General features: G+C 68.4%; 102 protein-coding genes, 2 tRNA genes and 4 pseudogenes. 52 read left to right on the forward strand and 56 right to left on the reverse strand.

Features of this window, described 5'->3' with window-relative positions; all coding sequences use genetic code 11:
• Positions 1–217: 217 nt before the first annotated feature.
• The 4 genes from V5F48_RS14625 to V5F48_RS14640 form a co-directional block, all read right to left on the reverse strand.
• Positions 218–2,083, reverse strand: a complete 1,866-nt coding sequence (locus V5F48_RS14625; RefSeq protein WP_394259307.1) for an amidohydrolase — start codon at positions 2,081–2,083, stop codon at positions 218–220.
• Positions 2,084–2,225: 142 nt separating this feature from the next.
• On the reverse strand, positions 2,226–2,507 hold the full coding sequence (locus V5F48_RS14630; RefSeq protein ID WP_394259308.1) for a XapX domain-containing protein: 282 nt from the start codon (positions 2,505–2,507) through the stop codon (positions 2,226–2,228).
• Positions 2,508–2,557: 50 nt separating this feature from the next.
• Positions 2,558–3,544: an alpha/beta fold hydrolase gene (locus V5F48_RS14635; RefSeq protein WP_394259309.1), complete on the reverse strand. Its 987-nt coding sequence runs from the start codon at positions 3,542–3,544 to the stop codon at positions 2,558–2,560.
• Positions 3,545–3,546: 2 nt separating this feature from the next.
• Positions 3,547–4,170 (reverse strand): hydrolase, encoded by a 624-nt coding sequence (locus V5F48_RS14640; RefSeq protein ID WP_394259405.1) that lies wholly within the window; start codon positions 4,168–4,170, stop codon positions 3,547–3,549.
• Between the two features lie 134 nt (positions 4,171–4,304).
• On the opposite strand from V5F48_RS14640, the gene V5F48_RS14645 reads away from it, so the two are divergent.
• On the forward strand, positions 4,305–4,667 hold the full coding sequence (locus V5F48_RS14645) for a winged helix-turn-helix transcriptional regulator (RefSeq protein ID WP_394259310.1): 363 nt from the start codon (positions 4,305–4,307) through the stop codon (positions 4,665–4,667).
• 115 nt (positions 4,668–4,782) lie between these two features.
• On the opposite strand, the gene V5F48_RS14650 is transcribed toward V5F48_RS14645, so the two are convergent.
• Positions 4,783–5,691 carry a helix-turn-helix transcriptional regulator gene (locus V5F48_RS14650; RefSeq protein ID WP_394259311.1) on the reverse strand — a complete coding sequence of 303 codons (909 nt, stop codon included), beginning with the start codon at positions 5,689–5,691 and terminating at the stop codon, positions 4,783–4,785.
• Between the two features lie 201 nt (positions 5,692–5,892).
• Here V5F48_RS14650 and V5F48_RS14655 point away from each other — a divergent pair, with 201 nt between their 5' ends.
• From V5F48_RS14655 to V5F48_RS14665, 3 genes are read left to right on the forward strand one after another with little or no spacing between them, the layout of a single operon-like run.
• The gene (locus V5F48_RS14655; protein ID WP_394259312.1) at positions 5,893–6,723 is read left to right on the forward strand and encodes an FAD binding domain-containing protein; all 831 of its coding nucleotides are present in this window, start codon (positions 5,893–5,895) and stop codon (positions 6,721–6,723) included.
• The gene (locus tag V5F48_RS14660) at positions 6,720–9,455 is read left to right on the forward strand and encodes a molybdopterin-dependent oxidoreductase (protein ID WP_394259313.1); all 2,736 of its coding nucleotides are present in this window, start codon (positions 6,720–6,722) and stop codon (positions 9,453–9,455) included. Before V5F48_RS14655 ends, V5F48_RS14660 begins: the two co-directional genes overlap by 4 nt.
• The gene (locus V5F48_RS14665; protein WP_394259314.1) at positions 9,452–10,390 is read left to right on the forward strand and encodes an antibiotic biosynthesis monooxygenase; all 939 of its coding nucleotides are present in this window, start codon (positions 9,452–9,454) and stop codon (positions 10,388–10,390) included. Before V5F48_RS14660 ends, V5F48_RS14665 begins: the two co-directional genes overlap by 4 nt.
• A gap of 31 nt (positions 10,391–10,421) precedes the next feature.
• Here the strand turns inward: V5F48_RS14665 and V5F48_RS14670 are convergent, their stop codons facing one another.
• Genes V5F48_RS14670 through V5F48_RS14680 form a run of 3 tightly spaced genes read right to left on the reverse strand, consistent with a single transcriptional unit; the run spans position 10,422 to position 14,550 of the window.
• Complete coding sequence (locus tag V5F48_RS14670; RefSeq protein ID WP_394259315.1) at positions 10,422–11,309, reverse strand: siderophore-interacting protein; 888 nt, start codon at positions 11,307–11,309, stop codon at positions 10,422–10,424.
• The gene (locus V5F48_RS14675; protein WP_394259316.1) at positions 11,306–12,298 is read right to left on the reverse strand and encodes an alpha/beta hydrolase; all 993 of its coding nucleotides are present in this window, start codon (positions 12,296–12,298) and stop codon (positions 11,306–11,308) included. The genes V5F48_RS14670 and V5F48_RS14675 overlap by 4 nt, the downstream gene beginning before the upstream one ends.
• A complete protein-coding gene (locus V5F48_RS14680; protein WP_394259317.1) occupies positions 12,298–14,550 on the reverse strand; it encodes a TonB-dependent siderophore receptor in 2,253 nt (750 codons plus the stop codon). The genes V5F48_RS14675 and V5F48_RS14680 overlap by 1 nt, the downstream gene beginning before the upstream one ends.
• Positions 14,551–14,786: 236 nt before the next feature.
• On the opposite strand from V5F48_RS14680, the gene V5F48_RS14685 reads away from it, so the two are divergent.
• The 5 genes from V5F48_RS14685 (at position 14,787) to V5F48_RS14705 (ending at position 19,805) form a co-directional block, all read left to right on the forward strand.
• The gene (locus V5F48_RS14685) at positions 14,787–15,854 is read left to right on the forward strand and encodes a helix-turn-helix transcriptional regulator (protein WP_394259318.1); all 1,068 of its coding nucleotides are present in this window, start codon (positions 14,787–14,789) and stop codon (positions 15,852–15,854) included.
• A 95-nt stretch (positions 15,855–15,949) separates the two neighbouring features.
• Positions 15,950–16,960 (forward strand): siderophore ABC transporter substrate-binding protein, encoded by a 1,011-nt coding sequence (locus V5F48_RS14690; RefSeq protein WP_394259319.1) that lies wholly within the window; start codon positions 15,950–15,952, stop codon positions 16,958–16,960.
• Positions 16,961–17,023: 63 nt separating this feature from the next.
• Entirely contained in the window at positions 17,024–17,995 is a 972-nt protein-coding gene (locus tag V5F48_RS14695) for an ABC transporter permease (RefSeq protein ID WP_394259406.1), read from the forward strand.
• Positions 17,996–18,075: 80 nt separating this feature from the next.
• Positions 18,076–19,050: an iron chelate uptake ABC transporter family permease subunit gene (locus tag V5F48_RS14700; protein ID WP_394259320.1), complete on the forward strand. Its 975-nt coding sequence runs from the start codon at positions 18,076–18,078 to the stop codon at positions 19,048–19,050.
• Positions 19,047–19,805 carry an iron ABC transporter ATP-binding protein gene (locus V5F48_RS14705; protein ID WP_394259321.1) on the forward strand — a complete coding sequence of 253 codons (759 nt, stop codon included), beginning with the start codon at positions 19,047–19,049 and terminating at the stop codon, positions 19,803–19,805. The genes V5F48_RS14700 and V5F48_RS14705 overlap by 4 nt, the downstream gene beginning before the upstream one ends.
• Before the next feature lie 5 nt (positions 19,806–19,810).
• Here the strand turns inward: V5F48_RS14705 and V5F48_RS14710 are convergent, their stop codons facing one another.
• The 3 genes from V5F48_RS14710 to V5F48_RS14720 form a co-directional block, all read right to left on the reverse strand.
• Positions 19,811–21,895 carry a sensor histidine kinase gene (locus tag V5F48_RS14710; protein WP_394259322.1) on the reverse strand — a complete coding sequence of 695 codons (2,085 nt, stop codon included), beginning with the start codon at positions 21,893–21,895 and terminating at the stop codon, positions 19,811–19,813.
• 8 nt (positions 21,896–21,903) lie between these two features.
• Positions 21,904–23,307, reverse strand: coding sequence for a sigma-54-dependent transcriptional regulator (locus V5F48_RS14715; RefSeq protein ID WP_394259323.1), 1,404 nt, complete (start codon positions 23,305–23,307; stop codon positions 21,904–21,906).
• 257 nt (positions 23,308–23,564) lie between these two features.
• On the reverse strand, positions 23,565–25,265 hold the full coding sequence (locus V5F48_RS14720) for an OFA family MFS transporter (RefSeq protein WP_394259324.1): 1,701 nt from the start codon (positions 25,263–25,265) through the stop codon (positions 23,565–23,567).
• A gap of 408 nt (positions 25,266–25,673) precedes the next feature.
• Between V5F48_RS14720 and V5F48_RS14725 the strand changes: the two genes are divergently transcribed.
• A complete protein-coding gene (locus tag V5F48_RS14725; protein ID WP_394259325.1) occupies positions 25,674–26,474 on the forward strand; it encodes an SDR family NAD(P)-dependent oxidoreductase in 801 nt (266 codons plus the stop codon).
• A gap of 64 nt (positions 26,475–26,538) precedes the next feature.
• Complete coding sequence (locus V5F48_RS14730) at positions 26,539–27,510, forward strand: GlxA family transcriptional regulator (RefSeq protein ID WP_394259326.1); 972 nt, start codon at positions 26,539–26,541, stop codon at positions 27,508–27,510.
• An 88-nt stretch (positions 27,511–27,598) separates the two neighbouring features.
• Here the strand turns inward: V5F48_RS14730 and V5F48_RS14735 are convergent, their stop codons facing one another.
• The gene (locus V5F48_RS14735) at positions 27,599–28,624 is read right to left on the reverse strand and encodes a diguanylate cyclase domain-containing protein (RefSeq protein ID WP_394259327.1); all 1,026 of its coding nucleotides are present in this window, start codon (positions 28,622–28,624) and stop codon (positions 27,599–27,601) included.
• Between the two features lie 197 nt (positions 28,625–28,821).
• Positions 28,822–29,343 carry a thioredoxin gene (gene trxA, locus V5F48_RS14740; RefSeq protein ID WP_394259328.1) on the reverse strand — a complete coding sequence of 174 codons (522 nt, stop codon included), beginning with the start codon at positions 29,341–29,343 and terminating at the stop codon, positions 28,822–28,824.
• 154 nt (positions 29,344–29,497) lie between these two features.
• Between trxA and V5F48_RS14745 the strand changes: the two genes are divergently transcribed.
• Positions 29,498–32,734, forward strand: coding sequence for a multicopper oxidase domain-containing protein (locus V5F48_RS14745; protein ID WP_394259329.1), 3,237 nt, complete (start codon positions 29,498–29,500; stop codon positions 32,732–32,734).
• Positions 32,735–32,749: 15 nt separating this feature from the next.
• On the opposite strand, the gene V5F48_RS14750 is transcribed toward V5F48_RS14745, so the two are convergent.
• Entirely contained in the window at positions 32,750–33,088 is a 339-nt protein-coding gene (locus V5F48_RS14750) for a Rieske (2Fe-2S) protein (RefSeq protein ID WP_394259330.1), read from the reverse strand.
• A 252-nt stretch (positions 33,089–33,340) separates the two neighbouring features.
• Here V5F48_RS14750 and V5F48_RS14755 point away from each other — a divergent pair, with 252 nt between their 5' ends.
• Positions 33,341–34,228, forward strand: a complete 888-nt coding sequence (locus V5F48_RS14755) for an aldose 1-epimerase family protein (protein ID WP_394259331.1) — start codon at positions 33,341–33,343, stop codon at positions 34,226–34,228.
• A gap of 109 nt (positions 34,229–34,337) precedes the next feature.
• On the opposite strand, the gene truA is transcribed toward V5F48_RS14755, so the two are convergent.
• From truA to def, 3 genes are all read right to left on the reverse strand, one after another.
• Complete coding sequence (gene truA / locus V5F48_RS14760) at positions 34,338–35,075, reverse strand: tRNA pseudouridine(38-40) synthase TruA (RefSeq protein ID WP_394259332.1); 738 nt, start codon at positions 35,073–35,075, stop codon at positions 34,338–34,340.
• Between the two features lie 20 nt (positions 35,076–35,095).
• The gene (fmt, locus tag V5F48_RS14765; RefSeq protein WP_394259333.1) at positions 35,096–36,019 is read right to left on the reverse strand and encodes a methionyl-tRNA formyltransferase; all 924 of its coding nucleotides are present in this window, start codon (positions 36,017–36,019) and stop codon (positions 35,096–35,098) included.
• 120 nt (positions 36,020–36,139) lie between these two features.
• Complete coding sequence (gene def / locus V5F48_RS14770; protein WP_394259334.1) at positions 36,140–36,658, reverse strand: peptide deformylase; 519 nt, start codon at positions 36,656–36,658, stop codon at positions 36,140–36,142.
• Between the two features lie 80 nt (positions 36,659–36,738).
• Between def and V5F48_RS14775 the strand changes: the two genes are divergently transcribed.
• The 10 genes and pseudogenes from V5F48_RS14775 (at position 36,739) to V5F48_RS14820 (ending at position 45,387) form a co-directional block, all read left to right on the forward strand.
• Positions 36,739–37,905 carry a DNA recombination protein RmuC gene (locus tag V5F48_RS14775; RefSeq protein ID WP_394259335.1) on the forward strand — a complete coding sequence of 389 codons (1,167 nt, stop codon included), beginning with the start codon at positions 36,739–36,741 and terminating at the stop codon, positions 37,903–37,905.
• Between the two features lie 275 nt (positions 37,906–38,180).
• Positions 38,181–39,062, forward strand: coding sequence for a bifunctional DNA-formamidopyrimidine glycosylase/DNA-(apurinic or apyrimidinic site) lyase (gene mutM / locus V5F48_RS14780; RefSeq protein WP_394110389.1), 882 nt, complete (start codon positions 38,181–38,183; stop codon positions 39,060–39,062).
• Between the two features lie 149 nt (positions 39,063–39,211).
• Positions 39,212–39,982: an enoyl-CoA hydratase gene (locus tag V5F48_RS14785; protein ID WP_394259336.1), complete on the forward strand. Its 771-nt coding sequence runs from the start codon at positions 39,212–39,214 to the stop codon at positions 39,980–39,982.
• A 366-nt stretch (positions 39,983–40,348) separates the two neighbouring features.
• Positions 40,349–40,435 (forward strand) — tRNA-Leu (locus V5F48_RS14790).
• Positions 40,436–40,579: 144 nt separating this feature from the next.
• Positions 40,580–40,775 (forward strand): annotated as a pseudogene (locus V5F48_RS14795) (hypothetical protein); the annotation flags it as partial.
• Between the two features lie 120 nt (positions 40,776–40,895).
• A complete protein-coding gene (locus V5F48_RS14800) occupies positions 40,896–41,474 on the forward strand; it encodes a MarR family winged helix-turn-helix transcriptional regulator (protein WP_394259337.1) in 579 nt (192 codons plus the stop codon).
• A gap of 151 nt (positions 41,475–41,625) precedes the next feature.
• Positions 41,626–42,678: a cupin domain-containing protein gene (locus V5F48_RS14805; protein WP_394259338.1), complete on the forward strand. Its 1,053-nt coding sequence runs from the start codon at positions 41,626–41,628 to the stop codon at positions 42,676–42,678.
• The gene (locus V5F48_RS14810; protein WP_394259339.1) at positions 42,675–43,394 is read left to right on the forward strand and encodes a fumarylacetoacetate hydrolase family protein; all 720 of its coding nucleotides are present in this window, start codon (positions 42,675–42,677) and stop codon (positions 43,392–43,394) included. The genes V5F48_RS14805 and V5F48_RS14810 overlap by 4 nt, the downstream gene beginning before the upstream one ends.
• Positions 43,395–43,444: 50 nt before the next feature.
• On the forward strand, positions 43,445–44,089 hold the full coding sequence (gene maiA / locus V5F48_RS14815) for a maleylacetoacetate isomerase (RefSeq protein ID WP_394259407.1): 645 nt from the start codon (positions 43,445–43,447) through the stop codon (positions 44,087–44,089).
• 53 nt (positions 44,090–44,142) lie between these two features.
• Positions 44,143–45,387 carry a 3-hydroxybenzoate 6-monooxygenase gene (locus V5F48_RS14820; RefSeq protein ID WP_394259340.1) on the forward strand — a complete coding sequence of 415 codons (1,245 nt, stop codon included), beginning with the start codon at positions 44,143–44,145 and terminating at the stop codon, positions 45,385–45,387.
• Between the two features lie 72 nt (positions 45,388–45,459).
• Here the strand turns inward: V5F48_RS14820 and V5F48_RS14825 are convergent, their stop codons facing one another.
• Complete coding sequence (locus V5F48_RS14825) at positions 45,460–46,338, reverse strand: LysR substrate-binding domain-containing protein (protein WP_394110383.1); 879 nt, start codon at positions 46,336–46,338, stop codon at positions 45,460–45,462.
• 152 nt (positions 46,339–46,490) lie between these two features.
• On the opposite strand from V5F48_RS14825, the gene V5F48_RS14830 reads away from it, so the two are divergent.
• Complete coding sequence (locus tag V5F48_RS14830) at positions 46,491–47,504, forward strand: zinc-binding alcohol dehydrogenase family protein (protein WP_394259341.1); 1,014 nt, start codon at positions 46,491–46,493, stop codon at positions 47,502–47,504.
• 203 nt (positions 47,505–47,707) lie between these two features.
• Here V5F48_RS14830 and V5F48_RS14835 read toward each other — a convergent pair whose 3' ends face one another.
• Both V5F48_RS14835 and V5F48_RS14840 read right to left on the reverse strand, forming a co-directional pair.
• Entirely contained in the window at positions 47,708–49,933 is a 2,226-nt protein-coding gene (locus tag V5F48_RS14835) for a xanthine dehydrogenase family protein molybdopterin-binding subunit (RefSeq protein ID WP_394259342.1), read from the reverse strand.
• 3 nt (positions 49,934–49,936) lie between these two features.
• Complete coding sequence (locus V5F48_RS14840) at positions 49,937–50,398, reverse strand: (2Fe-2S)-binding protein (RefSeq protein ID WP_394259343.1); 462 nt, start codon at positions 50,396–50,398, stop codon at positions 49,937–49,939.
• Between the two features lie 429 nt (positions 50,399–50,827).
• On the opposite strand from V5F48_RS14840, the gene V5F48_RS14845 reads away from it, so the two are divergent.
• From V5F48_RS14845 to V5F48_RS14860, 4 genes are all read left to right on the forward strand, one after another.
• Positions 50,828–52,009, forward strand: a complete 1,182-nt coding sequence (locus tag V5F48_RS14845; RefSeq protein WP_394259344.1) for an 8-amino-7-oxononanoate synthase — start codon at positions 50,828–50,830, stop codon at positions 52,007–52,009.
• Entirely contained in the window at positions 52,006–52,632 is a 627-nt protein-coding gene (gene bioD, locus V5F48_RS14850) for a dethiobiotin synthase (RefSeq protein ID WP_394259345.1), read from the forward strand. The genes V5F48_RS14845 and bioD overlap by 4 nt, the downstream gene beginning before the upstream one ends.
• A gap of 74 nt (positions 52,633–52,706) precedes the next feature.
• Complete coding sequence (locus tag V5F48_RS14855; protein ID WP_394259408.1) at positions 52,707–53,969, forward strand: adenosylmethionine--8-amino-7-oxononanoate transaminase; 1,263 nt, start codon at positions 52,707–52,709, stop codon at positions 53,967–53,969.
• A 2-nt stretch (positions 53,970–53,971) separates the two neighbouring features.
• Positions 53,972–54,961, forward strand: coding sequence for a beta-ketoacyl-ACP synthase III (locus tag V5F48_RS14860; RefSeq protein ID WP_394259346.1), 990 nt, complete (start codon positions 53,972–53,974; stop codon positions 54,959–54,961).
• 6 nt (positions 54,962–54,967) lie between these two features.
• On the opposite strand, the gene V5F48_RS14865 is transcribed toward V5F48_RS14860, so the two are convergent.
• The 5 genes from V5F48_RS14865 to V5F48_RS14885 all read right to left on the reverse strand — a co-directional run bounded on the left by V5F48_RS14865 (position 54,968) and on the right by V5F48_RS14885 (position 60,891).
• Positions 54,968–55,516, reverse strand: coding sequence for a superoxide dismutase family protein (locus V5F48_RS14865; RefSeq protein WP_394259347.1), 549 nt, complete (start codon positions 55,514–55,516; stop codon positions 54,968–54,970).
• A gap of 364 nt (positions 55,517–55,880) precedes the next feature.
• On the reverse strand, positions 55,881–57,302 hold the full coding sequence (gene oiaK / locus V5F48_RS14870) for a 3-oxo-isoapionate kinase OiaK (protein ID WP_394259348.1): 1,422 nt from the start codon (positions 57,300–57,302) through the stop codon (positions 55,881–55,883).
• Positions 57,299–58,543, reverse strand: a complete 1,245-nt coding sequence (locus tag V5F48_RS14875; RefSeq protein ID WP_394259349.1) for a ribulose-bisphosphate carboxylase large subunit family protein — start codon at positions 58,541–58,543, stop codon at positions 57,299–57,301. Before V5F48_RS14875 ends, oiaK begins: the two co-directional genes overlap by 4 nt.
• A gap of 109 nt (positions 58,544–58,652) precedes the next feature.
• On the reverse strand, positions 58,653–59,483 hold the full coding sequence (locus V5F48_RS14880; RefSeq protein WP_394110371.1) for a phosphogluconate dehydrogenase C-terminal domain-containing protein: 831 nt from the start codon (positions 59,481–59,483) through the stop codon (positions 58,653–58,655).
• 67 nt (positions 59,484–59,550) lie between these two features.
• A complete protein-coding gene (locus V5F48_RS14885; protein WP_394259350.1) occupies positions 59,551–60,891 on the reverse strand; it encodes an MFS transporter in 1,341 nt (446 codons plus the stop codon).
• A 229-nt stretch (positions 60,892–61,120) separates the two neighbouring features.
• Here V5F48_RS14885 and V5F48_RS14890 point away from each other — a divergent pair, with 229 nt between their 5' ends.
• A complete protein-coding gene (locus V5F48_RS14890; protein WP_394259351.1) occupies positions 61,121–62,047 on the forward strand; it encodes a LysR substrate-binding domain-containing protein in 927 nt (308 codons plus the stop codon).
• A gap of 12 nt (positions 62,048–62,059) precedes the next feature.
• Here V5F48_RS14890 and V5F48_RS14895 read toward each other — a convergent pair whose 3' ends face one another.
• Positions 62,060–63,076 carry a helix-turn-helix transcriptional regulator gene (locus V5F48_RS14895; protein ID WP_394259352.1) on the reverse strand — a complete coding sequence of 339 codons (1,017 nt, stop codon included), beginning with the start codon at positions 63,074–63,076 and terminating at the stop codon, positions 62,060–62,062.
• 251 nt (positions 63,077–63,327) lie between these two features.
• Entirely contained in the window at positions 63,328–64,110 is a 783-nt protein-coding gene (locus tag V5F48_RS14900) for a DUF4394 domain-containing protein (protein ID WP_394259353.1), read from the reverse strand.
• Positions 64,111–64,279: 169 nt separating this feature from the next.
• Here V5F48_RS14900 and V5F48_RS14905 point away from each other — a divergent pair, with 169 nt between their 5' ends.
• Positions 64,280–64,849 carry a sigma-70 family RNA polymerase sigma factor gene (locus V5F48_RS14905; protein ID WP_394259354.1) on the forward strand — a complete coding sequence of 190 codons (570 nt, stop codon included), beginning with the start codon at positions 64,280–64,282 and terminating at the stop codon, positions 64,847–64,849.
• Positions 64,846–65,574, forward strand: coding sequence for an anti-sigma factor (locus V5F48_RS14910; RefSeq protein WP_394259355.1), 729 nt, complete (start codon positions 64,846–64,848; stop codon positions 65,572–65,574). Before V5F48_RS14905 ends, V5F48_RS14910 begins: the two co-directional genes overlap by 4 nt.
• A gap of 27 nt (positions 65,575–65,601) precedes the next feature.
• Here V5F48_RS14910 and V5F48_RS14915 read toward each other — a convergent pair whose 3' ends face one another.
• Both V5F48_RS14915 and V5F48_RS14920 read right to left on the reverse strand, forming a co-directional pair.
• On the reverse strand, positions 65,602–66,495 hold the full coding sequence (locus V5F48_RS14915) for an aldo/keto reductase family protein (protein WP_394259356.1): 894 nt from the start codon (positions 66,493–66,495) through the stop codon (positions 65,602–65,604).
• A 122-nt stretch (positions 66,496–66,617) separates the two neighbouring features.
• Complete coding sequence (locus V5F48_RS14920) at positions 66,618–67,769, reverse strand: FIST signal transduction protein (RefSeq protein WP_394259357.1); 1,152 nt, start codon at positions 67,767–67,769, stop codon at positions 66,618–66,620.
• Positions 67,770–67,783: 14 nt separating this feature from the next.
• Here V5F48_RS14920 and V5F48_RS14925 point away from each other — a divergent pair, with 14 nt between their 5' ends.
• Positions 67,784–67,939 (forward strand): hypothetical protein, encoded by a 156-nt coding sequence (locus tag V5F48_RS14925; protein WP_394259358.1) that lies wholly within the window; start codon positions 67,784–67,786, stop codon positions 67,937–67,939.
• A 122-nt stretch (positions 67,940–68,061) separates the two neighbouring features.
• Here the strand turns inward: V5F48_RS14925 and V5F48_RS14930 are convergent, their stop codons facing one another.
• Positions 68,062–68,346 carry a hypothetical protein gene (locus tag V5F48_RS14930; protein ID WP_394110361.1) on the reverse strand — a complete coding sequence of 95 codons (285 nt, stop codon included), beginning with the start codon at positions 68,344–68,346 and terminating at the stop codon, positions 68,062–68,064.
• 170 nt (positions 68,347–68,516) lie between these two features.
• Here V5F48_RS14930 and V5F48_RS14935 point away from each other — a divergent pair, with 170 nt between their 5' ends.
• Positions 68,517–68,843 carry a hypothetical protein gene (locus tag V5F48_RS14935; RefSeq protein ID WP_394110360.1) on the forward strand — a complete coding sequence of 109 codons (327 nt, stop codon included), beginning with the start codon at positions 68,517–68,519 and terminating at the stop codon, positions 68,841–68,843.
• Between the two features lie 427 nt (positions 68,844–69,270).
• Here the strand turns inward: V5F48_RS14935 and V5F48_RS14940 are convergent, their stop codons facing one another.
• Together V5F48_RS14940 and V5F48_RS14945 are read right to left on the reverse strand one after the other, a co-directional pair.
• Complete coding sequence (locus V5F48_RS14940) at positions 69,271–69,612, reverse strand: ribosomal maturation YjgA family protein (RefSeq protein ID WP_394259359.1); 342 nt, start codon at positions 69,610–69,612, stop codon at positions 69,271–69,273.
• Between the two features lie 54 nt (positions 69,613–69,666).
• A complete protein-coding gene (locus V5F48_RS14945) occupies positions 69,667–70,509 on the reverse strand; it encodes a DUF817 domain-containing protein (RefSeq protein WP_394259360.1) in 843 nt (280 codons plus the stop codon).
• A gap of 339 nt (positions 70,510–70,848) precedes the next feature.
• Between V5F48_RS14945 and greA the strand changes: the two genes are divergently transcribed.
• Entirely contained in the window at positions 70,849–71,325 is a 477-nt protein-coding gene (gene greA, locus V5F48_RS14950; protein WP_394259361.1) for a transcription elongation factor GreA, read from the forward strand.
• 147 nt (positions 71,326–71,472) lie between these two features.
• Here greA and V5F48_RS14955 read toward each other — a convergent pair whose 3' ends face one another.
• The 6 genes from V5F48_RS14955 to V5F48_RS14980 all read right to left on the reverse strand — a co-directional run bounded on the left by V5F48_RS14955 (position 71,473) and on the right by V5F48_RS14980 (position 78,535).
• Positions 71,473–72,213 (reverse strand): M48 family metallopeptidase, encoded by a 741-nt coding sequence (locus V5F48_RS14955; protein WP_394259362.1) that lies wholly within the window; start codon positions 72,211–72,213, stop codon positions 71,473–71,475.
• Between the two features lie 2 nt (positions 72,214–72,215).
• Entirely contained in the window at positions 72,216–75,230 is a 3,015-nt protein-coding gene (locus V5F48_RS14960; RefSeq protein ID WP_394259363.1) for a type I restriction endonuclease subunit R, read from the reverse strand.
• Positions 75,231–75,239: 9 nt separating this feature from the next.
• Positions 75,240–76,541, reverse strand: a complete 1,302-nt coding sequence (locus tag V5F48_RS14965) for a restriction endonuclease subunit S (RefSeq protein ID WP_394259364.1) — start codon at positions 76,539–76,541, stop codon at positions 75,240–75,242.
• The gene (locus V5F48_RS14970) at positions 76,531–78,018 is read right to left on the reverse strand and encodes a type I restriction-modification system subunit M (protein WP_394259365.1); all 1,488 of its coding nucleotides are present in this window, start codon (positions 78,016–78,018) and stop codon (positions 76,531–76,533) included. The genes V5F48_RS14965 and V5F48_RS14970 overlap by 11 nt, the downstream gene beginning before the upstream one ends.
• Before the next feature lie 87 nt (positions 78,019–78,105).
• Positions 78,106–78,450 (reverse strand): DUF6538 domain-containing protein, encoded by a 345-nt coding sequence (locus V5F48_RS14975; RefSeq protein WP_394259366.1) that lies wholly within the window; start codon positions 78,448–78,450, stop codon positions 78,106–78,108.
• A 10-nt stretch (positions 78,451–78,460) separates the two neighbouring features.
• Positions 78,461–78,535, reverse strand: a tRNA-Thr gene (locus V5F48_RS14980).
• A 275-nt stretch (positions 78,536–78,810) separates the two neighbouring features.
• Here V5F48_RS14980 and V5F48_RS14985 point away from each other — a divergent pair.
• The 3 genes from V5F48_RS14985 to V5F48_RS14995 all read left to right on the forward strand — a co-directional run bounded on the left by V5F48_RS14985 (position 78,811) and on the right by V5F48_RS14995 (position 81,816).
• Positions 78,811–79,974: an ABC transporter ATP-binding protein gene (locus tag V5F48_RS14985; RefSeq protein ID WP_394110400.1), complete on the forward strand. Its 1,164-nt coding sequence runs from the start codon at positions 78,811–78,813 to the stop codon at positions 79,972–79,974.
• A gap of 86 nt (positions 79,975–80,060) precedes the next feature.
• Positions 80,061–80,978, forward strand: a complete 918-nt coding sequence (locus tag V5F48_RS14990; protein WP_394259367.1) for an ABC transporter permease subunit — start codon at positions 80,061–80,063, stop codon at positions 80,976–80,978.
• 22 nt (positions 80,979–81,000) lie between these two features.
• Positions 81,001–81,816, forward strand: coding sequence for an ABC transporter permease (locus V5F48_RS14995; RefSeq protein WP_394259368.1), 816 nt, complete (start codon positions 81,001–81,003; stop codon positions 81,814–81,816).
• 90 nt (positions 81,817–81,906) lie between these two features.
• Here V5F48_RS14995 and V5F48_RS15000 read toward each other — a convergent pair whose 3' ends face one another.
• The 5 genes from V5F48_RS15000 to V5F48_RS15020 form a co-directional block, all read right to left on the reverse strand.
• Entirely contained in the window at positions 81,907–82,248 is a 342-nt protein-coding gene (locus tag V5F48_RS15000; RefSeq protein WP_394259369.1) for an META domain-containing protein, read from the reverse strand.
• 134 nt (positions 82,249–82,382) lie between these two features.
• On the reverse strand, positions 82,383–84,449 hold the full coding sequence (locus V5F48_RS15005) for a hypothetical protein (protein ID WP_394259370.1): 2,067 nt from the start codon (positions 84,447–84,449) through the stop codon (positions 82,383–82,385).
• A 31-nt stretch (positions 84,450–84,480) separates the two neighbouring features.
• Positions 84,481–87,312 carry a DUF4159 domain-containing protein gene (locus tag V5F48_RS15010; protein ID WP_394259371.1) on the reverse strand — a complete coding sequence of 944 codons (2,832 nt, stop codon included), beginning with the start codon at positions 87,310–87,312 and terminating at the stop codon, positions 84,481–84,483.
• Positions 87,312–88,274, reverse strand: coding sequence for a DUF58 domain-containing protein (locus tag V5F48_RS15015; protein WP_394259372.1), 963 nt, complete (start codon positions 88,272–88,274; stop codon positions 87,312–87,314). Before V5F48_RS15015 ends, V5F48_RS15010 begins: the two co-directional genes overlap by 1 nt.
• The gene (locus V5F48_RS15020) at positions 88,271–89,272 is read right to left on the reverse strand and encodes an AAA family ATPase (RefSeq protein WP_394110342.1); all 1,002 of its coding nucleotides are present in this window, start codon (positions 89,270–89,272) and stop codon (positions 88,271–88,273) included. Before V5F48_RS15020 ends, V5F48_RS15015 begins: the two co-directional genes overlap by 4 nt.
• A gap of 250 nt (positions 89,273–89,522) precedes the next feature.
• On the opposite strand from V5F48_RS15020, the gene V5F48_RS15025 reads away from it, so the two are divergent.
• The 4 genes from V5F48_RS15025 to V5F48_RS15040 are packed head-to-tail and all read left to right on the forward strand — an operon-like array spanning position 89,523 to position 92,327.
• Positions 89,523–90,173, forward strand: coding sequence for a DUF1285 domain-containing protein (locus V5F48_RS15025; RefSeq protein WP_394259373.1), 651 nt, complete (start codon positions 89,523–89,525; stop codon positions 90,171–90,173).
• Positions 90,170–90,850: a CoA pyrophosphatase gene (locus V5F48_RS15030; RefSeq protein WP_394259374.1), complete on the forward strand. Its 681-nt coding sequence runs from the start codon at positions 90,170–90,172 to the stop codon at positions 90,848–90,850. Before V5F48_RS15025 ends, V5F48_RS15030 begins: the two co-directional genes overlap by 4 nt.
• Positions 90,850–91,110, forward strand: a complete 261-nt coding sequence (locus V5F48_RS15035) for a DUF6111 family protein (protein WP_282642018.1) — start codon at positions 90,850–90,852, stop codon at positions 91,108–91,110. Before V5F48_RS15030 ends, V5F48_RS15035 begins: the two co-directional genes overlap by 1 nt.
• Positions 91,107–92,327: a CCA tRNA nucleotidyltransferase gene (locus V5F48_RS15040; protein ID WP_394259375.1), complete on the forward strand. Its 1,221-nt coding sequence runs from the start codon at positions 91,107–91,109 to the stop codon at positions 92,325–92,327. Before V5F48_RS15035 ends, V5F48_RS15040 begins: the two co-directional genes overlap by 4 nt.
• Before the next feature lie 4 nt (positions 92,328–92,331).
• On the opposite strand, the gene V5F48_RS15045 is transcribed toward V5F48_RS15040, so the two are convergent.
• The 3 genes from V5F48_RS15045 to V5F48_RS15055 all read right to left on the reverse strand — a co-directional run bounded on the left by V5F48_RS15045 (position 92,332) and on the right by V5F48_RS15055 (position 94,137).
• On the reverse strand, positions 92,332–92,547 hold the full coding sequence (locus V5F48_RS15045) for a DUF2158 domain-containing protein (RefSeq protein ID WP_394110338.1): 216 nt from the start codon (positions 92,545–92,547) through the stop codon (positions 92,332–92,334).
• A 74-nt stretch (positions 92,548–92,621) separates the two neighbouring features.
• A complete protein-coding gene (gene hemF / locus V5F48_RS15050) occupies positions 92,622–93,563 on the reverse strand; it encodes an oxygen-dependent coproporphyrinogen oxidase (protein WP_394259376.1) in 942 nt (313 codons plus the stop codon).
• A 115-nt stretch (positions 93,564–93,678) separates the two neighbouring features.
• Positions 93,679–94,137, reverse strand: coding sequence for a tRNA (cytidine(34)-2'-O)-methyltransferase (locus V5F48_RS15055; protein WP_394110336.1), 459 nt, complete (start codon positions 94,135–94,137; stop codon positions 93,679–93,681).
• Positions 94,138–94,409: 272 nt separating this feature from the next.
• Between V5F48_RS15055 and petA the strand changes: the two genes are divergently transcribed.
• From petA to V5F48_RS15075, 4 genes are all read left to right on the forward strand, one after another.
• A complete protein-coding gene (gene petA / locus V5F48_RS15060; protein ID WP_394110335.1) occupies positions 94,410–94,937 on the forward strand; it encodes a ubiquinol-cytochrome c reductase iron-sulfur subunit in 528 nt (175 codons plus the stop codon).
• Between the two features lie 37 nt (positions 94,938–94,974).
• Positions 94,975–96,249, forward strand: a complete 1,275-nt coding sequence (locus V5F48_RS15065; RefSeq protein WP_394110334.1) for a cytochrome b — start codon at positions 94,975–94,977, stop codon at positions 96,247–96,249.
• 21 nt (positions 96,250–96,270) lie between these two features.
• Positions 96,271–97,119 (forward strand): cytochrome c1, encoded by an 849-nt coding sequence (locus V5F48_RS15070; protein WP_394259377.1) that lies wholly within the window; start codon positions 96,271–96,273, stop codon positions 97,117–97,119.
• Positions 97,120–97,502: 383 nt separating this feature from the next.
• Complete coding sequence (locus tag V5F48_RS15075; RefSeq protein WP_394259378.1) at positions 97,503–98,039, forward strand: adenine phosphoribosyltransferase; 537 nt, start codon at positions 97,503–97,505, stop codon at positions 98,037–98,039.
• A gap of 17 nt (positions 98,040–98,056) precedes the next feature.
• On the opposite strand, the pseudogene V5F48_RS15080 reads toward V5F48_RS15075, so the two are convergent.
• Positions 98,057–98,219: pseudogene (locus tag V5F48_RS15080) on the reverse strand (JAB domain-containing protein); the annotation flags it as partial.
• A 182-nt stretch (positions 98,220–98,401) separates the two neighbouring features.
• Between V5F48_RS15080 and V5F48_RS15085 the strand changes: the two are divergent.
• The 4 genes from V5F48_RS15085 (at position 98,402) to katG (ending at position 101,785) form a co-directional block, all read left to right on the forward strand.
• Positions 98,402–98,554, forward strand: a complete 153-nt coding sequence (locus tag V5F48_RS15085; RefSeq protein WP_394259379.1) for a heme-binding protein — start codon at positions 98,402–98,404, stop codon at positions 98,552–98,554.
• A 15-nt stretch (positions 98,555–98,569) separates the two neighbouring features.
• The gene (locus V5F48_RS15090) at positions 98,570–98,929 is read left to right on the forward strand and encodes an SDR family NAD(P)-dependent oxidoreductase (RefSeq protein ID WP_394259380.1); all 360 of its coding nucleotides are present in this window, start codon (positions 98,570–98,572) and stop codon (positions 98,927–98,929) included.
• A gap of 211 nt (positions 98,930–99,140) precedes the next feature.
• Positions 99,141–99,605, forward strand: coding sequence for a Fur family transcriptional regulator (locus V5F48_RS15095; protein ID WP_394259381.1), 465 nt, complete (start codon positions 99,141–99,143; stop codon positions 99,603–99,605).
• Positions 99,602–101,785, forward strand: coding sequence for a catalase/peroxidase HPI (gene katG / locus V5F48_RS15100; protein WP_394259382.1), 2,184 nt, complete (start codon positions 99,602–99,604; stop codon positions 101,783–101,785). Before V5F48_RS15095 ends, katG begins: the two co-directional genes overlap by 4 nt.
• Before the next feature lie 172 nt (positions 101,786–101,957).
• Here katG and V5F48_RS15105 read toward each other — a convergent pair whose 3' ends face one another.
• Positions 101,958–102,080 carry a VOC family protein gene (locus V5F48_RS15105; protein WP_394259383.1) on the reverse strand — a complete coding sequence of 41 codons (123 nt, stop codon included), beginning with the start codon at positions 102,078–102,080 and terminating at the stop codon, positions 101,958–101,960.
• 7 nt (positions 102,081–102,087) lie between these two features.
• Positions 102,088–102,561: a cupin domain-containing protein gene (locus V5F48_RS15110; RefSeq protein WP_394259384.1), complete on the reverse strand. Its 474-nt coding sequence runs from the start codon at positions 102,559–102,561 to the stop codon at positions 102,088–102,090.
• A gap of 114 nt (positions 102,562–102,675) precedes the next feature.
• Here V5F48_RS15110 and V5F48_RS15115 point away from each other — a divergent pair, with 114 nt between their 5' ends.
• Complete coding sequence (locus V5F48_RS15115) at positions 102,676–103,611, forward strand: LysR substrate-binding domain-containing protein (RefSeq protein WP_394259385.1); 936 nt, start codon at positions 102,676–102,678, stop codon at positions 103,609–103,611.
• A gap of 39 nt (positions 103,612–103,650) precedes the next feature.
• On the opposite strand, the gene V5F48_RS15120 is transcribed toward V5F48_RS15115, so the two are convergent.
• Together V5F48_RS15120 and V5F48_RS15125 are read right to left on the reverse strand one after the other, a co-directional pair.
• Complete coding sequence (locus V5F48_RS15120) at positions 103,651–104,070, reverse strand: DUF1330 domain-containing protein (protein ID WP_394109647.1); 420 nt, start codon at positions 104,068–104,070, stop codon at positions 103,651–103,653.
• Positions 104,071–104,073: 3 nt separating this feature from the next.
• Complete coding sequence (locus tag V5F48_RS15125) at positions 104,074–104,883, reverse strand: crotonase/enoyl-CoA hydratase family protein (protein ID WP_394259386.1); 810 nt, start codon at positions 104,881–104,883, stop codon at positions 104,074–104,076.
• Positions 104,884–104,969: 86 nt separating this feature from the next.
• Between V5F48_RS15125 and V5F48_RS15130 the strand changes: the two genes are divergently transcribed.
• Together V5F48_RS15130 and V5F48_RS15135 are read left to right on the forward strand one after the other, a co-directional pair.
• Positions 104,970–105,599 carry a TetR/AcrR family transcriptional regulator gene (locus tag V5F48_RS15130; protein WP_394259387.1) on the forward strand — a complete coding sequence of 210 codons (630 nt, stop codon included), beginning with the start codon at positions 104,970–104,972 and terminating at the stop codon, positions 105,597–105,599.
• A gap of 373 nt (positions 105,600–105,972) precedes the next feature.
• A complete protein-coding gene (locus V5F48_RS15135) occupies positions 105,973–106,818 on the forward strand; it encodes a DMT family transporter (protein WP_394259388.1) in 846 nt (281 codons plus the stop codon).
• 241 nt (positions 106,819–107,059) lie between these two features.
• Here the strand turns inward: V5F48_RS15135 and V5F48_RS15140 are convergent, their stop codons facing one another.
• The 5 genes and pseudogenes from V5F48_RS15140 to V5F48_RS15160 form a co-directional block, all read right to left on the reverse strand.
• Positions 107,060–107,740, reverse strand: coding sequence for a DUF2161 domain-containing phosphodiesterase (locus V5F48_RS15140; protein ID WP_394109656.1), 681 nt, complete (start codon positions 107,738–107,740; stop codon positions 107,060–107,062).
• A gap of 16 nt (positions 107,741–107,756) precedes the next feature.
• On the reverse strand, positions 107,757–108,470 hold the full coding sequence (locus V5F48_RS15145; RefSeq protein WP_394259389.1) for a spermidine synthase: 714 nt from the start codon (positions 108,468–108,470) through the stop codon (positions 107,757–107,759).
• 766 nt (positions 108,471–109,236) lie between these two features.
• A pseudogene (locus V5F48_RS15150) lies at positions 109,237–109,394 on the reverse strand (transposase); the annotation flags it as partial.
• A 134-nt stretch (positions 109,395–109,528) separates the two neighbouring features.
• A pseudogene (locus V5F48_RS15155) lies at positions 109,529–109,702 on the reverse strand (JAB domain-containing protein); the annotation flags it as partial.
• A gap of 94 nt (positions 109,703–109,796) precedes the next feature.
• Positions 109,797–110,027, reverse strand: a complete 231-nt coding sequence (locus V5F48_RS15160; RefSeq protein ID WP_394259390.1) for a helix-turn-helix transcriptional regulator — start codon at positions 110,025–110,027, stop codon at positions 109,797–109,799.
• Positions 110,028–110,185 lie beyond the last annotated feature (158 nt).

Below are 110,185 nucleotides of genomic sequence, written 5' to 3' on the forward strand. Positions count from 1 at the left end.
CGGGCCGCTTCTGACCATCGTCGCCCTCCGACTTGACCGGAGGGGCCATCTCTCCGCGTCCCCGGCCCGGTGGCCGGGAATGGTGGGAACCCTCCCCCGCCCGAACTCGGCTGATGCCGAGTTCGGCCTACAAGAGCCGAAGCCGGAAACATCCGGCTTCGGTGCGGGAGAGGGGGCGGCGCTCTACTGCGGACGGAGGCACGATCGCCCCCCCCCATCAGAACGCCCAGCAGGCGCAGCCCAGCGCGCCCCAGAAGGAGCGTTCGTCGGCGGCCGGCACCTGCGCCGCCAGCGCGCCGGCGTGGGCGTGGCCGTGGACGCCGCAGGCGGTGGCGCAGCCGCACGCGGCGGCGAAGGCGTATTTGCGCGTCCCGGTTTCCGCCCGCTGCTGGTAGCCGCCGAAGGTGCGCACCGGCGACCAGTCGGGCATGGGCGGCGGCAGGTCCGGGGCGAGGGTCTTGAAATCGCCGTCGCCATGGACCGGGGTGCCGCCCAGGAGCGTGAGCACGCTGGTGATGTCCTGGATCTTGTCCTCGGATACGGAGAAATAATCGTCCGAGAGCACCGCGAGGTCGGCGAGTTGCCCCGCCTTCACCTGCCCCTTCTTGTCGGGCTCGGAGGAGAACCAGGTATTGGCCTCACTCCACAGCCGGAGCGCGCTCTCGCGGTCCAGCAGGTTGGACGGCGGGTAGAGGGCGAGGCCGCCCAACGTCTTGCCCGTCACTAGCCAGGACAGGGACACCCAGGGATTATAGGAGGCGACGCGGGTGGCATCGGTGCCGGCGCCCACCGGAATGCCGGCGTCCAGCATGCGGCGGATGGGCGGCGAGCGCTCGGCCTTGCCGGCGCCGTAGCGCTCGACGAAATACTCGCCCTGGAACGCCATGCGGTGCTGCACGGCGATGCCGCCCCCCAGCGCCGCGATGCGGTCGATGTTGCGGTCGGTGATGGTCTCGGCGTGGTCGAAGAACCAGTTCAGGCCCTTGAGCGGCACGTCCTTGTCCACCTTCTCGAACACGTCGAGGGCGCGGGAGATGGTCTCGTCATAGGTGGCATGCATCCGCCACGGCCAGCGGTTCTCGGCCAAAAGCCGGATGACGGGCTCGAGGTCGCCTTCCATGGTGGGCGGCATATCGGGCCGGGCCACCTGGAAGTCCTCGAAATCAGCGGCGGAATAGACCAGCATCTCGCCGGCGCCGTTGTTGCGGTAGAGGTCGTCGCCCTGGCCGGGCTTCACTTGGCTTGACCAGCCGGAGAAATCCGCCAGTTCCTGCTTCGGCTTCTGGGTGAAGAGGTTGTAGGCGATGCGCACGGTGAGTTGGCCGTCGCGGTGCAACGCCTCGATCACCGCATAGTCGTCCGGATAATTCTGGAAGCCGCCGCCGGCGTCGATGACGCTGGTGACGCCCAGCCGGTTCACCTCGCGCATGAAATGGCGGGTGGAGTTCTTCTGGTATTCCGCCGGCAGCTTCGGCCCCCTGGCCAGCGTCGAATAGAGGATGGTGGCGTTGGGCTGGGCCAGCAGCAGGCCGGTGGGATTGCCGGCCGCATCGCGCACGATCTCGCCGCCGGGCGGGTTGGGCGTGTCCTTCGAGTAGCCCACCACGCGCAGCGCCGCCGCATTGAGCAAGGCGCGGTCGTAGAGGTGGAGGATGAACACCGGCGTGTCAGGCGCGGCGGCGTTCAGTTCCTCCAGCGTGGGCAGACGCTTTTCGGCGAACTGGTGCTCGGTGAAGCCGCCCACCACCCGCACCCATTGGGGTGGCGGGGTCACCGCCACCTGCTTCCTGAGCATCTCCATGGCGTGGTCGAGGGAGCGCACCCCGTCCCAGCGCAGCTCCATATTGTAGTTCAGCCCGCCGCGGATGATGTGCATGTGGCTGTCGATGAGGCCGGGAATGACCCGCCGGCCGCCCACGTCGATGATCCTGGTGGTGGTTCCTGCGTGGCGCATGGCGTCGGAGGTCGCCCCCGCGAACAGGATGCGCCCGCCCTTCACCGCCACCGCCTCGGCCTGCGGGTTGGCGCGGTCGAGGGTGGTGACCTTGCCGTTGAAGAGGATGAGGTCGGCGGTCTGGCTCATGGTCTGCGCCTTCGCGTGGTGGGGACAAGGCCGGCGGCGGCGAAGAGCCCCGCAGCGGCGATGAACGGGCGGCGGTCGGGCTGCTTTTGGTCGGGCAGCCTTTGATCAGGCAGCTTTTGAGAAGGCATTGGGGCTCGTCCGCTCAGGACCCGGGAGGCAGGCCCTGCGGCGGCTCCGCTGATGCGCTCTGCCGGCCCGGCAACTGGCCGAGCACATGGTCGGAGCAGTCGGCGAGGCCGATGGCGGTGCGCAGGCTGTCGCCGGCGATCAGGTGGCGGGCCACCGGCACGATCTGCTCGCCGATGAGAATGCCCAGCAGCCCCACCAGCGCCACCACCGGCGGCGCCGGCGAGCGGACGTTGATGAGGCTGTAGACGATGCCGACCAGAAGGCCGGCGCCCAGCGAGGCGAGATAGAGCTTCATGCCGTGTGCGCCCAGGGTGGGACGGCGCCGGCGGGGCCGGCGCCGTTGGGTCAGGCCTTGATGAAGGCGAGGAGGTCCGGGTTGATCACCTCGGCATGGGTGGTGCACATGCCGTGGGGATAGCCCGCATAGACCTTCAGCGTGCCGTGCTTCAGCAGCTTCACCGAGAGCAGCGCCGAATCGGCGATGGGCACGATCTGGTCGTCGTCGCCATGCATCACCAGGGTGGGCACCTCGATGGCCTTCAGGTCGTCGGTGAAGTCGGTCTCGGAGAAGGCCTTGATGCCGTCATAGTGGGCCTTGGCGCCGCCCATCATGCCCTGCCGCCACCAGTTCCAGATCACCCCCTGCGACACCGTCGCGCCCGGGCGGTTGAAGCCGTAGAACGGGCCGGTGGGCACATCGAGGAAGAACTGGGCGCGGTTGGCGGCGAGCGCCGAGCGGAAGCCGTCGAACACCTCGATCGGCAGGCCGCCGGGATTGGCCGGCGTCTTCAGCATGATGGGCGGCACGGCGCCGATCAGCACCGCCTTGGCGACGCGGCCCTTGCCGTGCCTGGCCACATAATGGGCGACCTCGCCGCCGCCGGTGGAATGGCCGATATGCACCGCGTTCTTCAGGTCGAGATGTTCGAACACGGCGGCGGCGTCGGCTGCGTAATGGTCCATGTCGTGGCCGCTGCCCACCTGGGTGGAGCGGCCGTGGCCGCGCCGGTCGTGGGCGACGACGCGATAGCCCTTCTCGACGAAGAACATCATCTGGGCGTCCCAGTCGTCCGACGACAGCGGCCAGCCGTGGTGGAAGACGATGGGCTGGGCATCCTTCGGACCCCAGTCCTTGTAGAAGATCTCGACGCCGTCCTTGGTGGTGACGAAAGGCATGGCTGTGGTTCCTTTGGTCGTGGCAGAGGTGGCGGCAGCGGCGGGCAGGGGCAGGCCGAGGGCGGTTGCGAGCGCCGCGCCGGCGCCGAGTTCAAGCGCGGTGCGGCGCGTCAGGCCGCCGGCCGGGGCGCCGGCGGCCGATGGGGCGTGGTCCATGCTCAGTGGCCTTCCGAGGCGCCGAACATGGTCTTGGCGTAGATGATGCCGAGGCCGTAGGCGCCGCCGAACTTCTTGGCGATGCCGGTGGTCATGTCGTAGGTCCCGGTGCGGGCCCAGTCGCGCTGCAGCTCCAGAAGATATTGCAGCGACGTCATGGGCCGGGCGCCGGCCTGGATCATGCGCTGCATGGCGCGCTCGTGGGCCTCATCCGAGACATCGCCGCAGGCATCGGCGATGACATACACCTCGAACCCCTGCTCGATGGCCGACAGCGCCGGGCCGACGATGCACACGCCGGTCCACAGGCCCGACAGCACGATGCGGTTCTTGCCGATGGCATTGACCCTGGCGATGACGGCCTCATCCTCCCAGGTGTTCATGGAGGTGCGGTCGAGCAGCTTCTCGCCGGGAAATGCCTCGGTGATCTCGGCGAACATGGGGCCGGAGAAGCTCTTCTCCGCCACCGTGGTGAGGATGGTGGAGACGCCGAACCCGGCCGCCGCATGGGCGACGAGGGCGGCGTTGTTGCGCAGGTTCACGGCATCGATGGACTTGGTGGCGAACGACATCTGCGACTGGAAGTCGATCATGATCAGGGTGTGGTCGTTCGGGGACAACAACATCCCGCCGGGGGCAGCGACGGCATTTGACACGGGAAAATCTCCTGCTGTGATGGTGGGAACTGACGGGCGGACGGGAAGCTAGCGCCACATCGGCGCGGCGGCCATTAGTTACCTCCGAGATACTGGTTTCACTCATGGACGACGAAACAGAACGCAAGAAGATCGGCCTCGGGCGGTGTCAGGCCGAGCATTTTCTCAAGTTCATGGCCCAGGAATGGATGGGTCACGTCATTGCCGCGCTCGCGCGCAACGGGACGCTGCGGTTCGGCCAGTTGCGCCGGGCACTGCCCGGCGCCATCTCCGCGCGCGTCCTGTCCGCGCGGCTCAAGGATCTCGAAACAGCCGGCTATGTGACGCGCCGTGAACTCGAAGGCCGGGTCCGGCACGTGGAATATGCGTTGACCGAGAAAGGTCTTGCGGTGGATGCGGCGCTGGCTGGCTACGACCTCCGGCTGGTTTCGGAGGAACTATCGCCCCCAACCGGCGGCGCGTCTTGAAGGAAAGTCGGTGCCTTTGAACAATCGCACTGTCACCGGCCGGCCTGTCGTCAAGCGCGCCGGCAAACCTTGCGCGCCAGCCTGGTCCGGCGTCCGATCGGAGGGTGCGCCGATGTCAGCGGCCGCGCCGCCAGGCGCCGGGCGTCGATCCGGTGAGGCGGGCGAAGGTGCGTGTCATGTGGCTCTGGTCGGAAAAGCCGCATTGGATCGCCACCTCCGCCAGCGACAGGGCCGATCGCGTGAGCAGCGCGCGGGCCCGTTCCACGCGCCGGGCGAGCAGCCATTGATAGGGCGTCGCGCCGGTGGCCTGCCGGAAGGCGCGGATGAAATAGCTGCGCGATACATCGCAGGCGGAGGCGATATCACCAATCAGCACCGTGCTGTCCATGCCGGCCAGCAGAAGCTCCTGGGCGCGCCGCATCTGCAGGTCCGACAGGCCGCCGCCGCGCTCGGCGCGCACGGTGACGCCATGATAGCGGGAGACCAGGTGCGTCTGCATGGCGCACACCACTTGGTCCACAAACAGGGCGCTGGCGGTCGCCGCATGGGCGAGGGCCGGCAGCAGTGCGCGGCCGAGGTGGGCGAGTACCGTGTCCGTTTCGGCGGGCGGGGCGGAAAGCCCGCCTGCGAGGGGAACGCCGCTTTCCGCGCAGGTGCGGTGGAGCGCGGCCTGGGAGATCTCCAGCAGGAGAAATTCAAATCCGGTCTCGATATCGGCCCGGTAGTCGTCGGCAAACGGGCGGATGTAGCAACTATCCGCGGCGAAATCGTAGGAAACCGAGCGGGTGCCGGTGAAGATGCGGCGCCGGTGGCCACCGGTGAGGGACACTCCCACGAGCACGCCCCGGTGGCTTGGCGGTGTCTCCACCCGGTGCAGGGAGCTGCCGGCGTGGGACTTGCGGTAGATCACGAAACCGTGACCGGCCAGCTCCTGTCCTTCGCCGAGCGCCGCCAGTGCGCAGCCCAGGCTGTCCCGTCCGGCGGCTGTCCGACGTTCCGCTGCATTTGACTGAGCGCCATTCATGCCGGCATCTGACCTTTCCGCGCGCCCGAGGGCAAGGGTCACGCTGGCTTCTTGGGCCAACGTTTGGCCCAAGGGTACTGTGGCTTCATGGGTCACGCTGGCTTCATGGGCCAACGTGTGGCCCATGACATCCGCGCGCGATGTTCTGCGCGCGCGATTTTCTGTATGACCCATCCTGCGGCGGCCAAGGCGGTAAGACGAATGGATCTGAACACGGTGCGGCAGGTCAAGTCGCCCTCCAGCGTTGACGATATCGCCGATTGGCCGCAGGGCCACGCCTGGCTGTCGGGCGGCACCTGGCTGATGTCCGAGCCGCAGCCCGGCATCGACACGCTGGTGGACCTGTTCGGCCTGAACTGGCCGGCGCTGGTGGCGTCTGAGGCCGGGCTGGAGATCGCAGCCACCGCCACCATCGGCGCCCTCGCCGATTTCGCCGTCCCGCCGGAGTGGACCGCGGCGCCCTTGCTGCGCGCCTGCGCCCATGCGCTGCTCATGTCGTTCAAGGTGGCGGATGTGGCCACCGTGGGCGGCAATATCTGCATGTCGCTGCCGGCCGGCGCCATGGTCGCGCTCACCGTGGCGCTGGAGGCGACCTATGTGCTGTGGCCGCGCTCCGGCGCGCCGCGCACGGTGGCGGCGGCGGATTTCGTCACCGGCAACCATGCCAATGTGCTTCGGCCTGGCGAATTGCTGCGCGCCATCCATATTCCGGCCGCTGCCCTCGGGCGGCGCTTCGCCCTGCGCCGGGCGTCGCTGACCAGGCTCGGCCGCTCGGCGGCGCTCCTCATCGGCACCAGCGGCGCGGCGGGCGACCTCGTCCTGACCATCACCGCCGCGACGCCGCGTCCGGTGCAATTGCGCTTTGCGGCGATGCCGGGGGCGGATGCGCTTCAGGCCGCGCTCGCGGCGGCGATCCCGGCCGACGGCTGGTTCGACGACGTGAACGGCACGCCCGCCTACAAGCGCCATCTCACCACGCATTTCGCCGAAGAGATCCGGGCCGAACTTGCAGCATCCGGGGGAACGGCGTGACCTACAGCATCGATGGGCGGATCGTTTCCGCCGAGCCGCGCCCGGGCCAGTGCCTGCGCACCTTCCTGCGCGAGAGCGGCGCGCTGGGGGTGAAGAAGGGCTGCGACGCGGGGGATTGCGGCGCCTGCACCGTCTGGCTCGACGGGCGCCCCGTGCATTCCTGCCTCATGCCCGCCTTCCGGGCCAGGGGGCGACAGGTCACCACCGTGCAGGGCCTCGCGAGCGGCAATGACCTGCATCCGGTGCAGCAGGCTTTCGTGGAGGCGCAGGCGTTCCAGTGCGGCTTCTGCGCCGCCGGCATGATCATGACGGTGGCCGCCCTCGATGACGCCCAGCGCGCCGACCTGCCGCGCGCGCTGAAGGGCAATTTGTGCCGCTGCACCGGCTATCGCGCCATCGAAGACGCGGTCCACGGCATCGGCGCCACCGAGGCGGACGTGGCGGGTGAGGCCTGTGGCGCCAGCCTGCCCAATCCGTTCAGCGCCGGCATCGTCACCGGCCATGCCCGCTACACCATGGACGTGGACGCCGCCGATCCCGCGCTCCACGGCCTGCTGCACCTGAAGGTGCTGCGCTCGCCCCACGCCCATGCGCGCATCCGGCGCATCGACAAGGCGAAGGCGCTGGCCATTCCCGGCGTGGTGGCGGTGTTCACCCATGAGGACGTGCCGAAGAAGCTCTACAGCACCGCCACACACGAGGACCATCTGGTCGATCCCGACGACACGCTGATCCTCGACGAGGTGGCCCGCTTCGTCGGCCAGCGCATCGCCGCCGTGGTGGCGGACACCGAGGGCGCGGCCGAGGCCGGCTGCCGGGCGCTGGAGGTGGATTACGAAATCCTGCCCGCCGTGTTCGATCCGGTCCTGGCCATGGCGCAGGGCGCGCCCCTGCTGCATCCCGGCAATGACGGCATCGGCGGTGCGGCGCGGGGCAACATCTTCCTCGCCATCAAGGGCGAGGTGGGCAGCGTCGCTGAAGGTTTCGCGGCCGCGTCCGTGGTCCATGAGGAGACCTATTCCACCTCCCGCGTGCAGCACGCGCACCTGGAAACCCACGGCTCCATCGCCTGGCGGGATGGCGACGGGCGCATCCATGTGCGCACCTCCACCCAGGCGCCGTTCATCACCCACAGGAAGCTCTGCTACCTGTTCGGCATCTTCCCCCACGACCTGCATGTGTTCACCGAGCGGGTGGGCGGCGGCTTCGGCGGCAAGCAGGAGATGCTCACCGAGGATCTGTGCGTGTTCGCCACGCTCAAGCTCGGCCGCCCGGTGAAGTGGGAGTTCACCCGGCCGGAGGAGTTTCTGGGCGCCACCACGCGCCACCAGATGACCACGCGGGTGAAGATCGGCGCCACGGCGGATGGCACGCTGACCGCGCTGGAGGTGCATGTGGTGTCCAACACCGGCGCCTATGGCGGCCATGGCGGGGAGACGCTGGCGGCGGCGCTGGGCAGCCCGCTCGCCGCCTATCGCTGCCCGGCCAAGAAGGCCGAGGGCCACGCGGTCTATACCAATGTGATCCCCGGCGGCGGCTTTCGCGGCTACGGCGCCTCGCAGACCTCGTTCGCCATCGAATGCGCGCTGGATGACCTCGCCGCAAAGCTCGGCATCGACCCCTTCGCCATCCGCCGCCGCAACATGATCCGGCCGGACGACGTGATCCAGTCGGTCTGGGCCGAGCCGAGCGACGTGGCCTTCGGCAGCTACGGGCTGGACCAGTGCCTCGACCTCGTGGAAGCGGAACTGGCCAGCGGCAGGGGCGAGCAGGCGCCCGAGGGCGACTGGGCGGAGGGCACCGGCGTGGCGCTGGCGGTGCTGGAAGCCGGCCCGCCCACCGAGCATCGCTCCGGCGGCGAGATGCGGCTGTTGGCGGACGGCACCTATCACCTCGCGGTGGGCTCCACCGAAATGGGCAACGGCTCGGTCACTGCCCATCGCCAGATCGCGGCGCAGGTGCTGGGCACGCGGGCGGAAGCCATCGCCATCATCAATGCCGATACCGACCTTGCCCCCTACGACACCGGCACCTTCGCCAGCACCGGCACGGTGGTGGCGGGGCAGGCGGTGGAACTGACGGCGCGGGCGCTGGCGGCCGAGATCCTCGCCTATGCGGCGCGCCGCACCAACACCGCACCGGAGGACTGGCGGCTTGCGGGCGACGCGGTGGAAAGCGCCACGGTGCGCCTCCCGCTCGCGGAGCTTTACCGGCTGGGCGCCGCCGAGGGCCATCGCCTGGAGGCGCGGCGCAAGGCCTATCTCTCGCCGCGCACCATCGGCTTCAACGTGCAGGGGGTGCGGCTCGCGGTGCATCGCGTGACCGGTGAGATCCGCATCCTCCACAGCGTGCATGCGGCGGACATCGGCCGCCTCATCAACCCGCTGCAATGCCGGGGGCAGATCGAGGGCGCGGTGGCCATGGGGCTGGGCTGGGCGCTCACCGAGCACATGGTGCATGACGCGCAGGGCAATGTGGTGAACGCGGCGCTGCGCAATTATCACATCCCCGCCTTCGCCGACACGCCGCGCACCACGGTTCTGTTCGCCGACACCCACGACACCATCGGCCCGCTGGGCGCCAAGGCGCAGGGCGAATGCGCCATCAACGCGGTGGCGCCGGCGGTGGCGAACGCGCTCGCCAACGCCACCGGCGTGCGCTTCGCCCACCTGCCCTTCACCCCCGACCGCATCTTCGACCGGCTCGGCGGACCTGTGAGCAGACCGTTATGAGCGAGGCGCCGGAAGGCTCGGTCACCATCGTCACCCAGACGCGGGTGCTGAAGGGCCACGATCACGCCTTCGCCGACTGGCAGGAGGCGACGAAGCGCGTCATCACCGGCTTTCCCGGCTTCATCGAGCAATCGGTGGCGCCCCCCGCGCCGCCGGCGCAGGTGGATTGGGTGATCCTCCAGCGCTTCGCCAGTACGCAGGATGCGGTGGGCTGGCTGAAATCGCCGGAGCGGCTGGCGCGCATCTCCGGCGTGCAGCACATGCTGGCGGGGCGGGACGATGTCCATCTGGTGCGCGATGGCGCGGCAGGTGTGCTGCCCTCGCCGGTGTCCGTGGTCATCTCCACCCGGCTGAAGCTGGGGCAGGAGGCGGCCTATCGCGCCTGGGAACAGCGTATGACGGCGCTGCAGAGCCGCGCCCCCGGCTTCGAGGGCTACCGGCTGGAGGCGCCCATTCCCGGCGTGCAGGAGGACTTCCTGGCAATCCTGCGCTTCGACACCCAGGAGCACCTGGAAACGTGGCTCGGCTCGCCGCAGCGCGCGGCCATGCTGGAGGAGGCGCGGGCCTTCATCGACGAGTTCCATACCCGCACCGTGCGCACCGGCTTCGAGCAGTGGTTCTCCGCGCCCAAGGGCAAGCCGCCGGCGCCGTGGAAGCAGAACATGTTGGTTCTGCTCATGCTCTATCCGGTGGTGTTCCTGTTCGGCCAACTGGTGCAGATCCCGCTGCTGATCGACCGGGCGGGACTGCCGTTCGCGGTGGCGCTGTTCATCGGCAACGGCGCCAGCGTGCTGATGCTCGCCCGTCTCGTGCCATGGGCCAGCCGCCGCTTCAGCTGGTGGGTGCAATCACCGGCGCCGCGCAACAATGCGCTGGGCGTCGGCGTCATCCTCGCCCTCTATGCCGCAATGATCGCCGCCTTCGTGCGGTTCTGAGGCTCGGCGGTTCTGGACCCGGCGGCGCGGATCAGCCGGCCGGCTGATCGTCATCGCGGTCATCGCGGTCGTGGCGGTCGGCGGCGTCGTAATCGGGCTCGCTGACGCCGCGCTTCCAGTAGCCGATGGCCACCACCGCGGTGCGCTCCAGCCCTCGCTCACGGACAAGGTGCGCCCGCGCCGCCCGCACCGCGGCGGATTCCGCCGCGATCCAGGCCGAGACGGCGAGGCCATCCGGCACCGCGAGCGCGCGGACCGCATCGGCGAGGAGCGTGGTGGTCCCGGCCGGGGCGCCGTGGCGATACAGCCAGGTCAGGCCCACGCCGGCGGGCCTGTCGAGGGAGAGGACGTCGGCTTCGTCCTCCACCTCCAGCAAGGCCGCGCCCCGCGCGTGGGGCGGCAGCCCTTCCAGGATGGCGGCGATGGAGGGCAGGCCGCAATGGTCGCCGGCGAGGATGTGGAAATCCGCCGGCGGCAGGGTGCGCCCGCCCGGCCCGCCGACCCCCACCACATCGCCCGGCCGGGCGCGCGCGGCAAAGCGCGCGGCGGGGCCATGGCCGCCATGACAGGCGAAGTCCACCGCCACTTCCCCGCGCAGGGGATCGAACCGCCGCACCGAGAAGGTGCGCACCGCCGGCCTCAGGTCGTCGGCCGGCCAGATGGCGCGCCCGTCGGCCCCGGCGAGGGGCCATTCGGGGTGCCGCACCCCTTCGGGCGGGATCAGCAGCTTGATGTTGGGGCCGGCGCCGAAGCCTTCGATCTCGGCGCCACCCAGTATGATCCGGCGCAGGCGCGGCGTGATCTGCTCGGTCCGCAGCACTTCCAGCACGCGGATGCCGCGATAGCGCGCGGCGCGCGGTTCGGCCGTCATCAGCGCGCCGATCCCGGCGGTCACCTCTGCGCGTGTTTCGACGCTCATGGGCGGGCCTCCGCGGGCTGCGGCGCGAGGAACGTCTCCAGCCCCAGCAGCAGCGCGTGGGGCGCGGCCGAGGCATGGGTCTGGCCGGGGAAGATGGTGAGGGTCACGTCCACCGGCGCGCCGGGCAGGGCCTTAAGCCGCGCGGCGAGGTCGCGGGCGCCGTCCACCATGCGGCGCTCGGCTTGCTTGCGGGCCGTGGCCTGCGCCTTCTCGCCGGCGCGCAGGAGGGGATGCAACTCCTGCTCATAGGCGCCCACGGTGAGGACGAGGCGCTTGCGCGTCTTCGGCGGATGGCCGGCGAGGTGGCGGGCAAAGGCCGCCTCCTCCTGCGCGATGGCGCCGTTCGCCCACCACAGGGAGGGGCTCGCGGCCCCATAGGTGGAGAAGGCCTCCGGCCGCGTGAACAGCACATGCAGCGTGAACAGGCCGCCGAAGGAATGCCCCATCAGCGCCTGCCGCGCCGGGTTCACCTTGAAGGACGCGGCGATGGCGGGCTTCAGCTCGTCCTCGATGAAGGCGAGGAAGGCGTCCGCCCCGCCGGTGCCCTCGGGGGTGAGATAGGTCCACGATCCCTTCTCGGGCGTGGCGGGCGCCATGGTGAGGTCCTTGGCCCGCCGCGGCATGTTGATGGGCGCGTCGCCGGGATAGCCGATGGCCACCAGCACCGCCGGATCCATGATCCCGCCCTCAGCGAGGGTGCCGCCGCGGGCGATGTCGGCGAGGGTGCCCATGACCGAATTGCCATCCAGCACATAGGCCACCGGATAGCCCTCCGGCGGCGGCGGCGCCTTCGGCACCGCGATGAAGATGCGGTAGGCCAGCCCGCCTTTGGAGACGATGGCCCGCTCCTCTAGCCCCGGCAGGGTCACCGGCTCGGCCGCGGCGGGCCGGGGAGCGGCGAGGGAGAGGGCGCAGAGGCCGAGGCTGGCGGCCGCCGCCAGATGGACGGCGCCCAGACGAGCGGCTTTGGCGAGGGTCAAGATCATCATCAGTAGCTCGCGCTCACCTTCAGCCAGTAGCCGCGCGGCTCGCCGTAGAAATTGAACACGGAGGTGGAGCCGACGCGGGTGTAATAGACCTCGTCGAAGATGTTGGTGGCGGTGAAGGTCGCCTTCCAGTTGTCGTTGAACTTGTAGCCCACCTGGCCGTCCACGGTGGTGTAGCCGTCCTCGGTCAGGGTCACGCCGCCGGACTTGGTGTAGAAGCTGGAGAGGATCTTGAAGCCGCCGGCCACATGCCAGCCCTTCAGCAGGGGGTCCTGGAACTCGTACTTGGTCCACAGGTTGTAATTGTGCTTCGGCGTATAAGTGCTGAAGCCCGCCGTCAGCTGCGCCGTGGTGGCGGTGAGGTATTCGGTTTCCGAGTAGGTATAGCCGGCGTAGATTTCCCAGCCCGGCGCCAGCTTACCGCTGACTTCCATTTCAAAGCCCGAGACCTGGACCTCGCCGGACGCCACGTAGACATTGGCGGTGTTGGTGGCGAGGGCGCGGTTGTTGTCGCGGATCAGGAACATGGCGGCGGAGGCATTGAGCGCGCCGTCGAGGAAGGAGCCCTTGATGCCGCCCTCGTACTGGTAGCCCTGCCGCGGCGCCAGTACGTCGCCGGCCGCGTCCAGCTCGGTCTGCGGGGTGAAGGTGGACGTATAGCTGCCGTAGAAGGAGACGTCCTTCGTCAGGTCGATGACGAAGCCCGCATAGGGCAGCACCTCGTTGTCGATGTCGACCGAGCTGCTGGTGGCGGTGACCTTGCCGGTGCTGACATTGGCGGTGGTCACGTCGGACGTGGAATCGTACCAGGACAGGCGCCCGCCAAGGATGATGTGGACCTGATCCAGCGGGTTGATGCGGGCCTGCGTGTAGAGGCCATACTGGTTGGGATCGGTGACGCTCTCGCGGTTGTAGATGGTGGTCGGCTCGGCCACCGCCCACGGGTTGAAGGCATAGATGTTGTAGGTGCCGGGCAGGGAGGTGGAGGTGGGCGTCCACTGGGTCTGGTCCACCGCGCGGAAGTCGGCGCCCACCGTGAAATTGTGCTCCTGCCCGAAGGCGGAGAACGGGGTGGAGACATGGGCGTCGCCGGAGAGCGAGGTCTCCTCCACCTTTGCCGCCGTGTATTGCATGGTGAAGTTGCCCAGCTTGCCCGGCGCGGTGCTCACCGCCGAGGCGCCATAGGCATATTTGTAGTCGATGTTCCGGTCGGAATAGCGCAGGGAGGCCTTGGCCTCGCCGCCGTTGGCGAGGTCGTGCTTCACCTCCGCCAGATAGTCGGTGGTCTCGTTGTGGAAGCGGTTCCACAGCCCGCCCACGAAGGTGGAGCGCGGCACGTCCAGCAGTTGGCCCACGCCGCCGCCCAGATTGATGGCGGGCAGGCCGTTGAAGGGCAGCATGTCGCGTTCCTGGTGCCAGGCATAGAGCGACAGGGTGGTGTTCTCGGTGATGTCGAAGGCGAGGGTGCCGTAGCCGACCCAGACCTGGTTCTCGTTGTAGTCGACGAACGAGTTGCGGTCCTGGTAGGCGCCGCCGATGCGGGCGCGCACCGTGCCCTTCTCGTTGAGCTTGCCGCCGGCATCCACCTCCGCGCGCATGAAGTCCCACGAGCCGTAGCTCAGGTCGGAATTGAGGAAATACTTGTCGGTGGCCGGCTTCAGCGTGCCGTTGATGATGCCGCCCGGTCCCGCATTGTTGCCGCCTGCGCCGCCGTAGAACAGGCCGGCGGGGCCCTTCAGCACATCGAGGCGGTCGAAGATGAAGAGGTCCGGCTGGGTGCCGAGGATCGAGGAGAGCGGCGCCGGCAGGCCGTTGACCAAAAGGGTGTCGATTTCGAACCCGCGCGAGAAGATGGAGGAGCGGCCCTGGTCGTTGGCGAGGACAACGATGCCGGTGGTGCGCCGCATGGCGTCTTCCAGCTGGGTGAAGTTCTGGTCGTCCATGCGCTGGCGGGTGACGGTGGAGATGGATTGCGGGATCTCGCGCACCGGCGTCGGGCTGCCCACCCCGATGGTGGTTTCGGAGGCGGTGTAGGTGTCCTTGCCCTCGGTGAGGATGGCGCTGTCCTGGGTGCCCTCCACGTTCACCGTGTCGAGGCTGACCTCCGCCGTCTGCGCTGCGGCGTTGCTCGCCAGAAGCACCGGCGCCAAAAGCGCTGAGGCCAGAAACAGGGGGCCAACGAGGGCAGCACCCGCCCGGCATGAAGGCTGCGCTGCGGAAGTCGGCGTCTTCGCCGAAAGTCGAAATCGCCTCATAACACTCCCCGTCTCATAACCTGAGCAATCAACGCTGTACCGTTCGAGGGGGAGTTTTACGGTTTTCGCCGATATGTTCTTTTGCTGGACGTTGCAATTCGTTTGTCTCGTCGTCAAAAATATGGAACTGATCGAACTCAATCAAATGGCTGCACCCTTCTCTTTTGAATAAGAATAAATACATGGTGCCGCAAAGCAGTTGACAGCGGATGGCCCGGGAAGTCCTTCTTGGCGCCATGACCGAAACCCGCCCGCACCTTCGTCGTGCCTTCCCGACGCCCGCGCCGACGGTGCGCGGCGTGGCGGCCGAAGGCGCCGTGTCCGGCGAGGCTGCCGGTCATCTGGTGCGCTGCGCGGACATCGCCGCCCTGTCTCATCTGGCCGGCACCGAATTCGCCGTCACGTCGCCCCGCGCCATCACGGACGGGGCCGTGCTGCGCGGGCGCTACCTGATGACCTCGCTGCGCAGCGGAGCGGTGCTTCACGCCACCGATGCGCGGGACCTGCACGACCTCACCAGCCAGGTGATGCACACGCAGGGCGTCACCCTCAGCCTGTTCCTGGAAGGCCATGCCAATGTCCAGCTGGGCGGCCGTCCGTTCCGCTTCGGCCCGGCCCGGCCCGGCGAGGCGGAGGCGGCCTTGCTGGTGCGCGCCGAGCCCGACCTCTTCGTCCGCAAGGGGCAGCGCGGGCAGCGCGTGCGCAAGGTGAACGTCACCATCCCCGCCGACTGGCTGGAGCAGGCGCAGTTCGAGCAGATGGACCGCGCGGGCGCGGTGCGGCGGGTCAGCGGCGAGCATCTCTCCAGCCTGCGCTGGCGACCCTCTCCGCGGCTCCTCGCCATGGCCGAGCAGGTGCTGGCCGTGCCGCCCTACGGGGCGTTCCTGCGCGACCTTTATGTGGAAAGCCGCGTCATGGAGATGCTGTTCGAGGCGTTCAGCGCGGTGGGCGATGCCGGCCCGCCGCCGGAGCGCCCCCGGCCGCGCCTGAAGCAGCGCATGTGGCAGGTGCAGGAGTATCTGGAAGTCCACCTCTGCGACAGCCTGACCCTGGATGCGGTAGCGCAGGAGGCGGGCATGAGCGTCACCAGCCTGCAGCGCGCCTTCCGCGCCACCTTCGGCACCACCGTGTTCGATTATGTCCGCGGCCGCCGGCTGGAGCGCGCCCGCGACGCGCTGCTCGCCGAGGGGATCAGCGTGACCGAGGCCGCCATCATCGCCGGCTACACCTCCGCCGCCAATTTCTCCACCGCCTTCAAGCGTGCCTTCGGCATGCCGCCCAAGGCGGTGAGGTCGGTGAGATGAGGGCAGTGACCCTGAGGCCGGCCGGTTCCTCTATTCAACGGTTGAAGACCCGATTTCATCTTCGCGAAAGCGGTAGTTTTATTTGCGAGAGCGTGATGGACGCCGTCATGGATGCCTTCGGAACGTGTGGAGCCGCCCGTGTTTCCACGTCGCGACACACGCCCCCGCAGACGGGCCGGCAGGGACTGACGCGCCGTGCCGCCCTCGGCCTCGGCCTGGCCGCCCTCATCCCCGGCGCCACCCGTCCGGCCTTCGCCGACATGGTGGTGGAGGATGCGCGGGGACAGGCCAGGGTGCCCGAGCGCCCGCGCACCACGCTGGTGTTCGACATCGCAGCCCTCGACACGCTGGATGCGCTGGGCGTGGCGGTGGCCGGCGTGCCGGGCTCCAACCTGCCGGACTATCTGGGCAGGTATCGCGACCGCCGCTATCTCAAGATCGGCACCCTGTTCGAGCCGGACTACGAGGCGGTGAACGCCGCCGCGCCGGACCTCATCATCGTGGGTCCCCGCTCGGCGGCGAAATATGCCGATCTCGCGAAGCTGGCGCCCACCCTCGACCTCACCGTTCCCGCCGACCGCTTCGTCGCCGGCACCAGGGCCCATGTGGCGCTGCTGGGCCGCATCTTCGACCGCCAGCCGCAGGCCGACGCCCTGCTGGCGCGCATGGATGCCGCCATCGCCCGGGTGAAGGGGCTGGCGCCGAAGGCCGGCAGGGTGCTGATGGTCATGGTCAATGGCGGCAAGCTCACCGCCTTCGGCGCCGGCTCGCGCTATGGCTGGATCTATGACGATCTCGGCTTCACCCCCGCCGCGGCGAGCGACACCACCACCGCCCATGGCGAGGTCATCTCGTTTGAATATATCCTGAAGACCGATCCGGACTGGCTGTTCGTGCTCGATCGCGACGCGGCGGTGGGGCGTGGCGGGGCGGCCGCCCGCGCGGTGCTGGACAACGAACTGGTCGCCGCCACCCGCGCCGCGAAGGCCGGGCGGGTCCTCGATCTCGATGCGGTGCGCTGGTACATCGTCGGCAGCGGCGGGGCCGCGCTCGCCACCATCACCGAGGAACTGGCGCAGGCCCTCGACGCCCGATCGGGCAAATAGACCGTGGGAACCCAGCAATCGTCCCCCGGCTCCGCCTCGGGGCTGGCGTCGCCGAGACGGGAGCTGGCGCGGCTCGGCCTCGCCCTGGCGGGGCTTGTCGCGCTGGCGGTGCTGAGCGTGCTGGTGGGGGTGGGCGACATGGGCCTTGCGGCCCTCGTGTCCGGGTCTGCCGGCGACGGCGCCGGGCACGCGGCCCTGCTGCTGGTCGCGAGCCGGGTGCCGCGCACGCTGGCGCTGTTGTTCGCCGGCCTCTCCATGGGCGTATGCGCGGCGCTGATGCAGATGCTGTTCCGCAACCGCTTCGTGGAGCCCACCACCGCCGGCACCGCCGAGGCGGCGAGCCTGGGCCTGCTCTGCGCCACCCTTCTGGCCCCCGGCCTGCCGCTCTTGGGCAAGATGCTGGTGGCCGCCGCCTTCGCTTTGGCCGGCACGGTCCTGTTCCTGCGGATCGTGGACCGCATCGCCTTTCGCGGCGCGGTGGTGGTGCCCCTCGTCGGGCTCATGCTCGGGGGCGTGATTAATGCGCTGACCACCTTCATCGCCTATCGCACCGACCTGCTGCAATCGCTCGCCGCCTGGACCACGGGGGATTTCTCCGGCGTGGTGCGCGGGCGCTACGAGCTGATGTGGCTGTGCGTGGTGCTCGCCGTCATCGCCTATGCGGCGGCGGACCGCTTCACCGTGGCCGGTCTCGGCGACACCTTCGCGCGCAATCTGGGGCTCGATTATCGCCGCATCGTGGCCCTGGGCCTTGCCATCGTCGCGCTGGCGACGGCGGCCGCCATCGCCACGGCGGGGACGGTGCCGTTCCTCGGCCTGCTCGTCGCCAACGGGGTGGGGCTGGTCATGGGCGACAATCTGCGCCGGACCCTGCCGTGGATCGCCGTGTCCGGCGCCGCCTTCCTCCTTGCCTGCGACATCCTCGGCCGCCTCGTCCGCTATCCCTACGAGATCCCGGTGGGCACGGTGGCGGGCGTGGCGGGCAGCGCGGTGTTCCTCTATCTGCTGCTCGGGCGGCGCCTGCGCCTTGGCTGACGCGCGAACCATAATGCCATCGGCCTCGGTCTTCGACCGATGCCAGGTGGGGACGCTCAAGCGCCGCGCGGGCTTGACCCATGGCCTATGAGCCAAGCTCACGGGCCAGGGATATCAGGGCGCGGCGCGTGCTCGTCCTGCTGGCGCTGGCGACGCTGGTCGCCATGGCCCTGTTCATGACCGTGGGGGCGCGGGGCAACTGGGGCTTCGTCCTGTCCCTGCGCGGCGGCAAGCTGGCGGGCCTGGTGCTGGTGGGCGTGGCGGTGGCCGTCGCCACCGTGCTGTTCCAGACCCTCACAGAGAACCGCATCCTCACCCCCGCCGTGATGGGCTTCGACGCGCTCTATGTGGCGTTGCAGACCGGGCTGGTGTTCGTGCTCGGCGGGCAGGCGGCGGCGCTCGATCCGCGCCTGCGCTTCATCGGCGAGGCGCTGCTGCTCGCGGTGGTGGTGCTCGGCCTTTTCCGCGTGCTGTTCGACGGGCGGCGCGGCTTCCACCTCGTGGTGCTGGCCGGGCTGGTGTTCGGCATCCTGTGCCGGGGGCTCGCCAACCTCATCCAGCGCATCCTCGATCCCAACGCCTTCTCGGTGCTGCAATCGCTGATGTTCACCCGCTTCAACGTGATGGACACCAGCCTCTTGCCGGTGGCGGGCGTGGCGATCCTCGCCGCCGGGGTGCTGGCCTGGCGCCTCGCGCCCACCCTCGACGTGCTGGCGCTGGGACGCGATACGGCGGTCAATCTCGGGGTGGACCACAAGCGCATGGTCACCCTGCTGATCCTCGTCATCGCCGTGCTGGTCTCGGTCTCCACGGCTCTGGTGGGGCCGGTGCTGTTCTTCGGCCTTTTGGTGTCGAACCTTGCCTATCTCGCCCTCGGCACCGACCGCCATCGCTACACCCTGCCGGGCGCGGCGCTGATTGCCGTGGCGTGCCTTTCCGGCGGCCAGACCGTGCTGGAGCGCGGGCTCGGCTATGACGGGGCGCTGAGCGTGGTGATCGAGTTCACCGGCGGCATCGTCTTCATCCTGCTGCTTCTGAGAGGCACCCGGCCGTGATCGAGATCGCCCATGTGTCGAAATCCTATGGCGCCAGCCGCGTCCTCGACGATGTCAGCCTGAGCCTGCCGGCGGGCGGCCTCACCGCCGTCATCGGCCCCAATGGCGCGGGCAAGTCCACGCTCCTGTCCATCGTGGCGCGGCTCATGGCGCCGGACCGCGGCAGCGTGCATGTGGACGGGCTCGACGTGTTCGCGACCCCCGGCGCGGTGCTGGCCAAGCGCATGGCCATGCTGCGGCAGGCCAACCAGATCACGCCGCGCCTCACCGTGGGCGAACTGGTGGCGTTCGGGCGCTTTCCCTATTCCCACGGGCGCCTGACGCGCGAGGACGGGGAGAAGATCGCCGAGGCCATCGCCTATGTGGACCTTCAGGGGCTCGCCGATCGCCTGCTGGACGAATTGTCCGGCGGCCAGCGCCAGCGCGCCTTCATCGCCATGGTGCTGGCGCAGGACCCGGCCTGCCTGCTGCTCGACGAGCCGCTCAACAATCTCGACATGAAGCACGCCGCCGCCACCATGCGCCTCTTGCGCCGCGCTGCCGACGAGCTGGGCAAGACCGTGGTGGTGGTGATCCACGACATCAACTTCGCCTCCTGCCACGCCGACCGCATCGTCGCCATGAAGGGCGGCCGGCTGCTGCTCTCCGGCGCGCCGGACGAGGTGATGCGCGAGGATGTGCTCCGCGCCATCTACGACATGGAGGTGGCGGTGCACGAGGTGAACGGCGTGCGCCTCGGCGCCTATTATCGCTGACGCGGTCAGCCGCCCCATGCGGCGGCGGCCTCCGCCTCCGGCAGCCAGACGGCGAAGGCGGCGCCCTGTCCCCGCGGGCTCGTAAGGCTCATGGTGCCGCCCGCCCGGTCCACCAAAGTGAAGCTGATGGAGAGGCCGAGCCCGGTGCCGGCCTTGTCGCCGCCCTGGGGCTTGGTGGTGAAGAAGGGATCGAACACCCGCGCCACATGCTCCGGCGCGATGCCGGGGCCGGTATCGGCCACCGCGATGGACACGCCCGCGCGCCCGTTGTGCGCCGCATCGCGGGTGCGCAGGGTGAGGGTTCCGCCCTGGGGCATGGCGTGGGCGGCGTTGACCATCAGATTGATGAGCACCTGCTGCAGTTCCACCCGGTTCATCAGCACAAGGCATGTCGCCGTCTCGTCCCGCACCACCTCGATCTCGCCGCGCGCGAGCAGGTATTGCACCAGCAGCAGCGCATCGCCGATCACCTCGGACGGCGCCACCGGCTCCAGATGGCCGGCGAATTCGGCCGGCCGGGCGAACTGCAGCAGCTTCGACACGATGATGGTGATGCGGTGGACCTGCTGGTCGATGAGGTTGAACTCGGTGCGCACGGGCTCTGCCGCCGGCCCCAGCACGTCGCGGGCCACATCGAGGTTGCCCTGGATGACCGCCACCGGATTGTTGATCTCGTGCGCCACCCCCGCCGTGATCTCGCCGATGGCCGCCAGCTTCTCCGACATCACCAGCTGGCGCTGGGTGGCCGCCAGCTCGGCATTGGCGGCCTTCAGCTCCGCCGTGCGGGCGGCGACGCGGCGGTCGAGTTCCTGCGTCCAGCGCCTGAGCTCGGCGTCGCGCTGCTGGAGCAGGTCCAGCATGCCATCGAGATGGTGGGCGACGCGGCCGATCTCGTCGGAGGTGGCGGCGACCCCGGTGCGGGCTGACAGCGTGCCGGCCTCCACCTGCGCGATGGTGGCGTTCATGGCCTCCAGCGGCCGGAAGATGCCCGCCGCCCAGCGCAGCAGCACGGGGCTGGCGATGAGCGCCACCAGCAGGAAGCCGATGCCCACCGCCGCAAGGCTCGCCCGCTTCAGCGCCAGGAACGGCGCCTCCAGGAAGCCCACATAGAGCATGCCGATCCGCTGGCCCTTGCTGTCCATCACCGGCTCGTAGGCGGAGATGTACCAGTCGTTCACCACGAAGGCGCGGTCGAGCCACGCCCGGCCCTCGCCCAGCACCGCCACGCGCACCTCCTGCGACACGCGGGTGCCGAGCGCCCTTCGGCCCTCGAACAGGCGCACATTGGTGGAAACGCGCACGTCGTCCACGAATAGGGTGGCGGTGCCGGCCGAGCCCTCGGGCAGGCTGCCGGGGCGGTAGACCAGATCGTTGATGGTGTCGATGAAATCGAGGTTCTGGTTGAGCAGGATGCCGCCCACCAGGGCGCCTGTCCGCGTGCCGTCCGCAAGCGCCACCGGCGTGCCGGACTGCACCACCATGCCCCGGTCCTCGGCATCGCGGGCGGTGGGCACGGCGCCGGGGGTGGGCACCAGCGCGATATGGGCGCGCGCCGCAAGCTCGGGGGAGAGGCGGGCGAGCTGGTCCGGGCCGAAGATGTCGATCTGCGTGGAGGCCTGGCCGTCAAGCGCCCGGCGCTCCACCAGCCACAGGGGCGCGGCCGCGCCATCCTGCGCCGAGGGCGGGGAGGCGGCGATGCGGCGGCCCTGCGGGTCCAGCAGATAAAGGAAATCGAGCCCCATGGCGCGGCGGCGGGCGTCGAGAAAATCGGCCATTGCGGCCCCGTCGCCGTCGCCGGTTCCGGCCTGGGCCACGCGGGCGAAGGCGACGGAGTCCCCCAGCGCGTGCAGGGTCTCGTCGGAGCGCTCCATGAGGCGGTCGAGATATTGCCGGGCGATGGTGAGGTCGCCCGCCACTTTCGAGATGAGCAGGTGGTCGAACTGGCGGGTCCACCACGTCACCACCAGCGCCAGCACCGCCGGCATGATGATCAGCGTCGGCAAAAGCGCGATGGCCAGCAGCCGCGCCCGCACCGAGCGCAGGCGGGAGAACAGGCCCCGTGATCTGGCCCGCGCCGCCGGCTCAGGCATTCCAGACCTCAGGCATTCCAGACCTTCAGCTTGCGGTCGAGGGTCTTGCGCGAGACGCCGAGGCGGCGGGCCGCCTCCGCCCGGTTGCCGCCGGCCTCGCCCAGCACCTTGAGCATGTGGGCCTTCTCCACCGCGCCGAGGGCCTGGGGGAGGGCGTCCGTATCCACCGCTGCCGGTCCCTCGTCCGCGTCCGGCACCACGTCGCTGGGGAATTCGCCGAGGATGAGCGAGCGCTCGATGACATTGCGCAGCTCGCGCACATTGCCGGGCCAATCGTAGCGGGCGAGGGCGCGCAGCACCCCGGCCGTGAGGTCGAGGGGCGGCACGCCGAGCTGGGCCGACAGTTCCGCCATGAACAGGTGGGCCAGCGGCTCAACATCCGTCGCCCGCTCGCGCAGGGGGGCGAGGTGGATGTTCACCACGTTGAGGCGATAGTAGAGGTCCTGCCGGAAGCGGCCCTGCGCCACCGCGGTGGCGAGGTCGCAATTGGTGGCGGCGATCAGGCGCACATCCACCGGGACCTCCCGCTCGGCGCCCACCGGGCGGACCTTCTTGTCCTCGATGACGCGCAGCAGCTTGGACTGCATGGCCGGCGGCAGCTCGCCCACCTCGTCGAGGAACAGCGTGCCGCCCTGGGCATAGAAGAACAGCCCCTCGCGGGAGGAGGCGGCGCCGGTGAAGGCGCCCTTCAGGTGGCCGAACAGCTCGCTCTCGATGATGTCGGGGGCGATGGCGGCGCAGTTCACCGGCACGAACGGCTTGCCGGCGCGGGGCGAGACATCGTGCAGCGAACGGGCGGTGACCTCCTTGCCGGTGCCGGATTCGCCGGTGACCAGCACGGTGGTTGGCATGGGGCCGACGCGCCCGATCATGCCGCGCACCGTGCCGGTGGCGCTCGATGCGCCCACCATGGCGCCAGCGCCGGGCAGGGCCTTCAGCTCGCGCCGCAGCACGAAATTCTCGCGCATCAGGCGGCCGCGGTCGAGGCAGCGGGCGATGGCGTTGAGGATCTGGTTGGAGCGGAACGGCTTCAGCACGAAGTCTGCCGCCCCGGCGCGCAGGGCCTTGATGGCGGTTTCCAGGTCCGCGAAGGCGGTGATGAGGATCACGTCCCGGTAGAAGCCCGAGCCGCGCAATTCCTCCAGCCATTCGAGGCCGGTGCGCCCGGCCATGATGTTGTCGAGGATGATGAGGTCGAAGGGCGTCGCCTCCAGCAGCCGCGAGGCCGTCGCCACGTCCGCCGCTTCCGCCACGTGCCGGCAGCGGGAGGTGAGCATGCGAACGAGGAAGTTCCGCATGCCGGGCTCGTCGTCCACCACCAGGATGGAGGCGCCGGAAAGATGCGGGCTGAAGGCGATGTCGCCGGCGGCATGCTGGGGCGCCTCCTGCGGGGCATCGGCGGTGGTGGCCATCAGGTCTTGATCGTCCTTCTGCGACCCCCGCCGGCACGCGCTGAGGGTCCTGCGCGAAAGACGTGTCGTGTGGCCCGCCGCCGGCGCGCCATCCGTCCCGCCTTTCCTCCCCGATACTGCCGCCGCGTCTTGTGGAGCGCGGGATCGGCCGGCATCGCCCCATCCATCGCGCAAATCGCGGGATCGGGCAAATGGGGAAAGGTCCGGCGCGCCCCGCGGGAACGGGGATGGGCAGGGCGCGCCGGCGGGGCCGGGGATCAGCGGAAGAGGATCACCGCCTTCTGCAGGGTGGTCCACACGCCCCAGGTGAGGGGCACGCCCACCACCAGCCACGCCGCGACCACCAGCGGAAGCGGCGTGGAGCCGGAGGCCACGGGGGTGGAGCCGCGCGCCATGAGGGCGACGCCGCCGTCCTTTGCTTCTTCCTCGAAGTCCTCGAAGTCGGCGTGGGCGTCCTCCCTGGCGAGGGCGGCCTTGCTCATCTTCTTGAGGTCTGCATCCTTCATGTAGAGATGCTCGGCCACCGGGCGGACCAGCAGATTGCACACGAGGCCCAGCACCAGCAGGCCGGCGAGGATGTACATGGTCTGGTCGTAGGCTGCCTCGCGCGGGATGCCGGAGGCGATCTGGTATTCGCGCAGGTAGTTCACCAGCACCGGGCCGAGCACGCCGGCGGTGGCCCAGGCGGTGAGCAGGCGGCCGTGGATGGCGCCCACCATGTGGGTGCCGAAGATGTCGGCGAGATAGGCCGGGATGGTGGCAAAGCCGCCGCCGTACATGGACAGGATGATGCAGAAGGCGGCCACGAACAGCACCACCGAGCCCATGTGCGCGGTGGTGGGCACCAGCGCATAGAGGCCGAAGCCCAGCACGAAGAAGATGGCATAGGTCATCTTCCGCCCGAGCTTGTCGGAGAAGGAGGCCCAGGCGAACCGCCCGCCGATGTTGCAGAGGCTGAGCAGGCCGGTGAAGCCCGCCGCGATGGCGGCGATCTGCGCCTTCTGCCCCGCGTCGAGCTGGGAGAAGGTGAGGTCGAGGCCGATCAGCCGCCCGCCGAACACCTCCTGCAGCATGGGCGAGGCCATGCCGATGACGCCGATGCCCGCCGACACGTTGAGGCACAGCACCGCCCACAGCAGCCAGAATTGGGGGGTGCGCCAGGCCACGTTCAGGTGAACGTGGCGGTGGGTGACCATGGCGTTGGCCGAGGCCGCCGGCGCCGTCCAGCCCTTGGGCGTCCAGCCTTCGCGCGGCACCCGGTAGCTCAGCGCCCCGCCCACCATGAACACGAAATAGAGGGCCGCCATCACCAGGAAGGTCTGCCACACGCCCACGGACGTTGGGGTTGCAAAATGCTGCATCAGCATGTTGGCCAAAGGTGCGCCGATCATGGCGCCGCCGCCGAAGCCCATGATGGCCATGCCGGTGGCCATGCCGCGCCGGTCCGGAAACCACTTGATGAGGGTGGAGACCGGCGAGATGTAGCCGAGGCCGAGGCCAATGCCGCCGATGACGCCGGAGCCGAGCCACAACATCCAGATCTGGTGCAGGTAGACGCCCGCAGCCGAGATCACGAGGCCGCCGCACCAGCAGACGGCGGAGACGAGGCCGGCCTTGCGCGGGCCCGCCGTCTCCAGCCATCCGCCCCAGATGGCGGCGGAGGAGCCGAGCAGCACGAAGAACAGGGTGTACATCCAGCCCAGCGCCGAGATCTGCCAGTCGCAGGAGGTGGCGAACAGGGCGGCCACCGCGCTCATGTCGGCGGGGCAGGCGACGGGCGCGCTGACGCCCACGGCGCGCGACAGCGGCAGCCAGAACACGCTGAAGCCGTAGGCCATGCCGATGCACAGGTGAATGGCGAGGGCGGCCGGCGGCACCAGCCAGCGATTGAAGCCGGCCGAGGCGACGGTGCGCTCCCGGCTGAGAAACGGGGGTGGCGCGAACGCGGTGACGGACATGTTTCCTCCAGCTTTTCTTGTTTGGCGCGCCGCCTTTGGCCGACGCGCGGCACGCCCGCCTAGCAAGGGCAGGGCCAGCGGGCGGGGCCTTGATCCGTCAAGGACTTGGCCTTGCCCGGGCGCGGCGGGATGGACAATTTGTCCAGCCCGACCGGCCCTGCGCGGGGAGCGAGGGCCAAACTGACGCGGGGGTGGGGCACGGGAGCCGCCTGCCTGGGCCAAATGGGGTGGTCCAATGGGGTGTGCCGGTGGCGCAGGACGCGACCGCGCGAGGGATCGGCGCGGTGTCTTGCGTCTTCCCTTCATGTCCTAAATCGTCGTTTCTTTGACATTTGAGACATGAGCCGCCAGACCTATGGTTCTCCCATCAGCGCCGGCCCCGGGGGCCGGACAGAGGGGAACAGGCACATGAGCACCAAGGGCACTGCCGTCATCACCGGCGCGTCTTCCGGCATCGGCGCCATCTATGCGGAGCGGCTCGCCGCGCGCGGCCATGACGTGATCCTGGTGGCCCGCAACGCCGAGCGGCTGGCGCAGCAGGCGGAGCGCATCGCACAGCGCCATGGCGTGTCGACCCGCGTCGTCGACGCCGACCTGACCGATGCGGCGCAGCTCAGGCAGGTGGAAGCGCTGCTTCAGGCCGACGACAGCATCCGCGTCCTCGTCAACAATGCGGGATTCGGCGGGGCAGGTCCCCTGCTCCAGTCCGACGTGGACCGCATGGAGGAGATGGTGGCCATCAACGTCACCGCGGTCATGCGCCTCACCTATGCGGTGGCGCCGCGCTTCGTGGCGCGGGGAGCGGGGACGATCATCAACATCTCCTCCATCGTCGCCATCGGGCCGGAGCTGCTGAATGGGGTTTATGGGGGCACCAAGGCCTTCGTGCTCGGCTTCAGCCAGTCGCTGAAGAAGGAACTGGCCGGCACCGGAGCCACCGTGCAGGTGGTGCTGCCGGGCGCCACCGCCACCGCCTTCTGGGATGCGGCGGGCCTTCCTGTCGATCAACTGCCGCAGACCTGGGTGATGTCGGCGGCGGACCTGGTGGATGCGGCGCTGGCCGGCCTCGACCGCGGCGAGTTCGTCACCATCCCCTCCCTTCAGGACGGGGCGGAATGGGAGGCCTTCGAGGCGGCCCGCCAGGCCATGCTGCCCCACCTCTCCAGTTCAACGGTCGCCCCGCGCTATAGTGCGGCTGCGGCGGCATAGTCCGGGACCCGCCGCCGGAGGTTCGGCGGCGGATCTTCGTCCACACGGGCCGGGTGAGGTCGAAATGCCGGGTATTGGCTTCGTGGTGTTCGACGGCTTCCAGATCATGGGCCTTGCCGCCCTCTCGGTGTTCGAGATGGCGAACACCGTCATGGGCCGGCCGGCCTATGAGGTGCATGTGCTCTCCGAGCGCGGCGGGCCGGTGCGCAACTCCCTCGGCTTCGCCATCGAGACGAAGCGGTTCGGGACGGAGATGCATGACACCACCATCACCATCGGCGCGCTGGAGGTGAAGCCCTCTTCGCCTGCGCTGCTGGCCTATCTGCGCACTGCCGGCACCGCCTCGCGACGCCTCGCCGGCATTTGCACCGGGGCCTATGTGCTGGCGGAAGCCGGGCTGCTCGACGGCCGCCGGGCCACCACCCACTGGGCCCATGCGTGCCACTTGCAGTCGCTCTATCCGCGCGTGCGGGTGGAGGCCGACCGCATCTTCAGCGCCGACGGCAAGGTGTGGACCTCGGCAGGCATGAGCGCGGGCATCGACCTTGCCCTCGCGCTGGTGGAGGACGATTTCGGGCAGGAGGTGGCGAAATCCACCGCGCGCAAGATGGTGGTCTATCTGCGCCGGCCCGGCGGCCAGTCCCAGTTCTCCACCCTGCTGGAGCTGGAACCGAAGTCGGACCGCATCCGCCGCGCCCTGGTCTATGCGAAAGAGCACCTGACCCATCCGCTCTCGGTGGAGGAACTGGCCGAGACGGCAAACCTCAGCCCGCGCCAGTTCAGCCGCCTGTTCCGCGAGGAGACCGGTCAGTCACCGGCCAAGGCGGTGGAGCATCTGCGGCTGGAAACGGCGCGCATGCTGATGGAGGAGGGCCACCGCTCCATGGAGGACGTGGCCCGGGAGACCGGCTTCGCCGATCGCGAACGCATGCGGCGGGCCTTCGTGCGCACCTTCGGGCAGCCGCCCCAGGTGATCCGGCGCGCGGAGGCCGTCCGCCGCGCCGCCGAGGCCACGCGCGGCACGGGCCTCACCTGAGCCGGTGGGAGATGGATGAGCGTCCTGGTGGATCAAAGAATTGTGGTTCGACCGCGACAGATGGAACCCATCTGTCGGGGTCGAACCACTAAACGTCCTTGCTGTCCGGCGCCGGCGGGCGGACCGGCTGGCGGCCGCCGCGCTTGGCGTCGTACATGGCCCGGTCCGAGGCCTGGAGCAGCTCGCGCGGGGTGCGCCCGGCCTTCGGATAGAGCGCGATGCCGACGCTGACGCTGATGGTCAGCTGGCGATCGCCATCGGCACCATACGGCGCGCCCACATGGGTGATGATGCGCTCCACCACCGGCTCGGCGTCTGCCGCCGTGCGGACGGCTTTCAGGATGACGGCGAATTCGTCGCCCCCGAGCCGCGCCAGCGTATCGCCGTCGCGCAGGCAGGCCTTGAGCCGGCGGGCCACGTTCTGCAGCAGGCTGTCGCCGGTGTCGTGGCCGTGGGTGTCGTTGATGACCTTGAACCCGTCCAGATCGAGATAGAGGAGGGCGAACGATCCCCCCTCGTCGACGGCGGCGGAAAGGCATCGCTCGAAGCGCCGGCGGTTCGGCAGCTCGGTGAGCACGTCGTGCTCGGCAAGGTGGGCGATCTGCTCCTGCGCCCGGACGCGCTCGGCAATCTCGCGCTGGAGCTTGAGATTGGCCTCGGCGAGCTGCCCGGTGCGCTCCTGGACCCGCCGCTCCAGCTCTTCGTTGGCGCGCCGCAGCTCGGCGGTGGCGATCTTGCGCTCGGTGATGTCGATGAACAGCGCCACCACGCCCACCTTGCGGGCGGGATCATCCGTTGAGGGGTGCGACCACAGGGTCGAGGTGATCATGTTGAGCCAGACAAGCTCGCCGTCCCGACAATATCGGATGTCGCGGTTGTGGCAGTTGTCGGCGTCGTAGACGGCGTCCAGCAACGCCTGCGCGAAATCGTCATTGGCCGGATCGTCGAACAGCACGGTTGCGAAGGGGTACTCCCCGGCGCGTGCCGGCGACAGGCCGAGCATGCGCTCCGCCGCCGGGTTGAAGGCCCGCACATGGCCCCGGCGGTCGAGGGCGAGAGCGCCGCCCTGCATGAATTCAAGGATACGGGTGAAAAGGATGTCGGGTTCAACCATGTCACAACTCAGGCGGAGCCGCCGGAGGATACTGGCTATGCCGACGGCGGAAACGCAAGGGCGGCGAATGGGAGCAGGCCCGCGGCTGTCCCCATTCTCCAACTGCCTGGGGACGCGTACCTGCGACTGTGCGTCAGCTTGAGCCGGCGCAGCCTTCCATCTGCGCCGTGGGCGGGCTGATCCCGTCCCGTCGCGGCTCAGGGCGTTTCCGGCTCGTGTTTCGGCGATGCTGTATCTTGGGCCGAATCCCCGGCCGTGCCCCCGGCCTTGCCCTCGGTCTGGGACAGGGCGTCGTAGAGCCAGCGGCGCAGGTCGCCGGCAAACATGGCACCGGCGACACGGGCGACCTCGCGGTGCTCATGGATGAAGCTGAGGGTGGGGATGGTGCTGATCCGGAAATATTCGGCCAGCTCCCGCTCGGCATCGGTGTCCACCTTGGCGAAGCGCACATGGGGCTCGAACTCGGCTGCCAGCGCTTCGAACACCGGGGCCATGCTCTTGCACGGCCCGCACCAGTCGGCCCAGAAGTCGATCACCAGCGGCAGGTCGCTCTGCCCGGTGTGGGCATTGAAGCGCGCGGCGGTCAGCGCCATGGGCCGGCCGGTGAAGAGGGGACCCCCGCAGGCGGTGCAGCGGGCGGCCTTGGCATCCTCCGTGGCGGCCAGGGTGGTTACGGCATCGCAGGTGGGGCACGCGATGGCGCGGTCTGGGTGGGGCATGGGATGTGTCATGGCTCCAGCTCGGATCGTCTCGTGTGAGATCCATGCTGCCCAGGCTGCAAGAATGGGACCGCGCCAAGCCGCGCTCGTGTTGCCCTTGCGGCCTTGAGCGGTGCTATGGTGGCACAAAGTACAAATAGGGCAGGGGAAACGCATGGGACGGACCAACGGCACACGCGGACGTCTTTGCTGGATTCTCGTCGCCCTCGGCGTGGTCGGCGCCGCCCCCCACGGGCGGGCCGAGGCGCAGGGGCGCGTCTCCCCGGCCTTCAGCGAGCCCGTCACCCTCGCCAGCAAGGACGGCGTGCTCGAAGTGCGGCTCACCGCGCACCAGGGCGCCGCCCGGCTCGACACCTCAGCCGTTCCGGTGAAGAACGCGCTGCTGTTCGGCTATACCCTGGTGCAGGGCACGGCCTCCAACGGCGCCGCCTCCGCCAGCGATATCTATCCCGCGCCCACATTGCAGGTGGCTCCGGGCGAAACCCTCGTCATCCACCTGGAGAATGGCCTCAAAGACCTCACCGTCCGGGATTTCTACGATCCGAACTATGCCGCGCGGGGCGCCGCCGTGCCGCTCCATCCCGCGCCGCTCGTGGAATCGCCCCTCAACCTCCACACCCACGGCCTGCATGTGAGTCCCAGGGGCAATTCGGACAATGTGCTGCTGCACATGCCGGCGGGCACGGCCAACACCTATGTCTACCGCATCCCGGCCGAGCATCCGCAGGGCGCCTACTGGTATCACCCGCACCTGCACACGCTGACGGCGCCCCATGTCTATTTCGGCCTTGCGGGCCTGCTCACCATCGGGCGGGCGGACGGCAATTTGCCGGTGGTGACGCGGCAGGCCATCCCCATCCGCAATATGGCGCTACAGTATAATTTCGTGTTCGACCGGCAGGGCACGAACCCGCAGTTCAACAATGCCAACTGGCCGCAATTCGTCAGCACGCTGGAGCCGCCCGCCCCCGGTGCGCTTGCCGCCGGCACCTATCGTCCCGTGCTGGCGCCGGTGAACTTCACGCAGGCCAAGCCCGGCACGACGTTTGCCACCGTGTGGTACGCCGGGCCGCTGTCGATCAACAACATGCGCGGGCGCTTCCAGTTCATCCCGAACAATTTGCAGGCCTTCACCGCCGCCGCCGGCAGCGTCGGCAACGTGCCGGCCGACCCGGCCCAGCCCGATCACCTGCGCGACGTGCAATTCACCGTGAACGGCCAGTTCCAGCCCACCCTGCGCACCAAGGCGGGGCAGACCGAGATCTGGGTGCTCTCCAACATCAGCGACATCGCCTACATGAACCTGCGCCTCACCGAGACGGCGACGGGGCGTCACCCCAAGATCGCCATCGTGGGGCAGGACGGCAATCCCAGTCCGGTGGTGCGTTCTCCCGTGGACGAGGATGGCACGCGCCTCCTCATCCCGCCGGCATCGCGCTTCGCCATCGCCGTGACCATGCCGGAGACCGGCGACCTGGTGCTGGAGATGCCGCCTTTGGGCGGTGGCGCGCGGACGCAGAACGCGCCGGGCATCCTCTATACCGCCAACGGCACCGACAATCCGCCCGCCGTGCTCGGCACCCTCAGCGTGGCGCCCTCGGCGGTGAGCTATTTCGACGGCTTCTTCTTCTTCCCCACCCAGGTGCTGGCGCGGGCGGTGCCGGACGGGGGCCAGGATGCCACGAAGGATGCCACGAAGGGCACCACCACGCCGTTCCGGGAGGGCGAGGCGCTGGTGGCCGGCGTGCCGTTCGACGACCTCTCGAAGCTGACGCCCGACCTCACCCGCCGCATCCTCATCAACGGCGGCTTCCTCAATGATCTTGCCAGCACGGCCGACCCGAAGACCTTCATCTATGCCTTTGACAGCGGCGCCTTCCCCAATGTCCCGCTGATCCAGCCGCGCCTAGGCACGGTGGAGGAGTGGGCCTTCAGCAACGTCAATAACGACGAGCATCCCATCCACGTGCATGTGAACGACTTCCAGCTCGTCGCCATGTCCGACCCCACCGTGGACCTGAATCTCGGCCCGCTGATGCAGGGCCTCGACAACGTCAACGTGCCGGCGCCGAACCTTGGCCCCGAGGAGAGCGTGATCCAGCCCGGCACCACCTCCATCCGCACACGCTTCCTCGACTATGCCGGCCTGTTCGTCATGCACTGCCATCGCCTCAACCATGAGGACAACGGCCTGATGGCGCTGGTGAACATCATTCCGGCGGTGTCCACCTATGCGGTCGCCATTCCCGGCGGGCCGGGGCGAGCAGCCAGCGTTCGTGTGTTCGACAACAACGGCGACCGCCTTATGGCTACCGTCACGCCCTTCCCGGGCTTCGAGGGCACGGTGAGCGTCGCCATGGGCGATGTGGACGGCGACGGCGTCTACGACCTCGTGGTGGGCGCCGGCGCCGGCCGTGCGCCGGAGGTGGCTGTCTTTGCCGGTGGGGCAGGGAAGGGCGGGGTGCCCTTCACCCGGGAGCTGGCGCGGTTCCGGGCGTTCGATGCGAACGCCACGGGGGGCGTGAGCGTCGCCGTGGCCCAGATCGACGGCACGGCGGCGGACAACATCATCGCCGGCTCGGGGGTGGGCGCGCGCAGCGAGGTGAAGGTGTTCCGCTCCACCCTGCTGCCGCTTGGGTGGGCGCCAGCGTTGTTCTCGTCCTTCAGCCCCTATGGCGACGACCGCTCCGGCGTCACCCTCAGCACCGGCTTCGTGGATTTTGCCACCGGCCGGCAGAGCATCGTGACCGCGCCCGGCCCCGGCGCGCCGGCGCGGGTGAAGGTGTTCGCCTTCCCGCTGCTGTCGCCCATCGGTGCGGGCGCAGGCACCGGGACGGCGGCGGCGCTTCTGCCGGCCCCGCAGGCGACGCCGATCCCCGCCGCCCTCTCGCCCTTCGGCGATATCTGCCGGGGCAACGTGGACCGGTTCGAGCCGGTGACCACGGCGGAGTTCTCGCCCTTCGGCGACGACTACAAAGGCGGGGTTTCGCTGGCCACCGGCTGGCTGGCCGGGGTCCTCGGCGGTGCCGAGCGGATCGTGGTGGGCCAGCTCGACGGCGGGGCGGTGAAGGTATTCTCCAGCGGCTCGGCCCTCGATGGCGGCCCGGCCATGTATCTCCACAGCGCCGCGGCGCATCCCGCCGTCGCCTTCGGCGAGATGGCGACCCTCCAGCCGTTCGGGGCGGGCGGGCGCGGCCTGAGTGTCGCGACCACCAGCACCACCGAAGGCGCCGACCTGCTGGTGAGCGCGCCGCCGGACGCCGGGCGCCCGGCGCAGGTCGTCCGCTTCCACATGGCCCGGCCGGGCCCGTCGGCGAAGCAGCTCGAGGCCCGCCGTGTCGGCCAAGCCGAGGTGACAAGCCCCGGCCGGATCACCCTGGGCGGCGATTGACGCCGCGCCGTTGGGTCAAGCCGGCGCGCGCGCCGGCTTGACCGGTCCCACGTCCACCAGGATCTCGTCGCCCTCGACCCGCAGCTCATAGGGGTGGAGCGCATTGCGCACCAGGTGGGTCACGCACTTGCCGCTGGTGCCGTCGAAGCCCCACACGTGGATCGGGCAGGTGACGGTCTGCCCGTTGAAGGTGGCGTCGGTCAGCGGCATGTCCGCATGGGGGCAGCGTCCGCGATAGGCCTTCAGCTCGCCGCCCGTCGGCCAGACCAGCAGCACGCTCTTGCGACCGACTTGAAAGAGGCCCATGGCCCCCTCGCTTACGGCACTCGTGGGACAGACAGAGGTGAACGCCATCGGGGTCGCCTTCGCAAAAACCAACGTCTGGCCCGGCACACGCAAGTTGCGGACCACCACAGGCGCTCCGCTGCTGGCCCGCGAAATGTCGCAAATGCGACAGGCAAAGGCCGCCCTGCGGCGAAACCGGCGATGGCTCGGGGGTGTCAGGCAAGCCGCGGGCCGCGTTTCGGACCAAGCCGCGACCAGGTGCTTTTCGTCATCCTCCGATGGTAGGGATGCGGCAGGCGCAGGAGCCGGAGGGCGATGACCATGGCAGGCAAGTCCGTGACCCTGAGTTCGAGCGCGCTGTCGGCGGAGATCGCCCCCCTCGGCGCCGAGCTGGTGCGGCTGCACGATGGCGCGGGCCGCGACCTCCTGTGGCATGGCGATCCGGCCTTCTGGGCGGGGCGGGCGCCGCTGCTGTTTCCCATCGTCGGCCGGCTGCCGGACGATGAGCTGGTCCACGACGGCCAGCGCTATGGCATGAAGCAGCACGGCTTTGCCCGGCGCAGCCTGTTCGATCTGGTGGAGGAGCAGGCCGGGCGCGCCGTGTTCCGGCTGCTGCCGAGCGCTGAGACCCGCGCGCAATATCCCTTCGCCTTCGAGCTCGACGTGGCCTACGGGCTGGACGACGCCACCCTCACCATCGCGGCAACCGTGCGCAATCCGGGATCGGAAAGCCTGCCGGCGAGCTTCGGCTTCCATCCGGCCTTCCTCTGGCCGCTGCCCTATGGCGGCAGCCGGGCCGACCACCGGCTGGTGTTCGAGGCGGCGGAGGACGAGCCGGTGCACCGGCCGGTCGGCGGCCTTCTTTCGGCTGCGACCGAGCCCAATCCGGCGGCGAGCGGGATCATCGCGCCCGACGATGCCATGTTCGAACGGGACGCCCTGATCTTCCGGACCGTCCGCTCGCACCGCATCCGCTTTGGCGTGCCCGGCGCGCCGGGCCTTGAGATCGCCTTTCCGGGCATGCCGCAACTCGGCCTGTGGTCGAAGCCGGGCGCGCCGTTCCTGTGCATCGAGCCCTGGCACGGTTATGCGACGCCGGAGGCCGACGCGCGGCCCTTCGTCGAGAAGCCCGGGCTCGCGCATATTCCGCCGGGCGGCGCGCAGACGTTCGCCATGGCCATCCGCTGGCTGCCCGATATCGCTCTGTGAATTGAGATAAGAGCACGCGTGATCCGTTCGCCTCGGCTCGCGGATGTGCTCCAGCCTATTGCATTTAAAAGATTTTTAGCGACTTGGCGCCGCTTTGCGCGCAGGCGCTTTAATAGCTCACGGCGGCCAGATACAGGCCGGCGGCGGGCGCCATGGGGCCGCAGCGGGTGCGGTCGGCGGCCTTGAGGGCGGCTTCCAGATCGTCGGCGCTCCAGCGGCCTTCGCCCACCCGCATCAGCGAGCCCACCATGGAGCGTACCTGATGGTGCAGGAAGGACCGCGCCGAGGTGATGATGCGGATCTCGTCGCCGGAGCGGGAGACGTCGAGTTGGTCCAGCGTCTTCAGCGGCGAGGCGGCCTGGCATTCGGCGGCGCGGAAGGTGGAGAAATCGTGCTTGCCCAAAAGCCGCTGGGCCGCAACGTGCATGGCCTCGGCGTCAAGCTTCTGCGGAATGCGCCAGGCGCGGTCCCGGTCGAGGGCGAGGTCTGGCCTCCGGTTGACGATGCGGTAGAGATAGTGCCGCTTGGTGGCGGAGAAGCGGGCGTCGAAGCTGTCCGGCACCTCCTCCGCGCTGAGGACGGCGATGGGGTGGGGGCGCAGCTGGGCGGTCATGGCGTCGCGCACAGTGTCGCTGCGCCAGTGCCGCGACAGGTCCACATGGGCCACCTGACCGGTGGCATGAACCCCCGCGTCGGTGCGCCCGGCGCCGGCCACGTGCACATCCTCGCCGCAAAATCTGTGGAACGCCTGCGCCAGCGCACCCTGCACGGTCTCCTGATCCGCCTGGATCTGCCAGCCGGCATAGGAGGTGCCATCATATTCGATGGTGAGCTTGTAGCGAGGCATGGCGGGGGCGAGCCGGCGGCTCAGGCGAGCCGGGTGCCGGCGGGCACGGCATTCCCGTTGAGAAAGCTTGACGCTCCCACGGGCTGCTTGCCGGCCTTCTGCAATTCCACCAGCCGCACCGCGCCGGAGCCGCAGGCGATGGCGAGGCGGTCGTCCAGCGCCTCGCCGGGCGCGCCGGCGCCGTCGGCCAAAGTGGAGCGCAGCACCTTCACCCGCGCCGCATCCGGCCCCAGCGGGAACCAGGCGCCGGGGAAGGGCGAGAGCCCGCGGATGCGGTCGTGCACCACCTGCGCCGGCTGCGACCAGTCGATGCGGGTCTCCGCCTTCTCGATCTTGGCGGCATAGGCGACGCCCGCCTCCGGCTGGGGGGTGAAGGCGAGGCCGCCGCGCTCCAGCGCCGCCAGCGCGCGGGCCATGAGGTCGGCGCCGAGCACCATCATGGCGTCGTGAAGGTCGCCCGCCGTCATGTCGGGGCCGATGGCCATGCGTTCCACCAGGCCCACCGGGCCGGTGTCGAGGCCTTCCTCCATCTGCATGACGCACACGCCCGTCGCCTCATCCCCGGCCATGATGGCGCGCTGGATGGGCGCGGCGCCGCGCCAGCGGGGCAGCAGCGAGCCGTGCAAATTGAGGCAGCCGAGGCGCGGCGCTGCAAGGATCGCCGGCGGCAGGATGAGGCCGTAGGCCACCACCACCGCCACGTCCGCGTCATCGGCGGCAAATTCCGCCGCCGCCTCGGCGCTGCGCAGGCTTTTCGGGGTCAGCACCTTCAGGCCGAAGCGCTCGGCCACCTGATGGACCGGGGAGGGGGTGAGGTCGAGCCCGCGCCGGCCGGCCGGGGCGGGCGCGCGGGTATAGACCGCCACCACCTCGTGCCCGCGACCGACGATCTCGGACAGGGTCGGCACGGCGAAGTCCGGCGTTCCCATGAAGACGATGCGCATGCTGCCTGATCCGGGCCGGCGCGGCCTGCCCGGTCGGGCCCGCGCGGCGGTTGAGCGAAACGACCCGGATGCGACCGCATCGTCGGGAGGGCGGGAACGGCGGTGCCGGCCTTGGTTGCGTCAGACCTCGTCCTTGTGCCGGGCCAGCTTGGTGAACTTCTTGATCACCCGGTCGCGCTTCAGCTTCGAGATGTGGTCGATGAAGAGCACGCCGTTCAAATGGTCGATCTCGTGTTGCACGCAGGTGGCGAACAGCCCGTCCGCCGCCACTTCGCGCACCTGCCCCTCGATATCCTGGAACCGCACGGTGACCCGCGCCGGCCGCTCCACCTCCTCGTAATATTCGGGGATGGAGAGGCAACCCTCGGAGTAGACCGAGGTCTCTTCGGAGGCGGCGATAATCTCGGGATTGATGAGGGCGACGGGCTTCTTGGCCTCGCCCTCGCGCGCGACATCGATGGTGACGACGCGCCTCTGCACGCCCACCTGGATCGCCGCGAGGCCGATGCCCGGCGCGTCGTACATGGTGTCGAACATGTCTTCCACGAGCTTTCGGACCTCGCTGTCGATTTTCTCGACCGATGCCGAGAGGGTGCGCAGCTTGGGCTCGGGGATGATGAGGATGGGTCGCGTCGCCATTCTCGCGAAATAAGCGAAGCTTCGCGTTTGGTCAATATGTTCGCTGTTTGTTCGAATTACGAATCGCGATAGAAGGAGCCATGCGGGAGGCGCTTTTCAGTCTGGCGGGTCACGCCGTCACCCTGGCCGAGGCGGCAGCCCTCGGTGCGGGGCTGCTTGCGCTGCTTGTGTTTATGGTTTTCGTCTCCCTGGTGCGCCAGTCGCAGGCGCGGGCCGCCGCCGCCGCGGAGGAGGCGCTTCGGCGCGACGAAATGGACCGTCGCCTGCGCGAACTTGTCCGCGTCCAGTCGGAAACCGCCGGCCGGGTGCAAAGCATGACGGAGGTGCTTGCCCACCGCCAGAGCGAGTTGGCCCGCGCCGTCGGTGAGCGGCTGGATGCCACCTCCCACCGCATCGGCGAGACGCTTTCCACCAGCGCCCGCGCCACCCATGAGAGCCTGACCCGCATCGCCGAACGCCTCGTCATGGTGGAGAAGGCGGAGCGCAGCCTCACCGACCTCTCCGCCCAGGTGGTGGCGCTGAAGGACACGCTGGCCAACAAGCAGGCGCGGGGTGCCTTCGGGCAGGGCCGCATGGAGGCCATCGTGGCGGACGGCCTGCCGCGCGGCAGCTTCGCCTTCCAGCACACCCTCTCCAACGGCAAGCGGCCGGACTGCGCCATCTTCCTGCCCGGCGATCCGCGCCCGCTGCTGGTGGATTCGAAATTCCCGCTGGAATCGGTCACCGCCTTCCGCGAGGCGCCCTCGGCCGACATCCGCAAGGCGGCGGGGCAGAGATTGCGCAACGATCTGCTGAAGCACGTCTACGATGTAGCCGAGCGCTATTTCGTGCCGGGGGAGACCCAGGACGTGGCCCTCATCTTCGTGCCGTCCGAATCGGTCTATGCGGAGATTTCCGAGCATTTCGACGGGGTGGTGCAGGAGGCCTATCGCCTGCGCGTGGTGCTGGTGTCGCCGTCTTTGCTCATGCTGGCGATCCAGGTGGTGCAGGCCATCGCCAAGGATGCCCGCATGCGTGAGGCGGCGGACCGGGTGCGGGCGGAAGTGGCGGCCCTGGTGGTCGATGTCACGCGCCTGCGCGAGCGGGTGGGCGACCTTGCCAAGCATTTCGCGCAGGTGGGCGACGACGTGGGCCGCGTCATCATCTCCGCCGACAAGATCGCCCGGCGGGGCTTGCGCCTGGAGCAGCTGGATTTCGAGGCTCCCTTGAGCGCGCCGGAAGGGGAACAGGTCACGCCGCTCAAATGACGCCGCTGAAGTGACGCCGCTGAAGTGACGCGGGTCGGGCGATTTGGGTCGCGCGATTCGGGTCAGGTGACGCCGCCAGCCCGGATTTCAGCCGATGGGGCTCCGGCGCGGGCGTGCCCCCGACCGCGGTTTCGCCGCTCGCGCCGCAAGGGCTATCGCAACGCGGGGAAAGGCTGAAGCAACATCTTGCGTGGGGGGCCGGTCGGCCCGATCCTATAAGGCCGTGACGATTCGCGCGCCGGTTGCGGCGTGCCCCACCGAGTTTTGAGAAAAACATGCCCGAATTGCCCGAGGTGGAGACCGTCCGCCGCGGTCTCATGCCCGTCCTGCAGGGTGCCGTGATCGAAAGCGCCGAGGCCCGCCGGCCGGACCTGCGCTGGCCCCTGCCTGAAAACTTCGCCGAGCGCCTCGCCGGGCGCCGGGTCGAGGCCATCGGTCGCCGTGCCAAATACCTCCTCGCCGACCTGGATGGCGGCGAGGTGATGATCCTGCACCTCGGCATGTCGGGGTCCATCCGCATCGAGGGCGCATCGGTGAAGGGCCGGCCGGGCCGCTTCCACCATCCGCGCGCGGCCGGCGGCCTGCACGACCACGTGGTGCTGCACCTGGCCGGCGGCGCCACGGTGACCTTCAACGACCCCAGGCGCTTCGGCGCCATCCTGATCGTCCCCTACGACCAGATCATGTCCCATCCCCTGCTGGCGGGCCTGGGGCCGGAGCCGCTGGGCAACGGCTTCCATGCCGAATATCTGGCCCGCGCCTGCGCCCGCCGGCAGACCGCCCTGAAGGCGGCGCTGCTGGACCAGAAGCTGGTGGCGGGCCTCGGCAACATCTATGTGTGCGAGGCGCTGTTCCGTGCCGGCCTGTCGCCGCGCCGCCTCGCCCACACCCTCGCCACCGCCGACGGCGCGCCCACCCAGCGGGCGGAGCGGTTGGTCACCGCCATCCGCGACGTGCTGCGCGAGGCGATCCACGCCGGCGGCTCCTCCCTGCGCGACCACCGCCAGGTAAATGGCGAGCTTGGCTATTTCCAGCACACCTTCAAGGTCTATGGCCGGGAAGGCCAGCCCTGCCAGACCCTGCACTGCAAGGACACCATCCGCCGCATCGTGCAGAGCGGGCGCTCCACCTTCTACTGCCCCACCTGTCAAAGGTAGTCCGCCAAAGGTCGGGCAGGCCTGCACGGCGACTGTGCGGCATTGCCTCTTCGCCTCGATCCCATGACGGAGTAGAGCACGGTGGCCGTGCGTGCTGGCGCCGTGCGGACCATGAACCGGCGTCACGCCGGGCGAAGAGGAGGAATGGGATGGCATACGAGACGATCCTGGTGGAGCAGCACGACCGCGTGGGGCTCATCCGGCTGAACCGCCCCCAGGCGCTCAACGCGCTCAACGGCCAGCTCATCGGCGAGCTGAACGCGGCGCTGGATGCGTTCGAGCAGGATCGGGGCATCGGCTGCATGGTTCTCACCGGCTCGGAGAAGGCGTTCGCCGCCGGCGCCGACATCAAGGAAATGCAGGTCTTTTCCTATCCGGCGACCTATCTCGACGATTTCATCACCTCCTGGGAGCGCCTGTCCCGCGCCCGCAAGCCGGTGATCGCGGCGGTGGCGGGGTTTGCGCTGGGCGGCGGCTGCGAGCTGGCCATGATGTGCGATTTCATCCTTGCCGCGGACACGGCCCGGTTCGGCCAGCCCGAGATCAAGCTGGGCGTGATGCCCGGTGCCGGCGGCACCCAGCGGCTCACCCGATTCGTGGGCAAGTCCAAGGCCATGGAAATGTGCCTGACCGGCCGCCTGATGGATGCCGCCGAGGCCGAGCGCGCCGGCCTCGTTTCCCGCGTGGTACCGGCCGCCGAACTGCTGGACGAGGCGCTGAAGGTGGCGAAGGTCATCGCCGGCATGTCCGCCCCCGTGGCCATGCAGACGAAGGAGAGCGTCAACCGCTCCTATGAGACCACGCTGGCCGAGGGCATCCGCTTCGAGCGGCGGGTGTTCCAGTCCCAGTTCGGCGTGGCCGACCAGAAGGAAGGCATGGCCGCCTTCATCGAGAAGCGCCCGGCAAAGTTCGAGCACTGAGGGCATGGCCCGCGGGGGGTGCATGGCCCGCGGGGGGTGATTGTGCCGGGTGACGCCGGTGTCGCGGCCCGATGGCTCAGGCCATGGCCGATGGCGGAGCGCTTCCGCCATCGCTGTTGACGTTGCCTGACCTTCTATCCAGCGCCGCGTTCGCGCTGGCGATTGAATCTTGCCTGGTTCGGCGGGGTGAGCGGCGGGATCTGGCACCAAGCTTCTGGTTTGGCGCGGCGGCAGGTTCCGTCGGGGGCGGGGAGCCATGCGGCTGGGCTTGTTCACATCTTTCGATCACGTGGTGCGCGGGTGTTATTGACACGTCCCGCGCCCCCCCTTATGTGAAGCGCTCCTGACGGCGACGCGCCGTCCGGGGCCCAGGTGGCGGAATTGGTAGACGCACCAGCTTCAGGTGCTGGCGCTCGCAAGGGCGTGGAGGTTCGAGTCCTCTCCTGGGCACCATCACCCCTTTCGGGGTAGGTGCAAATAGATCCGAAAACCTCGCAAACGCTCAATTCTCCGGTCCGAGAGGGTCCGGGAGCGTTTGGGGGTATTTTGGGGGGTATCGGCAACGTGCCCCCACTGGCGCCCCCAATGCCCCTCAGCCATCGGCGGGGTCCCTGGCGATCCTTCGAGGCAGTCGAGATCGTGACACTGACCTGGGTCGAGCGGTTCAACAATCGCCGGCTGCTGGAACACATCGGCAATATCCCACCGGCCGAAGCCCACCGGCCGAAGCCCACCGGCCGACGCTGAGGAACGCGACTACGCTATGCTCGACGAGCAACAAATGGCGGCGTGACTCAAATCAAATGGCCTCGGTGAATCCGGGGCGGTTCACGTGACGGCGCTCCGGCAATTGGGGATTGGACCTGCCGGCCGACGGTGCCACGATCGGCGGCCAAGCAAGGGGTGACCGACCGTGCCGAAGGCGCCGCATCAGAGGACCGTACGCCCGCCCGCGTCCCCAAGGAGCCGCAAGGGCGCGCAGGCCGCGGCGGAGCCGGCCGAAGCCGTTGTCCTTGATCTTGAAAGCCTGCCGGGACACCTCATCCGCCGCCTCCAGCAGGTGGCGGTGGCGCTGTTCGCGGAGGAGATGGAAAAGGCCGGGGCGGACCTGACGCCGGTACAGTTCGCCGCGCTCGCCACCGTGCTCGATCATCCTGGCATCGACCAGGCGTCGCTGGCTGGCGTGATCGGCTACGACCGTGCCACCATCGGCGGCGTGGTGGAGCGCCTGGAAGGCAAGGATCTCATCCGACGCATCCAGGCGCCGGGAGACCGGCGGCTGCGTCAGCTCTTCCTCAAGGAGGAGGGCGCCCGCTTGCTGGCAGCGCTCAGCGCGCCGGTGCTGCGGGTGCAGGACCGCATCATGGAGCCCCTGTCGCCGGAGGAACGCGCGACCCTGAAGGCGCTCCTCGCCAAGCTCGTGGACGCCACCAACGAACTGAGCCGAACCCCCACCCGCCCCGCCGTGGTGCGCGAGGAACCCCACGGCTAGGGCCTTATGATTTCAACGTAAACGCAATGGGATAGCGTCTGTGTGGATCACTCTCCGGAGTATCCCGGAGGTGGTTTCATGTGCCTCTTGCGTCCATATAATAAGTATGCTTATGATTATCTAAAATAACATATATGAAGGGAGGACGCGCATGAGTACGACGCTCGGCACGCTGGAGGATCTGCCTCTTGATTATCGCGCGGCGCTGGGGCGCCTCAGCCTCGCGCCGCTGTGGCCCATGATGCGCAACGTGCTGCCCCACGGCGCGCCCCAGCCGGTGAGCCGGGCGCATCTGTGGCGGTTCGATGCGGTGCGCCCGCTGCTGCTGGAAGCCGGAGACCTGACGCCGGTGGAAAAGGCCGAGCGCCGGGTGCTGGTGCTCACCGATCCCGGCCGAGGCGAGGGGGCCATGCAGGCAACCTCCGTGATCTATGTGGGCCTGCAGCTGCTGAAGCCGGGCGAGACCGCGCCCGCCCATCGCCACACCCCCAGCGCCGCACGCATCATCGTGGAAGGGGAGGGGGCATATACGGTGGTGGACGGCGAGAAATGCCCCATGCGCCGCGGCGATCTTGTCCTCACCCCCGGAGGCGCCTGGCACGACCACGGCCATTCGGGCACCGAGCCGGTGATCTGGCTGGATGCCCTCGACCTGCCGCTGTTCGTCTATCTGGAAGGCTCCTATGCGGAGGAAGCGCCGCTGCAGGCGCCGCGCAACCGCCCCGATGCCTCGGAGGCGGAATACCTGTCCGCCGGCCTTGTGCCCGCGCGCCGGCCTGCGGTGTCGAAGCCCAACCGCTATCCCATGCTGCGCTATCCCTGGTCGCGCACCGAGGCGGCCCTCTCGCGCCTCGGCGCCTTCGCCGCGCCGGGGGAGGCGGTGGAGCTCGATTACGTCAATCCGGAAACCGGGGAGAGCTGCCTGCCCACCCTCGGCTTCACCGCCATGATGCTGCGCCCCGGCGAGACGCTGACCCCGCCGCTGCGGTCCTCCAGCGCCGTGTTCCACGTGGTGACCGGCCGCGGCGAGAGCGTGGTGAACGGCGCGCGCTTCGCCTGGGGACCCGCCGACACCTTCTCCGCCCCCGTCTTCTCCACCGTCGCCCACCGGGCGGAGGGTGCGGAGCCGGCCTTTCTCATCCGCATTCACGATCGGCCGCTGCAGGAGCGGCTCGGCTTTTTCGAGGAGCGCCCGCGCCCATGAATGTCTCTGCTGCAACTCCCGCGCTGGTCTTCCCGGCGCCGGCCCAGCCGCTCGTCCCCATCGTGGGCGAGACGGGCCAGTATCCGGTCCATCGCATCTTCTGCGTCGGCCGCAATTATGCGGACCATGCCAAGGAAATGGGCCACGAGGTGGACCGCGAGGCCCCCTTCTACTTCACCAAGCCGGGCACGGCCCTGGTCGCATCCGGAGCGACCATTGCCTATCCGCCGGGTACCGCCAACTATCATTATGAGATGGAACTGGTGGTCGCCATGGGCGCGCCCGCCTTCCGCGTGGCCAGGGAGCATGCCCTTGATGCGGTGTTCGGCTATGGGGCGGGGCTCGACATGACCCGGCGCGACCTCCAGCTCGACGCCCGCGCCAAGGGGCGCCCCTGGGATCTGGGCAAGGCGTTCGAGCAGTCCGCCGTCCTGGCGCCGCTGACCCGCATGGCGGCGTTCGGAGAGATCGGGCCGCAGCGCATCGCCCTTTCGGTGGATGGCGAAGTGCGGCAGCAGGCGCACCTGTCCGATCTCGTCTGGAGCGTGCCGGAGATCATTGCTCACCTGTCCCAATACTATCACCTCGGCCCCGGCGACCTGATCTATACGGGCACGCCGGCGGGTGTCGGCGCGGTGGTTCCCGGCGCGGTGCTGGAGGGCACCATCGACGGCCTCGCGCCGGTCCGCCTCGTGGTCAGCGCGGCGGAGGCATGACCATGCCCGCGCCCGCCCCCGCGCCCGCCATGGCGGAAGCGCAGCCGGAGCTGCGCTTCTTCGGCTATTTTCGCTCGTCAGCCTCCTATCGCTGCCGCATCGCCTTCAACCTGAAAGGGATCACACTGGATTTCGTCGCCGTGCACCTGCGGCGCGGCGGCGGCGAGCAGTTCCAGCCGGCCTTCGCCGGGGTCAATCCCCAGCGCCTCGTACCGGCGCTGGAGGTGGGGCCCGATGTCCTCACCCAGTCGCTCGCCATCATCGAGTGGCTGGAGGAGACGCGGCCCGAGCCCGCCCTGCTGCCCGCCGACCCGTTGGCGCGGGCCCATGTGCGCGCCTTCGCCCTCGCCATCGCGGCGGACATTCATCCGCTCAACAACCTGAGGGTGCTCGCTTATCTCAAGGGTACCCTCGGGCACGATCAGGCCAGCGTGGATACCTGGTACCGCCATTGGGTGGAGGAGGGGCTTGCCGCCTGCGAGGCGCTGATCGCGCGCAACGGCCATGGGCGCTACTGCTTCGGCGACGTGCCGGGGCTCGCCGATATCTGCCTTGTGCCCCAGCTCCACAATGCGCGCCGCTTCCACTGCGACCTGTCGGGATTGTCGCGCCTGAACGCCATCGACGCGGCCCTGGGCGAACACCCGGCCTTCGTCGCCGCCCTTCCCGACCATCAGCCGGACGCCGAGCCCTGACGCCGGCGCCACCCCATATCGAGACAACAAGACTGCCAGCGGAGGACAACGCCATGACCAAAACCCGCATCCTGATCGCCGGCGGCGGCATCGGCGGCCTCGCCACCGCCCTTGGCCTTGCCCGCCGGGGCGTGCCCTCCCTGGTGATGGAGAAGGCGCCGCAGCTCGGCGAGATCGGCGCCGGCATCCAGCTCGGCCCCAACGCCTTCCACTCTTTCGATGCGCTGGGGGTGGGCGATGCCGCCCGCGCCATGGCGGTCTATATCGATCGCCTGCGGCTGATGGATGCCATTTCCGGGGAGGAGATCACCCATATCCGGCTGGACGAGCCGTTCCGCCAGCGGTTCGGCAATCCCTACGCCGTGATCCATCGCGGCGACCTCTACGGGGTGCTGCTGCGGGCCTGCGAGGCGAACCCGCTCGTCGCCCTGCGCACCAGCAGCGAGGTCCTGGGCTACGATCAGGATGAATCCGGGGTCACCGCCCGCCTCGCCAACGGCGAGACCGAGCGCGGGGCCGCGCTGATCGGTGCCGACGGCCTGTGGTCCAATGTGCGCAAGCAGCTTCTCGGCGACGGGCGGCCGCGCGTGTCGGGCCACACCACCTATCGCTCGGTGATCCCCACCGAGCAGATGCCCGAGGATCTGCGCTGGAACGCGGCGACCCTCTGGGCCGGGCCGAAGTGCCATATCGTCCATTATCCGCTGTCGGGCTGGAAGGTGTTCAACCTCGTGGTCACCTACCACAATGACGCGCCCGAGCCGGTGGCCGGCAAGCCGGTCTCGGCCGAGGAGGTGATGGCCGGCTTCACCCATGTGCACGAGCGGGCGCAGAAGATCATCCGCCACGGCTCCGGCTGGAAGCTCTGGGTGCTGTGCGACCGCGATCCGGTGGAACGCTGGACCGACGGGCGCGTGGCGCTGCTGGGCGACGCGGCCCATCCGCAGCTGCAATATTTCGCGCAGGGCGCCTGCATGGCCATGGAGGATGCGGTGGCGCTGGCCCATTGCGTGGACGCCCACCCCGGCGACATGGAAACGGCGCTGAACGCCTATCGTGACCTGAGGGTGCTGCGCACGGCGCGCATCCAGCTCCAGTCGCGGGCCATCGGCGAGCACATCTACCATCCCGCCGGCGCCCACGCGGCCCTGCGCAACACCATCATGCGTTCCTACACGTCGCGGGACTGGTACGACGCGGTGGAATGGCTCTATGGCGGCAACGGGCTGAGCGGCGGCGCGGGTGCCGTGGGCGGAAAGGTCCACGAGGCCCCGGACACTCCCCGCTTGGCGGGATAGCGGCGCATTCGGCAATTCCCGATCGTTGCTTCCCGGACCTTGCCGGCGGGGTCGCCCGACGGCGGGCAAGGATCAGGCGACGGCGGCGGGATAGGCCTGGGCGGCCAGGGTCTCGGTGAGGAAGGTGACGAGGGGGCGCACCAGGTCCGCCTCGGCCCGTTCCTCGCCCACCAGCACGATTTCGGTCATGGGCAAGGCGGGCCAGTGCTCCGGCGCGCGCAGGGCCTGCATGTCGGAGCCGATGAAGGATCGCCCGAGCACGGTCACGCCGAGGCCGCCGGCCACCGCCGCGCGGATGCCGGTGAGGCTGGACGCCGTGCAGGCGGCGAACCAGGGCTGGCGCACCGCGTCCAGCGCCTGGATCATCACCTCGCGATAGGTGCAGGGCGGCGGGAGCAGGACCAGCGGCGCCGGGCGGCTGAAATCGGGCTGGTAGTCGGCGGAGGCCATCCACACCAATTGCTCGCGCCAGATCACCCGGCCGCGCTGGGCGGTGCCGTCCTTCTTGGCGATGACGGCGTCGAGCTGTCCGGCGTCAAAGGCGCCGAGCAACTCGCAACTGAGGGCGGTGCGCAGTTCCATGTGCAGGCCCGGATACAGCCGCTGGAACCGCGCCAGCATGCCCGGCAGCAGGTTCGGCATGAAATCCTCGGACACCCCGAGGCGCAGGCTGCCGACGGTGGGCTCCAGCAGCGAGCGCACCGCGACGTCATTCAACTCCAGCATGCGCCGGGCCATGACCAGCAGCTTTTCCCCCTCGCGGGTGAGGGTGAGCGACCGGCTGGTGCGCTCGAACACGCGGCGCCCCAAAAGGTCCTCGAGCTTTAGGATCTTCTGGCTCACCGCCGATTGCGAACGGCCGACCACCTCGGCGGCGGCGGTGAAGCCGCCGGTCTCGGCCACGGCCACGAAGGCGCGCAGCAGGTCGAGTTCAAGATCGGGAAAGCGCATGGCGATCTATTCGTATATCGATTTTCTGCGATCAGAATTATGCGTTTTCCGTCTTGAAGACAATGCGCCATCCTCCACCCACACCAACCCACGAGGTCGAGCATGCGGGCCAGAGCGCTCGAAGCCGCCTCTTGCCGCACGAAGGTCATGTCATGAAAGCCGTTGGATTTTATGCGTCTCTCCCCATCGAGGACGCGTCGTCCCTGGTCGATGTGGATATTCCGGCGCCGGAGCTGCGGCCCCACGACCTGCTGGTGCGGGTGCGTGCCGTCTCGGTCAATCCGGTGGATGTGAAGGTCCGCGCCAGGACGACGCCGTCCGAGGGCACGGCGCACATCCTCGGCTATGACGCGGTCGGCACCGTCGAAGCGGTTGGCCCTCAGGTGACCCTGTTTCGCCCCGGCGACGAGGTGTTCTACGCCGGCAGCATCGACCGGCCCGGCACCAATTCAGAGCTTCACGCCGTGGATGAGCGCATCGTCGGCCGCAAGCCCGCCACCCTGAGCGATGCCGAGGCGGCGGCGCTGCCGCTCACCGCCATCACCGCCTGGGAATTGCTGTTCGACCGCCTTCGCGTGCCCTACGGGACCAAGACGCAGGACGGCGCCATCCTGATCGTCAACGGGGCAGGCGGGGTCGGCTCCATCCTCACCCAGCTGGCACGGCGGCTCACCGGCCTCACCGTGATCGCCACCGCCTCCCGGCCCGAGACCGTCACATGGTGCGAGAGCATGGGGGCGCACCACGTGATCGACCATCGCGAGCCCCTCGACGCGGGCCTGAAGGCCATCGGCATTGCGCAGGTGGAGTATGTGGCGAGCCTCACCGCCACCGACCAGCATCTGCCGGCCATCGCCAGCGCTCTGGCACCGCAGGGGGCTTTGGCGCTGATCGACGATCCCAAGACCCTCGACATCGTGCCGTTCAAGCGCAAGAGCCTGTCGGTGCATTGGGAACTCATGTTCACCCGCCCGCTGTTCGCCACGCCGGACCTCATCCGCCAGCACCAGTTGCTGAACGAGATTTCGGCGCTGGTGGATGCCGGCCTGCTGCGCACCACCCTGCGCGAGCAACTGGGCGCCATCACCGCCGCCAATCTGCGCAAGGCGCACGCGCTGGTGGAAAGCGGCCGCAGCATCGGCAAGGCCGTTCTGGTCGGCTTCTAGAGCACGCGCCAATCAGATTGCATCGCAATCTGATTGGATACCGCGTTCTCTTTCCTTAAGTTTAGACCGCCTTCCGTTTCGCATCCGGGGCTGACCTTGCCGGCGCCGCGGCCTTGGCTGCGCCTTAAGCTTGGCATCCGGCAAAGACTGCGGGGGACGGGCAAGCCCACCCCCGCAGTTTTCATATGGCGGACGGCCTGCGATCAGGCCGGCTTGAACGACTGCCCGGCGAAGGGCAGGCGATGGACCGGCCGGCCGGTGGCGGCGAGCAGGGCATTGGCCACGGCGGGCGCGAGGGGCGGCACGCCCGGTTCGCCCACGCCGGTGGGCGCCACATCCGAGGCGACCAGGTGCACCTCCACCTTCGGCATCTGCGACATGCGCAGGGGCTCGTAGGTGTCGAAGTTGGCCTGCTCCACGGCGCCCTTGTCGAGGGTGATGGCATCCTGCAGCGCGGCGCCGAGGCCGAAGCCGACGCCGCCCTCGATCTGGGCCCGCACCACGTCCGGATTGACCACCACGCCGCAATCCACCGCCGCCACCACGCGCTCCACCTTCACGCCGGAATCGGCCAGCGAAATCTCGACCACCTCCGCCACATAGGTGTTGAAGCTCTTGTGGGCGGCGATGCCGCGCGTGCGGCCCGCCGGCAGCGGGGTGCCCCAGCCGGCCTTGTCGGCGGCGAGGCGGATGACCGCCTTCAGCCGCTCGTCCGTGGCATGGGCGAGGCGGAAGGCCACCGGGTCCTGTCCCGCCGCGCGGGCGAGCTGGTCCATCACCACCTCCACCGCATAGGCGGTATGGGTGTGGCCCACGGAGCGCCACCACAGCACCGGCACGCCGGTCGTCATGGTGGTCAGCTCGACCTTGATGTTGGGAATGGCATAGGCGCCGTGCGTGCCTTCGATGGAGGTTTCGTCGATGCCGTTCTTCACGAGCATGGGCTCGAAGAAGGTTCCCGCGATGATGGACTGGCCGACCACATGGTGATGCCAGGCCACCGGCTTGCCCGAGGCGTCCACCGCCGCGCGCACCTTGTGGACATAGACCGGGCGGTAATAGCCCGCCTTCATGTCGTCCTCGCGGGTCCACACCAGCTTCACCGGCACGCCCTTGCCATGGGCCTTGGCGATGGCCACCGCTTCCACCACGAAGTCGGAACTGGCGAGCGCCCGGCGGCCGAAGCTGCCGCCCGCCCACAGGGTGTGGATCTCCACCTTGTCCGGCGCCACGCCCGCGGTGCGGGCGGCGTTGGGCACGTCGGCGACGGGAAGCTGTGAGCCGGTCCAGATGGTGACCGCCCCATCCTTCACCTGCGCCGCCGCGTTCATGGGCTCCATGGCGGCGTGGGCGAGGTAGGGGAACTCGAACTCCGCTTCCACCAACTTCACGCCGGGGGCCTTGAGCGCCTTGTCCACGTCGCCGTGGGCCTCCACCGGCAGGCCGGGCTTGGCCAGCGCGCCGCGATACGCGGCGAGGATGTCGGCGGTGCTGCGGGTCTCGGCCTGGCTCTCGTCCCATTCCACCTTGAGGGCATCGCGGCCCTTGATGGCGGCGTGGGTAGTGGTGGCGAGCACGGCGACGCCCTGCGGCACCATCACCACGTCCTTCACGCCCTTCACCGCCTTCGCGGCGGTGGCGTCGAAGCTTTTCGGAGTGGCGCCGAAGCGCGGCGGATGGGCGACCACGGCCACCAGCATGTCCGGCAGCTTGAGGTCCTGGGTGTAGATGCGGGCGCCCGTGGTCTTGGCCACGTTGTCCACCCGGTGGACGCCCTCCTTGCCGATGAGGGTGAAGTCGGATGCCGCCTTCAGCTTCGGCTCGGCGGGCACCTGTTCCTTGGCTGCGGCCTCGGCGAGGGCGCCGAAGCCCGCACTGCGGTTGCCGGCGCTCACCACGCCGTTTGATACCTTGATCGTGGCAGGATCAACGCCCCACTGCTTGGCGGCGGCGGCCACCAGCATGGCGCGGGCGGCGGCTCCCGCCGTGCGATAAACGGTGTAGCTCGCGGCGATGGAAGTGGAACCGCCGGTGCCCTGGGCGCCACCGAACAGGGCGTTGCCATAGGTTTTGCCGTCGGCGGGGGCGAACTGCGTGGTCACCTTGGACCAGTCCGCATCTAATTCGTCGGCGGCAAGGGTCGCAAGGCCGGTGGCGATGCCCTGGCCCTTGTCCAGATGCTTGACGATGACGGTGACCGTGCCGTCCGGAGCGATCTTGACGAAGGGATTGAAGGCTGGCGCGGCCTCAGCCGTGCCGGCCGGAGCGGCTTGCGCGCCCGGTGCCTTCAGCCCGAGGACGAGACCGATGCCCGCCCCGCCCATGGCGGCGAGGACGAAGCGGCGGGAGAGCGGCGTCTGCGCGGCGCCGGAGAGCGCAGCGGCAAGGCCGGACACCACGCCCGGCTCCAGCTTCTGTAGCATGTGCATGGATCAGGCCTCCAGCCGGCGGGCCGCGTCATGGATCGCGGCGCGGATGCGGTGGTAGGTGGCGCAGCGGCAGACATTGCCGTCCATCGCCGCGTCGATGTCGGGATCGGTGGGCTTCTTGTTCTCGGCGAGCAGGGCTACGGCGGACATGATCTGCCCGGACTGGCAATAGCCGCACTGGACCACGTCGAGGCTGACCCAGGCGGCGCGGACCGCCTCGGCCTCGCGGCCCTGGATGCCCTCGATGGTGACGATCTTGGCATCGCCGACGTCGCCGAGCGCGGTCTGGCAGGACCGTACCGGCGCGCCGTCGAGATGCACGGTGCAGGCGCCACACAGGGCCTGGCCGCAGCCAAACTTGGTGCCAACGAGATCAAGCTCGTCGCGCAGGGCCCAGAGCAGCGGGGTATCGGGATCGGCGTCGACAGTGCGCGCCTGTCCGTTCACTGTGAGTGTGACGGCCATGGGTACCTCGGTATTGCGAGAGGCACAGCCGCATCTGTGCTTGATAAGGGGAGGGGGACGCGCATTCCACACGCCCCCAGGGTCCATGGCGCCGCCCCGACGCAGATGGATCCGGCGGCAATGCTAGCCCGCTTTCTCGATGAGTTCCAGACTGCCAGGGCATCACGATGTGGGGAGCACGGCGCGCAAGCGCTCGATCGTGCGCTTTCAGGTGCGCCGTCGCAAGAGGAGGCGGACGGCCGAAAAGCCACTTGTCGTTTCCAGCAACCTGTGGAACCTACGAGAGATAACGTCGAGAAATGATCCATAATCCGGAGATTGGCATGTTGGCCGCGCGGCGAAATCTGGCAGATCGGCCCCGCGCCGCGGCCAACCGGGGGCCGGACCGGGATGACGCCCGTTTCGCGCGGCCGGGCGTGACGGTGGCGGATGCCGGCGAGGCCATCCGTGGCGGCGCATGAGGCGGCCCTCGCGGCGCTGAGCCGCCGGGGCCGGTTGCGCACGCTGGCTCCCGCGCAAGGCGCCGATTTTGCCTCAAATGATTATCTGGGCCTTGCCCAGTCCGAGGAATTGCGCCAGGCCGCATCCGCCGCGCTGGCCCGCGGCGTGCCGCTGGGCGCGGGCGGATCGCGCCTGCTGCGCGGCAACCACCCGGAGCACGAGGCCCTGGAAGCCGAGGCGGCGGCCTTCTTCGGTGCCGAGGCCGCGCTGTTCTTCGCCGGCGGATTTGCCGCCAATGCCGCGCTGGTTTCCACCCTGCCGCGCCGCGGCGATCTCGTGGTGTATGACGAACTCATCCATGCCAGCGTCCATGAGGGCCTCGCCGGGGCTTCATCGGCCGAGCGCGTCGAGGCCGTGGCGACGCGGCACGCCGATGCCGATGCCGTGGACGATGCCATCCGCCACTGGCGCGCCAAGGGCGGGCGCGGGCGCGCCTGGATCGCTGTGGAAACCCTCTACAGCATGGACGGCGATTTCGCCCCGCTCGACGATCTCAACGCCGTGGCCGAGCGGCACGACGCCATGCTGCTTCTCGACGAGGCCCACGCCACCGGCGTCTATGGGCCGGCGGGCCGGGGGCTCGCCGCGCATCTGGAAGGGCGTGCCAACGTGGTGACCCTGCACACCTGCGGCAAGGCGCTGGGCGTCATGGGCGCGCTTGTCTGCCTGCCGCGCGGGCTCAGGGACTACATGGTGAACCGCTCGCGGCCGTTCATCTATGCCACCGCGCCGTCGCCGCTGTTGGCCGCCACCGTGCGGGCGGCGCTGACCATCGCCGAGGCGGCGCAGGATCGGCGCGACCGTCTCATGGCGCGCATCGCCCATGCCCGGCGGGCGCTGGCCGGGATCGGCCTGCCGGCCACGCACTCGCAGATCCAGAAGGTCATCCTCGGCTCCGACCGGCGGGCGACGGCTATCGCCGCCGCCTTGCAGGCGCAAGGGTTCGACGTGCGAGCGATCCGCCCGCCCACCGTGCCGGAGGGCACCGCGCGCCTGCGCGTCGCGCTCACGCTCAACGTGTCCGAGGCCGCTCTGGATGCGCTGGTGGATGCGCTTTCGCAGGCTCTCGCGGCGGAGCCGGGGATGCAGGCCGAGAGGTCGGTCCCATGACCGGCTACATCGTCACCGGCACCGATACCGGCATCGGCAAGACCGTGTTCGCGGCCGCCCTCGCCGGCACCCTCGACGCCGCCTATTGGAAGCCGGTGCAGGCGGGGCTTGAGGGGGAGACGGATTCTCAGGTTGTGCAACGGCTGTCGGGCCTTGCACCCGATCGCATCCTGCCCGAGGCCTACCGGCTCGCCCTGCCGGCCTCCCCCCATCTGGCCGCGGAGGCCGAGGGCATCGCCATCGATCCCGATGCGCTGGTGCTTCCTGTGAGCACGCGGCCGCTGGTGGTGGAAGGGGCGGGCGGACCCTTGGTGCCGCTCACCCGCCGCCGGCTCTTCGCCGATGTGTTCGCCGCATGGGGTTTGCCGGTGATCCTGTGCGCCCGCACCAGCCTTGGCACCATCAACCACACGTTGCTCGCCATCGAGGCGCTGTCGCGCCGGGGCATTGTGCTGCACGGCGTCGCCTTCATCGGCACGGCCAACGAGGACAGCGAGCAGATCATCGCGGACCTCGGCGGCACGCGCCGCCTCGGGCGCCTGCCGCATCTGTCCGCGGTGACGCCCGGCACGCTGAAAGCCGCCTTCGCGGCGGCCTTCAGCGTGGATGATTTCCGATTTTGAACTCCAAGAAACAGAATGCGCCGATCAACTGCACCGCAGGCGGATCAATGCGTGCTTCAGGACCTGCGCCAATGATTTCAAGCCCGTCTCCCGTCTGGCATCCCTTCACCCAGCATGCGCTTGCGCCGGAGCCCCCGGTGGTGGTGCGCGGGGATGGCGCCTGGCTGGAAACCGCCACGGGCGGGCGCATTCTTGATGCCATTTCCTCGTGGTGGGTCATCACCCACGGCCATTGCCATCCGCGCATCGTCGCCGCCATCGCGGAGCAGGCCGGACAGCTCGACCAGGTGATCTTCGCCGGCCACACCCATCCGGCTGCCGAAGCGCTGGCGCGCGGCCTCGTGGCGATGACACCGGCGGGGCTCGATCACGTCTTCTTCTCCGACAGCGGCTCCACCGCGGTCGAGGTCGCGCTCAAGATGGCGGCGGGCTACTGGCGCAACACCGGCGAGCAGCGCACCCGCATCCTCGCGCTGGAGCACGGCTATCACGGCGACACCATCGGCACCATGTCGGTGGGCGCGCGCGGGGTCTACAACGCGGCCTACGAGCCGTTCCTGTTCGAGGTGACACGGCTGCCGTTTCCGCAGGCCGGCCGCGAGCAGGCGACCCTGGACGCACTGGAGGTCGCCTGCCGGGAGGCCCCGGCGGCGCTGCTGGTGGAGCCGCTGATCCTCGGTGCCGGCGGCATGCACATCTATGGGCCGCAGGTGCTGGCCGAAATGGCGGCGATCTGCGCCCGCCACGGCGTGCTCGTCATCGCCGACGAGGTGATGACCGGCTTCGGCCGCACCGGAACCCTGTTTGCCTGCGAGCAGGCGGGCGTGGTGCCGGACATCGCCTGCTACGCCAAGGGGCTCACCGGCGGCTCGCTGCCGCTGGCCGTTACCATGTGCCGGGGCGCCATCTTCGATGCCCATTATTCCACCGACCGGGCGCGCACCTTCTTCCATTCCAGCTCGTTCACGGCCAACCCCATCGCTTGCGCGGCGGCCGTCGCCAACCTGAAGATCTGGGCGGAGGAGCCGGTCGGCGCGCGCATCGCCGCGCTCGGGGCGGCGCAGGAGGAGCGCCTGGCGCGCTTTCGCGAGGACACGCGCTTTGCCAACGTGCGCCGCCTCGGCACCATCACGGCGCTGGACCTTGCGGCGCCCGATGCCGGCTACCTCGCGGATGTCGGGCCGCGGCTGGCCGCCTTCTTCCGGGAGGAGGGGCTGCTGATCCGCCCGCTGGGCAATACGCTCTATGTGATGCCGCCCTATTGCACCACGGCGGAGGACCTGGACCTCGTCTATGGGGCCATCGCCACGGCGGCCGACCGCTTCGGGCGGGCATGAGCATGGCGCGCGCACCCGTGGCGGGAACCCGCATCGCCGGCTTCGGCCATTACGCTCCGGAACAGGTGGTGACGAGCGCGCAGATCGAGCGCGGGCTCGGTCTTGCGGAGGGGTGGATCGTCGGGCGCACCGGCATCCGCGCACGGCGGGTGGCGGCGCCACACGAGGCGGTGAGCGACCTTGCCTTCGCGGCCGCCGAAATGGCCCTGGCCGATGCCGCCCTGCCGAAGGCCGCCATCGGCCTCACCCTGCTGGCCACCAGCACCCCCGACCACCTGCTGCCGCCCACCGCGCCCTTGCTCGCCCACCGCCTCGGCCTGCCCGCGAGCGGCGCGGTGGACCTGACCGGGGCCTGCGCCGGCTTCCTCTATGCGCTGGTGCTGGCCGATGGCTTCGTGCGGACCACGGGACGCGCGGTGCTGGTGGTGGCGGCCAACATCCTGTCGCGCCGTGTGGATCCGGCTGATCCGGCAACGGCGGCGCTGTTCGCCGATGCGGCCGGCGCCGTGGTCCTCGCCCCCTCGCCTCGGGACGGGGCCGGGGTCGTCGGGTCATGCCTTGCCTCCGACGGATCGGGCTATGACCTCATCCAGATCCCCGACAGCGGCAGCCGCCTGTCCGCGAACGGGCAGGCCGGGACCGGGCGAATGGTGATGCGGGAGGGGCGCACGGTGTTTTCCCGGGCGGTGGCCATGATGGCCTCCTCCTGCCGCGCGGCGCTGGACGAGGCCGGGCTCTGTGTGGATGACGTGACGCATTTCCTGCCGCACCAGGCCAATGCCCGCATCATCACGGCGGTGGCCGAGCGGCTCGCCATCGGCCCGGAGCGGACCCTGTCGTCCGTCGCCGACTATGGCAATTCGTCCGCCGCCACGGTGCCCTTCACCCTCTCGGCGCTGCGCGCGACCCGCACCTATGGGGAGGGCGACGTGCTGCTGATCGCCGCCGCCGGCGCCGGCCTCACCGGCGGCGCGGCCGTGTTCCGGTTCTAGACAGCCTCAGGGCTTGAACGCGGCGCAGGCGATGCGCGCGCCGGCGCCGCCGATGGGCTGGGTGGTGTGGTCGTCCGCAGAGGCATGAACCACCAGGGCGAAGCCCGCCGGAGCGAGCAGGCCGTTGGTGCCGGTGAGGCCCACGGGGCTCGTCACCTCGGCCGATACCGAGCCATCGGCGACGGCGAAGATGTTGGGCAGGTCGCCGTCGTCGGGACCATTGGGATTGAGCAGGCCGTGGGCCTTGCCGCCGTGGTTCACATGGGCCTTGGAGGCCAGGAACTTCTCGGTATCCGAGCAGTCGGCAACCGCGTGGAAGTGGATGCCGTGCCAGCCGGGCGGGAGGGCGCCGGGCTGAAGGGCGAGGCGCACGATGGTGACGCGGTCGGTCCCGGTGGCGGTCGCGGTACCGATGGGCTTGCCGCTATTGCCGACGAGGTCCGCCTTGACCACGGTGGGCGCTGGCGTGGGGGCCGGCGTGGGCGTCTGGGCCAGTGCGGCCGGCGCGCCGGCGATCAGGAACGAAGCTGCGAGAAGCCAGTGTTTCGAGCCCATGGGGTGCCTCCTTGTCCTGCGGCGCGCTTGGCGCGCGTTTTCTCGAACCGCGGCGCGGTTATATCACCGGCTCGGGTCTCCGGTCTCGGAAATGGAGATGGCAGGGGCGGTGTGCAGGGGGCGGTGTGCAGGGATCGGTGTGCAGGGATCGGGCGGCCGGCGGGACCATCCGGCTTCGTGCCCGCGTGGGCCAAGCCTCAGTCCCGCCTGCCGCAGCCTGGGCATTCTTGAGCATTTCCCCGTTTCACTGAATCGGGGGAAATGCTCTATGTTATTGAGTTTACGCGTTTTCTTTACGCGAACCGGTATCCACTTCGCTCGAAAAACGCTCTTGACCTCGAATCGCGGGCCGATCCGCCAGGTGCTACGCCACGGCGCTCCTGCCTGTCGCGCGCTCTGGTGCCGCCGGAAGGCCGTCGCGGACGGTGGTGAAGAAGTCGGTCGGCCCCATCTGCCCGCCCTTCAGCACCACCTCCAGCCCGTCATAGAGGGGATCGTCCGACCACGCCCGGCACAGGGGCGCGCCGGGGGCAAGGCCGGCGGCGATGTCGAGGGCGAAGGCGTTCAGGGCCTCCATCACCTCGCCGGAACTGTCGCCCCCCGCCACCATGATGCGGCGGACAAGCCGGGCTTCCACCATGCGCCGCATGATCTCCGCCAGCACCGTGCCCACCGTCCGCGCCGCCTCCGCGCGGGTGAGGCCGAGGGCGCCTGCGGTCTGGTCGAAGGCGAGGACATGGGGATCGTCCGGCCCCTCGGCGCTGTAGATCACCGGGCTCTCGCCGCGCCCGAGCGCTGCGCGGGCGACCTCCACCGCGCGAACGATCTCCGCCTCGCGGCCGGCCGGATCGAGGGCGCGGGACAGGTCGAGCCGCTCGGTGTGGAAGCCGTGCGCCCGCGCCCAGCCGATCTGGGCGGCGGTGACCGGGGAACAGCTGCCGCTCACCACCGCGATCTGCGGCACCCCAGCCGCCGCCGGCAGGCCGGGCTGCGCCGGCACGAGGCCGCACCGGCGCCAATGGGCGGCCAGCGCATATTGCAGGCCGGACGAGGCGGCGCTGAACAGGCCCTCGCCGCGGTTCTCCCAGATGAGGCGGCCGGCTTCGGCCAGCGTGTCCTCGTCCATCACGTCCATGAGCACCACCGGCGTGTCGTCGCCCGCGAGCGCGGCGCGGCGCGTGTCGGCGGCACCCGCGCGGATCTGGGCCATGTCGATGAGGTCGATGCGCCGCGCGGTCTGGCGGGCGAGATGGCGGCCAAGGTCGGCCTCGTCCATGGGCGTCACCGGGTGGCGCGACATGGTGGGATGGCGATCGAGCCGGTAGGTGGTGCCGTTCACGGTGACGAACAGGTTGCCGAACATCTGGTACCGGCCGAGGCGTGGCACGCCCACCACCATGGGGCTCCAGCGCCCGCCCATCGCGTCCACCCCAAGATCAATGGCACGGCCGATGGAGCCCACATGCGGGGCGGAATCGAAGGTGGAGCAGATCTTGTAGTGCAGGATCGGCGCCCCCAGCGCCTTGAGCCGGGCGAACACGGCGGGCAATTCGGCGTCCATCCAGTCCGGGGCGCGCCCGCGCGAGGAGCCGGCGAGGCCGACGCAGCGCGCGCCGGGAAAGCGGGCCAGCATCGCGTCCGTGGGCAGGCGCAGGAACAGCACCGACGGCACGCCCGCCGCCGTGATGGCTTCCAGCGCGTCGGTGGAGCCGGTGAAGTCGTCGCCGTAATAGGCCAAAAGCAGGCCGGCGGGCCAGCCGGAGCTGGAAGGCGCGCCCGCCGTCATCGCCAGAACCCGAGCGCGCTGCGCAAAGCGGGGCTGCGCGTCGCCTCGTCCTCCAGGCTGGCGCCGGCCATGGCGGCGCGCCATGCGGCCCGCAACGCCTCCACCCCCGCCGGCACCCCCGCCGGATGGCCGAAGATGCCGCCCCCCGCCGTGTGGATGAGATCGGCGCAGCCGATGGCCGCATAGGTCTGTGCCGCCTGCCGCCCGGTCTGGCCGGAGGAGAACACCGGCATGGCCTCCATGAGCGCGGCATCGTTGAGGGGCGAGAGCACCGCCCGCGCGGCGGCGATGACGCTCTCGTTGCTTTCGGAAAACTTGTTGTCGAGCCCGTTCACATGCAAATGGTCCACGCCCGCCAGACGCCACAGCTGCTGCCAGGGGGCATAGTCCCACCCCAGCGAAGGGCAGCGGTAGAGATAACCCCAGCCGGCGCGATGGCCGTGGATGGGCAGCTGGGTGTGGCGGCGGATTTCGCGCACGCCCACAAGCCCGATGGAATTGAGGCAGACCATGACGCAGGTGCCGCCCTGCGCCAGCACCAGGTCGTGGCGGCGGCGCATCTCGTCGAGGTCGCCGGTGATGTTGAAGGCCACCATCACCTTGCGCCCGCGCCGGTCGGCGGCGTCGTTCACCACGCGCATCACCGCCTTCACCCGCTCCTCGAACGGGCAGCGGGCGCCGTCGGCCTGAAGCTCGTCGTCCTTGATGAAGTCGATGTCGCCGGAGATCAATTCGCGGACCTGCTGGGCGGTCTCGTCCGCCGTGAGGCCGATGGAGGGCTTGATGATGGTGCCGATGACCGGCCCCTGCATGACCCCCGCCAGCTTGCGCGTGCCGGCGATGCCGAACGCCGGGCCGGCGAAGGCATTGGTGAAGGCGGGCGGCAGCTTGAGGTCCAGCAGCCGCAGGCCGGAGACCTGGTGCAGCTCGAACAGGTTGCCGGCGATGGTGGACATGAGGTTCGGCAGGGACGGGCCGAAATTCTCCACCGGCCAGGACAGTTCGAGGATGGAGCGGGTGTAGCGGTCGGAAACCATGCCGCCGGGCAGGCTGGGCGTGTCCGCCGTGTCGAGGATGTCGAGCCGCTCCACGCGGGCGCCGGAGCGTTCCTTCAGTTCCGCGGTCTCGGTGGCCAGCGCCACGAAGGTGCCGCTGGACTGCTCGCCGGCGATGACCGCGGCGGTGCGGGCCGGGTCGCCGCCGGTCTCCATCCAGTAGGTGGCATAGACGCGTTCGCTCATGGCACAGGTTCCTGCAGCCGTCTGTGTGTAGCGCGGCCCGGCCTCCTCCGCCGCGCGGGCAAGGGGCCGGGCCGTGAGGCGGGGCGGGGCGATGGCCCCACCTCGGGGATCAGGTGATGCGGCGGATGCTTTCGGCGATTTCCGGCTTGTCGAGGCACTTGATCCAGTCGTCGCGCATGAGGCGGGGCTTGCCGAACTGGATCGCCTTGTTGCAGGCATCCGAGAACACGCCGGGGATCTCCTTGAAGATCACCGCGGCGAGGATGTTCATGTGGCCCAGCAGGAAGTCGCGGGCACATTCCTCCGGCACGCCGCGGCGCACGGTCTCGTCCATGGCCTCGCGCATCACGTCCAGAAGTGTGGCGCAGATGGTCTCGGACAGGCCGGGCTCCAGGATCGCCATCTGGTCCACCGTGAGGCGGTAGGAGCGCAGGATGGGGGCGTAGATGGCCTTCGCCACCGCCTCGCCCAAGGCGAACGCCTCGTCCGGCCCCTGCATGAGGGCGGAGGTGATGGACTGCTTGGCCCCCGCGCCGCCGAAGAAGTCGCGCCGCGCCACCGGGTCGGTCTCGTCGTTGAAGATGAGCGGATGGCAGGGGTGGGAGACGAAATAGATGAGGTCCGGGCGCTCCGGCAGATGGCCGGCGAAGGGCGCCGCCGCATCGAGCAGCATCACCATGGTGCCCGCCTTCAGCTTCGGCGAGATGCTGTGCGCGACCTTGCCGATGAGGGTATCGGGCACGGCCAGGATGACCACGTCGGCGCCGTCGAGGGCGGCGTCGATCTCGGTGCAGTCCACGCCCACCTCGTCCTTGAGGCGCTTGCGGCCGATGTCGCTGACCTCCACATGGGCGACCTGGAAGTCGGACTTGGCGAGGTTCTTCGACAGGCGCACGCCCATCTTCCCGCCGGCGCCGAACAGGGCGATCTTCGCGTTCATTCCGGTATCTCCAACACTCCGGGACATGTCCCCGATGAATGGGGCCGGTTCACCCGGCCCCCGATTGTCAGGCCGAGCGAGCGGCTACCGCCGCCGCGTCCGGCACGCTGTCGCGCTGTCGCGCCACCACCAGGGTGAGGACGGCGGAGAGCATCATGAAGCCGCCCACCACCAGCATGGCGACCTGGAACGAGCCTGTCGCGTCCTTCACCGCTCCGGTGATGAACGGGGCGGCAAACCCGGCCACGTTGCCCACCGTGTTGATGAGGGCGATGCCCGCCGCCGCCCCGGCCCCCGACAGGAACCGCGCCGGGATGGCCCAGAAGTTGGGCAGGGCCGAGAAGATGGCGCAGGCGGTGATGGTGATCACGGCCACCGTGGCGGCGGGCGAGTTCATGAACAGCGCCACCGGGATGGAGACGGCGCCGATGAGCGCAGGCAGGCCGACATGCCAGGGCTTCACGCCGGTCTTCGCCGCATGCCGGCTCCACAGCAGCAGGGCTGCTGCCGCGGGCAGGTAGGGAATGGCGGTGATGAGACCCTTCTGCATCACGTCGAACTTGGTGCCGAACTGGGCCTCGAAGCCGCCGATGATGGTGGGCAGGAAGAAGGCCAGCGCATAGAGGCCGTAGATCAGCCCGAAGTAGATGAAGGACAAAAGCCACACCCGCCCGTTCAGCAACGCGCCGGAGGCGAGGATATTGTGCTTGCCGGCCTTGGCCTTCTCTTCCTTAGCCAGTTCGCCGGTGAGCCAGTCGCGCTCGGCATTGGTGAGCCATTTGGCGTCGGCGGGACGGTCGACGAGGTAGAACCAGGCGACGATGCCGATCAGGATGGCCGGAACGGCGACGCCGAAGAACATGATGCGCCAGCCGGCGAGGCCCATCAGGCCGTCTGCCCCAATGAGCAGCGAGGCGAAGGGCGCGCCGATGACGATGGTGAGCGGCTGCGCCACATAGAACAGGGCCAGCACCTTGTTGCGGTGGCGGGCCGGCACCCACAGGCTGAGATAGAGGATGGCGCCGGGGAAGAAGCCCGCCTCGGCGACGCCGAGCAGGAAGCGCAGCACATAGAGGCCTTCCACGCTGCTCACCCAGGTGAACAGCAGGGCCACGATGCCCCAGGTCACCATGATGCGGGCCAGCCAGCGGCGGGCGCCGAACTTGTGCAGGGCCAGGTTGCTCGGCACTTCCAGCAGGATGTAGCCGAGGAAGAAGATGCCCGCCGCGAACCCGAACTGGGAGGCGGTGAGGCCGAGATCGCGCGACATGCCGTTGGGTCCGGCGAAGGACACGGCGGTGCGATCGAGGAAGTTGATGAAGAACATCAGGCCGATGAACGGCGTGAGCCGCCATGAGACCTTGGAAATGGCCGACCGCTCGACGGCGGACGCCTCGGGCTGCGTCATGGGGGTTTCCTCCAAGAGATGGGGCAGATCTTTCGGCGTCTGCGCTTCTTGCTTTTGTTGCCCGGCAGGAGGGCGGCGCGCGGGCCGCTCAGCCGGGTATTGGCGCTCACCATTTGGCCCCCGGCAGCGCCCGGAACAATCGATTTGTTGTCCCTTAGTTGTGAGTTAAACTCACATCATAAATGCTGCGTTGCAGCAGTAAAAGACGCGAATGCAGGACCTTGGCCCCATGTCTCAACTTGGCAACCAGCCCTTGCCCTCACTGGTCGCGCTCCGGGCGTTCGAGGCCACGGCCCGTCATCGCAGCATGACCCGCGCGGCCGAGGAATTGTGCGTCACCCACGGCGCAGTGAGCCGCCACATCAAGGCGCTGGAGGCGACGCTGGGCGTGCCGCTGGTGGCGCGCGGTGGTGGCGCCAGCGAGCCGACGCCGGAGGGGCAAAGGCTCGCCGAGGGGCTGTCCACCGCCTTCGGCCTCATCCACGCCACCCTCGACCGGTTGCGGCCCGGGCCGCTCACGCTCTCCTGCTCCGCCTCCATCATGCTGTGCTGGCTCATTCCGCGCATGGCTGGCTTCCATCGCCGCAATCCCGATGTGCAGGTGGAGCTGAACATGAATTACGACAAGGTGGATTTCAGTCGCGACAATATTTCGGTCGCCATCCGCTCCAGCACCATCGTGCCGCCACGGGATGCCATCATCCGCGAACTGGGAACGGAATGGATCGGGCCGGTGTGCTCACCCGATTATCTTGCCGGCCGGGACCTCACGGCGCCGGAGGATCTCGGGAGCGCGCATCTTTTGTCCACGAATACACGCCCCGAGGCCTGGCGGGACTGGGCGCAGGCCACCGGCAACGGTGACCTCGGCCTGAAGGCGCAACGCAGCTTCGAGCACTTCTACCTGCTGATCCAGGCCGCGGCCTGCGGCCTGGGTGTGGCGGTGGTGCCCCACATGCTGGCCTTGAGCGAGCTTCAGTCGGGCCGCCTCATCGCGCCCTTCGGCTTCGTGCCCGGGGGGCGGCACCTCAGGATGTGGATTGCGCCGCAGGTCGCCTTCCGCTCCGATCTGAGGGCGCTGGAATCCTGGCTGCTCGGGGAGATGCGCAGCTTCGGCCGTCCGCCGGATCCGGCGCTCGCGGCTGTGCGCCCATAAGGGAGGGCCGTCTCAGGCGCCGGCTCTGCCCTTGCGCAGGCGGGTGGGCGGCGCCGAGGTCCAGCGGCGCACGGCGCGGGTGAAGCTGGCGCCGGAGCCATAGCCCATCTCCGCCGCCACCTCCTGCACGGGCGAGGAACTGGCCGTCAGCAGCGCCACGGCGCGGGCGGAGCGCTCCTGCTCGATCAGCCGCGACAGGCTGGTGCCCTCGGCGGTGAGCCGGCGTTGCAGGGTGCGCGTGCTCATGAAGGCGAACCGCGCCATCTCGGCCAGCGTCGGCTCGCCGCCGCGCGCCAGCAGCAGCGGCAGGATGGTGCGGATGGAACCGGCAAGGGTGCCGTCGCCGCGGATCACGGCGCACCCCTCCGTCACCTGCTGGTCGAGGGGAATGGGGCTCTGGGAATAGGGCCGGTCGAGCGCCGCGTCGGAGAAGGTCACGGCCGCCGCGCCGGTGAGGGTGGGGCGGACCTCGCACCCGAAATGGGGTTCGAGCAGTGCGAGCCCCAGAACGGGATGGGGCGTGAGTTCCACGCGCTCGACGGCGGGCCCGTCCCGGCCATCGCGGGTCACCACGGTGGCGATCAAAGCCGCGGTGAATTGCTGCGTGATGAAGAGGGCTTCGGCATCAAGGGGCACGCGGAAGACGTGCCGGACCGTTGCCCCACCGGCGTGGGGCGTGAAGGTGAGCACCTCATGCGAGCCGTGGTGGAAGAAGGCGCGGGTCACCAGCTGGAAGGCTTCCCGCGGCGTCCGGGATGCCCTCACCAGCAGCCCGATGAGGCCGAGCTGATCGACGCCGGCATGGGCCACCACCCGGCAGCCGATGTCGGGCCCTTCCGCTCGACTCACGGCGCGCAGGAATTCGATGCCCACCTGCAGGGGAATCGGCTGGTCGGGATCGGCGACGAGGGCGGGGGGCAGTCCGGCGTTCTGGAGCAGGAGGTCCAGCGGGTGCCCGTTGTCTGCGAGCCAGATCATGAAGGGGAAGGCGGCGGCCGCCCGCACGAGAGGAAGAGTCGTCGTCGCCATGTGCCGGTCAGAGTCGCTGTCAGGTTTGCCCGCGATGAGGCCATGGTGACGCGGTGGCGCGCAAGATCAAGGATTCGTGCTGTGCCCATGGCGATTTCGCCTCAAGGCGCTGGAAACGGTGGCTGCGACGGTCGAGCCCTTTTCGAGGCGGGTGGGTTCATCAGCCGGCTTGCGGCCCGGCTCAGGCTACCCCGAGCCGGGTCCGCACCCGTTCAGGCCGTGCTCACATGACCGGACTCACATGCCCATCCTCACATGGCCGGGACGATGGCGATGTCGCTCACCGTGCCATCAAGGCCCATCACCTTCCCCGCGCTCGTCGCCTTGCCGGTGGCAAGATCCACGCGATACAGCATGGTCCCGGCCATCAGCCAGCCTTCGTTGGCGCCGGCGTCCGCCGCCACGATGTCGAAGGCATAGGCTTTGCCGTCCACGCCGATCGCGCCCACGGTGTTGAGGATGCCGTCATTGGGCGGCGCCTGCTTCACCAGCAGGCCCAGCTTGCCGTCGATGTCGTAGAGCGCGGTCTCCTTCGCGCCCTTCATGGCATTGGTGTAGGCGCCCGCCACGATGGCCGGCGACTTGCCCATGTGCTTGTCGGCATCGGCGAACTTCAGCATGCCGTCGCGCACCACCTTGCCGTCGTCCACATTGGCCCGCAGGTTGGTGCCGTCGGCGCCGATGACGCGCAGGCGGTCGGCCACCGGGTTGAAGTCCACCGTGGCGGCGGTGCCGGCCGCCAGCATGGCCTCCAGCTTCGCCTTCGGCGTGGCGGTGCCGCTCACCGGGTCGATGGTGGCCACGGTGCCGTCCTCGAACAGGCCATAGAGCTTGCCGTCCGCCGGGCGCACGTCGATGCCCAGCAGCTTGCCGGAGACGCCCGACACCTTCAGCGGGGCTGCGGCCTTGAGCGCCTTGGCATCCACCACCGCAATGCGGTTGCCATCCATCAGCGCCACCACGGTCTGGGCCGAGGCCGCCGCGGGCACTGCCATCGCGCCGGCGAGGGCGACCATCATGAGCGTGCTCTTCATCTCATTCTCCTGCTGTCGCACCGACCATTGCGGCCGGGTCGAAGCGGCTACACGCGGCCCTCGCCAACGGATGCAGCGGGGTGAGAATTATTTCATCCGGCGCATCCGTCGTCGTGCGGGCACCGTAAGGTCATGTGGGGCAGCGGGGACGCGAAAGGCTGTGCACGCGATGGCCGCGACGACAACGACCACCGCGCGGATCGATCCCGCCGCGCTGGCGCGTGCGCTGGAGGGCTGCGCGCGCGGCGATCACGCCTGCCTGCGGGAGATCTATGACCAGATCGCGCCGCAGATGACGGGTGTCGCGATCCGCCTGCTGCGCCGGCGCGATCTTGCCGAGGACGTGGTGCACGACACTTTCGTGCGCATCTGGGAAAAGGCAGCGACGTTCGATCCCGCCCGCGGCAGCGCCGTCACCTGGATATTTGCGATCCTGCGCCACCGCGCGCTCAACGTGCTGCGCGCGGAGGGCCGCACCGACCTCACCGACGATTTCGAGCCCCTGGCCCTTGCCAGCGACGCCCCCGACGCCGAGGCGGTGGTCTGCGCCCTGTCGGAGGCGGGCGCGCTGCGGCGCTGCCTGGAGCGGCTCGATCCGCCGCGCCGCGTCGCCATCGTGCTGGCCTATACGCGTGGCCTCAGCCATGGTGAATTGGCGGGCCGCATGGGCATTCCGCTGGGCACCGCCAAATCGTGGATTCGCCGGAGCCTGCTGGCCCTCCGGGAGTGCATGGCATGAGCGAGGATTTCCACGCGCGCGCCGGCGAATATGTGCTGGGGCTGCTCGATCGCGAGGAGGCCGAGGCCTGTGCCGCCCGCCTTGTTGCCGATCCCGCCTTCGCCATGGCGGTGGAGCACTGGCGTGCCCGGCTCGCCGAGTTCGATCTTTCGGCGCCGGCCCAGATGCCCTCCGCTGCGGTGTGGGACAAGATTGCTGCCGTAACCGCCGCCCCGCCCGCAGCGATATCGCCCGCCCGGGCGCGGCAGCCATTGCCCGGATGGCGCGCGGCCCTTTCCGCCATGTGGGAGAGCCTGCCGGTGTGGCGCGGCATCGGGCTGGGGGCTGCCGCCGCGACGCTGCTGCTCGCCCTCGGCCTCGGCTTCCAGATGCGCGAGGCGGCGCGCGCGCCGGTGCTCGTCGCCGTGCTGCTGTCCGGCGACAATCGGCCGGCGGCGGTGGTCAACACCTTCAGGGACGGCCGCGCCGAACTGATCCCGCTCGCGGCGCTCCGCGCGCCGGAGGGCAAGTCGCTCCAGGTCTGGACCCTGTGGGACCGCGCGCGCGGTCCGGTCTCGGTGGGCCTGGTCGATGCCCTGCGCAGCCTCGACCTGCAGCTGAAGGGCCTGCCCACGGCGGTGCCGGAACAACTCTTCGAGGTGACGCTTGAACCCGCCGGCGGCTCGCCCACCGGCCGCCCCACCGGCCCCATCCTGATGAAGGGTACCGCCAGCCGCGCGCTGTGAGCGGGCGGGCGGCGGGGGAGGGCGAATCTAGCCCAGCAGGGCCTCGATGGCCTTGCACTCGGCAGGGCTCAGGCGGAAATCGAAAATGGCCAGGTCCTGTTCCATATGCACAGGCGAGGACGTGCCGGTGAGGCACACCATGTCCTGCTGGGTCAGGAAGCGAAAGAACACCTGGGGTGCCGTTCGGCCATATCGGTCCGCGATCTCGACCAGGGCGGGCTGGGCGAGGACCTCGGGATTGGCGGTAAGGGTCCAGAAGCTCTGATAGAGCACGCCGTTGCCCTTGCAGAAGGCGCGGATTTCCCGGTCGTAGCGGGTCTTGGCGTGGAAGCGGTTCTGCACCACGGCGGGCTTGATGCGGGCTTGGTGGAAGAGGCGTTTCAGCCGGCCCGGCTCGTAGCAGTTGCTGATGCCCAGCTGGCGCACCACGCCTTGCGCCTGGAGGTCTTCCATGGCGCGCCAGACCTCCAGCGTATCCTTGCCCTTCGCATAGGGGGAGTGGAGGACGAGGCCGTCCAGATAATCCGTGCGCAGGTTGCGGAGAGAGGCTTCCAGGGACTGGCGCACCTGCACGCCCAGGCTGGCCTTGGGATCGTAGGGGAGGTTGTCCGGATCCTGCCCCTGCAAGGGGGTGAACTTGGTCTGGAGATAGAGGTCCGAGCGGGCGAGCCCTTCCTTCAGCAGCGCGGCCAGCCCCTCGCCGACGCCCGGCTCGTGATAGTGCTTGGGCTGGCATGCGGTATCGATGCCCCGGAAACCCGCGCGCAGGGCCATCTCCACCAGCGCCGCGGTGCGCTCCTTCTTCCACGCCGTGCCGTAGAGGATACGGGGCATGGCCACGCCAAAGGACGACACGATGCGGCCCGGATCCTCGCGCTCGGCGATCAAGACCTGATCCGGCGCGGCGGGTGCCTGTGTCATCGCGGTGCCGTCTCCTGCCTTAGAGCGTTTTCGAGCGAAGTGGGTACGAGTTCGCGTGAAGAAAACGCGTCAATACAAGAATCTAGAGCTATTTCCGTGAGCCAATGTGAACGGGAATAGCTCTAGGCCTGCCCGGTGAAAACCGTCAGCACGCCGGTGTAGCCATAGAGATGGTGGCGCGCGATCTCGCCGCCGGCGAAGAAGCCCACCAGGGGCACGGGGCCGAGGCCCTCGCTGACCATCTGGAATTCCGCGTTGCGCTGGCCGAAATGGGGGCCGCCGCGTCCGGAGCAGCTGATGTAAAGGGCACCCCGGATGCCGCCGTCCGCTTCCGCTTTGGCCCGCACGTCGGCGACGATGCGGAGCAGGTCGGCTCTGGCCGCCTCGGCGTTCCGCTTGCAGAAGGCGAGTTGCATTCCGGCCCTAATCTGCTCTGCCACCACCAGCACGCCGGCCGTGCGCCCGACGCCGAGCAGATGGCGCACCTCCGTATTGGTGCCGAACTGGCCGGGCTGGGTGGAGACATCCTCGCCGGGGGTGAGGAGCCCCGCCAGCGTCTGGGCCAGCTCCTGGCGCAGCTCCGGATCGGGGGTGTCCGCGCCGAGGCCCAGATCCTCCAGCACGCAGTCCAGCGCCCGGCCATTGTCCAGGGTGACGAGGTAATTGCCCTCGGCGCGGGTGATGGTGCGCTGGGGGCCGATGGGCTGGCAGCCCTGGGTGACGCGGGACAGGATGGGCACCTCGGGGCCGAAGGCCACGCCGGAAACCCCGCCCAGCAGCACCTCGTCCGCAAAGAGCAGCGGCTGGTTCCGGGCCGAAGACAGGCCGCCGAACAGATAGCCGGTGGTGGTCTTGTCGCTCAGAGCCTTGAGCTGCGCGGGCAGGTCCGCGGTGCCGCCATCGGCATGGACCAGGGCGGTGAAGGCCTCGAAGCCGTCGGCGCCGGCCTCCAGAGGCTTGGGGCTGGAGAACAGCTTGAACGCGCCCGGCGGCAGTTCGGCCAGCATCAGCGCCATGCCCGGCTCGTCGAAATATTCCACCGCCTCGGCCGCCACGCCGACCCCTACGGTGCCGACCCAGTGCACCTGCGGCATGCGCTCCCTGAGCGCGTCCATGATGTTACCCGCGGCCTGGGTGTAATGGTCGGTCAGGTAGCACCAGCCCAGATTGGGCTTGCTCCCCTCGGGCAGTTGATGACGCACCTGCGCCCAGCAGGAGCCGAGGGCTATCTGCCAGTTGGCGTCACCCGCATGGGCGTGGATGAAAGTGTTCATAAGAGGCGATCTGCATGAAAGGTGTGGGCATGAACAAGGATGAAACCGGGGCCCGCCAAGCGGGCGGGCAAAAACCATCAGGGCAAGAAACCATCAGGGTCAAGAAACCATCAGGCCTGTTCGGCGGGAGCATATCCGCTGAAACAGGATCAAACGCTTCAATGAAGTGACGGCCTGTGTCGCAGACCGACGCCATCGCATTCCATCCGGAGTTGCAAGCAATGATCATGCCGCCCCTCCCGTCCCGGCGGGGTGTAATCCTGCGGGCAGCCGCAGTCCGCGACGGCGCACATCAGGAGGGGGCCAGATAGCTCGGGAGCTTCGCCAGGAAATCGGGATAATAATGCGGAACGACCGCCATATCGAAGCGCGCCAGGATCTGTTCCTTCGGCTCCCGGTCCAGCAGGAAGCGGAAGGCGGCCTCGACGCATTTGGCAGGGCTGTACTGCCCCGCCGTCAGCTCCTGATGGGTGGCCGGTGCCATGGTGACCACATGACGGGTCTCTCCCGCCGTGTCGCGCACCACCACCTCGAATTTCAGGGGATCCCCGCCGGCGCTCTGCCGCACCTCGATCATCGTGCTGCCTCCAGTTCCGCATGAGGATAACCTAGGGTCCGATTCGCGGATTGCCGATGCGATGCGGCATAGCGCTCGTCGTCGGAGTACGGCATGGGGATGGCATTGATCTTGATTGCGATGCCTGATCTTGAATGCGGTGCCACGCGTGACAGGGACGGATAAGCGAGATGCAGCGCAAGCCCGACAGCGGCGATTACCTTGCCATTTTCGGCCAGTACAAGGAGGACTTCGGGGACGTCTACATGGGCCCCGAGGACGAGCGGTTCAGGCTGCTGTTTCAGAAGATCTGCCGCATGCTCACGCAGCCCTCCTCCTTCAATCTCGGCCTGCCCGAGCAGTTTCGCACCACCGCCTTCCGCTTTCTCGAAGGCGACGCCCACACGGTCGCCCACATGAATACGGTGGAGAACCGCCATTTCATGCTGAGCGACCTGTTCGACTACATCCATCTGGTCAAGACCATGGGCGGCTCCTGGGACCAGCGCGGGCGGTAGATGCCGCAACGGCGCTTCCGCTTCCCATCTTCGACGACGTCAGCTTTGCGCAGGTGCCCGGCCTCACTGATCCGCAGGCCTCCATAAACGCAAATCTGCAGAGGACCGCGTCCTCGTCCCAGCGCGACCTAGTCTCCCGCCATGGGCTTCTCTCCCGTTGGATGTTGCTCGCTACCAGAGCGCATTTTCCGTGTGCCGGGCAAGGATGTCATGTCACCCTGACAGAACACTGCACGAGCGTGTCATTTCCTGTCGGATCAGTTTGGAGCTCGTGCTGCCGGGTGAGTTTGGTGCAACCGGTTGCAACGATAGCTCCGGCGGCAACCGTTTGGCATTGCCCTCAACCCGGCGCTGCGGTTTGGTGACCGCCCGCTGACCTTCGGTTTGCAACTGGTCGGGTAGCGCGGGGTTCCGGTCTCTCCAATCTTCACTGACCCTTCCTGATCCAGAAGTGCAGCGGCAGGGCTAAGGCGATGCCGAGCCAATAGGCGACGATATTCCAGGGATTGAAGATGCGTCCGAGCAACAGGGCGCCCGCGAGCGTGGTGCGGAAGGTGTCCAGGGCAGGGGCGTGATAGAGGCGGAACAGCTCGGCGGCGAGCGCGATCGCGGCCGCCGCGAGTGGGGTCACCCACCAGCGCTCGCTTTTGCCGAGGATGGCCCCCACGATTAGAACGACCATGGCGCCCCAGAGAACGCCGCCCCCATAGTTGAGGAAGAAGCCCGGCAACCCCATGGGGACGAGCCGCCAGACAAGGCCGCAGATCATGACGATCAGCGCCGCGCCGATGTGGAGCAGGAGCTCTCCGCGAAGACATGGCCGTCATGCCGGGCCGCCTTCGATCTGGGGCGCTGATTGTTCCCCGGCCGGGCGGGCGCTCCGCCACATGGCGGCGGCCACCAGCGTGTAGGAAATCAGCATCAGCAGGAACCACGACGTGAGCTTGCTGGGCGACACCATCGCCCAGGCCCCGACCTGGTTGGGGTAGAGCCAGGCGCCCGCGCCGGTGCCGATATTCTCGCCGAACCATATGAATAGCGCGACGAGGAAGAAGCCGAGCAGTAGCGGCATGCGGCGATGCACCTTCCAGACCTTGAAGAAGACGGTGGTCCGACTGAACAGCAGGGCTGAGGCGGCCACAAGCGCCCACCGCGCGTCGAAGCCGAAATGGTCGGCGAAGAAATTCAGATAGATGGCAGTCGAGAGCAGGATCAGCGTCCAGAGCGGTGGATGTCGGGTGAAGCGGAAATCGAACAGGCGCCAGACGCGAAAGAGATAGCTGCCAACGGCCGCGTACATGAAGCCGGAGAAAAGGGGAACGCCCACGAGCCTGAGATAGCTTGCTTCGGGGTAATGCCAGGAGCCGATCGATGTCTTGAACAGCTCCATGATCGTGCCGACCACGTGGAACACGAGGATGACCTTGGCTTCCTCAAGGGTCTCCAGACCAAACCAGATCAGGGCGAACTGGACGATGATGCAGGCGATCACCAGCGCATCGTAGCGGGGCAGCGCCGCATGCTGCGGGTACCAGAGGCGCGTCGCAATGATGAGGCCAAGAAGGATGCCGCCAAACAGGCAGGCCCACCCCTGCTTGATGCCGAACCGAAGAAATTCATAGAGGCCAGCGGACAGCGGCCCCCGGCGGGCGAAAGACGCGCCCATGCGCTCCTCCCGCGCGGCGAGCACCACAAGGAACGGCCAGCCTCCGGTAGCGGACGTCTCGCGTCCTGCACGTGACCTTTCCATTGGCATGTCCCCCGGCGCGCCGTTTGTCCCAGGGCGACTTGGGTTGTTCAACGTGGCGATTTCAAGCCAGGGGCGCAGGCCGTGTTCTGGGCTTGGTGGGGGCGCTTCAGTGCAACCGGTTGCACTGAATGGACTGGGGGCACGGGTCCCGGCGCCCCATCGTCGAGCGACGGGAGCCGACTGGGGCAAACGGGCGACTTTGCGGGGGCCGCGTTGTATGCTCGCCGGTCTTGGCCAACCTGGGTTCCGTTCAGCATGTCCGTCGCCTTCACGCGCGAAAACGACCTCGAAGCGACCGCTGCCGACCTGCCGGACCGGCCGATTTCGCCGCATCCAAATCTGGTGACGCCCGCCGGGATGGCGGCGCTGGATGCGGCCCTGGGCGAGGCACGGGCTGCCTATGCGCAGGCGCAGACCGGCGATGTGCAGGCCGACCGGATGGCCATGGCGCGGGCGACCCGCGACCTGCGCTACTACAGCGCCCGGCGGGCCAGCGCCCAACTGATTGAAGCTGTTGCCCATCCCCGGTCGGTCCAGTTCGGGACCACCGTCACCATCGACCGCGAGGATGGCCGCCGCCAGGTCTTTCGCATCGTCGGCGAGGACGAGGCCGACCCGGCCAAGGGCTCGGTGTCCTATGTCTCGCCGCTGGCGAAAGCCCTGATGAGCAAGGTGGTGGGGGATGTGGCGCTGGTGGCCGGCCGCGAGGTGGAGGTGCTGGAGATCGCGTGATGGAGCACCTTCAGCAGCACACCGTGAATTCCCGTGCGCCCCGCTCCATCGGCCAGTGTCCTCAAGTCCCGATGACCCAATAACGGTCCGCGAACGCGGAGCCGTTTGCGAAGAGCCACTGTTTATTGCGGGTGTTGATAATACCCCTCAGGCCGGCTCCCATTTTTCCCAGCCCAGCAGGTGTTCGTTGTCATCCAGCCAGCTTTTTCTGGCCTCCCAATCCGGCAATATGGATCCCACCAGGCTCCAGAATTCCGGCGCGTGGTTCCGATAGCGAAGGTGGCATAGCTCGTGGACGACGGCGTATTCGAGCACCGGCCGCGGGGCGAAGATCAGGTGCCAGTTGAGATGGATCTGACGGTCCTGGCCGCAGGCACCCCACATGTGCTTCTGGTCCTTGATCTGGATGCCTTTCGGCTTCAGGCCATTGCTCGCCCCGTGGCGGTGGACAAATTCTTTGGCATCATCGCGCATGCGTCGCCTCAGCCAGAGGCGGAGCGAACTCGCGATCACGGCATCCGCTGCATCCTCGGACAGATCCCGAGGTGTGCGGATCACGAAGCCATTCCGGAAGCTGACCTCGACCAGTGAGCCGTCGAAGGGCTCCACGGTGATCTTGGTCATCCGGCCGCGATAGGGGAGCTTGGCGCCGGTCGCGAAGCGGTAGACCCTGGCCTGGGACTTTGCGCGCTCCTGCATGGCGGAGACGGTCTCGAGGATCCAGGCACGGCGCCGGTGGAGAACCGCTTCGATCTGTTCGTCCGTCGCCTGCTCGGGCACGAGCAACTCGAACGATCCCGGCGTGACGGTGATGTTGGCGCGCTTGGCCGTTGCGGAACGCCGCAGGCTATAGTCGAACTGCCGATCGCCGATCCGGAACACCGGCATTGTCAGGGCTCCACGAAGTGCTTCAGCGCATAGGCCTCCACCTGGTCGGGGATGTCCTTCAGTTGGGTCAGGCCCGCCAGATGCGCCATGGAGCGGACCTTCTGGCGCAAATCCTTGCGCAGCCCGTCCTTTTCCCACCAGCCTTTGGGCGCGCTGGACGGGTCGGTGTAGAGCGCTGCGACACTGATGGCCAAGTCCTCGGCCTGCTGCACGGCACCGAAATCGGCGAGGATCTGCATGACGCCGAAAGCGCCCGGTGAAAGACCGGCCGCGACATGCGCCCCGTCTTCGGCGGCGATGTCCTTCGCGAGTTCCTCAGCGGCGCGCAGCTTGTCGGCCCAGCTGAGCTGCGCGCTCTCCATGCGGTCCAATAGCTGGCGCAGCCGTTCGGAGAACTTGCCATACTGGTGCGGGCTGTCGTCGATACGCTCGCTCACCGTCTTGCGCAGCTCGGTGGTCTTGCGGATCGCGGCCGTCATCAGCTCTTCGTCCGTCTTGCCCTCGGCGTCGAAGTCGTCCCAAAAGCCCGGATCGGTGATGTGGCGCAGCTTCACCGTCACGCTGAGGCCGGTGGCGTCGAGATGGGTGTCGAGCATCTCGCGGATCTTCTCGCTGTAGCTCATCTGGTCGAAGGCCTGCCGCTTCTCGAAACGCTGGGTGCCGAAGAGCAGGAAGGAGGCCACCCATTTGAGGTCGGCGGTGAAATCGAGCACGCTCGGATCGGGGCTCAGCGTCTCGTAGAGCGCGATGAAGCTGCGCGCCCGGCCCTTGAACTCGAACCACTTGTCCTCGCTGCCGAGCACATGTGCGAAGGCGTTGAACTCCCTCTCCCACCCCGCTTTGTCCCGTGCCCCGCGCTTGATCGGCTTCAGCAGGGCGGCGACGGCGGCGTGGGCGGTGCGCAACTGGCTGCGCAGATCGTCGAGATCGCGCATGGCGTTTTTCACGTCGTCGGCGCGATAGCTGGCGAGCGCGGCCTCAAGATTGGCGCAGACGCCGATATAGTCGACGATCAGCCCGTTGCGCTTCTTCGCATCGAAGACGCGGTTGGTGCGGGCGATGGCCTGCAACAGGCCATGCTCCTTGAGCGGCTTGTCGAGATACATCACGCTTTCGATCGGACAATCGAAGCCGGTCAGCAGCTTGTCGCAGACGATCAGGAACTGCGGGTCCTCGCCCCTGCGGCCGAACGCCTTCTTCGCCTGCTTCTCCGCCTCGGCGTCGAGATAGTTGGCCACCAGCGCCGCGCGGACGGCGTGTATGCGCTCATCCTCGCTCGGCTTGTGGTCCTCCTGATTGATGGAATAGACGCAGGCGGACATGGCGTCCGCGCGCGCCAGCGCCGCCTCGGGGGACAGGCCCTCGGCCGTAAGATCGTCGGCGATCACGCGGGTCAGCGCGCGCTTGTAGAGGATCACCGCCTCGCGATCGATGGCGACGATCTGTGCCTTGAAGCCGTCGGGGCGGGCATAGGCCTTGAAGTGGGTCCAGATGTCATAGGCGATCAGCTTGATCCGGCGCGGGTGCTTGACCAGATCCTCGATCCGCACGCCGCGCTTCTTGATCTCGTTCAGCCGGTCGTCGTCCAGTTCGGCGAACCAGGTGTCGAACAGGATGTCGATGCGCGCTTCGTCCACCTGCCAGTCGGTCTTGCGGCCGGTGTAGTAGATCGGCACGGTGGCGCCGTCGGCGACCGCGTCGTCGATGCCGTATTTGTCGAGATAACCTTCGCCGGGGACGCCGAAATTGGCATAGGTGTCCTTGTCGTCCTTCTTCACCGGGGTGCCGGTGAAGCCGAAGAAGCGGGCGTCGGGCAAGGTGGCGCGCAGCGCGGCGCCGAGGTCCTTCTCCTGGGTGCGGTGGGCCTCGTCCACCATCACGATCCAGTTGGCCGAATGGGCCACGGGCCGGGTAGAGCCCTGGAACTTGAAGATGGTGGAGAGCGCCGTGATGCCGTCCTTGCCGCTGCCGATCAGCGTGTTGAGGTCCCTGATGCTGTCGATGGTCGTGGGGTTGGGCAGGCCGCAGGCGAGGAAGGTGCCGCTGATCTGGCCGTGCAGGTCCACCCGGTCGGTCAGCACCAGGATGTTGGGGTTGGTCAGCGCGTCCGAGGCAATGGTGCGGTGGGTCTTCAGCTTCAGCGCGGCGAACACCATGGTGAGCGACTTGCCGCTGCCCTGCGTATGCCAGATCAGCCCCTGCCGATGCTTGCCCTCCAGCACGCGGGCGACCATGCGGTTCACCGCGCGGAACTGCTGGTAGCGGCAGATCTTCTTGATGGTGCCGGTCTCGGTCTTCTCGAACACGATGTAATGGGCGAGGAGGTCGATGAGGCGCGCCGGCTCCAGCAGGCACCACAGGCCCTTGGCGAGGGGATCGGGGAAATCCGCCTCCAGCTTCGGCCAGGGGTCGCGCCATTCGGCATAGTGCTTGGAGGGCGAGCCGGTGGCGCCATAGAGCACCAGCGCGCCGTCGGTGACGATGTTGAAGGCGTTGGCGACGAACAGGCGCGGAATGTCCTGCTCATATTGCTTGATCTGCTCGAACGCCTCGCCGGTCTTGTCCTTCACGTTGAGCGGGCTCTTGGCCTCGATCACCACCAGCGGGATGCCGTTGACATGGATGACGAGGTCCGGCCGGCGGGTCTTCTCCGACTTCACGCGGAGCTGGCTGGTGACGGTGAACAGGTTGTTGGCGGGGGTGAGGAAATCGATCACCCGCAGGGTCTGGCGGGTCTCGAAGCCGTCGATCTTGCGGGAATAGTCTCCGCGCAGCACCTTCAGCCACGCCTCATTGTCGGCGATGCCGGCCAGCTCCGCATGGGCGGCCTCGGCCGCCACCGCGTCGATGCCGTTGATGCGCATGAGGGCGGCGACGAGATGCGGGCGGAACAGCACCTGGTTGTCGCCGTCGCGCAGGCCGGCATGGTCCGCCGGCGGCACCACGGCATAGCCCATGGCCGCCAGCCGCTCCATGGCCGGGCGCTCGGCAAAGTGCCATTCGGGGCCTTGGGTCATGCGGCTCTCCTATTCCGCCGCCAGGGGGAGGGCGTCGGTCACGCGCTTGCGGCCGGTGAGAAGGTCGGACATGAGGGCGGATTTACATTCCAGAAGTCGGGTTAGTGAATCGTCAATTGCTCGTTGGCTATTTTCGAACCCATCCAGAATTTTGACGATCTTTTTCTGCTCGGTTACAGGCGGAACTGGAATACTGAAGCGTAGGACATCGTTTTTTGTGATATTTGGATCTTTTCGACTACTTGCAGCCACTGAACGCCATTTGGAACGCAAGCCCACCAATGCGCAGTTCAGGTATGGGCCAAGAACGGTCTCATCACAAATGCGCAGTGCAGAGATAGCCTGATTCGTCGCGGAAGGTTGCTCCAGGATCCCGGACCGGCCAATTTGTTGGAAGCCGCCATACATTGCGACCAGCACTGTTCCTGCCGGATGAATCTCGCAGGAGCTTTCCGCCACCGCTGCCGCCGTAATCATCTCCTCAGTTCTGCCGACAACGCCATCCGTCAAATCGCCCGTCTTTACCCACGGGATCGCGCCACCTTGGAAGTATCTGTCGTGCAATGCTCTAGATGGCGTCGCTCCTGCTTTCACAAGCGCAATGTCACAAATAGATTTCAGAGCCCACTCCTCCGGAATCTCCCCGATTTCTGTCTGCTTGAAGCGGGTGTGGCCGATGCCTTTGGTCAGCAGGCGTTCGAGCACGGCTTGCTTGACCTTGCGCGTCTGCTCGATCACCACCCGCGTCGCCGCGATGGCCTCATCGACGCTCGACAGCACCTCCGCGATCCGGCGCTGTTCGGGGAGCGGGGGGAGGTGCAGCTTGAAGCGAAGCCAGCGCTCGCAGTCGAAGATCATCTTCTCGACATCGACCCCTACGCTGGCGTGAAAGCAGGTTTGCTGAAAGTAGATCGAGTGGGTGAGGTAGGCCAGGTAATCGATGAGTAAACGCGACGTGGGCTTCAGAACCGAATATTCGTTGGAAACGATGGCTCCCGTGAGAGCGGGGGGGACAAGGCCGCATCCGCCATGAATGATCTGGCGGTTCGACATGAGGAAGTCGTCCCGCTCGATCATGAACTGCGTCTTCGTCAGGATGTCGCGCCCCTTCAGGCGGCTGCGAGCGACGACGCCACCGCGCGACCGCTTTGCAGTGACGAGCTGATATTCAGCGTCGTCATCGAGAGCGACGGGCCGCTCGACGACCCGCAGGACGTCCCCGAATGTCAGCGTGGTCCACCCATCCGGACACGAGCCGAGAATGGGCTTTCCGGGCTGCACGCTTGGCGGGAACAGCGAACTACGAGCCATAGCCCAGCTCCCTCAGGTGGCCGTCCATGACGGCCTCGGCGTCGTTCCTTTCCGCTCTCAGGTCGAGCAACTTGGCATATTCGGTGGCAATATCGACCGTTTCTTCGGTGCTGCCCAAATCGACATATTGGGGAATGTTCAGGCTGAAATTATTGCCCTCGATTTCGGCGTAGTCGGCAACATATGAGAACTGGTCTATAGGTGCATAATTTCCAAGGCACTCCACGATGCGCCGAACGTTATCAATCGTAAGTAGGTTTTGCTTCTTGCCCGAGATGAACTCGTCGGCCGCGTGAATGAAAAGCGTCTTCCCCCGCCGGTCCTTCGCCTTCTTCTTGCGCAGGATGAGGATGCAGGCGGGAATGCCGGCGCCGTAGAACAGGTTCGGCGCCAGCCCGATGACCGCCTCCACCAGATCGTCGCGGATCATCCCCTCGCGGATGCGCCCTTCCGCCCCGCCGCGAAACAGCACCCCGTGCGGCAGCACCACGCCGCACACCCCGCCCGCCTTCAGGCTCGCCACCATGTGCTGCACGAAGGCGAGGTCGCCATAGGATTTCGGCGGGCAGCCATAGAGGTCGCGGCCATAGGCATCGCCCTTGCTCCACACCTCATGGCCCCAGCTTTTGAGCGAGAAGGGCGGGTTGGCCAGCACCCGGTCGAAGGTGCGGATGGCCTTCACCCCCTCGCCGGTGAGGTGCCTGGGCTCCAGCAGCGTATCGCCGCGCGCCACCATGGCGTCGTCGATATCGTGCAGGAACAGGTTCATCTGGCAGATGGCCCAGGTGTTGAGGTTCTTTTCCTGGCCGAACAGCGACATGCTCTTCGGGTTCCGGCCCTGCCGCTCCAGGTGATGCACCGCCTCCAGCAGCATGCCGCCCGAGCCGCAGGTGGGATCGTAGATCGCCATGCCCTCTTCCGGCTTCAGGCACTCGACGATGAGCCGCACCACCATCTTCGGGGTGTAGAACTCGCCGCCCTTCTTGCCGGAATCGTCGGCGAAGCGCTCGATCAGATATTCATAGGCCTGGCCGAGCATGTCCGGCTCGACATCCGCCTTGCGCAGCCGGTGGGTCTCGAAATGCTGGAGCAGCTTTTCCAGCATGGCGTCCGGGAAGCGCTCCTTGTTGTTGAAGTCCACGTCCTGGAACACGCCCTTGAGCCGCAGGTTCGCGTCCTCGATGGCCCGGAAGGCGGCGTTCAGATGCGCCCCGATGTCGGTGGTGTGGCGGCGGATGTCCTTCCAGAAATGCCCCTTGGGGATGTCGAAGCGGTGCTCTTCCGGGTCGGCCGCCAGCACGGCATCGTGATACCGCGCGAGCCGGTCCTCATACTCCTCCTCCCACACGTCCGAGAGGCGCTTGAAGAACAGCAGGCCGAAAATGTAGTGCTTGTAGTCCCCGGAATCGATCGATCCGCGCAGGATGTCGGCCGCCCGCCAGAGGTGGGTTTCCAGTTGCGACAGCGTCAGCGCCATTCTTGTTGCCCCTTCGTCCCCGAGCCGCCGCGAGCCGAAGGCCCGTCCCGCAAAGGCCGGAGGCCCCCCTTTTCATCATCGGCTGATTTATGACGCGGGATGAAGTCCAATGAAAGCGCGAGAGCGCGCCCCGGAGGCGCGTTGCAACCGGTGGCAACGGTCATGCCGCGAGAACGATGAGTATGGCGGCGCCCCAACGGAACGCCCAGGGAAGCGATTTTCTCCATCTCCACCGCCAGTCCCGGCAGCGAGGTTTTTCCAGATTTCCCGTTTGCCGATGATCGCTCGCAGCTCCTGCGGCACGAACGCCCGGAAGGTCCAGCGGCCACCGCGTCGAAACAGGGCTTGCCCATCTCGTCTCCGACCGTAGCAGGAGACCGCAGCAAACGCCGCCTCAAGCCTTCGATCTTGCCCATCGTTCAGGATTTGCAATGGGTTGGGATGGTGCTGCGAGAGAGGATTGAACTCTCGACCTCTCCCTTACCAAGGGAGTGCTCTACCACTGAGCTACCGCAGCGCACCGGGGGCCTTGGGATATCCGAAGAGGGAAAATCCCGCCGGCCCGGAAAGGCGACGGGCATTGCCGTCGTCAGGCGGCTTCCTCTGCCACATGCGGGGAGCCGGTGCAAGGGGGCGATGCCTCCTGGCAGGTGAAGATGCGACTTCTCCCCAGGCGCGGGTCGATTGCGCGTCTGAGCACCCGCAGCGATGCATTTTTGCGCGTGCACACCGCTTGAGCGTTTCGGTTTCCCCGGCTAGCCTCCAGGTCCTGAGGCCAGTTCGGGGGACATGATGGCTGCGGACAAGGCGCGGAAGGAAACCATCGGTGCCGTCCGGCGATCATTCGCGCCCTGGACCGACCCGACCCAGACCCCGCTCATTCGATTCGAGAATGTGGTGAAGCGCTTCGGCGACTTCACCGCGGTCGATCACGTGAGCCTCGACATCTACGAGCGCGAGTTCTTCGCCCTGCTCGGCCCCTCTGGCTGCGGCAAGACGACCCTCATGCGCATGCTCGCCGGCTTCGAGGAGCCGTCCGAGGGCCGCCTCACCCTGGCGGGGGAGGACCTGTCCGGCGTGCCGCCCTACCGGCGGCCGGTGAACATGATGTTCCAGTCCTACGCCTTGTTTCCACACATGAATGTTCAGGACAACATCGCCTTCGGCCTCAAGCAGGACAAGATGAGCAAGGGCGAGATCGACGCCCGCGTCGAGGAGATGCTGAAGCTCGTCAAGCTGGAGAAGTTCGCCAAGCGCAAGCCGCACCAGCTTTCCGGCGGCCAGCGCCAGCGCGTGGCCCTCGCCCGGTCGCTGGCCAAGCGACCCAAGGTGCTGCTCCTGGACGAGCCGCTGGGCGCCCTCGACAAGAAGCTGCGCGAGGAAACCCAGTTCGAGCTGATGGACCTGCAGATGGACCTCGGCATGACCTTCCTGATCGTGACCCACGACCAGGAAGAGGCCATGACGGTGGCCGACCGCATCGCGGTGATGAACAACGGTGTGCTGGTGCAGGTGGCGCCGCCCTCGGTGATCTACGAGCAGCCGGCCAGCCGTTACGTGGCCGACTTCATCGGCGAGGTGAACCTCATCGAAGGCACGATCACCCAGGCAGGGCATGACGAGACCCACATCACCTCGCCGGTGACGCGCTTTCCGCTCGTGGTGTCGCAGACGGTGGACTGCAAGGCCGGCGACAAGGCCTGCATCGCCATCCGCCCCGAGAAACTGCGCATTTCGCTGGAACCGCCGGTCGACCAGACCGAGAATCTCTTCGAGGGCGAGATCTGGGACATCGGCTATCTGGGCGATTTTTCGATCTATCACGTGGAACTGGCCTGCGGGCAGCGGATCAAGGTCTCGCAGCCGAACCTGTCGCGCATGGTGGCGCGGCCTATCTCCTGGGACGACAAGGTCTGGGTGACCTTCGCGCACCACGCCGGCGTGGTGCTCATCTGACGGGGCTTCGCGTGCCGTGCGCGCGGAAGGCTTGAGTTCTTGTTCTGACGCGTTTTGATCGTGCGGCAACGCACCGGGAGGCAACCATGGCGATGGCGGGGGAGAAGGGGCACGGCCGCTGGTTCGTGATCGCGGTGCCCTATCTGTGGCTCCTGGCGCTGTTCCTCGCGCCCTTCCTGATCGTGTTCAAGATCTCGCTGTCGCAGGATGTGGTGGCCCAGCCGCCCTATGCGCCGACCCTCGATCTGGCGCAGGGGTGGGCCGGCTTTACCGAGTTCCTGTCCGGCCTCTCCTTCGCCAATTACGGCTATGTGCTGGATTTCTCGAATGAGTTCCTGGAGGCCTATGGCTCCAGCCTGGTTATCGCCTCCATCTCCACGGTGCTTCTGCTGCTGGTGGGCTACCCCATCGCCTATGCCATGGCGCGGGCGCCGCGCTCCATCCAGCCCACGCTGCTGATGCTGGTGATCCTGCCGTTCTGGACCTCCTTCCTCATCCGCGTCTACGCGTGGATCGGCATCCTGTCGCAGGAAGGGCTGCTCAATCAGGGGTTGAGGGCACTGGGCGTCATCGACCAGCCGCTGGAGATCCTCAACACCAACCTCGCCGTCTATATCGGCATCGTTTATTCCTATCTGCCGTTCATGGTGCTGCCGCTTTATGCAGCCCTGGAAAAGCTTGACCTGACGCTGCTGGAAGCCGCCGCAGATCTCGGGTGCCCTCCATCCAAGGCGTTCTGGACCATCACTTTTCCGCTCTCCCTGCCCGGCGTTGCCGCCGGCGCGCTGCTTTGCTTCATCCCGGCGGTGGGCGAGTTCGTCATTCCCGACCTGCTGGGCGGCTCGGATACGCTGATGATCGGCAAGTCGCTGTGGACGGAGTTCACCGTGAACCGGTCCTGGACGGTGTCGTCCGCGGTGGCCGTGCTGCTGCTGCTCGTGCTGGTGATCCCCATCGTGATCTACCAGAACATCCAGCAGCGCGAGCTGGAGGCGGGGAAATGAAACACGAGCCGGAGGCGGGGAAATGAAAAAAGGCCTGACCTGGTTCAACGTCACGTCCATCGTGCTCGGCTTTGCCTTCCTCTACATTCCCATCCTGTTGCTGGTGATCTACTCGTTCAACGATTCGCGGCTCGTCACCGTGTGGGGCGGCTTTTCCACGCGGTGGTACTGGTCGCTGCTGCAGAACGAGCAGCTCATGGACGCCGCCTGGGTGACGGTGCGCATCGCCTTCTTCTCGTCGCTGGTAGCTACCGTGCTCGGCACCATGGCGGCGATGACCCTCACCCGCTACGGGCGTTTTCCGGGGCGCACCCTGTTCTCCGGCATGATCTACGCCCCCCTCGTCATGCCCGAGGTGATCACCGGCCTGTCCCTGCTGCTGCTGTTCGTGGCGGTGAATTTCGATCGCGGCTTCTGGACCGTCCTGCTGGCCCACATCACCTTCACCATGTGCTTCGTGGCGGTGGTGGTGCAGTCGCGGCTCGTCACCTTCGATCGCGCGCTGGAAGAGGCGGCGCTCGACCTCGGCTGCCCGCCGTTCAAGACCTTCTTCAAGATCACCCTGCCGCTGATCCTGCCGGCGGTGGTGTCCGGCTTCATGCTGGCCTTCACCCTGTCGCTGGACGACCTGGTCATCGCCAGCTTCACCACCGGTCCGGGGGCCACCACGCTGCCCATGCGCATCTATTCGCAGGTGCGCCTGGGGGTGACGCCGGAGATCAACGCGGTCTGCACCATCCTCATCGCCATCGTGACGGTGGTGGTGATCATCGCCTCGGTCATGACCAAGCGGGCGGAGAACCAGCGGCAGGCGGAAGAGCGCGCGGCCATGCAGTAGCCCGGCCGGCAAAGCTTCTGCCGGCAAGGCGGGCCCTGCCATCCTGACGCCCGCTGCGGGCATCGTGCTGCAGTCCCGCAGGCGGCCCCCTTACCTGGTGGAGAAGCGAACCAGCTCGGTGCCGGTGAGGTCGAGCAGGATCAGCTTGCGTCGCAGCGGATCGATCCGCCAGGCCCGCGTCCGCTCCAGCGCCAGCAGGAATTTCTGCTCCTGCGCTATCACCGCCGGCGCGCAGGCCATGCGGCTGGCGGAAAGGGGGCCGAAAAGCAGGGCAGCGCCCGACAGTTTGGCCTTTCCGCTGTAGCGGTTGCAGCCGCCGGAACCGGATACGGCGCCGTCGGCGCCGAGCACGAGGGTGGTCTGGATCCGATCCAGAACCCCGCCGCTGCCGATCGTCTCCGCCAGCCATTCGCCCACGGGCGTGAGCGGCATGTCTTGCGCCCCCGCCGGCACGGCCCAGAGGCCGGCAAGCCCACCAACTCCTGCACCTGCAACAAGTCCTGCACCCATCAGGCGACGGCGCGTGAGCAGGGGAGAAGAGAGCGGGGGAAATTGGCCCATGGCCATTACCGGCCCTCCCGCACCCAGGCGGCGGTGAGCGCGCCGAGCAGCAGCAATAGGCCGGACAGGCCGGCGAACAGCGGGAACAGGCCGATGCCTCGCACCACCGAGACGTCGCGGGTGCGCAGGCCCATCCAGTCCTCGCCGGCGAGGCGGTCGGATGCGGAGACCTGCACCAGGCGCGGCACCGATCCGCCGAGGTCCGCGAGCCGCCACACACCGCCGCCGGTGGCCGCCGCCACGGGAGCGAGAACGTCGCGCGTGCTGGTCACCTCGGCGAACTCCTTGGGGTTCAGCGGGCCGATATTGGCCAAGGCGGTGAGTGTACCGTTGGTGGCGCGCCACAGGCCCAGTTCGTCGGCCGGAGTCGCCGCCCGCCACAGGCCGGGCTCGGCCTGGGTGAGGGTGAGGGTGCGCAGCGCACCGGATGGCGTGGTGATGGTGGCGGTGGGCACGCTGTCGGCCATGGTCTGGCGCTCCACCACGAGCTCGCGACCGGAGACGGTGAGTTTCAGGCGCTCTTCCTCCAGGTCCGGCTCCTTCATGAGCCAGTGGGAGAGGCGGCGCAGCAGGTCGATATGCGGGCCTCCGCCTTCATAGCCGCGCGCCCAGAGCCAGATGTGGTCGGAGAGCAGCAGGGCCACGCGGCCTTCGCCCACCCGGTCCACCAGCAGCACCGGCTTGTCGCCCGGCGCGGACATGAGGCTGGTGCCGGAGCGGGCCTGGGCGTCGATGACGCGGAAGAAGCGGCTCCAGTGGGGCGGCTCGCTCTCCGAGCCCGGCAAAGCGCGGGTAACGGGATGGCGCTTGCCCGGATCGGTGAGGCGGGCGTGGTAGGGCGCGTCGGTGGCATCGCCCCTTGGCACGCCGGGCAGGATCTCTTCCAGCGGCGTGTTGTAGAGCGAGCCGGTGTCGAGGAAGTCCGTGCCCGCCGCCACCAGCACTGCGCCGCCGGCGCGCACATAGCGCACGATATTGTCGAAATAGACCTGCGGCAGCACGCCCTGCTGGGCGTAGCGGTCGAAGATGATGAGGTCGAAATCCTTGATCTTGGTCTGGAACAACTCGCGCGTCGGGAAGGCGATGAGCGAAAGCTCGTTGATGGGCGTGCCGTCCTGCTTCTCCGGCGGGCGCAGGATGGTGAAGTGGACGAGGTCCACGTTGGCGTCGCTCTTCAGGAGGTTGCGCCAGGTGCGCTCGCCCACGTTCGGCTCGCCGGACACGAGCAGCACGCGCAGCTTGTCGCGGATGCCGTCGATGGCGACGGCGGTGCGGTTGTTCACCAGCGTCAGCTCGCCGTCGAGCGCGGGAACCTCGAACTCGACGATGTTGGGCCCGGCATGGGTGATGTCCACGTCCACGGACGTGCTGCGCCCGGCGGTGACGGTGGGCCGGGCGATGACCTCGCCGTCGCGGCGGATGGTGACGGCGACGCGGGCGCCGGCGGGGGCGCCCTCGTCGGTCACCTTGAAGGTCACCGCCTGCTTCTGGCCGACGATGCCGAAGCGCGGTGTCTTTTCCAGCGCCACGCGCCGGTCGCGCTCGCCGGCGCGGCCGGTGACGAGGGCATGGACCGGCGCCGAGAAGCCCAGCGCCTGCGGGTTCTCCGGCGCGTCATGGACACGGCCGTCGGTGATCATGATGGCGCCCGCCACCCGCTCCGGCGGCACGTCGGCAAGGCCGGCGGACAAGGCGGAGAACAGGCGCGTGCCGTCGGCGGAGCCGTCGCCCGCATCGGCCTCGATGGTGCGCACCTCGATGCCGGAGAGCTTGCCCAGCCGGTCGGCCAGGGCGGCGCGGGCGGCTTCCGTCTGCTGGGTGCGCTCGCCGAAGGACTGGCTAGCGCTCTTGTCCACCACCACCGCCACCACCGAGGTGAGCGGCTCGCGCTCCTCCCGGGTGAAGGAGGGGTTGGCGAGGGCGAGCAGCCCCACCGCCAGCGCCAGCGCGCGGAAGATGGCACCCCGCGTGCGCGAGGCTAAGAGCAGCCCCGCCAGCACCAGCGCGACGACGCCGACCGCGATCAGCAGCGGCAGCGACAGGAAGGGGGAGAAGGTGATGCCGTAATTCATGCGCCGGCGTCCGCTGCGCGTGCGTCAGTGTTCATTGCCCCAGCCTTTCCAGCAGGGCCGGCACGTGCACCTGGTCCGCCTTGTAGTTTCCCGTCAGCACATACATCACCATGTTGGCGCCGGCGCGGAAGGCGATCTCCCGCTGGCGCGGCTCGCCCGGCGTCAGGGGCAGGAGCGGCTCGCCGTTGCGCGTCACCGCCCAGGCGCCGGCGAGGTCGTTGGACGAAATGATCACCGGGGAAACGCCGTCGCCCGCCCGCGCGGGACGGTCCGCATCGGCGTCGGCGGCCGGCAGGGCCTCCACCCAGGTGGTGCCGCCGGTGAAGCGACCCGGAAAGTCCTTCAGCAAATAGAAGGCCTTGGTGAGCACGTGGTCGCGCGGCACCGGCTCCAGCTCGGGGATGTCGAGGCGCGACAGGATGTCCTTCAGCCGCGCCCCGGCGGCTGAGAGCGGCGCGCCGGGCGCGCCGGAGGCCTCGATGGCGTCGCGGGTGTCGAAGATCACCGTGCCGCCCTGCTTCATATAAGCGTCGATGCGCGCCAGCACGGCGGGCGGCGGCGGGCTCATGTCGGGCAGGATGGGCCAGTAGAGCAGGGGGAAGAAGGCGAGTTCGTCCCTGGCGATGTCCACGCCCATGGCCTCGCCGGCCTGAAGGGCGGTGCGCTGGCCGAGGAAGGTGGCGAGCCCGTCGAGCCCGGCACGGGAAATCTCGTCCACCTCGCCGTCGCCGGTCACCACATAGGCGAAGCGGGTCTGCAGCGTGGCCTTGAGGGCGAAGGCGTCGTCGGCGCGGGCGGGTGCGGGAGCGCCGGCAAGGCCGGCCGCGCCGAGCGCGATGGCGGCGAGGAGCACCGCGGTCGCGCCGCGCCGCACCTTCGGGCCGCCCATGCGGCTGAAGCCGCCGGCCAGGAACAGCACCGCCAGCGCATCGAGCAGCAGCAGCCCCATGGCGGTCACCAGCACCGGCCCGCGCAGGTCGCGCGGCGCGTTTTCCTGCAACGGTTCCACGCGGCCGCCAAGGGCAGAAAGGTCCAGCGCCTTCGGCCGGTCGGCGGGCAGCAGCGTGTTCACCGCCACCAGCCCGTCCGGCGGGCCGTAGAAGCCGGGGGGATGGTCGGCGGTGGCGCGGCCCGCATAGTCGGCTGGAACCGCGCGGGCGGTGGGGCCAGCGGGACGGAAGGCGCCGAAGCCATCCAGCACGCGGGCCGGCGGCAGCACCGCCACATCCGGCCGGCTGGCGGTGGGGACGGGGGCTTCCGCGGGCGCCGTCTCGGCGGGGGGCGGGGCATCGGACAGGGCGATCACGCGGCGCAGCATTTCTACGAAGGTGCCGGAAAGCGGCAGGTTGGACCAGGAGGTGTCGCCGGTCACATGGAACAGCACCAGCGCGCCCTTGCCCCGGCGCACGCCGGTGACCAGGGGGGTGCCATCGGCCAGGGTCGCCCAGGCGCGTTCGGCCAGCATGCCGTCCGGCTCGGCCAGAACCTGCCGCGTCACGGTCACATCGTCCGGTAGGTGCAGGTCGCGGAACGGGCCCTCGGCCGAGAGGGCGCCGAGCTTCTGCGGCGTCTCCCAGGACAGGGAGCCGCCCAGCACGCGGCCGCCGCGCCGCAGCTTGACCGGCAATAGATCATCCTGCGCATTGGCGAGGCGGGGACCGGCGAAGCGCACGAGGACGCCGCCTTCCTCCACGAAGCGGGCGAGGCGCGCGCGGGTGGCGGGCGGGATGGTACCCACATCCGTCAGCACCAGCACCGGCAGGCGCTGTTCCAGGAAGCGGTTGATGTTCTCGGTGGCCGATCCGGTCTCGGCCACGCGCAGGTCCGCATAGGGGCCGAGCGCCCGGGAGAGATAATAGGTGGGGGCGAGCAGGGGCTGGCCGGTATCCGTGCTGGTGCCGGAGACAAGGCCCACGGCCCGGCGCCGCCACCTTTTGTCGAGCAATTGCACGACGCCCGCCGAGCGCTCGCCGGCGATCTCCAGCCGGGCGATCTCGTTGCGGATTTCCACCGGCATGTCGAAGCGGGCTTCCGCCTCGGTGACGCCCTCGGGCAGGGTGAAGAGGGCTTCGCCCAGCGCCAGGCCGCGCATGTCGTGGGCGGTGACCCGCCCGGCGCGGGGGCCGGCACCTTCGGGGCGCAGCACCTTCACGGTGAGCGCCTCCGCGCCGTTCTCGGCACCGGCGAGGGCGAGGGGCGCGGCGACGCCGCCGCCCACCACCAGCAGGCGGCCGGCACCGTTGAGGGCGGCGAAGCCCTGGGCGAGGTCTGGATCGGCGCCGAGATCCACCGCATCGGTGATGAAGACGATGCCGGCCTGGGGCTCGTTGCCCAGCAGCCGCTGGGCCAGGGCGAGCGCCTCCTTGCGGGCCGGGCCGTAGGGCACGGGCTCCAGCGAGCGCAGGCGGTCGCGGGCGGCGGAGGGGCTGAGCAGGGTGGCCTCGCGCGGCACATCGCCGGTGGGGATGAGGGCGACGCCCCGCCCGTTGGTCTCCGCCTCGTCGATGAGGGCAGCAGCGGCCGCGCGGCGTGCTTCCCAGCTGGCGGCGGCCGGCCAGCCCTGGTCGATGATCAGCACCAGCGGCCCGCCGGAGGACGGCCCCGCGGCGGGCGGATTGAGGATGGGACCTGCGGCGGCCAGGATGATGAGCGCCGCGAGCAGCAGCCGCAGCGCGGTGAGCCACCACGGGGTGCGGGCCGCGCTCTCCTCCTTGGGGGTGATGCCGAGCAGCAGCCGCATGGGCGGGAAGGCCACCTCCCGCGGCTTGGGCGGCACCACGCGCAGCAGAAACCACAGCAGCGGCAAGGCCAGGAACGCGGTCAGCAGCAGCGGCGCGGAGAAGGCGAGGGGCAGGCCGAACATCAGGCGGGGCCTCCCGAAACGAAGGGATGGCCGCCGCCCTTGGGCGTCATGGCCGCACCGCCGCCGGCACCCATGCGGGCGTGAAGGGCGAGCAGCAGCTCGCTCGCCGGCCGGTCGGTGCGGTGGACGGCGAAGCTCCAGCCCAGCCGCTCGGCGGCGGCGCGGATGCGGGCGCGATGCTCCACCAGCTTCAGGTCATAGTCGGTGCGCCAGCTTTCGGCCCGGCCCACGGTGAGCCGTGCGCCGCCCTCGGGCTCGCGGAACTCGATGCGGCCGGAGAAGGGGAAGGTCTCCTCCGCCACGTCGACGATCTGCACCACATGGCCGTGGGCACCCGAGGCGGCCAGCGCATGAAGGGTCGCGGCCACCTCGTCCGCCGGGCTCCAGAAATCGCCCAGCAGCACCACTTCCGAGAGCGGGGAGGGGGCGAATGCCGTTGGCAGGCTCGCGGGCAAAACGGGGGCCAGCACCACCGATTCGGCCATGCGCTCCACGATCCGCCGGGTGGCGGAGGGGCGCATCAGCTCGGGAATGCCCACCCGCTCGCCGCCCTTCACCAGAAGCTCGGCAAGGGCGAAGGCGACGATGAGGGCGCGGTCGCGCTTCGGCGCGTGGCCTTTGGAGGCATAGAGCATGGAGGGGGAGAGATCTGGCCAGATCCACACGGTGTGGGCGGCCTCCCATTCGCGCTCGCGCACATAAAGCACGTCGTCGCGGGCGGAGCGGCGCCAGTCCACGCGGTTCGCCGGCTCGCCGTCCACGAAGCGACGATACTGCCAGAAATTCTCGCCGGACCCCGCCCGCCTTCGGCCGTGCAGGCCATGCTGCACGCTCATGGCGATGCGACGGGCTTCCAGCACCAGCCGCGGCATGGCGGCCGCAAGGCCCGCTGCGGCGAGGGCGGCGGTTTCGACGGAGCGATGGGCGTCCTGCGCCACCTTGTCGGTCCGGTCCGCCGTCACCCGAGGCGCTCGGTGAGGCGGCGGATGATATGGGCGATGCTCTCGCCTTCCGCGCGGGCGGCGAAGGTGAGGGCCATGCGGTGCTTCAGCACCGGCTCGGCCAGTGCCAGCACGTCGTCGAGGGAGGGGGCGTAGCGCCCGTCCAGCAGGGCGCGGGCGCGCACGGCCAGCATCAGCGCCTGGCTGGCGCGCGGGCCGGGACCCCAGGCGATATAGCGCTGCTCCGGCCCCTCGGCCCCCGGACGGGCCGAGCGCACCAGGGTGAGGATGGCCTCCACCACCGATTCGCCCACCGGCAGGCGGCGCACCAGGCGCTGGGCGGCGACGAGGTCGTCCACGCTCATGGCGGCGCGGGCCTTCTGCTCCTCGGCCGAGGTGGTCTCGAACAGGATGCGCCGTTCCGCGTCGCGGTCGGGATAATCCACGTCGATTTCCATCAGGAAGCGGTCGAGCTGCGCCTCGGGCAGGGGATAGGTGCCTTCCTGCTCCAGCGGATTCTGGGTCGCGAGCACGTGGAAGGGCTTGGGCAGGTCGTGGCGCTCGCCGGCCACGGTCACATGGTATTCCTGCATGGCCTGGAGCAGGGCCGACTGGGTGCGCGGCGAGGCGCGGTTGATCTCGTCGGCCATCAGCAGTTGGGCGAAGATGGGGCCCTTGATGAAGCGGAACGCCCGGCGCCCGCCGGCGCTCTCCTCCAGCACCTCGGCGCCGAGAATGTCGGAGGGCATCAGGTCCGGCGTGAACTGGACGCGGCGGGCGTCGAGCCCCAGCACCGTGCCCATGGTCTCCACCAGCTTGGTCTTGGCGAGGCCCGGCACACCCACCAGCAGGGCGTGGCCGCCGGCGAGGATGGTGATGAGCGCCCGGTCCACCACAGCCTCCTGGCCGAAGATGACCGAGGAGATGGCGGTCCGCGCCGCTTTCACATGGGCCGCCGCGGCCTCCGCGTTGCGGATGATCATCTGGTCGAGGTCGAAGGTCTCGCCGGCAGCCGACATCTCAGCTTCTCCATAACGCAACGCGCCTGCGGGACAGGCTTGCCGCCAAAAGCGGCAATATAACGCCCCGACCCCAGACCCGGCCCACATCCCGGATTCGACATTGCAAACGTCGCGCCACCCGGACACAGAGCTTACGATAAGATCGGCGCACATCGAACCCCGCTCCCGGCCGTCCGGGATGCAGCGCACTCACGTCGTCGCGAGGCCGTTCCCCGAAAGGGACTTTGGCTTGCGGAAGGGAAAATTCATGCCGGGCGAAGACCCGAAGGCCACGACTGCTCCGCTCGCCCCTCCCGCCTCCGGCCGGCTTGAGGCGCTGATGGCGGCGGTGCGCGATGCCGGCGGCCGCGGCCCGGCGCCGGTGGAGGCATGGGACCCGCCCGATTGCGGCGAGATGGATCTCGTCATCAAGACGGACGGCAGCTGGCACTATATGGGCACGCCCATCGGCCGGCCGGCGCTGGTGCGCCTGTTCGCGTCGGTGCTGACGCGGGACGGCGAGCGCTATGTGCTGAAGACGCCGGTGGAGAAGGTGGGTCTCAGGGTGGAGGACGCCCCCTTCCTCGCGGTGGAGATGGCGGTGGAGAGTGCTGCGAAAGATGCCGCAAAGGATGCGACGGAGAGCCGCACCCTGGTTTTTCGCACCAATCTCGATGATCTGGTGCGCTGCGGCCCCGGCCATGCCCTGCGCTTTGCCCGTGGCGGAGCGCCCGGCGAGGTGGTGCCCTATGTTCACGTGCGGCGGGGCCTTGAGGCGCGCCTGACCCGCGCCGTCCATCTTGACCTGATGGCCGAGGGAGAGGTGCGCGACGACGGCGGCGTCCCCATGTTCGGGGTTGCCTCGGCCGGTGTGTTCTACCCCATCCTGCCGGCGGCCGATCTGGATGTTTCCGAATGACGCGCCACACCAACGTGGATGTTCCCTCCATGACGGGAACCGCCGACGCCCTCTCCGATTTCCTCGCCCGCGCCGCGGCGCGCCTGTCCCCCGCGCCGCCGCCTTTCTATTCCCAGGCGGAATTCCTCGGCCTCAATGGCGACCATGCCCTTCAGCCGGAGAAGGCGAGCCTCGCGCCGGCGGTGACGCCGCGCCATGCGGCGGTGCTGGTTCCCGTGGTGGCGCGGCCCGAGCCCACCATTCTCCTCACCCTGCGGTCGTCGAACCTCTCCAACCACGCCGGGCAAGTGGCCTTTCCCGGCGGGCGGGTCGATCCCGGCGACCGGGATGAGCTGGATGCCGCCTTGCGCGAGGCACGGGAGGAAGTGGGGCTCGATTCGCGCCTCGTCCGGCCGCTCGGCTATCTCGACGGTTATCTCTCCGGCACCGGCTTCTGGATCGCGCCGGTGGTCGGGCTTGTGGATCCCTCTTACGTCCTGACCCTCAACCCGGCCGAGGTGGACGAGGCGTTCGAGGTGCCGCTCGGCTTCCTCATGAGCCCGCGCAACCACGAACGCCAGTCGCGCGAGTGGAAGGGCACGCTGCGCCATTTCTATGTCATGCCCTATGAAGGGCGGAACATCTGGGGGGCGACCGCGGGCATGCTGCGCAACCTCTACGAAAAGGTCTACGCCTGATGCTGCGCAGCTTCCTCGTCGAGTTCGCGCTGTTCCTGACGCCGTTCGTGCTTTACGGCGCGCTGCTCCTCGCCACCAAGGGCTCCGTGGTGCCCGAGCACTGGTCGCCGCGCGCCCTCGCGCTGGTGGTAGCGGCGGCCCTGGTTCTGGTGATTGCCGGCCTGTTCGTCTTCGAGCACGGCCATATGGCCCCGCCCGGCAGCCGCTATGTGCCCGCCCAGATGAAGGACGGGGTGTTCGTGCCGGGGCGTTTCGAATGAGTCTCTCCATCGCCGGCGCGCCGTTCTGGCGCACGCCCGGCCTCATGGCCGTGCTGGCCGCGCTCAATGCGGACGGGGAGGAGGCGCGCGTGGTCGGCGGCGCGGTGCGCAACACCCTCCTCGGCCTTCCGGTTTCCGATGTGGACATCGCCACCACCGCCATTCCGGAGGTGGTGGCCGAGCGCGCCCGCAGGGCGGGCCTGAAGCCGGTGCCCACCGGGATCGAGCATGGCACCGTGACCGTGGTGGCGGGCCACCACCCGTATGAGGTCACCACCCTGCGCGAGGACATGGAGACCGACGGCCGCCGCGCGGTGGTGCGATTCGGCCGCAGCTGGCTGCATGATGCCGAGCGGCGCGACTTCACCCTCAACGCCCTCTATGCGACGGCGGACGGGGCGGTGGTGGACCTGGTGGGCGGCCTGTCGGATCTCACCGCCCGGCGGATTCGTTTCATCGGCGATCCGCAGGCGCGCATCCGCGAGGATTACCTGCGCATCCTGCGCCTGTTCCGCTTCCATGCCGCCTATGGCGTGGGCCCGGTGGACAAGGAGGCGTTCATCGCCAGTGTGCGCCGCCGGACGGGGCTTCTCACCCTGTCGCGGGAGCGGGTGCGGGCGGAGATGCTGAAGCTCCTCGTGGCGCCCGGCGCCGCCGCGACGCTGGCTGTCATGAGCGACGCCGGCCTGCTCCAGCCGCTGATTTCCGGCATCGCGGATGTGGGGGCGTTCACGCGGCTCGCGGCGCTGGAACGGGCGTGGCAGGTAAAGCCTGATGCGATCCGCCGCCTGGCCGCCATGGCGGTGCGCGTCACTGATGATGCGGCGCGCCTGCGCGAGCGGCTGCGGCTGTCCAATGCGGAGGCCCGTCGGCTCGCGGCCTTGTCGGCACCCGTGCCGGACCTGCCCGACGCCCGGGCCGTGCGGGCATTTCTCTACCGGAACGGCGTGGATGCGGCGCTCGACCTTGCCTTGCTCTCAGCCGCCCATGGCCGGGGCGGGATGGAGGCGGTGGCGGCCATGGCGGTAGCCTGGACACCGCCGCGCCCGCCCTTCGCCGCCGCCGACCTGATGGCGCTGGGCCTCACCCCCGGCCGCGCCCTCGGCGCGGCGCTGGCGCGGGCCGAGGGCCGGTGGATCGACGCCGATTTCCCGACCGATCCCGCCGTCGTCGCCAGCCTTTTGGCGGACGCGGCCAAGGCGTCTTCCGGCGCCTGAACCGTCAGTCCTCGTCTTCTTCCTCGTCTTCTTCTTCCTCTTCCTCGAAGTCGGCGACTTCAAGCTTCTCGAGGGCGATGACCGGAAGGGTATGGGTGCGGAAGGCGTCGTCCTCCTCCGCGTACCAGACCACCGACACTTCGGTTTCCGACGCCGTCACCACAGTGAGGGCCGGGCTGCCGGACTTGAGCTGCACGATGTCTCCGGGCTCGAACGCCATGGCTTCAGTCTCCCGCTGTCGTCGATGCGCGACGCCGCTGGGGCCAGCCTTAGCCGGCGTTCATGACGGGCCGATCACGGCCACTTCACCACCGGGGGCATGGAGGAGAGAATCGAATCCACGTTGCCACCGGTCTTCAGGCCGAAAATGGTGCCGCGATCGTACAGCAGGTTGAATTCCACATAGCGTCCGCGCCGCACCAGCTGTTCCTCGCGGTCCGCCTCGCTCCAGGGCTGGCCCATGTTGGCCCGCACCAGCCGGGGATAGATATCGAGGAAGGCGAGCCCCACGTCGCGGGTGAAGGCAAGATCCCCCTCCCATGTCCCGGTGCCGGAAGAGGCGCTGTCGAGATAGTCGTAGAAGATGCCGCCGACGCCACGCATCTCGTTCCTGTGCTTCAGGAAGAAATAGTCGTCGCACCACGTCTTGTAGCGCTCGTAGTCGGCCACCGCGTGGGCGGCGCAGGCGCCGCGCATGGCGCCGTGGAACGCCTGCGTATCGGGATCGTCCTGGGTGCGACGGCGGTCGAGCACGGGGGTGAGGTCGGCACCGCCGCCGAACCACGCCTTGGTGGTGACCACGAAGCGCGTGTTCATATGCACCGCCGGCACGTGCGGGTTCGCCATGTGGGCGATGAGGGAGATGCCCGACGCCCAGAAGCGCGGGTCCTCCGCCGCGCCGGGGATCTGGCTGCGGAATTCCGGCGCGAATTCGCCGAACACGGTGGAGGTATGCACCCCCACCTTCTCGAACAGGCGTCCGCGCATGAGCGCCATGGTGCCGCCGCCGCCGGGCGCGCCGGTGTGGTCGGTGCGCGACCAGGGGATGCGGGCGAATCGACCGGGTGCCCCGGCGTAGAGCGCGGCGTCGGCCTCATCCTCCAGCGCCTCGAAGGCGGCGATGATGCGGCCTTGCAGGTCCTCGAACCAGGAGCGCGCGCGGCCGCGACGCTCCTCAAGGATGGCTTCCGCCTGGGGCGCGAAGGCTGTGTCGGGCGCTGAAGTCGAAGGGCACATGGGGGGCGCTCCGCCGGTCTTGATCTCTCGGGGATCAGGCTGTCCTGGACGACTGTTGGACTGGCTTTTATCGCCTCGGCATGGCGGAAGAAAGCAAAGCAGGCAAGCGCCGGGCTCAATCCGGCAGCCCGCCGGTCTGGCGCAGCGCCTCGGCCAGTGCGATCCCTGCGCTGACGGCCACGTTGAGGGACCGCAGGCCGGCCCGCATGGGAATGCGCAGGCGGGCGTCCGCCGCGGCATGGACAGCCTCCGGCACGCCGGCTGATTCCCGGCCGAACAGCAGCACGTCGTCGGGCCGGAAGCGGAAGCCGAACAGCGGCTCGGCCCCGCGCGTGGTGAACAGCACCAGACGCCGGTTCGCCGCCCGGCGGGCCCCGTCGAAGGCCTCGAACGAGGCGTGCCGCCGCCACGTCACCTGATCGATGTAATCCATCCCGGCGCGACGGAAACCCGCATCACCTATCGGAAACCCGGCGGGCTCGATGAGATGCACCTCGACGCCCAGGCAAGCCCCGGTGCGCAGGCATGTGCCCGCATTCTGGGCAATATCCGGACAATAGAGGGCGAGAATCATGGGCGGCGGGACCTTCTGCTGGAGGTATCGCCGGGGGAGGCGGAGCCGGCCAGGAAAAATTGAGGCCGACCGAAGCGTTGCGGACGGGCGGGCGGCATTATGGCAGGACGGCGTGCCGCACGGCCACGATCTGGACAAGATGGGTCGGGGGTGCAATTAGAGGCCCTTGAAAGTGGCGCCGCATGGGCTCATGCGACGCCACATCGCGTGTGGCTTGCAATCTGCTCGGTTGCGGCCGCGCGCCGAGACGACAACAGATCGGGGACTGCGCCGTGGCACATACGGAGACGTCGGACACGACGACGCGTCGGGATTTCCTCTACATCGCCACTGGCGCGGTGGGTGCCGTCGGGGCCGCTGCGCTGGTGTGGCCGTTCATTTCCCAGCTCCAGCCCGACGCCTCGGTGCTCGCGCTCTCCACCACCGAAGTGGATATCGCGCCCATCGCCGTGGGGCAGATCGTCACTGTCCAGTGGCGCGGCAAGCCCATTTTCATCTCCCATCGCACGGCGGAGGAGATCAAGTCGGCGCAGGATACGCCCCTCTCCGCGCTGCCCGACCCGCAGCCCGACCAGGACCGCGTGAAGGCGGGCAAGGACCAGTGGCTGGTGGTGATCGGCATCTGCACCCACCTCGGCTGCGTGCCGCTGAGCCACCAGGGCCAGTACAACGGCTGGTTCTGCCCCTGCCATGGTTCGGTCTATGACACGTCGGGCCGCATCCGGCAGGGGCCCGCGCCGCTCAATCTGGAGCTCCCGCCCTACGTTTTCACATCCGACACCAAGATCGTGATCGGCTGACGCGCGCATCGTCGCCGCTATCAAAAAGGTTGGACCCATGGAAGGACATTCCACCTACCAGCCCAAGGGGAAGGTCGCGCAGTGGTTCGAAAGCCGCTTGCCGATCGTCGGGCTGATTCATTCCTCGGCCATCGCCTATCCGGTGCCGAAGAATCTCAATTACATGTGGACCTTCGGTGCGATCCTGAGCCTGATGCTGGTCTGCCAGATCATCTCCGGCGTGGTGCTCGCCATGCACTACGTGGCCTACGCGCCGGTGGCCTTCGAGCGCGTCGAGCACATCATGCGCGACGTGAGCTATGGCTGGCTGATCCGCTACATCCACGCCAACGGCGCCTCGATGTTCTTCATCGCGGTCTACATCCACATGTTCCGCGGCATGTATTACGGGTCCTACAAGGCGCCCCGCGAGGTGCTGTGGATCCTCGGCGTGATCATCTACCTGCTCATGATGGCCACCGGCTTCATGGGTTACGTGCTGCCCTGGGGCCAGATGTCGTTCTGGGGCGCCACGGTGATCACCAACCTGTTCTCGGCCATCCCGCTGGTGGGTGAGACCATCGTGCAGTGGCTCTGGGGTGGTTACTCGGTGGGTGCGCCCACGCTGAACCGCTTCTTCTCGCTTCACTACCTGCTGCCGTTCATGATCGCCGGCGTCGTGGGCCTGCACATCTGGGCGCTGCACCATGTGGGCCAGAACAACCCGGATGGCGTCGATATCAAGAACGTGGCGAAGGATACGGTGCCCTTCACCCCCTACGCCACCATCAAGGACACCTTCGCCATGGTGGTGTTCCTGATCTTCTTCTCCTGGTTCATCTTCTATATCCCGAACTATCTCGGCCACTCGGACAATTACATCCCGGCCAACCCGCTTGTGACCCCGGCCCACATCGTGCCCGAATGGTATTACCTGCCGTTCTACGCGATCCTGCGCGCTGTCCCGGACAAGCTCGGCGGCGTGCTGGCCATGTTCGCGGCCATCGTCGTGCTGGCGTTCCTGCCCTGGCTCGACACCTCCAAGGTGCGCTCGGCCAAGTATCGCCCGCTGTTCCGCCAGTTCTTCTGGGTGTTCGTGGTGGTGTCTGTCGGCCTCGGCTATCTCGGCTCGCAGCCGGCAGAGGGCTTGTCCCTGGCACTGTCGCGCATCTTCACCATCTATTACTTCGCCCACTTCCTCGTCATCCTGCCGCTGCTCGGCCTGTTCGAACGCCCGAAGCCCGTGCCGGCCTCCATCGCGGATGCCGTCCTCGCCAAAAGCAAGGGCGGAGCGGTGGTGGTTGCCGGCGCGGCCGGTCCCGAGACCAAGTGAGCCGGCGCGGAGAGAACAGCAATGACCATTCGTAGCAGTCTCTTCGGTGCCGTCGCGGCGGCGCTCCTTCTGGCTTCGGGCGCATCCGGCGCCTTGGCGGCGGAAGGCGGCGGTCATGACAACCGCCCGCACCGCCTGTCCTGGTCGTTCGCAGGTCCCTTCGGCACCTACGATCGCGGCCAGCTCCAGCGCGGCTTCAAGGTGTTCAAGGAGGTGTGCAGTGCCTGCCACTCCGCGAACTTCCTCTACTTCCGCAACCTTGCCGCGCCCGGCGGGCCGGGCTTCACCGAAGCCCAGGCCAAGCAGGTGGCGAGCGAGTACCAGATCACCGATGGCCCGAACGACGCCGGCGACATGTTCCAGCGTCCCGGCCGCCTTTCGGACCACTGGCCGGCGCCGTTCCCCAACGACAATGCGGCCCGCGCGGCCAACGGCGGTGCGTACCCGCCGGACTTCTCCGTGCTCGCCAAGGCCCGCTCCTACCATGTGGGCTTCCCCGGCTTCATCACCGACGCCTTCATCCAGTATCAGGAGCACGGCGTGGACTATATCCACGCGCTGCTCACCGGTTACGAGGATGCGCCGGCCGGCGTGCATCTTCAGCCGGGCCTGAGCTACAACCGGTATTTCCCGGGCAACCAGATTGCCATGCCGAAGCCGATCAGCGACGGTCAGGTGGAATATTCGGACGGTGCGCCGCAGACCGTGGACCAGTATTCCCAGGACGTCGCCGCCTTCATGATGTGGGTGGCGGAGCCCCATCTGGGAGATCGCAAGCGCATCGGCTTCCAGGTGATGATCTTCCTCATCGTCCTGTCCGGCCTGCTCTATTTCACCAAGAAGAAGGTGTGGCAGCACGTGGCGCACTGAGCGCCAGCCTGCCCAGCGCGATCAAGGGCCCTTCGGGGCCCTTTTTCTTGGCCGATCACGGGCCCTTCGGGGCCCTTTTTCTTCGCCGGGTCGCCGGCGCGGAAAGCACCCGGCCCGTTCGCGATCACGCTGCGCCATTGCTCGGCCTCGGCGTAGTCGGCTCGGGTGCAGGCGAGCCGTCTCCCTCACCGCGAGGGATTGCCGCATCAACATGTTTTCCGCCGCCGGATCGCGCTCTGGAGCACGCGCCGATCAGATCGCATCGCTATCTGATCGGATAGCGCGTTCCCTCCCACAAGTTTAGAGGGCGATTCACCGAGCAAACGGGTTCAATTTGCTCGGATCGCGCTCTAATGAAGCGCACCCCTTTTCCGGAGCGCCCGATGTCACCCGCCGATTTTGCTGCCAGCATCCGCACCATTCCGGACTATCCCAAGCCGGGCATCCTGTTCCGCGACATCACCACCCTGCTCGGCGATGCCCGTGCCTTCCGCCGGGCGGTGGACGAACTGGTGCAGCCCTGGGCGGGCGCCAAGATCGACAAGGTGGCGGGCATCGAGGCGCGGGGCTTCATCCTCGGCGGGGCGGTGGCGCACCAGCTTTCGGCGGGCTTCGTGCCGATCCGCAAGAAGGGCAAGCTGCCCCACCAGACCGTGCGCATGGCCTACGCCCTCGAATATGGCGAGGACGAAATCGAGATGCATGTGGATGCCATCGTCCCCGGCGAGCGGGTGCTGCTGGTGGACGATCTGGTCGCCACGGGCGGCACCGCCACCGGCGCGGTGAAGCTGCTTCAGACTTGCGGCGCGGTGGTGGAGGCGGCCTGCTTCATCGTCGACCTGCCGGACCTCGGGGGCGCGGAAAAGCTGCGGCTCGCGGGCGTATCGGTGCGCACGCTGGTCGCCTTCTCCGGCCATTGAGACCCGCCGGGGCTGGGTCAGATCAGCGGCAGGCCCTTCAGGCTCGCGTGGCCGTCCTTGCCGACGATGATGTGGTCGTGCACCTCGATGCCGAGGGGCTTGGCCACATCGATGATTCGTCGCGTCATGTCGATGTCGGCGCGAGGGGGTCGGATCCCCCGAGGGATGGTTGTGGCGCAGTCTGCAATGCTCGATCGTGATCATCACGAGCGATCATCGGCCAGCTCTTTGACGCACTGTGAAGCAGGGCATTGAACTCTGTTCCTTTCGTCCCATGCTTCGAGCGCGTCGATCGGATAGAGGGCTACTGAAGGGTGCCGGCATCGCCCGCATCGTCGCTTCCCTCGTAGAGAAGATCGTCCATGGCGACCCTACCGGGGCTGCTGCCGCTCGAGGGCGGCATGCCGCTCCTCCTCGGCTGTGCAGTCATCGGCGCGGTCGGCGTCAGCGGCGGATCCGGCGAGACGGATCAGGCGATCGCAACGCTGATTGCCAAAGCCTTCGCCGAGCTTTGACAGAACGCAGCTGCGGTGAATGAGGTCCAGCAGGTGTTCTGCGAAAGCGATCGCGATGACGACCGGCTCCCCGCCGTCCGCCGCGGAGCCAATGACACTGGAAAGGACGGCAGGGTGAGCCTCAAGGGCAAGACCGTCGTCTTCATCGGCGGGACGTCCGGCTTCGGCAAGGCGACCGCGCTCAACGCCGCCGGGCTGGGAGCCCGTCGGGTTGTCACCGGCCGGGATGCGAATAAGCTGGAGCGCGCCGTCGCGGAGTTTGTATCCGCCGGGCACGAGGCTGCCGGGCATGTGGTCGATGCGGCCGATGTTTCGTCGGTCGCGGCCTTCTTCGACACGTTTACGGACTGGATCGCGCTGTCCGGAAGGACGTGACCGAAAGCGGCCAAGTCACGCTCGAAGTCACGCACGACGTCACGCACCGATCCGCCTGCGCTCCGCGCTGATCGGACAGCACGTTCCATTTCATGATTTCCGAGACGGATTCACCGATCGGGCTGAGCCGACCGGGTGGGTAAAGCCGTCTCTCGATATTTTGAATAACTCTCTATATTGAACCCATCACAATAAGATCCATACTGCCGGCATGCCTCAGCCGGCCATCCACCGCACCCCTGACTGGGTTCAAGCCCTGAGAGCCAAAGGGCTGCGCGCCACCGTGCAGCGCGTCACGGTCCTGGATTTCCTGCACCACCATCCGCATGCCGATGCCGAAGCCATCTTTCGGGCGGTGCGTCCCGCGCTGCCGACCCTCTCTCTTCAAGCCGTCCACCTGATCGTGCAAGGGCTTTCCGCGAAGGGCCTGATCCGTCGCATCAGCCTGCCGGATTCCGCCAGCGCGCGGTACGAAACCCGTATTGAAGACAATCACCACCACATCCAATGCATTCGATGCGGCCGTATCGAAGATGTCGACTGTGTCGTCGGTCATGCTCCCTGCATCGAACCATGCGATACGCACGGCATGCGCATCCTCGAAGCCAGCATCGTCTTTCGCGGTATTTGCCAGGATTGTGACGACACAGCAAGCCAAAGGAAAGAAGAGCCATGACAACTGAAGCCAAATGCCCGTTTTCGGGTGATGCCTCCAAGCTCGTCGCCGGCGGCGGCACCGAGAACCGCCACTGGTGGCCGAAGCAGTTGCGCCTTGACCTGCTGAACCAGCATTCGTCCAAATCCGATCCGCTGGGCCAAACGTTCAACTACCGTGAGGAGTTCACGAAGCTCGACTACGAGGCGCTGAAGAGCGACCTGCGCAAGCTGATGACCAACTCGCAGGAGTGGTGGCCGGCCGACTTCGGCCACTATGGTCCGCAGTTCATCCGCATGTCCTGGCACGCCGCCGGCACCTACCGCCTGAGCGATGGCCGGGGCGGCGGCGGTCGCGGCCAGCAGCGTTTCGCCCCGCTCGACAGCTGGCCGGACAATGTGAACATCGACAAGTCGCGCCGCCTGCTGTGGCCGATCAAGCAGAAATACGGGCAGAAGATTTCCTGGGCCGACCTCCTGATCCTCACCGGCAACGTGGCGCTGGAGACCATGGGTTTTCGCACCTTCGGCTTTGCCGCCGGCCGCGAAGACACCTGGGAGCCGGATCAGGACGTGAACTGGGGGTCCGAGACCACCTGGCTGACCCACCGGCCGCTCGATGCGTTTCCCAATCCGCTCAGCGCCACCGAGATGGGCCTGATCTACGTCAATCCGGAAGGTCCGAACGCCAACGGCGACCCGGTTTCCGCTGCCGCATTCATCCGCGAAACCTTCAAGCGCATGGCGATGAACGACGAGGAAACCGTCGCCCTGATCGGCGGCGGCCATACCTTCGGCAAGACCCACGGTGCCGCGCCCGAGTCCCACAAGGGACCGGAGCCCGAAGCCGCCGGCCTCGAGGCGCAGGGCCTGGGCTGGATCAGCGACTACGGCACCGGCAGCGCCGCCGATGCCATCGGCAGCGGACTTGAAGTCACCTGGACCCAGACGCCGGCGCAGTGGAGCAACCACTTCTTCGATAATCTGTTCAAGTTCGAATGGGTGCAGACCCGCAGCCCCGGCGGCCACATCCAGTGGGAGGCGACGGACGCCGAGGCCGTCATCCCGGACGCGCACGACCCGTCGAAAAAGCGCAAGCCGACCATGCTGACCACCGATCTGTCGCTGCGCTTCGACCCGGCCTACGAGAAGATCTCGCGCCGCTTCCTGGAAAACCCGCAGGCCTTCGCCGAGGCGTTTGCCCGGGCCTGGTTCAAGCTGACCCATCGGGACCTGGGTCCGCGTTCGCGCTATCTCGGCCCGGAAGTGCCGAAGGAAGTGCTGATCTGGCAGGATCCGGTGCCCGCCGTCGACCATCCCTTGATCAACAGTGCCGACGCCGCCGCGCTCAAGGCCAAGGTTCTGGCCACGGGCCTGACCGTGTCCGAACTGGTCGGCACCGCCTGGGCCTCGGCCTCCACCTTCCGGGGCGGAGACAAGCGCGGCGGTGCCAACGGCGCGCGCATCCGCCTTGCCCCGCAGAAGGACTGGGAGGTCAACCAGCCCGAGCAATTGGCCTGGGTGCTCAAGGCATTGGAAGCGATCCAGCGCGAGTTCAATCAGGCGGCGGCTGATGGCAAGAAGGTTTCGCTGGCCGACCTGATCGTGCTGGCCGGCAATGCCGGCGTCGAGCAGGCGGCGAAGGCCGCCGGCCACGAGGTGAGCGTGCCGTTCGTGCCCGGCCGCACCGACGCCGCGCAGGAGCAGACGGACGTGACCACGTTCGACGTGCTCGAACCGGCCGCGGATGGCTTCCGCAACTACCAGCACGCCCAGCTTTCGGCGCCTGCCGAGGTGGTCCTGATCGACAAGGCGCAACTGCTCACCCTGACCGCGCCTGAGCTGACCGTGCTGATCGGCGGCCTGCGCGCGATCAACATCAATGTGGGCGGCTCCGCCCACGGCGTGCTCACCGACCAGCCGGGCGTGCTGACCAACGACTTCTTCGTCAACCTGCTGGATATGGCCACCCAGTGGACGGCGGCCCCCGAGGCCAAGGACGTGTTCCAGGGGCGTGACCGCAAGACCGGCGAACTCAAATGGACCGGCACCCGCGTCGACCTCGTGTTCGGCTCGAACTCGGTGCTGCGCGCCTTGGCCGAGGTTTACGCCAGCACGGATGCGAAGGAGAAGTTCGTCACCGACTTCGTCGCCGCATGGACCAAGGTGACCAACCTTGATCGCTTCGATCTGCACGGTTGAAACCAAACGGCCCGGCGATGGTCGGCGTCGTCAAGAAGCTGTTCGGGAGAAAAGCCCCCTAAAGGGGGCTTTTCTTTGTGATGAATCACCAGTTCTCACGTCATTTCAATTCATCCACGCAATGGATGGGCGTGGAAAGCTGTTTTCATCGCACTTTAAGAAGTACACCATGTCAGGCCTGAAGTGCTGGGCGATTTGAGACGCGCAGACGCCAGCCAAGGCGCGCCATCAGCGGATGGTAGAAGCGCCGGGCGGCAGCCGTGTCATTGGCGCCAACATTCACATGGGAAATCATGCGTGCCTCACCACGGCGTGCCGTCCTTGCGGGTGAAGGACCAGCCCTGCGCGGAGAAGCGCGCCACGAGGTCGTCTTCCGGATAGTCGCCCGCGTCCTGCGGGTCGCGGTCGCCGATCTCCAGGTAGCGGACCTCTTCCGTCGTGCGGTTGACGAGGTGGTGCGCCAGCCCGTTCGCGGGGAAGCCGATGCACATGCCGGGGCGGAGGGCAAACTCGCCCTCGTCCGTGCGCAGGGTGGGCGTGCCGCCGAGGATGTAGACGAACTCCTCCTGCCGTGTGTGCCGATGGAGCAGCGCGGACTGCGCGCCGGGCGCCAGCGTGGTGAGGTTGACGCCGAAGCGCGAGAGGCCGAAGGCATCGCCCAGCTGGCGCTTTTCCCGGCCTGACACGCGCGCCGCGAACGGGGCTGGGTAGTTCGAGGGCTTGCGGCGGGGCGGCACGTCCATCGCTGCGAGCGGCGCGCGCGCGGGGGCTGTCATGAAGGGCTCCTGGGTGTTCATCCGTGCTGGAAACTAGCGGATGTTTGCGCTCAAATCGGTGAGAAGTTCTCACCATTCTGTCCGGTCGGTGCGGACCGGGGAAGAGGAAGGCCCATGTCGTCCAGTCTGCCATCGCTGCGTGGCCTTGCCGCCCTCGATGCGCTGGCTCGGCATAAGCGGCAGGGGGCCGCGGCCGAGGCGCTGGGCATCTCGCGGTCGGCGCTCTCCCACCGCATCGCCGATCTGGAGGCCGAGCTCGGGGCGCAGCTGGTCGCCAGGACCGGCCGGGTCTCGATGCTGACCGACGACGGCATCGCCTTGCTCGCCGCCATGGGCGATGCCATCGGGAAGATCGAGGCCGCCGTCGCGCCGCTGCAGCGGCGGCGCCGGGAGATCCGGCTTTCGACCGTGAACACGCTGGCCGCCAACTGGCTGCTGCCGCGCCTGCCCCGGTTCCTGCGCGCGCATCCCGGCATCGAGATCGCCGTGCTGACGACGCAGAGGGTGGTGGACCTTGATGCGGAGGACGTGGATTGCGCCATCCGCAACGGGTCGGGCGACTGGCCGGGGGTGGAAGCGACGCTGCTGTTCCGGGAAACGCTGGTTCCCGCGGCGGCCCCAGGCCTTGCCCTCGACCTTGCCCTCGACCTTGCACCCGACCTTGCCCTCGACCTCGCGCCTGCCTCCGCCTGGCCGCCTATTCGCGCCCGCGCCCGCTTTCGCGATTGGCCCCGGTGGTGGCAGGCCTCGGGGCAGAGGGGCGCCGCGCCGGAGGGCGGCATCGTGGTGGAGAACAGGGCGCAGGCGCTCGAAGCGGCTCTGGCGGGGGCGGGGATCGTTCTCACCGATGCCCGCTATCTCGACGCGCATCTCGCCTCCGGCCGCCTGCGGGTGCTGGGGCCGGCCATCGAGCTGGATACGGGCTTCTACCTCGTCCGGAACAAGGCGACGCGCAATCCGCGGAACATGGACGCGTTCGCGCGCTGGCTGATCGGGGAGGGGAGGGCCGCCGCGGATGCGGGATGGCCTGCTGGCTGTCTGCCGAAATGACAGGCCGGCGCGGCATCTGGCGATGCCGCGCCGGTGCGCTCACCCGGCAAACCCGGTTCCGGGCGGGAGTGCGGCGAACCGGATCAGCCGGCTGTCGGCAACGCCCGCCTGCCGGTGCGCCATGGCCGCTCGGTAGCGCGGATCGCGCACCATGGTCACGAATGCCGCCGGGCTCGGATATTCGGCGATGAAGGCGATGTCCCAGGACGTCTCGGGCGGCCCGACCATGGAAAGCTCGAAGTCGCCGCGCCACACGATGCGCCCGCCGATCTCGGCGAGCACTGGCGCGCTGAGCCGGCTGTAGGCGTCGTAGGCCTCCAAGCCGGTGGAGATGCGCCCGTCCACATAGGCCACCTGCGGGCGAAGCCGGATCAGGTTCAGCATGTGCACCGGACCCGGGCGGTCATCTGCAGCGAAGGCGGCGAAGACCTCGCGGCTGAAGCTGGTATGTCCCTCCATGGCTCAGCGCTCCGCGGTCGCCGACCACAGGCCCGGATAGGCGGGCGCGCGCCGCCCGATCCAGGCGTCGAGGCCCTCGCGCAGGTCGGCGGTGGGCGCCATGCGGGCGAACTGCTCTGCCTCCACCAGCAGGCCCTCGGCGATGGGCACGTTGATGCCGCGCGTCACCGCCGTGAGGATGGCGGCGACGGCGAGCGGGGAATGGACCAGGATGCGCTCCAGCAGCTCGCGGGCTCTCGGCAGCAACGCGTCGTGCGGCACCACGGCGTTCACCAGCCCGAGCTCCAGCGCGCGCTGCGGTGAGAAAGTCTCTCCGGTCAGCAGCAGCTCCATGGCGCGCTTGCGCCCGGCGAGGCGGGGCAGACGCTGGGTGCCGCCGAAGGTGGGTGGCATGCCGAGGCGAATCTCCGGCTTGGCGAAGGTCGCGCGGTCGCTGGCGACGGCGAGGGGGGCGGCTTCCGTCACCTCGCACCCGCCGCCATAGGCGAGGCCGTTGACGGCCACGACGATGGGTTTGCGGAACGCCTCGACCCGCGCGGTGAGCCGCTGGCCCCGCGCCACGAAGTCCCGGAGCGCGGCCTCGGCGCTTTCGGCGACGGAGGCGGAGAATTCGGGGATGTCGCCGCCCGCGGAAAAGGCGCGCCCGGTTCCGGTGAGGATGACGCCGCGGATATCGCCATCGCTCTCGATCTCGTCCAGGAAGCGCAGCAGCGCATCGACGGTCTCGTAGCTCAGGGCGTTCAGCTTCTCGGGGCGGTTGAGGGTCAAGGTCGCGATCGCGCCCTCGACCGTCTTCAGGACAAGTGCCGTCATGGGGTGTCTCCTCTCGTTCGGCGAGGAGGGCACGATGGGGCCGGCTGGCGCTTGAGTATACTCACTGTACGGTATACCTTGCGATCATGCCGAAGCCTCTGGACACCCGCGGAAAGATCGTTCAGGCCGCATCCAAGCTGTTCTATTCCGAGGGGATCGGGCGCGTCAGCATGGACGCGGTGGCCGAGAAGGCGGGCGTCACCAAGCGCACCCTCTATTATCACTTCGACAGCAAGGACGACCTCGTCGCCGCCTATCTCGATGCGCGCGACCAGCCCAACCTGAAGCAGATGGCGGCGTGGTTCGCTGCGGCCGGGGGCGGGCCGGACGAGAAGGTCGCGGCCATCTTCGAGGCGCTGGCACGAAGCGCGCGCCATCCGAAATGGAAAGGGTGCGGCTTCCTGCGGACCACGGCGGAACTCGCGGCCTTGCCGGGCCATCCGGCCGTGAAGATCGGCGCCCGCCACAAGGCCGCGTTCGCAGGATGGCTGGCCGGGGAAATGGAACGCGCCGGCTTCGAGGCCCCCGCCGCCCTGTCGCGGCAAATCCTGCTCCTGCTCGACGGCGCTTTCTCCGCCTCCCTGGTCCATCGGGAGGCAAGCTGGTTCGATGAGGCCGGCGCCGCCGCAAGATCACTCATCGGGGCGCATCCGCGTCGGCTGCAAGCCTCCGCCGCCCAAGCCTCCGCCGCCCAAGCCTCCTCCGCCGAGGCGTGACGCGGCCCCCAGCCCCGTTCCCCTCCGGTCGCCTTCGAAGTCCGCGGAAGTATACCGCTGAGTGAATCGGCGGGGCGCTGCTCCCATCATAAGCTCGCCTCCATCACCGCCCCTCGCGGGGTGGCCGATCCGACACCGCCCCGGCGAGCGCCCCGGTCAGGCTCCGGCCCGGACGCACGCCAGAGGCAGGCCCATATCGAGAATCAGCCCGATGCCGGATGACGTGTCGAGGACGCAGCGTGCGCGTGGTCTCGCCTAGAGCATTTCCCCGTTTCACTGAATCGTGGAAATGCTCTAGGTCATTGAGTTTACGCATTTTCTTTACGCGAACCGGCATCCACTTCGCTCGAAAACGCTCTATGCGGGCGTCGTCGTGTCTCTGTTTTCGGGCTTCGTGCTGCTCTCGCGCCTCGGGCTTTCCACCACGCTCTCCCTGCCGGACATCGCGGCGTTGCGGTTCGGCATCGGCGGGCTGCTTCTGTCGCCGGTGCTCATCCGCCACGGCCTGAGCGGCCTGCGGCCGGCCCAGGCCGCCGGCCTCGCGGTGCTCGGGGGCCTTGGCTTCGCCCTGTTCGCCTATGCCGGCTTTGCCCTCGCGCCGGCCGCGCACGGCGCCATCCTGCTCCACGGAACGCTCGCGTTGACGACGGCCGTACTGTTGCGGGTTCTGGGCGGGCAGAGGATCGCCCCGCGGCGCGGCTTGGCTCTCGCCGGGATCACCCTGGGCGTCGCGACGATGGCCTGGGACGGCGTGCGGCAATCCTCCCCAGCGCTGCTGGCCGGAGATCTGTGTCTTCTCGCGGCATCCTTCTGCTGGTCCGGCTATGGCCTCTACGTCAGGCGCCTCGGCCTGCCCGCGGTGCAGGCGGCGGCGATCGTCGCAGGCCTGTCCGGGCTCGCGTTTCTGCCCGTCTACGGATGGCTGCCGGGCACTGGTCTGTTCAGGGCGAGTTGGGGAGACCTGGTCCTTCAGGGCGTCTTCCAGGGCGTGTTGATTGGCGTCGTCTCGGTGTTCGCCTACACGCGCGCGGTCGCGCTGCTCGGCGCGGCGAGAATGGCCATGTTCACCGCCCTGGTGCCGGGCCTCGCCACGCTGGGGGGCTATCTGCTGCTCGGCGAGCGCCCCAGCTCCGCCGCTCTCGTCGGCCTCGTCCTGACAACGACTGGAATGGTCACCGGGCTGAGCTGGAACAACAGGGCTACATCTCCATCCAATTAGCGCAGTTCGAGGCGGGTCGAACCACAACGCCTTGATCCACTCGCGGCACCGTGATGACCTTCGCCGTGCAGATGGCACCGGGGGGCTGAACCAGACTACGCCTTCCCCCATCGCGTATTGTCCGTCATCCGGTCAATGCCGCGACAGGGGGAACGTCCGTGACGTCGCCCCGAACTTTTACGTGGTCCATGCCCATCTTTCGAGGCCGTCGCGTTCGCGACGCTCACTTGGGTCGGCTGGTTCAACCATCGCCGGCCGAAGCCGGGGAACCGGGAACCGCCTGCCAGCGGATCAGCGCCTCGCGCCCCGCCGGCGTGAGGCCGTAGATGCCGCGATCCGCACGGGCGAACCAGCCATAGACATTGTCCAGAAGGATTTTTCCCGCGTTGGGCGCGAATGCACGAAGATCGCGCGGGCGTTTAGGGGCCTCCGCCATGGCCAGGGCGCAGGCGAGCGCCTGCTGCCGATATGCGGTCATGATGGGTGTACGAGACCCGCCCCCCACCGCCGGATCGCCCAGCCGGCGCCGGTGCTCATCCACGAGCCGCGACCTGCGGCGCGGATCCTTGCGCGGCATGGGAGACGTGGGGCTGACGATGATCGTCACCTCTCCCGCAGGCGAGACGCCGAGCATCCCGAAACCAAGGCGCCGACACAGGTTGCGGAAACGCTGGTCGCTTTCCCGTCCGTTTCCGCGCACCGATGTGCGCGCTGCAAGCCAGACCTCGTCGCAGGCGGTGGCGCGGTCGACGGCCTGGAGGACGAGTTCCAGATTGAAGCTGAGCTTCAATTCCCCGATGACCACGATCGGTATTCCGTCTCCTGCAAGCGCAACCAGGTCGCAGCCGCCGACCTCGCCTTTGACGGCAAAGCCGAGGCCTTCCAGAAACGCTTTCACGGGCAGGTAAAGGGACGTTTCCAGGATCCGCTCTCCGTCATCAGGCCGGCCTGTGCCGGGCAGGGCCGGGAGGGCGAACCTCCGGATTGGTGGCGATCCAGATGATGTGGCGCGCCCCCCCGCGCCCTCCATTGGCCCGCACGCGCGCCTCTTCGACGCTAAACCCCGCCTTGCGAAGCCGCTGGGTGAAATTCTGGTCCGGTCTCGATGACCAGACGGCCAGCACGCCGCCGGGCCGCAGTGCCGCCCTGGCCGCGTTGAGGCCGGCACTATCGTAAAGCCGGTCGTTGGCCTCGCGTGTCAGCCCTTCGGGCCCATTGTCGACATCAAGCAGGATCGCATCGAAAGTCGCCCGGCCGGCGCGGATCGGGCCGCCCACGTCCTCTTCGCGGATGCTGACGCGCGGATTGGACAGGCAACCTTTGAAGATCTCCGCCATGGGGCCGCGCGCCCACGCGACCACCGCCGGCACCAGTTCCGCCACCATGACGCGGGCATCGGGCCCGAGTTCGGCGAGCGCCGCGCGAAGGGTAAAGCCCATGCCCAGCCCCCCGATGAGCACATGTGGCTTGGGGCGGTCCCGAAGCCTGGCGCAGACCATCGTGGCGAGCGCCTCTTCCGACCCGCTGAGGCGACTGTTCATCAGCTCGATGGAGCCCGCCATGATCGAGAATTCCGCACCGCGCTGCATCAGGCGGAGTTGGCCGCCGCCATCGGGCACTTGCGCGGTGTCGAGCTGCAGCCAGGGGATCACGGGTCACTCTTCGGTTGTGGATCGCGTTTCGCGAGCCGCCGTATATAGGCCAAACCTCCGTCCCCCCGCCACCGGCCAGGAGACGGCCACGTCCCCTCTCTCGATGAGCAGGCTGGTGTCCCGGGTTGAGGGTTGAGGCGAATTCGGAGGTCCGCCGCTGGCCGCCACGAAATCAGGGAAGGCGCCCCGGGCGTAAGCGCCATCAACGACGCCGTCGATGATGACGTGGGCGACGTGGATACGGATCGATGGCGGGACGGTCGTCGACGACAGTCATGGTTGTCTCCAGATCGGGAAGGTCAGGGGCAGGCCGGTGCCGGTCGCGCGCGTCAGGCGGGCGTGGCGAGGAGTTCGGACAGGTAGCCGTCGACCACGGAACTCTAGCCGGCATCCACGCCGAAGAGGGCGAGATGCCCCCAGATGGAGGAAACCCGCTTCAGCGCGCTGCCGGGGACCAGGGCCTGTTCTGCGGCGATGTCCTCGAGCGGGAAGAACGCATCCTCATCGATGGCGATGACATGAGTCAGGGCGCGGATGCGGCCGAGCGCGGTGGCGAGGTCGCCGCCGGCATGGCGCGAGACATCGCCATCCCGCCACTTGCGGGCAAGCAGCAGCAGATTGTTGGGGTCCTGCGGCAGGAAATGGTTCTCGACGAAGCCGGTGACGAAATCGTCCGTGGTGGTGAAGCCGAAGCCGTCCCAGCCCCGGCGGTTGAACAGGGCCGGGGTGAAGCCGGAGGCCGCGAAGAGGCGGGCGTGGCGGCGGGGGGCGCATCGATCCAGCGCCCGCTCGACTTCAGCACCTGGACAATTCCACTGATCACCCGGCGGTCATCGACGGGGGCTTGCCGCGTGTGTCCCGCGGCAGGTGCGGCACAATCCGCGCGAACTGTGCGTCCGTCAGCCAGAAGAGGTTCCGATTCAGCGCGCCTTCCCTATTGAAGGTTTTGAACCACAACCCGCTGTAAACGAAAACTGTTTTATGGGTCAGGACCCCAGAACTTCCCCGCGCTCTGAAGCGGCTTCACTTCATCCCGCGCGTGGTGTGTTCCGACCGCGTCAGATCAGCCGCAGCCCCTTCAGGCTCGCATGCCCGTCCTTGCCGACGATGATGTGGTCGTGCACCTCAATGCCGAGGGGCTTGGCCACGTCGATGATTCTCCGCGTCATGTCGATGTCGGCGCGCGAGGGGGTCGGATCGCCCGAGGGATGGTTGTGGCACACCCAAAGTGATTTCATAACATCATGAAATTTATTTGATTTTTACAACACCGCGAGTGAGTAGTGCCGGGGAGTGGGGTATGTTTGTAATGCTCAATCGTGACCATCACGAGCGATCATCGAGATGCTCGTTGACGCGCTGTGAAGCACGGCATTGAACTCTGTTCCCTTCGTCCCATGCTTCAAGCGCGTCGATCGGATAGAGGACGGCCTTGCCGACTTTGACGAACGACGGGCCAATTTTCATGGCGCGCCAATTTCGAAGTGTTCCTACGGACACGCCTCCACGATAGCGCTCGCTAACCTCTTCGGGCGTGAGAAATTTGGTCTCAGACATACTGCCTCCTGTGAGTGGCGGCGCGTCAGCGTTGCACCGCCGATCATGGCGTGATTGCCGAGCGCGAGGTGTTTCCCCTGAGCGTGACCGTCACTCAGAATCACCGACGGTCTTGACAGTCTCCGGCGGCTCACGCTGTTGCGCGGGCATCGATGCAA

Source organism: Xanthobacter autotrophicus ATCC 700552 (assembly GCF_043194565.1).
Classification (GTDB): domain Bacteria; phylum Pseudomonadota; class Alphaproteobacteria; order Rhizobiales; family Xanthobacteraceae; genus Xanthobacter; species Xanthobacter autotrophicus_F.

What these genes read in the sequence shown, in the direction of transcription:
- V5F48_RS14625 (WP_394259307.1), bottom strand. Translation starts at nt 2,083, where the DNA reads ATGAGCCAGACCGCCGACCTCATCCTCTTCAACGGCAAGGTCACCACC.
- V5F48_RS14630 (WP_394259308.1), bottom strand. Translation starts at nt 2,507, where the DNA reads ATGAAGCTCTATCTCGCCTCGCTGGGCGCCGGCCTTCTGGTCGGCATC.
- V5F48_RS14635 (WP_394259309.1), bottom strand. Translation starts at nt 3,544, where the DNA reads ATGGACCACGCCCCATCGGCCGCCGGCGCCCCGGCCGGCGGCCTGACG.
- V5F48_RS14640 (WP_394259405.1), bottom strand. Translation starts at nt 4,170, where the DNA reads ATGTTGTTGTCCCCGAACGACCACACCCTGATCATGATCGACTTCCAG.
- V5F48_RS14645 (WP_394259310.1), top strand. Translation starts at nt 4,305, where the DNA reads ATGGACGACGAAACAGAACGCAAGAAGATCGGCCTCGGGCGGTGTCAG.
- V5F48_RS14650 (WP_394259311.1), bottom strand. Translation starts at nt 5,691, where the DNA reads ATGAATGGCGCTCAGTCAAATGCAGCGGAACGTCGGACAGCCGCCGGA.
- V5F48_RS14655 (WP_394259312.1), top strand. Translation starts at nt 5,893, where the DNA reads ATGGATCTGAACACGGTGCGGCAGGTCAAGTCGCCCTCCAGCGTTGAC.
- V5F48_RS14665 (WP_394259314.1), top strand. Translation starts at nt 9,452, where the DNA reads ATGAGCGAGGCGCCGGAAGGCTCGGTCACCATCGTCACCCAGACGCGG.
- V5F48_RS14670 (WP_394259315.1), bottom strand. Translation starts at nt 11,309, where the DNA reads ATGAGCGTCGAAACACGCGCAGAGGTGACCGCCGGGATCGGCGCGCTG.
- V5F48_RS14675 (WP_394259316.1), bottom strand. Translation starts at nt 12,298, where the DNA reads ATGATGATCTTGACCCTCGCCAAAGCCGCTCGTCTGGGCGCCGTCCAT.
- V5F48_RS14680 (WP_394259317.1), bottom strand. Translation starts at nt 14,550, where the DNA reads ATGAGGCGATTTCGACTTTCGGCGAAGACGCCGACTTCCGCAGCGCAG.
- V5F48_RS14685 (WP_394259318.1), top strand. Translation starts at nt 14,787, where the DNA reads ATGACCGAAACCCGCCCGCACCTTCGTCGTGCCTTCCCGACGCCCGCG.
- V5F48_RS14690 (WP_394259319.1), top strand. Translation starts at nt 15,950, where the DNA reads ATGGACGCCGTCATGGATGCCTTCGGAACGTGTGGAGCCGCCCGTGTT.
- V5F48_RS14700 (WP_394259320.1), top strand. Translation starts at nt 18,076, where the DNA reads ATGGCCTATGAGCCAAGCTCACGGGCCAGGGATATCAGGGCGCGGCGC.
- V5F48_RS14710 (WP_394259322.1), bottom strand. Translation starts at nt 21,895, where the DNA reads ATGCCTGAGCCGGCGGCGCGGGCCAGATCACGGGGCCTGTTCTCCCGC.
- V5F48_RS14715 (WP_394259323.1), bottom strand. Translation starts at nt 23,307, where the DNA reads ATGGCCACCACCGCCGATGCCCCGCAGGAGGCGCCCCAGCATGCCGCC.
- V5F48_RS14720 (WP_394259324.1), bottom strand. Translation starts at nt 25,265, where the DNA reads ATGTCCGTCACCGCGTTCGCGCCACCCCCGTTTCTCAGCCGGGAGCGC.
- V5F48_RS14725 (WP_394259325.1), top strand. Translation starts at nt 25,674, where the DNA reads ATGAGCACCAAGGGCACTGCCGTCATCACCGGCGCGTCTTCCGGCATC.
- V5F48_RS14730 (WP_394259326.1), top strand. Translation starts at nt 26,539, where the DNA reads ATGCCGGGTATTGGCTTCGTGGTGTTCGACGGCTTCCAGATCATGGGC.
- V5F48_RS14735 (WP_394259327.1), bottom strand. Translation starts at nt 28,624, where the DNA reads ATGGTTGAACCCGACATCCTTTTCACCCGTATCCTTGAATTCATGCAG.
- trxA (WP_394259328.1), bottom strand. Translation starts at nt 29,343, where the DNA reads ATGCCCCACCCAGACCGCGCCATCGCGTGCCCCACCTGCGATGCCGTA.
- V5F48_RS14745 (WP_394259329.1), top strand. Translation starts at nt 29,498, where the DNA reads ATGGGACGGACCAACGGCACACGCGGACGTCTTTGCTGGATTCTCGTC.
- V5F48_RS14750 (WP_394259330.1), bottom strand. Translation starts at nt 33,088, where the DNA reads ATGGCGTTCACCTCTGTCTGTCCCACGAGTGCCGTAAGCGAGGGGGCC.
- V5F48_RS14755 (WP_394259331.1), top strand. Translation starts at nt 33,341, where the DNA reads ATGGCAGGCAAGTCCGTGACCCTGAGTTCGAGCGCGCTGTCGGCGGAG.
- truA (WP_394259332.1), bottom strand. Translation starts at nt 35,075, where the DNA reads ATGCCTCGCTACAAGCTCACCATCGAATATGATGGCACCTCCTATGCC.
- fmt (WP_394259333.1), bottom strand. Translation starts at nt 36,019, where the DNA reads ATGCGCATCGTCTTCATGGGAACGCCGGACTTCGCCGTGCCGACCCTG.
- def (WP_394259334.1), bottom strand. Translation starts at nt 36,658, where the DNA reads ATGGCGACGCGACCCATCCTCATCATCCCCGAGCCCAAGCTGCGCACC.
- V5F48_RS14775 (WP_394259335.1), top strand. Translation starts at nt 36,739, where the DNA reads ATGCGGGAGGCGCTTTTCAGTCTGGCGGGTCACGCCGTCACCCTGGCC.
- mutM (WP_394110389.1), top strand. Translation starts at nt 38,181, where the DNA reads ATGCCCGAATTGCCCGAGGTGGAGACCGTCCGCCGCGGTCTCATGCCC.
- V5F48_RS14785 (WP_394259336.1), top strand. Translation starts at nt 39,212, where the DNA reads ATGGCATACGAGACGATCCTGGTGGAGCAGCACGACCGCGTGGGGCTC.
- V5F48_RS14805 (WP_394259338.1), top strand. Translation starts at nt 41,626, where the DNA reads ATGAGTACGACGCTCGGCACGCTGGAGGATCTGCCTCTTGATTATCGC.
- V5F48_RS14810 (WP_394259339.1), top strand. Translation starts at nt 42,675, where the DNA reads ATGAATGTCTCTGCTGCAACTCCCGCGCTGGTCTTCCCGGCGCCGGCC.
- V5F48_RS14820 (WP_394259340.1), top strand. Translation starts at nt 44,143, where the DNA reads ATGACCAAAACCCGCATCCTGATCGCCGGCGGCGGCATCGGCGGCCTC.
- V5F48_RS14825 (WP_394110383.1), bottom strand. Translation starts at nt 46,338, where the DNA reads ATGCGCTTTCCCGATCTTGAACTCGACCTGCTGCGCGCCTTCGTGGCC.
- V5F48_RS14830 (WP_394259341.1), top strand. Translation starts at nt 46,491, where the DNA reads ATGAAAGCCGTTGGATTTTATGCGTCTCTCCCCATCGAGGACGCGTCG.
- V5F48_RS14835 (WP_394259342.1), bottom strand. Translation starts at nt 49,933, where the DNA reads ATGCACATGCTACAGAAGCTGGAGCCGGGCGTGGTGTCCGGCCTTGCC.
- V5F48_RS14840 (WP_394259343.1), bottom strand. Translation starts at nt 50,398, where the DNA reads ATGGCCGTCACACTCACAGTGAACGGACAGGCGCGCACTGTCGACGCC.
- V5F48_RS14845 (WP_394259344.1), top strand. Translation starts at nt 50,828, where the DNA reads ATGCCGGCGAGGCCATCCGTGGCGGCGCATGAGGCGGCCCTCGCGGCG.
- bioD (WP_394259345.1), top strand. Translation starts at nt 52,006, where the DNA reads ATGACCGGCTACATCGTCACCGGCACCGATACCGGCATCGGCAAGACC.
- V5F48_RS14860 (WP_394259346.1), top strand. Translation starts at nt 53,972, where the DNA reads ATGGCGCGCGCACCCGTGGCGGGAACCCGCATCGCCGGCTTCGGCCAT.
- V5F48_RS14865 (WP_394259347.1), bottom strand. Translation starts at nt 55,516, where the DNA reads ATGGGCTCGAAACACTGGCTTCTCGCAGCTTCGTTCCTGATCGCCGGC.
- oiaK (WP_394259348.1), bottom strand. Translation starts at nt 57,302, where the DNA reads ATGACGGCGGGCGCGCCTTCCAGCTCCGGCTGGCCCGCCGGCCTGCTT.
- V5F48_RS14875 (WP_394259349.1), bottom strand. Translation starts at nt 58,543, where the DNA reads ATGAGCGAACGCGTCTATGCCACCTACTGGATGGAGACCGGCGGCGAC.
- V5F48_RS14880 (WP_394110371.1), bottom strand. Translation starts at nt 59,483, where the DNA reads ATGAACGCGAAGATCGCCCTGTTCGGCGCCGGCGGGAAGATGGGCGTG.
- V5F48_RS14885 (WP_394259350.1), bottom strand. Translation starts at nt 60,891, where the DNA reads ATGACGCAGCCCGAGGCGTCCGCCGTCGAGCGGTCGGCCATTTCCAAG.
- V5F48_RS14890 (WP_394259351.1), top strand. Translation starts at nt 61,121, where the DNA reads ATGTCTCAACTTGGCAACCAGCCCTTGCCCTCACTGGTCGCGCTCCGG.
- V5F48_RS14895 (WP_394259352.1), bottom strand. Translation starts at nt 63,076, where the DNA reads ATGGCGACGACGACTCTTCCTCTCGTGCGGGCGGCCGCCGCCTTCCCC.
- V5F48_RS14900 (WP_394259353.1), bottom strand. Translation starts at nt 64,110, where the DNA reads ATGAAGAGCACGCTCATGATGGTCGCCCTCGCCGGCGCGATGGCAGTG.
- V5F48_RS14905 (WP_394259354.1), top strand. Translation starts at nt 64,280, where the DNA reads ATGGCCGCGACGACAACGACCACCGCGCGGATCGATCCCGCCGCGCTG.
- V5F48_RS14910 (WP_394259355.1), top strand. Translation starts at nt 64,846, where the DNA reads ATGAGCGAGGATTTCCACGCGCGCGCCGGCGAATATGTGCTGGGGCTG.
- V5F48_RS14915 (WP_394259356.1), bottom strand. Translation starts at nt 66,495, where the DNA reads ATGACACAGGCACCCGCCGCGCCGGATCAGGTCTTGATCGCCGAGCGC.
- V5F48_RS14920 (WP_394259357.1), bottom strand. Translation starts at nt 67,769, where the DNA reads ATGAACACTTTCATCCACGCCCATGCGGGTGACGCCAACTGGCAGATA.
- V5F48_RS14925 (WP_394259358.1), top strand. Translation starts at nt 67,784, where the DNA reads ATGAAAGGTGTGGGCATGAACAAGGATGAAACCGGGGCCCGCCAAGCG.
- V5F48_RS14930 (WP_394110361.1), bottom strand. Translation starts at nt 68,346, where the DNA reads ATGATCGAGGTGCGGCAGAGCGCCGGCGGGGATCCCCTGAAATTCGAG.
- V5F48_RS14935 (WP_394110360.1), top strand. Translation starts at nt 68,517, where the DNA reads ATGCAGCGCAAGCCCGACAGCGGCGATTACCTTGCCATTTTCGGCCAG.
- V5F48_RS14940 (WP_394259359.1), bottom strand. Translation starts at nt 69,612, where the DNA reads ATGATCTGCGGCCTTGTCTGGCGGCTCGTCCCCATGGGGTTGCCGGGC.
- V5F48_RS14945 (WP_394259360.1), bottom strand. Translation starts at nt 70,509, where the DNA reads ATGGGCGCGTCTTTCGCCCGCCGGGGGCCGCTGTCCGCTGGCCTCTAT.
- greA (WP_394259361.1), top strand. Translation starts at nt 70,849, where the DNA reads ATGTCCGTCGCCTTCACGCGCGAAAACGACCTCGAAGCGACCGCTGCC.
- V5F48_RS14955 (WP_394259362.1), bottom strand. Translation starts at nt 72,213, where the DNA reads ATGCCGGTGTTCCGGATCGGCGATCGGCAGTTCGACTATAGCCTGCGG.
- V5F48_RS14960 (WP_394259363.1), bottom strand. Translation starts at nt 75,230, where the DNA reads ATGACCCAAGGCCCCGAATGGCACTTTGCCGAGCGCCCGGCCATGGAG.
- V5F48_RS14965 (WP_394259364.1), bottom strand. Translation starts at nt 76,541, where the DNA reads ATGGCTCGTAGTTCGCTGTTCCCGCCAAGCGTGCAGCCCGGAAAGCCC.
- V5F48_RS14970 (WP_394259365.1), bottom strand. Translation starts at nt 78,018, where the DNA reads ATGGCGCTGACGCTGTCGCAACTGGAAACCCACCTCTGGCGGGCGGCC.
- V5F48_RS14985 (WP_394110400.1), top strand. Translation starts at nt 78,811, where the DNA reads ATGGCTGCGGACAAGGCGCGGAAGGAAACCATCGGTGCCGTCCGGCGA.
- V5F48_RS14990 (WP_394259367.1), top strand. Translation starts at nt 80,061, where the DNA reads ATGGCGATGGCGGGGGAGAAGGGGCACGGCCGCTGGTTCGTGATCGCG.
- V5F48_RS14995 (WP_394259368.1), top strand. Translation starts at nt 81,001, where the DNA reads ATGAAAAAAGGCCTGACCTGGTTCAACGTCACGTCCATCGTGCTCGGC.
- V5F48_RS15000 (WP_394259369.1), bottom strand. Translation starts at nt 82,248, where the DNA reads ATGCCGCTCACGCCCGTGGGCGAATGGCTGGCGGAGACGATCGGCAGC.
- V5F48_RS15005 (WP_394259370.1), bottom strand. Translation starts at nt 84,449, where the DNA reads ATGAATTACGGCATCACCTTCTCCCCCTTCCTGTCGCTGCCGCTGCTG.
- V5F48_RS15010 (WP_394259371.1), bottom strand. Translation starts at nt 87,312, where the DNA reads ATGTTCGGCCTGCCCCTCGCCTTCTCCGCGCCGCTGCTGCTGACCGCG.
- V5F48_RS15020 (WP_394110342.1), bottom strand. Translation starts at nt 89,272, where the DNA reads ATGTCGGCTGCCGGCGAGACCTTCGACCTCGACCAGATGATCATCCGC.
- V5F48_RS15025 (WP_394259373.1), top strand. Translation starts at nt 89,523, where the DNA reads ATGCCGGGCGAAGACCCGAAGGCCACGACTGCTCCGCTCGCCCCTCCC.
- V5F48_RS15030 (WP_394259374.1), top strand. Translation starts at nt 90,170, where the DNA reads ATGACGCGCCACACCAACGTGGATGTTCCCTCCATGACGGGAACCGCC.
- V5F48_RS15035 (WP_282642018.1), top strand. Translation starts at nt 90,850, where the DNA reads ATGCTGCGCAGCTTCCTCGTCGAGTTCGCGCTGTTCCTGACGCCGTTC.
- V5F48_RS15040 (WP_394259375.1), top strand. Translation starts at nt 91,107, where the DNA reads ATGAGTCTCTCCATCGCCGGCGCGCCGTTCTGGCGCACGCCCGGCCTC.
- V5F48_RS15045 (WP_394110338.1), bottom strand. Translation starts at nt 92,547, where the DNA reads ATGGCGTTCGAGCCCGGAGACATCGTGCAGCTCAAGTCCGGCAGCCCG.
- hemF (WP_394259376.1), bottom strand. Translation starts at nt 93,563, where the DNA reads ATGTGCCCTTCGACTTCAGCGCCCGACACAGCCTTCGCGCCCCAGGCG.
- V5F48_RS15055 (WP_394110336.1), bottom strand. Translation starts at nt 94,137, where the DNA reads ATGATTCTCGCCCTCTATTGTCCGGATATTGCCCAGAATGCGGGCACA.
- V5F48_RS15065 (WP_394110334.1), top strand. Translation starts at nt 94,975, where the DNA reads ATGGAAGGACATTCCACCTACCAGCCCAAGGGGAAGGTCGCGCAGTGG.
- V5F48_RS15070 (WP_394259377.1), top strand. Translation starts at nt 96,271, where the DNA reads ATGACCATTCGTAGCAGTCTCTTCGGTGCCGTCGCGGCGGCGCTCCTT.
- V5F48_RS15075 (WP_394259378.1), top strand. Translation starts at nt 97,503, where the DNA reads ATGTCACCCGCCGATTTTGCTGCCAGCATCCGCACCATTCCGGACTAT.
- V5F48_RS15085 (WP_394259379.1), top strand. Translation starts at nt 98,402, where the DNA reads ATGGCGACCCTACCGGGGCTGCTGCCGCTCGAGGGCGGCATGCCGCTC.
- V5F48_RS15095 (WP_394259381.1), top strand. Translation starts at nt 99,141, where the DNA reads ATGCCTCAGCCGGCCATCCACCGCACCCCTGACTGGGTTCAAGCCCTG.
- katG (WP_394259382.1), top strand. Translation starts at nt 99,602, where the DNA reads ATGACAACTGAAGCCAAATGCCCGTTTTCGGGTGATGCCTCCAAGCTC.
- V5F48_RS15105 (WP_394259383.1), bottom strand. Translation starts at nt 102,080, where the DNA reads ATGATTTCCCATGTGAATGTTGGCGCCAATGACACGGCTGCCGCCCGG.
- V5F48_RS15110 (WP_394259384.1), bottom strand. Translation starts at nt 102,561, where the DNA reads ATGACAGCCCCCGCGCGCGCGCCGCTCGCAGCGATGGACGTGCCGCCC.
- V5F48_RS15115 (WP_394259385.1), top strand. Translation starts at nt 102,676, where the DNA reads ATGTCGTCCAGTCTGCCATCGCTGCGTGGCCTTGCCGCCCTCGATGCG.
- V5F48_RS15120 (WP_394109647.1), bottom strand. Translation starts at nt 104,070, where the DNA reads ATGGAGGGACATACCAGCTTCAGCCGCGAGGTCTTCGCCGCCTTCGCT.
- V5F48_RS15125 (WP_394259386.1), bottom strand. Translation starts at nt 104,883, where the DNA reads ATGACGGCACTTGTCCTGAAGACGGTCGAGGGCGCGATCGCGACCTTG.
- V5F48_RS15130 (WP_394259387.1), top strand. Translation starts at nt 104,970, where the DNA reads ATGCCGAAGCCTCTGGACACCCGCGGAAAGATCGTTCAGGCCGCATCC.
- V5F48_RS15160 (WP_394259390.1), bottom strand. Translation starts at nt 110,027, where the DNA reads ATGTCTGAGACCAAATTTCTCACGCCCGAAGAGGTTAGCGAGCGCTAT.